102 protein-coding genes and 1 pseudogene (2 of these 103 only partly in view) are annotated in these 115,343 nt (G+C 44.1%); 47 read left to right on the forward strand and 56 right to left on the reverse strand.

Features of this window, described 5'->3' with window-relative positions; translation table 11 throughout:
• Positions 1–217: the final stretch of a YfbU family protein gene (locus VTAP4600_RS07935; RefSeq protein WP_102522305.1), read on the forward strand. The gene continues 284 nt to the left of window position 1, outside the view; only the last 217 of its 501 coding nucleotides appear in the window; its start codon lies beyond the left edge, outside the window; its stop codon occupies positions 215–217.
• A 96-nt stretch (positions 218–313) separates the two neighbouring features.
• Here the strand turns inward: VTAP4600_RS07935 and VTAP4600_RS07940 are convergent, their stop codons facing one another.
• Entirely contained in the window at positions 314–1,297 is a 984-nt protein-coding gene (locus tag VTAP4600_RS07940) for an ABC transporter substrate-binding protein (protein WP_102522306.1), read from the reverse strand.
• A gap of 418 nt (positions 1,298–1,715) precedes the next feature.
• Here VTAP4600_RS07940 and VTAP4600_RS07945 point away from each other — a divergent pair, with 418 nt between their 5' ends.
• From VTAP4600_RS07945 to VTAP4600_RS07965, 5 genes are all read left to right on the forward strand, one after another.
• The gene (locus VTAP4600_RS07945) at positions 1,716–3,650 is read left to right on the forward strand and encodes a PrkA family serine protein kinase (protein ID WP_102522307.1); all 1,935 of its coding nucleotides are present in this window, start codon (positions 1,716–1,718) and stop codon (positions 3,648–3,650) included.
• Positions 3,651–3,787: 137 nt separating this feature from the next.
• On the forward strand, positions 3,788–5,059 hold the full coding sequence (locus VTAP4600_RS07950) for a YeaH/YhbH family protein (protein ID WP_102522308.1): 1,272 nt from the start codon (positions 3,788–3,790) through the stop codon (positions 5,057–5,059).
• Between the two features lie 11 nt (positions 5,060–5,070).
• Positions 5,071–6,600 (forward strand): SpoVR family protein, encoded by a 1,530-nt coding sequence (locus VTAP4600_RS07955; protein ID WP_102522309.1) that lies wholly within the window; start codon positions 5,071–5,073, stop codon positions 6,598–6,600.
• A 308-nt stretch (positions 6,601–6,908) separates the two neighbouring features.
• The gene (locus VTAP4600_RS07960; protein ID WP_102522310.1) at positions 6,909–7,919 is read left to right on the forward strand and encodes a glycosyltransferase family 2 protein; all 1,011 of its coding nucleotides are present in this window, start codon (positions 6,909–6,911) and stop codon (positions 7,917–7,919) included.
• Positions 7,919–8,683, forward strand: a complete 765-nt coding sequence (locus tag VTAP4600_RS07965; protein ID WP_102522311.1) for a ChbG/HpnK family deacetylase — start codon at positions 7,919–7,921, stop codon at positions 8,681–8,683. Before VTAP4600_RS07960 ends, VTAP4600_RS07965 begins: the two co-directional genes overlap by 1 nt.
• A gap of 99 nt (positions 8,684–8,782) precedes the next feature.
• Here the strand turns inward: VTAP4600_RS07965 and VTAP4600_RS07970 are convergent, their stop codons facing one another.
• Entirely contained in the window at positions 8,783–9,796 is a 1,014-nt protein-coding gene (locus VTAP4600_RS07970; RefSeq protein ID WP_102522312.1) for a phosphotransferase enzyme family protein, read from the reverse strand.
• Between the two features lie 227 nt (positions 9,797–10,023).
• Between VTAP4600_RS07970 and VTAP4600_RS07975 the strand changes: the two genes are divergently transcribed.
• From VTAP4600_RS07975 to VTAP4600_RS08010, 8 genes are all read left to right on the forward strand, one after another.
• Positions 10,024–11,310, forward strand: coding sequence for a class-III pyridoxal-phosphate-dependent aminotransferase (locus tag VTAP4600_RS07975; protein ID WP_102522313.1), 1,287 nt, complete (start codon positions 10,024–10,026; stop codon positions 11,308–11,310).
• A 4-nt stretch (positions 11,311–11,314) separates the two neighbouring features.
• Positions 11,315–12,919: an aldehyde dehydrogenase family protein gene (locus tag VTAP4600_RS07980; protein WP_172443095.1), complete on the forward strand. Its 1,605-nt coding sequence runs from the start codon at positions 11,315–11,317 to the stop codon at positions 12,917–12,919.
• A complete protein-coding gene (locus VTAP4600_RS07985) occupies positions 12,919–13,491 on the forward strand; it encodes a hypothetical protein (protein WP_102522315.1) in 573 nt (190 codons plus the stop codon). Before VTAP4600_RS07980 ends, VTAP4600_RS07985 begins: the two co-directional genes overlap by 1 nt.
• A 10-nt stretch (positions 13,492–13,501) precedes the next feature.
• Positions 13,502–13,804, forward strand: a complete 303-nt coding sequence (locus VTAP4600_RS07990) for a hypothetical protein (protein WP_102522316.1) — start codon at positions 13,502–13,504, stop codon at positions 13,802–13,804.
• Positions 13,801–14,046 carry a EutN/CcmL family microcompartment protein gene (locus VTAP4600_RS07995; RefSeq protein ID WP_102522317.1) on the forward strand — a complete coding sequence of 82 codons (246 nt, stop codon included), beginning with the start codon at positions 13,801–13,803 and terminating at the stop codon, positions 14,044–14,046. The genes VTAP4600_RS07990 and VTAP4600_RS07995 overlap by 4 nt, the downstream gene beginning before the upstream one ends.
• Positions 14,047–14,058: 12 nt before the next feature.
• Entirely contained in the window at positions 14,059–14,334 is a 276-nt protein-coding gene (locus VTAP4600_RS08000; protein ID WP_102522318.1) for a BMC domain-containing protein, read from the forward strand.
• Between the two features lie 58 nt (positions 14,335–14,392).
• On the forward strand, positions 14,393–14,980 hold the full coding sequence (locus VTAP4600_RS08005) for a hypothetical protein (RefSeq protein WP_102522319.1): 588 nt from the start codon (positions 14,393–14,395) through the stop codon (positions 14,978–14,980).
• 66 nt (positions 14,981–15,046) lie between these two features.
• Complete coding sequence (locus tag VTAP4600_RS08010; RefSeq protein ID WP_172443096.1) at positions 15,047–15,658, forward strand: TetR/AcrR family transcriptional regulator; 612 nt, start codon at positions 15,047–15,049, stop codon at positions 15,656–15,658.
• A 100-nt stretch (positions 15,659–15,758) separates the two neighbouring features.
• Here the strand turns inward: VTAP4600_RS08010 and ltrA (VTAP4600_RS08020) are convergent, their stop codons facing one another.
• The 6 genes from ltrA (VTAP4600_RS08020) to VTAP4600_RS08045 form a co-directional block, all read right to left on the reverse strand.
• Positions 15,759–17,042: a group II intron reverse transcriptase/maturase gene (gene ltrA, locus VTAP4600_RS08020; RefSeq protein ID WP_102521018.1), complete on the reverse strand. Its 1,284-nt coding sequence runs from the start codon at positions 17,040–17,042 to the stop codon at positions 15,759–15,761.
• A 794-nt stretch (positions 17,043–17,836) separates the two neighbouring features.
• Positions 17,837–18,583 (reverse strand): 3-deoxy-manno-octulosonate cytidylyltransferase, encoded by a 747-nt coding sequence (gene kdsB / locus VTAP4600_RS08025; protein ID WP_102522321.1) that lies wholly within the window; start codon positions 18,581–18,583, stop codon positions 17,837–17,839.
• Positions 18,583–18,762: a Trm112 family protein gene (locus VTAP4600_RS08030; protein WP_102522322.1), complete on the reverse strand. Its 180-nt coding sequence runs from the start codon at positions 18,760–18,762 to the stop codon at positions 18,583–18,585. The genes kdsB and VTAP4600_RS08030 overlap by 1 nt, the downstream gene beginning before the upstream one ends.
• Positions 18,743–19,762, reverse strand: coding sequence for a tetraacyldisaccharide 4'-kinase (lpxK, locus tag VTAP4600_RS08035; protein WP_102522323.1), 1,020 nt, complete (start codon positions 19,760–19,762; stop codon positions 18,743–18,745). Before lpxK ends, VTAP4600_RS08030 begins: the two co-directional genes overlap by 20 nt.
• A 7-nt stretch (positions 19,763–19,769) precedes the next feature.
• Positions 19,770–21,518: a lipid A ABC transporter ATP-binding protein/permease MsbA gene (msbA, locus tag VTAP4600_RS08040; RefSeq protein WP_102522324.1), complete on the reverse strand. Its 1,749-nt coding sequence runs from the start codon at positions 21,516–21,518 to the stop codon at positions 19,770–19,772.
• A gap of 29 nt (positions 21,519–21,547) precedes the next feature.
• Positions 21,548–23,860 (reverse strand): DNA internalization-related competence protein ComEC/Rec2, encoded by a 2,313-nt coding sequence (locus VTAP4600_RS08045; RefSeq protein ID WP_102522325.1) that lies wholly within the window; start codon positions 23,858–23,860, stop codon positions 21,548–21,550.
• Between the two features lie 5 nt (positions 23,861–23,865).
• On the opposite strand from VTAP4600_RS08045, the gene VTAP4600_RS08050 reads away from it, so the two are divergent.
• Entirely contained in the window at positions 23,866–24,387 is a 522-nt protein-coding gene (locus tag VTAP4600_RS08050; RefSeq protein ID WP_102522326.1) for a DUF2062 domain-containing protein, read from the forward strand.
• A 158-nt stretch (positions 24,388–24,545) separates the two neighbouring features.
• Here VTAP4600_RS08050 and lolE read toward each other — a convergent pair whose 3' ends face one another.
• From lolE to lolC, 3 genes are read right to left on the reverse strand one after another with little or no spacing between them, the layout of a single operon-like run.
• Entirely contained in the window at positions 24,546–25,790 is a 1,245-nt protein-coding gene (gene lolE / locus VTAP4600_RS08055; RefSeq protein WP_102522327.1) for a lipoprotein-releasing ABC transporter permease subunit LolE, read from the reverse strand.
• Positions 25,783–26,493, reverse strand: coding sequence for a lipoprotein-releasing ABC transporter ATP-binding protein LolD (lolD, locus tag VTAP4600_RS08060; protein WP_102522328.1), 711 nt, complete (start codon positions 26,491–26,493; stop codon positions 25,783–25,785). The genes lolE and lolD overlap by 8 nt, the downstream gene beginning before the upstream one ends.
• Positions 26,486–27,694: a lipoprotein-releasing ABC transporter permease subunit LolC gene (lolC, locus tag VTAP4600_RS08065; RefSeq protein ID WP_102522329.1), complete on the reverse strand. Its 1,209-nt coding sequence runs from the start codon at positions 27,692–27,694 to the stop codon at positions 26,486–26,488. The genes lolD and lolC overlap by 8 nt, the downstream gene beginning before the upstream one ends.
• 178 nt (positions 27,695–27,872) lie before the next feature.
• Here lolC and VTAP4600_RS08070 point away from each other — a divergent pair, with 178 nt between their 5' ends.
• From VTAP4600_RS08070 to VTAP4600_RS08095, 6 genes are all read left to right on the forward strand, one after another.
• The gene (locus VTAP4600_RS08070) at positions 27,873–28,445 is read left to right on the forward strand and encodes a PilZ domain-containing protein (RefSeq protein WP_102522330.1); all 573 of its coding nucleotides are present in this window, start codon (positions 27,873–27,875) and stop codon (positions 28,443–28,445) included.
• An 8-nt stretch (positions 28,446–28,453) separates the two neighbouring features.
• Positions 28,454–31,912: a transcription-repair coupling factor gene (gene mfd / locus VTAP4600_RS08075; RefSeq protein ID WP_102522331.1), complete on the forward strand. Its 3,459-nt coding sequence runs from the start codon at positions 28,454–28,456 to the stop codon at positions 31,910–31,912.
• Between the two features lie 78 nt (positions 31,913–31,990).
• Complete coding sequence (locus VTAP4600_RS08080) at positions 31,991–32,767, forward strand: peptidoglycan binding protein CsiV (RefSeq protein ID WP_102522332.1); 777 nt, start codon at positions 31,991–31,993, stop codon at positions 32,765–32,767.
• A gap of 60 nt (positions 32,768–32,827) precedes the next feature.
• Positions 32,828–33,382 (forward strand): GNAT family N-acetyltransferase, encoded by a 555-nt coding sequence (locus tag VTAP4600_RS08085; RefSeq protein WP_415239677.1) that lies wholly within the window; start codon positions 32,828–32,830, stop codon positions 33,380–33,382.
• A gap of 228 nt (positions 33,383–33,610) precedes the next feature.
• A complete protein-coding gene (gene hpf / locus VTAP4600_RS08090; protein WP_102522333.1) occupies positions 33,611–33,967 on the forward strand; it encodes a ribosome hibernation-promoting factor, HPF/YfiA family in 357 nt (118 codons plus the stop codon).
• A gap of 276 nt (positions 33,968–34,243) precedes the next feature.
• Positions 34,244–35,134, forward strand: coding sequence for a PA4780 family RIO1-like protein kinase (locus VTAP4600_RS08095; RefSeq protein WP_102522334.1), 891 nt, complete (start codon positions 34,244–34,246; stop codon positions 35,132–35,134).
• A 100-nt stretch (positions 35,135–35,234) separates the two neighbouring features.
• Here the strand turns inward: VTAP4600_RS08095 and VTAP4600_RS08100 are convergent, their stop codons facing one another.
• From VTAP4600_RS08100 to VTAP4600_RS08130, 7 genes are all read right to left on the reverse strand, one after another.
• Entirely contained in the window at positions 35,235–36,524 is a 1,290-nt protein-coding gene (locus tag VTAP4600_RS08100) for an NAD(P)/FAD-dependent oxidoreductase (RefSeq protein WP_102522335.1), read from the reverse strand.
• A 388-nt stretch (positions 36,525–36,912) separates the two neighbouring features.
• Complete coding sequence (gene ycfP / locus VTAP4600_RS08105) at positions 36,913–37,452, reverse strand: alpha/beta hydrolase YcfP (RefSeq protein ID WP_102522336.1); 540 nt, start codon at positions 37,450–37,452, stop codon at positions 36,913–36,915.
• A gap of 133 nt (positions 37,453–37,585) precedes the next feature.
• The gene (locus VTAP4600_RS08110) at positions 37,586–38,443 is read right to left on the reverse strand and encodes a phosphotransferase (protein WP_231897906.1); all 858 of its coding nucleotides are present in this window, start codon (positions 38,441–38,443) and stop codon (positions 37,586–37,588) included.
• 71 nt (positions 38,444–38,514) lie between these two features.
• Complete coding sequence (lpoB, locus tag VTAP4600_RS08115) at positions 38,515–39,105, reverse strand: penicillin-binding protein activator LpoB (RefSeq protein WP_102522338.1); 591 nt, start codon at positions 39,103–39,105, stop codon at positions 38,515–38,517.
• Positions 39,106–39,118: 13 nt separating this feature from the next.
• A complete protein-coding gene (locus VTAP4600_RS08120) occupies positions 39,119–39,505 on the reverse strand; it encodes a YcfL family putative periplasmic lipoprotein (RefSeq protein ID WP_102522339.1) in 387 nt (128 codons plus the stop codon).
• On the reverse strand, positions 39,502–40,911 hold the full coding sequence (locus VTAP4600_RS08125) for a COG3014 family protein (RefSeq protein ID WP_415239678.1): 1,410 nt from the start codon (positions 40,909–40,911) through the stop codon (positions 39,502–39,504). The genes VTAP4600_RS08120 and VTAP4600_RS08125 overlap by 4 nt, the downstream gene beginning before the upstream one ends.
• An 88-nt stretch (positions 40,912–40,999) precedes the next feature.
• Entirely contained in the window at positions 41,000–41,350 is a 351-nt protein-coding gene (locus tag VTAP4600_RS08130) for an HIT domain-containing protein (protein ID WP_102522340.1), read from the reverse strand.
• A gap of 289 nt (positions 41,351–41,639) precedes the next feature.
• On the opposite strand from VTAP4600_RS08130, the gene VTAP4600_RS08135 reads away from it, so the two are divergent.
• Positions 41,640–43,631, forward strand: a complete 1,992-nt coding sequence (locus VTAP4600_RS08135) for a methyl-accepting chemotaxis protein (protein WP_102522341.1) — start codon at positions 41,640–41,642, stop codon at positions 43,629–43,631.
• Positions 43,632–43,776: 145 nt separating this feature from the next.
• Positions 43,777–44,940, forward strand: a complete 1,164-nt coding sequence (locus VTAP4600_RS08140; protein WP_102522342.1) for a DUF1887 family protein — start codon at positions 43,777–43,779, stop codon at positions 44,938–44,940.
• 102 nt (positions 44,941–45,042) lie between these two features.
• Here VTAP4600_RS08140 and ltrA (VTAP4600_RS08150) read toward each other — a convergent pair whose 3' ends face one another.
• From ltrA (VTAP4600_RS08150) to VTAP4600_RS08190, 9 genes are all read right to left on the reverse strand, one after another.
• Positions 45,043–46,326 carry a group II intron reverse transcriptase/maturase gene (gene ltrA / locus VTAP4600_RS08150; protein ID WP_102521018.1) on the reverse strand — a complete coding sequence of 428 codons (1,284 nt, stop codon included), beginning with the start codon at positions 46,324–46,326 and terminating at the stop codon, positions 45,043–45,045.
• Positions 46,327–47,127: 801 nt separating this feature from the next.
• Complete coding sequence (locus VTAP4600_RS08155; protein ID WP_102522343.1) at positions 47,128–48,186, reverse strand: porin; 1,059 nt, start codon at positions 48,184–48,186, stop codon at positions 47,128–47,130.
• Positions 48,187–48,668: 482 nt separating this feature from the next.
• Positions 48,669–49,427 (reverse strand): uridine phosphorylase, encoded by a 759-nt coding sequence (gene udp / locus VTAP4600_RS08160; RefSeq protein ID WP_102522344.1) that lies wholly within the window; start codon positions 49,425–49,427, stop codon positions 48,669–48,671.
• Positions 49,428–49,785: 358 nt separating this feature from the next.
• On the reverse strand, positions 49,786–52,092 hold the full coding sequence (locus VTAP4600_RS08165; RefSeq protein WP_102522345.1) for a zinc/cadmium/mercury/lead-transporting ATPase: 2,307 nt from the start codon (positions 52,090–52,092) through the stop codon (positions 49,786–49,788).
• Between the two features lie 119 nt (positions 52,093–52,211).
• Positions 52,212–52,685 (reverse strand): response regulator, encoded by a 474-nt coding sequence (locus VTAP4600_RS08170; RefSeq protein WP_102522346.1) that lies wholly within the window; start codon positions 52,683–52,685, stop codon positions 52,212–52,214.
• Positions 52,672–54,012 (reverse strand): ATP-binding protein, encoded by a 1,341-nt coding sequence (locus VTAP4600_RS08175; protein ID WP_102522347.1) that lies wholly within the window; start codon positions 54,010–54,012, stop codon positions 52,672–52,674. Before VTAP4600_RS08175 ends, VTAP4600_RS08170 begins: the two co-directional genes overlap by 14 nt.
• Positions 54,013–54,015: 3 nt before the next feature.
• Positions 54,016–55,434, reverse strand: a complete 1,419-nt coding sequence (locus VTAP4600_RS08180; protein WP_102522348.1) for an SLC13 family permease — start codon at positions 55,432–55,434, stop codon at positions 54,016–54,018.
• 139 nt (positions 55,435–55,573) lie between these two features.
• Positions 55,574–57,037: an MATE family efflux transporter gene (locus VTAP4600_RS08185; protein ID WP_102522349.1), complete on the reverse strand. Its 1,464-nt coding sequence runs from the start codon at positions 57,035–57,037 to the stop codon at positions 55,574–55,576.
• Between the two features lie 96 nt (positions 57,038–57,133).
• Positions 57,134–57,553 (reverse strand): CBS domain-containing protein, encoded by a 420-nt coding sequence (locus tag VTAP4600_RS08190; RefSeq protein ID WP_102522350.1) that lies wholly within the window; start codon positions 57,551–57,553, stop codon positions 57,134–57,136.
• Between the two features lie 351 nt (positions 57,554–57,904).
• Between VTAP4600_RS08190 and VTAP4600_RS08195 the strand changes: the two genes are divergently transcribed.
• Complete coding sequence (locus VTAP4600_RS08195) at positions 57,905–59,893, forward strand: putative bifunctional diguanylate cyclase/phosphodiesterase (protein WP_102522351.1); 1,989 nt, start codon at positions 57,905–57,907, stop codon at positions 59,891–59,893.
• 158 nt (positions 59,894–60,051) lie between these two features.
• On the forward strand, positions 60,052–61,032 hold the full coding sequence (locus tag VTAP4600_RS08200) for a chemotaxis protein CheV (RefSeq protein WP_102522352.1): 981 nt from the start codon (positions 60,052–60,054) through the stop codon (positions 61,030–61,032).
• Between the two features lie 96 nt (positions 61,033–61,128).
• Here the strand turns inward: VTAP4600_RS08200 and VTAP4600_RS08205 are convergent, their stop codons facing one another.
• Entirely contained in the window at positions 61,129–62,772 is a 1,644-nt protein-coding gene (locus tag VTAP4600_RS08205) for a methyl-accepting chemotaxis protein (protein WP_102522353.1), read from the reverse strand.
• A 506-nt stretch (positions 62,773–63,278) separates the two neighbouring features.
• Here VTAP4600_RS08205 and imuA point away from each other — a divergent pair.
• The 5 genes from imuA (at position 63,279) to VTAP4600_RS08230 (ending at position 71,178) form a co-directional block, all read left to right on the forward strand.
• On the forward strand, positions 63,279–63,956 hold the full coding sequence (gene imuA / locus VTAP4600_RS08210) for a translesion DNA synthesis-associated protein ImuA (RefSeq protein ID WP_102522354.1): 678 nt from the start codon (positions 63,279–63,281) through the stop codon (positions 63,954–63,956).
• A gap of 5 nt (positions 63,957–63,961) precedes the next feature.
• Positions 63,962–65,392, forward strand: coding sequence for a Y-family DNA polymerase (locus VTAP4600_RS08215; RefSeq protein ID WP_102522355.1), 1,431 nt, complete (start codon positions 63,962–63,964; stop codon positions 65,390–65,392).
• Positions 65,393–65,409: 17 nt separating this feature from the next.
• Positions 65,410–68,481, forward strand: coding sequence for an error-prone DNA polymerase (locus VTAP4600_RS08220; protein WP_102522356.1), 3,072 nt, complete (start codon positions 65,410–65,412; stop codon positions 68,479–68,481).
• 436 nt (positions 68,482–68,917) lie between these two features.
• The gene (locus tag VTAP4600_RS08225) at positions 68,918–69,583 is read left to right on the forward strand and encodes a cysteine hydrolase family protein (RefSeq protein WP_102522357.1); all 666 of its coding nucleotides are present in this window, start codon (positions 68,918–68,920) and stop codon (positions 69,581–69,583) included.
• Positions 69,584–69,612: 29 nt separating this feature from the next.
• Positions 69,613–71,178, forward strand: coding sequence for a regulator (locus VTAP4600_RS08230; protein ID WP_145958561.1), 1,566 nt, complete (start codon positions 69,613–69,615; stop codon positions 71,176–71,178).
• Between the two features lie 130 nt (positions 71,179–71,308).
• Here the strand turns inward: VTAP4600_RS08230 and VTAP4600_RS08235 are convergent, their stop codons facing one another.
• From VTAP4600_RS08235 to VTAP4600_RS08275, 9 genes and pseudogenes are all read right to left on the reverse strand, one after another.
• The gene (locus VTAP4600_RS08235) at positions 71,309–72,217 is read right to left on the reverse strand and encodes a metal ABC transporter solute-binding protein, Zn/Mn family (RefSeq protein WP_102522359.1); all 909 of its coding nucleotides are present in this window, start codon (positions 72,215–72,217) and stop codon (positions 71,309–71,311) included.
• Between the two features lie 4 nt (positions 72,218–72,221).
• Positions 72,222–73,097, reverse strand: a complete 876-nt coding sequence (locus tag VTAP4600_RS08240; RefSeq protein ID WP_102523938.1) for a metal ABC transporter permease — start codon at positions 73,095–73,097, stop codon at positions 72,222–72,224.
• Positions 73,097–73,842, reverse strand: a pseudogene (locus VTAP4600_RS08245) (metal ABC transporter ATP-binding protein). Before VTAP4600_RS08245 ends, VTAP4600_RS08240 begins: the two are co-directional and overlap by 1 nt.
• A complete protein-coding gene (locus tag VTAP4600_RS08250) occupies positions 73,842–74,756 on the reverse strand; it encodes a metal ABC transporter solute-binding protein, Zn/Mn family (RefSeq protein WP_102522360.1) in 915 nt (304 codons plus the stop codon). The pseudogene VTAP4600_RS08245 and the gene VTAP4600_RS08250 overlap by 1 nt, the downstream one beginning before the upstream one ends.
• A 26-nt stretch (positions 74,757–74,782) precedes the next feature.
• Entirely contained in the window at positions 74,783–75,367 is a 585-nt protein-coding gene (locus VTAP4600_RS08255; protein WP_102522361.1) for a DUF6162 family protein, read from the reverse strand.
• Positions 75,364–75,684 (reverse strand): hypothetical protein, encoded by a 321-nt coding sequence (locus tag VTAP4600_RS08260; protein ID WP_102522362.1) that lies wholly within the window; start codon positions 75,682–75,684, stop codon positions 75,364–75,366. Before VTAP4600_RS08260 ends, VTAP4600_RS08255 begins: the two co-directional genes overlap by 4 nt.
• 61 nt (positions 75,685–75,745) lie before the next feature.
• Positions 75,746–76,576 (reverse strand): DUF4198 domain-containing protein, encoded by an 831-nt coding sequence (locus tag VTAP4600_RS08265; protein WP_102523939.1) that lies wholly within the window; start codon positions 76,574–76,576, stop codon positions 75,746–75,748.
• A gap of 19 nt (positions 76,577–76,595) precedes the next feature.
• A complete protein-coding gene (locus tag VTAP4600_RS08270; RefSeq protein WP_102522363.1) occupies positions 76,596–77,129 on the reverse strand; it encodes a DUF2271 domain-containing protein in 534 nt (177 codons plus the stop codon).
• 50 nt (positions 77,130–77,179) lie between these two features.
• Positions 77,180–77,806: a PepSY-associated TM helix domain-containing protein gene (locus VTAP4600_RS08275; protein WP_102522364.1), complete on the reverse strand. Its 627-nt coding sequence runs from the start codon at positions 77,804–77,806 to the stop codon at positions 77,180–77,182.
• Between the two features lie 290 nt (positions 77,807–78,096).
• On the opposite strand from VTAP4600_RS08275, the gene VTAP4600_RS08280 reads away from it, so the two are divergent.
• From VTAP4600_RS08280 to VTAP4600_RS08310, 7 genes are all read left to right on the forward strand, one after another.
• Positions 78,097–78,282, forward strand: coding sequence for a hypothetical protein (locus VTAP4600_RS08280; RefSeq protein WP_102522365.1), 186 nt, complete (start codon positions 78,097–78,099; stop codon positions 78,280–78,282).
• Positions 78,283–78,774: 492 nt separating this feature from the next.
• Positions 78,775–79,962, forward strand: a complete 1,188-nt coding sequence (gene proV, locus VTAP4600_RS08285) for a glycine betaine/L-proline ABC transporter ATP-binding protein ProV (RefSeq protein WP_102522366.1) — start codon at positions 78,775–78,777, stop codon at positions 79,960–79,962.
• 3 nt (positions 79,963–79,965) lie between these two features.
• Positions 79,966–81,048, forward strand: coding sequence for a glycine betaine/L-proline ABC transporter permease ProW (proW, locus tag VTAP4600_RS08290; protein WP_102522367.1), 1,083 nt, complete (start codon positions 79,966–79,968; stop codon positions 81,046–81,048).
• A 1-nt stretch (position 81,049) separates the two neighbouring features.
• Entirely contained in the window at positions 81,050–82,057 is a 1,008-nt protein-coding gene (gene proX / locus VTAP4600_RS08295; protein ID WP_102522368.1) for a glycine betaine/L-proline ABC transporter substrate-binding protein ProX, read from the forward strand.
• A gap of 331 nt (positions 82,058–82,388) precedes the next feature.
• The gene (locus VTAP4600_RS08300; RefSeq protein ID WP_102522369.1) at positions 82,389–82,820 is read left to right on the forward strand and encodes a hemerythrin domain-containing protein; all 432 of its coding nucleotides are present in this window, start codon (positions 82,389–82,391) and stop codon (positions 82,818–82,820) included.
• Positions 82,821–82,858: 38 nt separating this feature from the next.
• On the forward strand, positions 82,859–83,227 hold the full coding sequence (locus VTAP4600_RS08305) for a DUF2249 domain-containing protein (RefSeq protein ID WP_102522370.1): 369 nt from the start codon (positions 82,859–82,861) through the stop codon (positions 83,225–83,227).
• A gap of 5 nt (positions 83,228–83,232) precedes the next feature.
• A complete protein-coding gene (locus tag VTAP4600_RS08310; protein ID WP_145958562.1) occupies positions 83,233–84,552 on the forward strand; it encodes a hypothetical protein in 1,320 nt (439 codons plus the stop codon).
• 64 nt (positions 84,553–84,616) lie between these two features.
• Here the strand turns inward: VTAP4600_RS08310 and VTAP4600_RS08315 are convergent, their stop codons facing one another.
• The 8 genes from VTAP4600_RS08315 to hflX all read right to left on the reverse strand — a co-directional run bounded on the left by VTAP4600_RS08315 (position 84,617) and on the right by hflX (position 94,244).
• Positions 84,617–85,765: an iron-containing alcohol dehydrogenase gene (locus VTAP4600_RS08315; protein WP_102522372.1), complete on the reverse strand. Its 1,149-nt coding sequence runs from the start codon at positions 85,763–85,765 to the stop codon at positions 84,617–84,619.
• Between the two features lie 49 nt (positions 85,766–85,814).
• Positions 85,815–86,468 (reverse strand): L-fuculose-phosphate aldolase, encoded by a 654-nt coding sequence (locus tag VTAP4600_RS08320; RefSeq protein WP_102522373.1) that lies wholly within the window; start codon positions 86,466–86,468, stop codon positions 85,815–85,817.
• An 11-nt stretch (positions 86,469–86,479) separates the two neighbouring features.
• Entirely contained in the window at positions 86,480–86,914 is a 435-nt protein-coding gene (gene fucU, locus VTAP4600_RS08325) for an L-fucose mutarotase (RefSeq protein WP_102522374.1), read from the reverse strand.
• Entirely contained in the window at positions 86,907–88,355 is a 1,449-nt protein-coding gene (fucK, locus tag VTAP4600_RS08330; protein WP_102522375.1) for an L-fuculokinase, read from the reverse strand. The genes fucU and fucK overlap by 8 nt, the downstream gene beginning before the upstream one ends.
• Positions 88,356–88,409: 54 nt before the next feature.
• Positions 88,410–90,158, reverse strand: coding sequence for an L-fucose isomerase (locus VTAP4600_RS08335; protein ID WP_102522376.1), 1,749 nt, complete (start codon positions 90,156–90,158; stop codon positions 88,410–88,412).
• A 62-nt stretch (positions 90,159–90,220) separates the two neighbouring features.
• Positions 90,221–91,522: an L-fucose:H+ symporter permease gene (gene fucP / locus VTAP4600_RS08340; RefSeq protein WP_102522377.1), complete on the reverse strand. Its 1,302-nt coding sequence runs from the start codon at positions 91,520–91,522 to the stop codon at positions 90,221–90,223.
• Positions 91,523–91,576: 54 nt separating this feature from the next.
• On the reverse strand, positions 91,577–92,263 hold the full coding sequence (locus tag VTAP4600_RS08345) for a DeoR/GlpR family DNA-binding transcription regulator (protein WP_102522378.1): 687 nt from the start codon (positions 92,261–92,263) through the stop codon (positions 91,577–91,579).
• 643 nt (positions 92,264–92,906) lie between these two features.
• Positions 92,907–94,244: a GTPase HflX gene (gene hflX / locus VTAP4600_RS08350; protein ID WP_102522379.1), complete on the reverse strand. Its 1,338-nt coding sequence runs from the start codon at positions 94,242–94,244 to the stop codon at positions 92,907–92,909.
• 214 nt (positions 94,245–94,458) lie between these two features.
• Between hflX and VTAP4600_RS08355 the strand changes: the two genes are divergently transcribed.
• Positions 94,459–95,019 carry a DUF2301 domain-containing membrane protein gene (locus tag VTAP4600_RS08355; RefSeq protein ID WP_102522380.1) on the forward strand — a complete coding sequence of 187 codons (561 nt, stop codon included), beginning with the start codon at positions 94,459–94,461 and terminating at the stop codon, positions 95,017–95,019.
• A 55-nt stretch (positions 95,020–95,074) separates the two neighbouring features.
• Complete coding sequence (locus tag VTAP4600_RS08360; protein ID WP_102522381.1) at positions 95,075–95,494, forward strand: PPC domain-containing DNA-binding protein; 420 nt, start codon at positions 95,075–95,077, stop codon at positions 95,492–95,494.
• Positions 95,495–95,600: 106 nt separating this feature from the next.
• Here the strand turns inward: VTAP4600_RS08360 and ltrA (VTAP4600_RS08365) are convergent, their stop codons facing one another.
• The 11 genes from ltrA (VTAP4600_RS08365) to glpT all read right to left on the reverse strand — a co-directional run bounded on the left by ltrA (VTAP4600_RS08365) (position 95,601) and on the right by glpT (position 108,534).
• Positions 95,601–96,815 (reverse strand): group II intron reverse transcriptase/maturase, encoded by a 1,215-nt coding sequence (ltrA, locus tag VTAP4600_RS08365; RefSeq protein WP_102522382.1) that lies wholly within the window; start codon positions 96,813–96,815, stop codon positions 95,601–95,603.
• A gap of 798 nt (positions 96,816–97,613) precedes the next feature.
• A complete protein-coding gene (locus VTAP4600_RS08370; protein WP_102522383.1) occupies positions 97,614–98,813 on the reverse strand; it encodes a tetratricopeptide repeat protein in 1,200 nt (399 codons plus the stop codon).
• A complete protein-coding gene (locus VTAP4600_RS08375) occupies positions 98,810–99,427 on the reverse strand; it encodes an energy transducer TonB (protein WP_102522384.1) in 618 nt (205 codons plus the stop codon). Before VTAP4600_RS08375 ends, VTAP4600_RS08370 begins: the two co-directional genes overlap by 4 nt.
• The gene (locus VTAP4600_RS08380; protein ID WP_102522385.1) at positions 99,427–99,831 is read right to left on the reverse strand and encodes an ExbD/TolR family protein; all 405 of its coding nucleotides are present in this window, start codon (positions 99,829–99,831) and stop codon (positions 99,427–99,429) included. The genes VTAP4600_RS08375 and VTAP4600_RS08380 overlap by 1 nt, the downstream gene beginning before the upstream one ends.
• Positions 99,831–100,385 (reverse strand): MotA/TolQ/ExbB proton channel family protein, encoded by a 555-nt coding sequence (locus VTAP4600_RS08385; RefSeq protein WP_102522386.1) that lies wholly within the window; start codon positions 100,383–100,385, stop codon positions 99,831–99,833. Before VTAP4600_RS08385 ends, VTAP4600_RS08380 begins: the two co-directional genes overlap by 1 nt.
• Positions 100,385–101,737, reverse strand: a complete 1,353-nt coding sequence (locus VTAP4600_RS08390; protein WP_102522387.1) for a MotA/TolQ/ExbB proton channel family protein — start codon at positions 101,735–101,737, stop codon at positions 100,385–100,387. Before VTAP4600_RS08390 ends, VTAP4600_RS08385 begins: the two co-directional genes overlap by 1 nt.
• A 1-nt stretch (position 101,738) precedes the next feature.
• A complete protein-coding gene (locus VTAP4600_RS08395) occupies positions 101,739–102,503 on the reverse strand; it encodes a DUF3450 domain-containing protein (RefSeq protein WP_102522388.1) in 765 nt (254 codons plus the stop codon).
• Positions 102,504–102,667: 164 nt separating this feature from the next.
• Complete coding sequence (locus VTAP4600_RS08400) at positions 102,668–104,752, reverse strand: TonB-dependent siderophore receptor (RefSeq protein WP_102522389.1); 2,085 nt, start codon at positions 104,750–104,752, stop codon at positions 102,668–102,670.
• 191 nt (positions 104,753–104,943) lie between these two features.
• Entirely contained in the window at positions 104,944–106,341 is a 1,398-nt protein-coding gene (locus tag VTAP4600_RS08405; RefSeq protein ID WP_231897891.1) for a histidine kinase sensor domain-containing protein, read from the reverse strand.
• On the reverse strand, positions 106,307–106,984 hold the full coding sequence (locus VTAP4600_RS08410) for a response regulator transcription factor (RefSeq protein WP_102522390.1): 678 nt from the start codon (positions 106,982–106,984) through the stop codon (positions 106,307–106,309). The genes VTAP4600_RS08405 and VTAP4600_RS08410 overlap by 35 nt, the downstream gene beginning before the upstream one ends.
• Before the next feature lie 182 nt (positions 106,985–107,166).
• Entirely contained in the window at positions 107,167–108,534 is a 1,368-nt protein-coding gene (gene glpT, locus VTAP4600_RS08415; protein WP_102522391.1) for a glycerol-3-phosphate transporter, read from the reverse strand.
• A gap of 342 nt (positions 108,535–108,876) precedes the next feature.
• On the opposite strand from glpT, the gene VTAP4600_RS08420 reads away from it, so the two are divergent.
• The 8 genes from VTAP4600_RS08420 to VTAP4600_RS08455 all read left to right on the forward strand — a co-directional run.
• Complete coding sequence (locus VTAP4600_RS08420) at positions 108,877–109,599, forward strand: amino acid ABC transporter ATP-binding protein (RefSeq protein ID WP_102522392.1); 723 nt, start codon at positions 108,877–108,879, stop codon at positions 109,597–109,599.
• The gene (locus VTAP4600_RS08425) at positions 109,599–110,396 is read left to right on the forward strand and encodes an amino acid ABC transporter permease (protein ID WP_102522393.1); all 798 of its coding nucleotides are present in this window, start codon (positions 109,599–109,601) and stop codon (positions 110,394–110,396) included. The genes VTAP4600_RS08420 and VTAP4600_RS08425 overlap by 1 nt, the downstream gene beginning before the upstream one ends.
• Before the next feature lie 14 nt (positions 110,397–110,410).
• A complete protein-coding gene (locus VTAP4600_RS08430; protein WP_231897767.1) occupies positions 110,411–111,235 on the forward strand; it encodes a transporter substrate-binding domain-containing protein in 825 nt (274 codons plus the stop codon).
• A 92-nt stretch (positions 111,236–111,327) separates the two neighbouring features.
• Positions 111,328–112,242, forward strand: a complete 915-nt coding sequence (locus tag VTAP4600_RS08435; protein ID WP_172443097.1) for an amino acid ABC transporter permease — start codon at positions 111,328–111,330, stop codon at positions 112,240–112,242.
• Between the two features lie 91 nt (positions 112,243–112,333).
• Positions 112,334–113,293: a sensor domain-containing diguanylate cyclase gene (locus VTAP4600_RS08440; protein WP_102522396.1), complete on the forward strand. Its 960-nt coding sequence runs from the start codon at positions 112,334–112,336 to the stop codon at positions 113,291–113,293.
• A gap of 134 nt (positions 113,294–113,427) precedes the next feature.
• Entirely contained in the window at positions 113,428–113,994 is a 567-nt protein-coding gene (locus VTAP4600_RS08445) for a TadE/TadG family type IV pilus assembly protein (protein WP_102522397.1), read from the forward strand.
• Positions 113,984–114,520, forward strand: a complete 537-nt coding sequence (gene tadF, locus VTAP4600_RS08450; RefSeq protein WP_102522398.1) for a tight adherence pilus pseudopilin TadF — start codon at positions 113,984–113,986, stop codon at positions 114,518–114,520. Before VTAP4600_RS08445 ends, tadF begins: the two co-directional genes overlap by 11 nt.
• Positions 114,521–115,343 carry the 5' end (the start) of a pilus assembly protein gene (locus VTAP4600_RS08455; RefSeq protein WP_102522399.1) on the forward strand. 917 nt of this gene lie beyond the right edge of the window, so 823 of the gene's 1,740 nt are visible here — the first part of the coding sequence; the start codon lies at positions 114,521–114,523; the stop codon falls past the right edge of the window.

Genomic DNA, 115,343 nt, shown 5'->3' on the forward strand with positions numbered 1-115,343 from the left:
AGGTTTTGATATTGCATCTGAAGCTCAACAAGTGAATTACGTTCGTTTTCTTATCGATTCTGAAGGTCTTTACGCGCAGTTTGAAAAAGGTGACCACCATTTCAATGCACAAATGCCGATGCTAGATAAGTATCGTCGTATGTTAGCAGCTTGGCAGGACTGTCCTCGCCAGTACCACCTGTCTGCAGCTGAGTTTAAACAAATATTCAATGCTTAACTGTCATCAGACACAAAGCTAACGGCAAACATTAAAAAAGCGCTTTGTATTACAAAAGCGCTTTTTTTTATCTCAATTATCTCGCCTAATACGCAATTAAAACTCATCACCTCTCGGAGTGCTTTCTAAAAACAAGCTTGGGAGATCTACCTGTTGTTTAATAAGATCATGCTGCAGTAAAAATTTTTGGTCATTTCTCAAGAGCGTCTTATCGACAGAATTAAAGCCGGTTGCCAAGCCAGAGCTCCTATATAGCAACGTCGCCTGCTCAACACTGATCCCTTGCTCTTTAGCTCCAATGGCTAATGCAACTGGCTCATGCTGTAAAATAAACGTCATGGCTTTTTTGTGAGCCGTGATATATGCGTCTATCAGTTCCGCATGCTCCTGAGCAAACTCACTGCTCGTCACGCTCAGTTGCATCGGGTTAAAACGCCCCTTGGAGCACGATAATACCCTAGCACCCAATGACTTTGCCTTAGCCAAGTTGGCAGCAGAAAGAAGAGCCGCATCGACCTCACTGTTCATCAATGCGATTAGCGCTTGCTCTTCTGGCATAGCAACCAGGTCTACGTCTGAATCATTTAGGCCAACCTTATTCAATTGTGCCACCAGCATATGCTCGAACACAGAAGAAGTCGGCCCAGCCACTCTTTTGGCCTTCAGGCTACATACCTCTCCTTGAAATTCAGCGCGAGTAACCAATGCCATTACATATTGAGGCCGTGCCACATTTAAAATTATCTTGGCCGTTGGGTTATCGTCTAGTGCCATTAACATTGAAACGGCACTGACGGAGCTTGCAATATCCAAAGTTCCTTCGCTAACCGCTCCCATTTGGTCGGTCAGCCTATTATCTTCAACCCACTCCACTTCTGCGTGATGCTTAGAAAACTCTCTTTCTAGCAAGCCTAACTGTTTCATTAAGATCATTTGCAGGTTAAATGGAGTCGAGACATAACTGACTGCTACGATCTTTTCTTTTGCAGATACATTGCCAGCGAATAACAACATCAAAAAACACAATGAAAACTTAGATAACCGCAATACCACGTTGTACCAATCCTTTTGATGAAGCATCCCAAACTGCCAGCGCCAATTTCAAGCGGCAAGCAAAAAATCAAGTTGCCGAATGCTATTTAAATAAAGGGGGCATGTCAAACCATTAAATGCGTCGATTAATACGTATTGCTTTGCATAATAAACGTAAGCAATGGTCGGATATTACGGCAAAGGCCGTCATTACGAGGTAGAGCCCCCCAAAATTCAGTGTAAGAGCTCTATCTTATTGAAAGAAAAGAAATCTGATTTTGACATCCCCCGTTTTATAGTCCTATCGCTTTCGTCACCAACGCTCTACATATTGTTTACAATATTTTCCAATTAAATAACGAAAAAACAGGCAGAATTTAAGATACCTGTCTAACCTTAATTATTGACGGATGTGACATTTTCGCTGTTTCCGTGTCGATAGGACAGGTTTAGAGGGGTATTCGCTATGAGCATTTTTGACCACTACCAGGCTCGCTACGAAGCAGCCAAGGATGAAGAACTTTCACTTCAGGATTTCTTATCACTTTGTCGAGAAGACAAAAGCGCTTATGCGAACGCGGCAGAACGTTTGCTACTCGCAATCGGTGAGCCAGAAATCATAGACACCGCACAAGATCCAACATTAAGCCGAATTTTTTCCAACCGAGTCATTTCCCGCTACGAGACGTTCAAAGATTTTTACGGTATGGAAGATGCGATCGAACAAATCGTTTCCTACCTAAAACACGCCTCGCAAGGGTTAGAAGAACGAAAACAAATCCTTTATCTATTAGGCCCAGTAGGCGGCGGTAAGTCGTCATTAGCTGAAAAGCTCAAAGCCCTAATGGAGAAAATGCCGATCTACGTGTTGTCTGCTGACGGCGTTCGTAGCCCGGTGAATGATCATCCATTCTGCTTGTTTGACGTCAACGAAGATGGCGAATTACTAAAATCTGAATACGGCATTCAAAAACGTTATGTACGTTCAACCATGTCTCCTTGGGCTGCAAAAAGGCTACACGAGTTTGGTGGTGATATTTCGAAGTTCAAAGTCGTTAAAGTACGCCCTTCGATTCTAGACCAAAAAGGGATAGCCAAAACTGAACCTGGTGATGAAAACAACCAAGACATTTCTTCACTCGTAGGTAAAGTTGATATCCGCCAATTGGAACATTTTTCTCAAGACGATCCTGACGCATACAGCTATTCCGGCGCTTTATGTCGAGCAAACCAAGGTTTGATGGAGTTCGTAGAGATGTTCAAAGCGCCAATTAAGGTGTTGCATCCACTGCTTACAGCAACGCAGGAAGGAAACTACAACGGCACCGAAGGGCTTTCCGCGTTGCCATTTGATGGCATGATTTTAGCTCACTCAAACGAATCAGAGTGGCAAACGTTCCGTAACAACAAAAACAATGAAGCTTTCTTAGATCGTGTTTACATTGTTAAGGTGCCCTACTGTCTTCGTGTCTCTGAAGAGATCAAGATTTATCAAAAGCTACTTGAACACAGTGAATTGTCTCTGGCTCCATGCTCACCAAGCACATTAGAGACATTGGCTCAATTCAGTATTCTTTCTCGACTTAAAGATCCTGAAAATTCATCAATTTTCTCCAAGATGAGAGTCTATGATGGAGAAACCCTCAAAGACACCGATCCTAAAGCCAAAAGCTATCAGGAGTATCGTGATTTTGCAGGGGTAGACGAAGGCATGGCAGGGCTTTCTACTCGTTTCGCCTTTAAGATCCTGTCTCGGGTATTCAACTTTGATCAGTCTGAAGTGGCCGCTAACCCCGTGCATCTGTTTTATGTCATAGAACAGCAAGTCGAACGTGAACAGTTTCCACAAGAAGTTGGCGAACGTTATTTAGAGTTTTTGAAAGGCTATTTGGTACCAAAATACGTCGAGTTTATTGGGAAAGAAATCCAAACTGCCTATTTAGAATCTTACTCTGAATACGGTCAGAACATCTTTGATCGCTACGTCACCTATGCCGATTTCTGGATTCAAGATCAAGAATATCGAGATCCAGATACCGGCCAGTTGTTTGACCGTGGCGCATTAAACAACGAATTAGAGAAAATCGAAAAAACCGCTGGTATCAGTAATCCGAAGGATTTCCGAAATGAAATCGTTAACTTTGTATTGCGTGCTAAAGCAAATAATAACGGACACAATCCAGTTTGGACCAGCTACGAAAAACTGAGAACAGTGATAGAGAAAAAAATGTTCTCAAATACTGAAGAGCTGCTCCCGGTCATTTCGTTTAATGGTAAAACGTCGACCGATGATCAGAAAAAACACGACGACTTTGTCGCTCGTATGATGGAAAAAGGCTACACCAAGAAACAAGTGCGCTTGTTGTCTGAATGGTATTTACGAGTGAGAAAATCATCCTAGTCTGCATGATTTGATGATTTCACCACCAGATAAGGATATCAGTAGGCTAGTGTCTTGAAATGAAACGCAGGAAGAGTTTTCCTGCTTTCAGTTCAATCACGGAGTTTGACACTTTGACGTTTCAGAGGGAGTAACTTATGGCGCAATTTATTGACCGTAGGCTCAATGGCAAAAACAAAAGCACTGTTAACCGACAGCGTTTTCTAAGACGCCACAAAGAGAAGATTAAAGAATCGGTATCTGATGCCGTCAATCGCCGTTCCATCACCAATACCGATACCGGCGAAGACATCGCTATCCCGAGTAAAGACATCAACGAACCTGCTTTTCATCAGGGGCAAGGGGGTGTCAAAGACCGAGTCCACCCTGGTAACGACCAGTTCTCTCCTGGTGATAAGGTTGAGCGCCCTAAAGGTGGAGGACAAGGCTCTGGAGCGGGAGAAGGCGATGCTAGCCCAGACGGCGAAGGCGAAGATGAATTCGTATTTCAGATTTCCAAAGATGAATACTTAGATATTTTATTTGAAGATCTAGAGCTACCCAATCTTCAAAAAAACCAAGTCAACAAGATTACAGAATGGAAAACTCACCGTTCCGGTTTTCAAACCGCGGGTATTCCCGCCAACATCTCTGTGGTGCGATCACTTCAACAATCCCTAGCAAGGCGAACCGCCATGACGTCTGGTAAACGTCGAATGCTAAAGGAATTAGAAGCTGAGCTAAGCCGGATTGAAAATGAAGAACCAGCAAAACCACTTATCGAAAATGAAATTAAAGGCGAGATAGAAAAATTACGCCAGAAAATCAAAAGTGTGCCATTTATAGATACATTTGATTTGCGCTTTAAGAATTACGAAAAACGCCCTATCCCATCCAGTCAGGCTGTCATGTTCTGCTTGATGGATGTGTCTGGTTCAATGGATCAAGCCACTAAGGATATCGCAAAACGCTTTTACGTACTGTTGTATTTGTTCTTGACCCGCACCTATGAAAACGTAGAAGTTGTGTTTATTCGACACCACACGCAAGCCAAAGAAGTCGATGAACATGAGTTTTTCTACTCGCAAGAAACCGGCGGAACGATTGTTTCAAGTGCGCTAAAGCTGATGAATGACATCGTTGCCGATAGATACCCAAGAAATGAATGGAATATATACGCAGCTCAAGCTTCCGACGGAGACAATTGGGCAGATGATTCCCCTAAATGTAAAGAGCTTTTGGTCAATCAACTGTTACCAACGTGCCAGTACTATTCGTACATAGAGATAACACGACGTAGCCATCAGACGTTATGGCATGAATACGAGAAGCTACAAGAGACGTTCGACAATTTCGCCATGAAAAACATAAAAACTGTGGATGATATTTTCCCTGTCTTTAGGGAACTGTTTCATAAAGAGACAGCATAGGGAGGTGCGCTATGACGACAACTAAAACTAAAAACAAAATGCTGCCCGACGGACCGGACTGGACGTTCGACTTGCTAGATGATTATCACAAAGAAATTAAACGGGTTGCAGAACATTACCGTTTGGATGCTTACCCGAACCAAATCGAAGTGATCACAGCAGAACAGATGATGGACGCGTACTCTAGCATTGGGATGCCTATAAATTATCATCACTGGTCGTTTGGAAAAAAATTCATCCAAACGGAGCAGAACTACAAACATGGCCAAATGGGGTTAGCCTATGAAATAGTGATCAACTCCGATCCTTGTATTGCTTACCTGATGGAAGAAAACACCATCACAATGCAGGCGTTAGTGATGGCTCATGCCTGCTACGGCCATAACTCTTTCTTTAAAGGCAATTATCTGTTTCAAACTTGGACCGATGCCAGCTCTATTGTCGACTACCTTTTGTTTGCTCGTAATTACATTACTGAGTGCGAAACCAAACATGGTGTCGATGAGGTAGAAAAACTGCTCGATTCTTGTCACGCCCTGATGAACTATGGCGTCGACCGTTATAAGCGCCCTGAAAAGATATCCATCGTTGAAGAAAAAGCACGCCAGGAATCAAGAGAAGCCTACCTGCAATCTCAAGTCAATGACCTATGGAAAACCGTACCACGTTCAGAAGAAAAAGAAGCTCAAGAGCGTCCTCGCTTTCCCAGTGAGCCGCAAGAAAATATTCTCTACTTTATCGAAAAACACGCCCCTCTTCTGGAGCCTTGGCAGCGTGAGGTCGTAAGAATTGTTCGTAAAATCAGTCAATACTTTTACCCGCAAAAACAAACTCAAGTAATGAATGAAGGCTGGGCAACCTTCTGGCACTACACCATATTGAATCACTTGTATGATGAAGGATTGGTGTCAGATAAATTCATGTTGGAATTTCTACACAGTCACACCAGTGTGGTAGCCCAACCCGCCTACAACAGCCCGTATTTTAGTGGTATTAACCCCTATGCACTCGGGTTTGCCATGTTCCAAGACATTCGCCGTATGTGTGAAGAACCCACCGAAGAAGATAAACTTTGGTTTCCTGAAATAGCTGGCAGCAATTGGTTGGATACCCTGCATTTTGCTATGGCAAACTTTAAAGATGAAAGCTTCATTAGCCAATACCTATCCCCTAAGCTAATGAGAGACTTTAAATTGTTTTCTATTAAAGATGACGACCGAAAAAATTACATAGAAATAAGTGAAATACATAATGAGTCTGGTTACAAAATTGTGCGAGAAAAGCTAGCCGCTCAATACAACTTAAGCAACTTGGAGCCCAACATACAAGTATGGAATGTGGATGTCAGAGGCGACCGTTCTTTAATACTGCAGTACGTCCCTCAAAATAGAGTTCCCCTACATAAAAGTTACCCTGAAGTGCTCAAACACCTGCACCGCCTATGGGGGTTTGATGTCATTTTACAGCAAGAAAATGAAACCGGGGGCAACGAAATACTCGGCACTTGCCCAGATAAAGAAAGGTACAGCAGTGGGATATAACCATTTTTAAAAGTCAGTAACCCTATTTATATGTAAGTAACAACCTCCATTTTGCCCATGTCATACCATGGGCTTTTTTTTACCTAAAATAATTAACGACAAGCATTTGATGCAACTCTATTTATAGCCCGTTATATAAATTGTCAATTACGATTGACAAAGAAGGCGTAGGTCGCTTTAATTCAACCATATTTTCTAATATGACAACAGAGCGAAACAATTTTGGTTGTTATGTTGTCATAGCTATACTGATAAAGATAACAACAGCGGCAATCCGACTTTAGACTATAGCCAACTGCGGAACTTTTATGAACGACTCACAAAGCACCTCAAACGTACAATTTGTCCGTGAGAACCCGAATATCATTACTTGCTTATTACCAGCGTATAATGAATCCAAAAACTTACCTCAGGTTGTTCAAGAAGCATACGACTTTCTAAAAGATTACTGCAATGAAGTTGAGATCCTAATTGTGGATGATGGCAGTGCTGACGAAACGGTCGAGACTGCTAAGAAGCTATCTCAAGAGTATCCAATTTCACTGGTGAAATTATCGCGTAACTTCGGCAAAGAAATCGCCATCAGTGCCGGTCTTGATAAAGCTCGCGGTGACGTTGTTATTTTAATGGATTCCGACGGTCAACATCCGTTATCTGTCGTGGAACAATTCATCCATCATTGGCGTGAAGGCTACGATATGGTTTACGGTGTACGTGATAACCGTGAAGATGAATCTCTGCCAAAACGAGCATTTACCAAAGTATATTACAGCCTGCTAAATCGTATTTCTGATGTTCACATTCATCCCGATGCGGGTGATTTTCGCCTTATGGGACGAAATGTTGTTGAGGCATTAAAACAACTGCCTGAACGTACTCGTATGATGAAAGGCTTATACGCCTGGGTTGGCTTTAAAACCAAATCGGTCACTTTTGAAGTCATCGACCGACTCAGTGGCACCAGTAGCTTCCGCTTCCGAGATTTAACCTCATTAGCGATGACAGGGTTAACCTCATTCAGTAGCATTCCTCTAAAAATTTGGATGGTTATTGGCGCCGCAATCTCAGCGTTCTCCTTTGGCTACGGCATTCTGATTATGCTAAGAACCTTGATTTTCGGTTCAGATGTCCCGGGTTGGCCAACACTGACCATTGCCATCTTCTTTCTAGGTGGCATTCAATTGCTGTCTATCGGTATCATGGGTGACTATTTAGCCCGAGTGTTCTCTGAAGTTAAGAAACGTCCCCTTTATATCGTTGAAGAATACCAACAAAGTAAAGACGAACGTGACGAGACGGAATCGACGAAAGAATCTTAATGAAGAATCTGATTATTTGCGCTGATGACTACGCCATGTCGGCTGAAGTCGATATGGCGATTATTAATTTGCTCGAAAAAAAGCGAATTTCGGCCACCAGCTGTATGACCCTTATGCCCGATTGGCTTAAGTCTGCCGAACACCTAAAGCCTTATCAGGCGGATGCTGCCTTGGGTTTGCACTTTGATCTTGGTCACATTGGTTCTCTAGGCACCTTGATGGCCAATGCTGTTACCAGACGTTCAGACAAACAAGCTCTTTTGCGCACGCTTCAGACTCAACTCGATAACTATGAAGATGCATTAGATCAAGCGCCGGACTATTTAGATGGTCACCAGCATGTTCATGCCTTTCCTCAGGTTCGTGATGTGGTGCTCGATGAACTATCGAAACGTTACTCAGGTGGAAAACTCTGGATACGCGATCCTGCCGTTCCCTTGACCGGTCACGACTCCGCCATCAAAGCGGTGGTGATTCAGGCTCTCAATTTGAATTTCAAGCGACAAATTCAAGCAACAAAATTCAAACACAACAACGGGTTCGCGGGCTTGTACTCCATTTCTGAGCAAGCTGATTTTGCAACCATGATGGAGGGTTGGTTACAATCTTTACCTCATCAAGGTTTAATCATGTGCCACCCAGCAACCTCTGGGGCAAGTGTCGAACACGCCTTAGCTCGAAGTCAAGAATACGACTACCTAATGAGCGACAGATACCGAGATTTTCTTCTTAAACAAGATATCCACCTAACTCATTTCAAATAGTAGTTTAGGCTAAAAAAACGCAAGAAAGCCTGCTCAATCGCAGGCTTTTTCTTTGTACTTTCCAAAGTTTAACAATACATCGGTTATCTGTAAGAAATGCTAGTCTTCTAACAGTTGAGTCGCAAGTTGCGTTACTGCACCGATAACTAAAGGAGCCATTTCAATCGCCGTTTCCGTTTCTTTACGAGTATGACCCCAACCTAGGTAAACTAAACCTCGAATGAACAAGAACCATGGTAATAAAGCAATTTGCTCTTCAGAGATCTCTCTCTCTTCTAAGTAACCATGCAGAAATTCGTCGGTAATTTTGTCAAACGAATCTTCTCCCAAAAACCAAAACAACGTCGTTGCAATATCAAACATATGGTAACCAAAACCTGAATCATCAAAGTCAATCAGATGAATGTTACCTTGCTCGTCAACTAATAGGTTTTCAGGCAAAAAATCACAATGGATTAAACCATAACTGCCCGCCCCTTTAGGAATACTCGACAACACTTCGCCAGCTTTATCGCGTGCTTTAACGATCAAATCGCGCTGCTCGTCCGTTAAATCATCATGCTCCCAACCACACCCCCACAACGCTTGTTCGCTCAGCATTCCTTTTGTGTCCCAATGTTGGCGCTCAAAGCCTTGCGGAATATCCCATTCTTGCGTTTCGTTATGCAATTTGGCCATCAATTGACCCGCGACTTTGTAAAGCTCCATCGAGCCTTCATCAACGCCTTCTTCTATCGTCCCTAAAGGTGTGCAATTAACCCATTCAAGTAAATCTACCTGACGTGGTTCTGGAACTTGATCAACGGTAACGGTTTCTACATAAGCACCGCGTGTACTGCTGATGACTTTCGGCGTACAAATTCCTTTTTCACGTAACGCATTCATCCACAATAATTCTGAATTAAGTGCATTGTCACTGTGATATCCAGAGCGATGAACACGCAATGCGAAGGAGCCGTGCTGTTCAGTCGTAACTTTATAAACACTGTTTTCACGATATTTGATCGGCTCTACTTTTGAATCTTCAGGTAAGCCCCATAGCGGAAGTGCGTTGATTGCTACGTGTCTCAAGTTCTCTACTTGCTGATCTGGCGTTAGTCCATAGAAATCCATCTTGTATTCTCCTTCACATAAAATGACTTCATCGCCAACAATTGTTAATCAATTGTTGATTTCCAGATCTAAACTAGACTATATTCGAGTTTAAAACCAGAATACATTCGAGATCCAGTTAACATAAATACAACAAATATAATGAACCACACTGACCCGTTATATTTATATTACCTAAATTCAATTACTTAGATGGTTGTTAGCTTGAATAGCAAGGACGTGCGCTCATGAATAAGCAAGAAGTGATTACAAATTCGCAACAATACTGGAATCCAGCAAAAACCAAAGATTGGCAAAAATGGGGGATCGACCTTGTTATTGGTAAGCGCGAGGGTTATCACATCTTTGACATGGACGGGCACCGTCTAATCGACATGCATCTCAATGGTGGAACCTTCAATCTAGGGCACAGAAACCCAGAGGTAATCAAAGCACTTAATGATGCGACAGAAGCATTTGATGCCGGTAATCATCACTTCCCATCTATCATGAGAGCAAAGTTAGCAAAGCAACTGGTTGAGTGCTCAGAAGGCATGGATTACTGCGTTTTTGCAACAAGCGGAAGCGAAGCCATCGATATCGCCATCAAAACGGTACGTTATGCCACTAAGCGTAAAAAGATACTGTCGGTCAATCAGGCATACCATGGCCATACCGGCTACTCACTTCAAGTAGGCGATGAACTGAACGCGGAGTTTTTTCTGTGTCAGCCAAATAAGGAAGAATACGGCCGTGTTCCTTTTAACGACTTAGCGGCGATGGAACAAGCACTGAGTAGCCGAGAATACGCCGCCGTAATCCTAGAAACCATTCCCGCTACGGCAGGTTTTGTTATGCCAAATGAAGGCTACTTACCTGCTGTAAAAGCACTGTGTGAAAAATATGGCACGCTATACATTGCAGATGAAGTTCAAACTGGCTTAATGCGAAGTGGGGAATTATGGGGCGTCGAAGCATTTGGCGTTAAGCCCGATATCATTGTTTCAGGTAAAGGACTGGGCGGGGGTATCTACCCTGTCGCTGCCGCCTTACTTTCAGCCAATTGTGCACAATGGCTACACGATAACGGCTTTGGACACATTTCTACATACGGTGGTTCAGAACTCGGCTGTGCCGTCGCCAGTAAAGTGATTGAAATAACCACTCGACCTGAAGTAAAGCAGACGGTGCAATACTCTTCCCTTTATATCCGTCAGGGACTAGACGAACTGCGCAAAGCGTATCCAGACTTCTTCGTTGGCATACGTCAAGCAGGGCTAATTTTTGGGTTGCAATTTGGTCATCCTGAAGGGGCGCTGCACATCATGCGTGCATTGTATGAAAAAGGCGTATGGGCCATTTTATCGTCGTTTGATCCTTCCGTTTTGCAGCTGAAACCGGGCCTGCTAATCGATAAAGAAACCTGTGACGATATGCTCTATCGAATGGATCTTGCACTTAACCAAGTGAGCAATGAATTGCGTCATAGCAGCAACACATCGTCTCAATTCAATGTTGTTAAAGGAGGTAAGTAATATCATGTCGACGACAAAACACACTATTCAATCACAAGGCCAAACACCACCAGAAGACAACATTGACTCATTGCTTGGGTTGGCGCACTGGGCTTCGGACAGTTTTCGTGAATACACCTCGAGCCAAGTGGAAAACATTGCAAAGGCGGTATCAAGCGCAGCGCTCGCAAAAGCCGCTGACTACGCACAATGGTCTGTAAAAGAAACAGGTTTTGGTAACGCACCCGATAAAACCATCAAAAACCAAGTCAACGCCACAGCCCAGCTAGAGCAATTTGATTTCCAAGAATATAACGGCGTGAAAGTAGACGCTGAAAAGAAAATTGCCCGCTACGCAAAACCTGCGGGCGTCATCGTTGCACTCATTCCATCAACGAATCCAATCGCAACTATCTATTACAAAGTCATGTCAGCGTTACTGACTCGTAATGTTGTCATTTTATGTCCACACCCGGGAGCAAAAGAGTGTTGCGTAGACGCCGCAGACTACCTTGCCAATGCTGCGGAAAAAGCAGGTGCACCAGCGGGCTGTATTCAGACATTACGCCACCCGAGCGTTGCAAAAGTAAGCCAATTAATGTCGTCACCAAAAACCGATTTGATCTTGGCGACGGGTGGACCTGCGATGGTACGCGCTGCCTATGGGTCGGGTAATCCCGCAATTGGTGTCGGCCCAGGCAATGTAGCCTGCTTCGTTGATAAAAGCGCTGATTTAGCACTGGCATCAGAAAGTATTGTTACCTCAAAAGCCTTTGATAACAGCCTACTTTGCACTTGCGAATCCGTTGTTATTGCGCATCAAGACATCGCAGATCAACTTGTCATGCAAATGGTGGCGAAAGGCGCTTACCACGTTGAAGGCCGTGAGCTTGAACTGCTGCGTGCTTTCTTGTACCCAGCAAACAAACTCAACCCCGCGGCGATTGGAAAAAGTGCGGTCACGATAGCGAAGCTTGCTGGCTTTAGCGTGCCAAGCTCAACCAAAGTCTTAGGCATGGAGATTTTCCAAATAAACCCTGACGAACCATTTAGCAAAGAAAAAATGTTCCCTGTTTTAGCTTTATTAAAAGTCTCTGGCTGTCAGCAAGGGTTAAATGCGGCGAACGCCATGTTACGTATTCAAGGAAAAGGCCACTCATTGGTGATCCATTCCCAAGACAACCCACAAATCGCTCGCTGGAGTAAATCGGTTCCCGTTTGTCGCATTACCATCAACGGCCCAGGTGTTTTTGGCGCCAGTGGATTTGCCACCAACCTACCTCCTAGCCCCGTTATTGGCACGGGTTACTTCGGCCGCAGTTCTGTTTCAGAAAACATTTTCGCTAAGCATCTCGTGCAATGGACACAAGTAGCATGGAATAAAGAGCTTACCGTCAATATGGCTTCTGTTGAGCAGTCAACCACAAACAGCGTAACGGAGATTGTCGCACAATATATTGAAACAAGAGGCGCAACTGGCTTTGGCCCAGCGGGATCGCGGGAAAACTCATCTTCTCGTTCATCAACTCACTATTCAGCCAGTTCAGTCACGGAGCAACCAGATAATCTCAGGGCCATGATCAAAGCTTTGGTTGAACAAGAGTTGAAACAAATATTGGAGCAACGCTAATGGGTAAATTAACCTCCCTAGCATTGATCGAAAAAGTGTCGCCAATGACACTCTTAGCGATTAATCCATCGTTTACATTCAGATTGCCAAATCCGAACCTTGGTTTACTCATCGTCGAAGTTCAGCCCGCAGCGTTGGCGGATAGCCTAATCAGTCAATTGACCAAGAATATGGGCGTTGAACTGGCTCATAAAGTTCAGGACGGCCGAAGCGGGTGGCTCGTCGTTTATAGCGATCAACGTGAACAATTAAGAGCAGCAGCAGACGCTATTTATGCTCAATTGGGTAATGCCCAAACACCTGACGAACTGCTTTGCTCATCTATCGTAAACGCCATTAGCCCTGAACATGCACAAACTCTTAATAAGCAAAATCAACGAGTTCGTTTTTTACCAGGCAATGATTTACTCACCATTGACTGTAAACCAGCGATTGCCGCAATTCGTATTGCCAACCAAATCGAAAAAAATAGCAATTGCCAGATTCAGGCGGTGAAGTACCTCGGGTCATCAGGTCGCCTGATGGTAACGGGTAAAGCCAGTGACATCAGTGCGTGCCCAATCCAAATCTAACAGGGGATTTATGAAGCAGTTTAATATCGATGAATCAACGCTTAGGCAACTGATTAAAGAGGTTATCGCACAGGTACTAAATGAATATAAAGGCGAACTCGTGGACAAACTTGGCTCAAAAAACGCCGTTGTCCCACGCACTCAATCAACACAGGTCTCAAGCCCACTGACTGAGAGCAAGATTAATGCGCTATATAAACAAGGTATTACGGAAATGGAGCTCCCACCTCAGTGTGTGGTTACTCCCCTTGCAAAAGCCAAAGCAAGACAACTGAACATTACGCTTAATTACAATAATAGGAGCACACCATGATTGCAGCGACTGTCATTGGAAAGGTGTGGGTATCAACAAAATTAAAGGAGCTACCCTCCGGAGCGCTCGTTACGGTCGCTCCAGACTCAAACAAAAACGAGCACATTGTTGCACTCGATCCACTGGGATGCGGCGAAGGTGAGCGTGTTTTACTCGTTACAGGAAGCACTGCTTCGAACTATTTTTCAACACCCAACAAAATTATTGATGCGCTTGTTGTAGCATCAATCGACCACTCGTAAAGGAGAACACACATGTCAGAAGCAATTGGAATGATCGAAACAAAAGGTTACGTAACCGCATTAGCAGCAGCAGATACCATGGTAAAAGCTGCCAACGTCACGCTAGTTAGTCGTGAGCAAGTCGGTGATGGCTTAGTGGCGATCACCGTAAAGGGAGATGTTGGCGCAATTAACGCCGCTATCGAGGCCGCAACTGAAGTTGCAAGTAACCTAGGCACAGTTGTTGCCACACATGTGATCCCTCGCCCACATAATGATGTAACAGAATTTTTCAACACAGACAAATAGTGGTATAACAATAGCGTGAAGCAGGATGTTTCACGCTGTTGCACAAGGAGTAGTAGCTATGCAACCAAAGACACTAGAAACCTATCCAACGTTGACCCTTTGTCATATCGACAAGCTCTCAAATCATACTGCTAATTTCATGGCATCTCGAAGCAGAGAGCGGACATTTCTACCAAAAGCAGGCGCTAAATGGTGGCAAGTACGCTTTGCATCTCCGATCATTTTAGAACAATTCATCTCTACGATTTACTTACATGGCTTCTTTGACGACATCGAAATCCAAGGGCTGCAAGTTGAGATCCAAACAAAAACGGATATTTCCGCTCAGCTCATCCAAACTTTAACGGGTAAAGACGACCAACTCAGCATTACCAATATGCAAAGTGAAGTGATCAAGATTAATAATGACTCCCATGCGATGGTATGCAACAGCAAAAACAGCGGTGCAATGGTGTTTTCTGGAGAGTTAACCACTCACTTTCAATTTGATGCGACTCCATCTGCATGGATGGTATTGGAAGAACTGAGTAAAACGGTGAGTATTCACGATATCATTCACTTCGACCCTATTGGACATGTGATTGTGCGTGGCGGTGAAGAGGTGCGAGAAGCCTTAGAAAAGCAACTTAACCTATTTGAAGAATAGACTGTTTTTTTCTCTGCATTAGTGACAGTATAAAGGATGAAAAGAGCATTCAGCGAAAGGATTCCTATGCAACACCGCGGCGTTAAACGCAGAGAGTTATTAAAAGCAGCAGTACGACAACTTCTAACAGAAAATGATATTAGCGATGTCACATTTGCGGACATTGCTAAAGAAGCCAACATTCCCAAAAGCTCGGCTTATCATTTTTACGCCAATATAGATGAAATATACACAGAAGTGGCCATTCAATATGGCGAGCTATTACTTGAAGAATTAAGTAAAATTCCAACCGAAGATGAAGTGAATACTTGGCATGACATCGTTGATATTTTAGTCACTCGGGCGATTCATTTTTATCAAACTCAAACCCCAGCTCGCCAATTATTTATCTCGGGAAAGACCTCCGCTAGCATCAAGCAAAAAGATCGTAAAAACGACGAAGAGATTGCCATTGCTATCTTTACCATACTGGATCATTTCTTTCATTTGCCAAGCTTTGATCGCCAATCGGATATTTTCTTTATTTGGGTTGAAATCGTCGATACGATTTTCACTATCTCACAAATGAAATACGGCATCATAACCAAAGGCATGGAAAGTGAAGCAAAACGTGCTGCAAAAGCCTACCTTGGTACTTATTTACCCATTGATACACCGCTCAGAGTAAAGGTAACCTAGTTGCCAAACCTATAGAGCAAACCTTAATGACATCGAGTAGGGTGAGGCGTCTCCGCCTCATCCCTCTCACAGAACCGTACGTACGGACCTCGTATACGGCTCATGCACATTTCCATTCAGCATAATGGCTGAACACATATCCTGTCCTAACGTGTTCAAGGTTCACTAATCCAAGGTCGTTAAACCATTGATTTGGCATCGAGTAACTGGCTAATGGACTCGCAGCATTTCTCCAACTATCCATACAGATATACCTGAATGACCCTTCGTAACCTAGCTGTCTTAGCCTGCGGTGGAGTCGGGTCGGTTTTTTCCATAATCGTAATTGGACGCTGCGAAGTCTTCGCCTTAACCACGCGGCCAGTTTCTTAAACTCCCTGTTGGCATTCGCTATTCGAAAGTACTGGCTGAACCCTCTCAGAAGTGGATTCAGTTGTTTAATGACTTCTAACAATGGCTTACCGCCATTGCGTCTTGTCACTCGCTTCAACTTTCCTTTGAACGTCGACATTTTCTTTGGCTGAATACGGCTATAATGGCTACCGATTTCTATTCCAAGGAATTTCACACCTTCGCCGCTGTGCGCTATGTGTGATTTGGTTTCGTTCACCGTTAACTTGAGCTGTTTTTCCAGGACCTTCGTTGCCTGTACTTGCGCATTTTCTGCACCTTTACGGCTGCGACAGAAGATCAGTATGTCGTCGGCATAACGGACTATTCGATGTCCTCGCTTTCGCATCTCTTGATCAAACGCATCCAGATAGATGTTCGCTATCAGTGGGCTTATTACTCCACCTTGCGGACTACCTATCTCGGTATGCTGCCACTCTCCATCAACCATTACGCCACTTTTCAGGAACTGTTTGATGAGCTCCAGTACGCTACTGTCTGTGACTCGTTTCTTAATGCTTTTTAGAATAAGCTCATGATCGAGCTTATCGAAGCACTTCGATAAGTCCATATCTACGACGTGTTGCATTCCGTATCGACGGATGAACATCGTCGCTTTGTTTATAGCATCGTGACAACTTCGATTCGGTCTATACCCAAAGCTGGATGGGTGAAACTGCTCTTCGAAGATTGGGGTTAATAGATCATTTAGAGCTTGTTGGACAACTCTATCCCGTACTGTTGGGATCCCAAGTAATCGCACCCCACCATCATCTTTCGGTATTTCTACCCGTCTGACGGGTTGAGGGGTGTATCGCTTGGTTTTGAGTTCCAGAAGAAGTTGATCTAGGTTATCACTCAGATTTTGGGCGTAGTCGCTTAGGCTCTGCCTATCTATTCCGGCCGCGCCTTTCGCTTTCCACACTTTTTTAAATCCTTTATAGAGTCGCTCTTTGTGGAGCAAGTGACCATATAAACTGTAGTAAACTCTCAACTTTTTCCTTTAGATTGTGTGCCGTGTGGGGACAAATGCTCTCTCACAGTGTTGGTGTATTTCACTCCACTCTCTAGCCTTCTAGCTCAATGGCAATTTACTAGAGTGAGTCAGAGTTACTCCCTTGTACGGTTTCTCGCTTCAGTGCTTTGCTTTCACAAAGACCGAGACGGAATACCTCGATAGCTAATCAACTTGTATACCACTGAAAAAAAAAAACATCTGCTCATCACAGACTTAAAATGTACTTCATCCCTTCGCAACACCAGATTGCTTTTGGCAAAATGTTGTCCCATCAGACGTGTTACTGATGGTCAGCTCAGTTTTATCCTCCACACCATTACTGGGCTTCACCGGCCGAGCTTTACTCACTACTACGGATTCATCTGCCACCTCGCACCAACATAGATCTTGGCTCTCGCCTTGAGTTTATGCTTCCGACGTTTGCTCGGATGTGATGTCAGGCTTCCCCAGTTACTGCACTGGCTCCCTGTTAACAATGCCACCCTCAAGCACAATCTAGGTCTGATTGAGTATCGGGCTTCACGCTATTTTGCACGCTTACCCACCTAAATTGCCGAATCAGGTTCACTTTCGTTGTGTACTGTTAACTTCCTATCGCTTCCTTCAAACCCTGCCGTTGGCCAGCAACGCCCTTGCGATTCGGATTATCTTCCCCTCAATCAGGGTGATTTAGGCTTCTTTCAGCCTAACGGGTTTGCCAGCTTCGCTGGGCAAACAAAAAAGCCGCTAAATGACTTCATCTAGCGGCTTTTTGTTGTTGGCTCTGTATCCTATTCTAAGATACGTCTTACAGCTTCCAGATCTTCTGGGGTATCAACACCCGCGGGTGGCGCGATTTTAGCAACCGCTACGTGAATTTTTTCACCATACCAAAGCACTCGCAGCTGCTCTAAGCATTCAATTTTCTCAAGTGCGCTCGGTTGCCAGTTAATATAAGTATTAACAAAGCCAGCACGATAGGCATAAATGCCAATATGACGTTGAAGCGGCTGGGCTAATTTCTTAGAGTTTTGTGCAAACGCGTCTCTATCCCATGGGATAGTCGCACGACTAAAATAAAGCGCATAACCTTTCGCGTCAGTCACCACTTTTACCGCATTTGGATTAAATGCTTCTGCTTCATCGGTGATATCAACTGACAGTGTCGCCATAGGCGCTTCACTGCCTGCCAGGTTGTCCGCAACCTGACGAATGATCTCCGGTGGGATCAAAGGTTCATCACCTTGAACGTTAACGATAATATGCGATTCAGGGATCGACATTTTCTCGATCACTTCAGCTAACCTTTCTGTACCCGACTCGTGGTTAGGCGACGTCATACAAACGTCGGCACCAAACCCATGAGCAACCGCTTCAACACGGCTATCATCAGTCGCAATAATAACCTTGTCAGCGCCCGATAGCATCGCTTGCTGATAAACCCACTCAATCATAGGCTTACCGGCGATGTCCGCTAGCGGTTTGCCAGGTAACCGAGTTGACTGGTAACGTGCGGGAATAATAACCGTGAAAGACATTACTTCCCCTCGTCCATTGACATGGTGCGAGCTTCGGGCGCAATAAGCACTGGGATCCCTTCTTTAATAGGGTAAGCAAGCTTATCAAACTTGCAAATCAGCTCTTGCTTATCTTTGTCATAAGTCAGCTTACCTTTACATAATGGGCAAGCTACGATTTCAAGAAGACGATGATCCATAGTGTTCCTTTACCTCTATAATTTTTCTAATAATTTGTTGTGCATTTTCTGGTAACTGAGCAGATACCGGAAGATACCACCAATTGCTTTCGCTAAACATAGCGCACTTAACGGCGTCTTTTTCCGTCATGATGACGTGATCGCCGTGTTGTAATAGTCCGTTAACTTGCGCTTTAGTGATGGCTTGATGATCGGCGAATCCTTGAGTTTTCACTACTTGGGCATCAAGTTCGCTCAAGGTATTGAAAAAACGTTGCGGATGACCAATCCCAGCAAAAGCGACCAGGTTTTTTAACTCGCTGACTGGCCTTTGTTCACAGGTAGCCAGGTTAATCGCCATGCTCGGTTTGAGTTGCATTGCAAACTCTCCTCCGCGTGCCACACCACCATTGGTAATAAGATAATCGACCTCAGGTAGCCTTGTCACATCCTCACGCAATGGCCCTAAAGGCAGTAGCTTCTGATTTCCAAAACGACGTTGACCATCAATGACCACGATTTCAATGTCTCTTTGCAAAGCATAGTGCTGTAGCCCATCGTCGGTGATCACTACGTCAATCGGGTTCGTTTTATCCGCTTGCGCTAATAGTGACTGTACCGCTTGGCTTCGGTTTGGGTCTACTACCACGTCCGCGCCCGTTCTGCGACGAATCAATAATGGTTCATCGCCGCATTCACTTGTGTGTGAGTCGTGCTGGACAACAAACGGATAGTGTTTGGCTTTACCACCATAACCACGAGACACCACACCAACGCGCAGACCTTTCGCTTGCAATTGTTCGACTAACCAAACCACGACCGGAGTTTTACCATTACCACCAGCGGTAATGTTGCCAACGACCACAATAGGTACAGGCGCTCGATAACTGGGTTTAACACCCGATTGAAAATCTTGTCGACGCTTTCGACTGATCGCACCAAATAAAACGCTCAGTGGCCACAACACTGGCCAAAGTAGCCATCTCGTCCAGTGTTGCTCAAACCAAATCTTATCGACCATTTAGCCTTTACTCGCTAAATTGAATTTTATGTAGCTGCGCGTATGCCCCACCCAACTCTAAAAGCTCTGAATGATGACCACGTTCCACAATTTGACCATTGTCGACCACGAGTATTTCATCTGCGTTTTCGATGGTAGACAGTCGGTGAGCAATAACCAATACCGTCTTGTTCTTTTGCAGTTCATCTAATGCCGATTGAATGGCACGCTCAGACTCTGTATCCAGTGCAGACGTTGCTTCATCCAAAATAAGTACCGGAGAGTCACGCAGTAGTGCACGAGCAATGGCTAAACGCTGACGTTGGCCACCAGAAAGGTTGGCACCATTTTCACCGATCACCGTGTCATAGCCCTGATCCAGCCCCAAAATAAAGTCATGAGCATAAGCCAATTCAGCCGCGTGCTCGATTTGCTCTTGGTTGTATTTGTCTTCAGCCGCATAAGCAATATTGTTCGCTACGCTGTCATTAAACAAATGAACGTGCTGAGATACCAAGCCAAAATGAGTTCGTAGATTTTTCAGCTCATAATCACGAATATCACTACCATCAAGCGTGATTTGACCGTCATCTAAGTCGTAGAAACGAGTAAACAGGTTAGCAATGGTACTTTTTCCTGAACCAGAACGACCCACTAACGCCACCGTTTTCCCCGCAGGCAATGTAAAACTTACATCGCGTAATGCAGGCGTTTCACTTGTTGGGTAAGTGAATGTCGCATTTTTCACTTCAATGTCACCTGACGCTTTTTGCTTCGTCACTTTGCCATTGTCTTCTTCTGTTGGCATATCCATTAAACCAAACAGCGTTTGACAAGCCGCCATACCACGTTGGAAATCAGACGTCACCGCCGTTAATCCACGAAGAGGACGCAACATGCTTAACATGGCAGAGAACACAACCGTGAATGTACCCGCGGTTAAGTCTGCACGAATAGAATCAACGCTCGCTAGAAACAACACCGTCACAAGCGCCATTGAACCGATCATTTGGATCACAGGGCTCGCCAATTGCTGAGCCACTACCATTTTCATCGTTTGCTGACGCATGCGATTACTGACGGATTCAAAACGACCTTTTTCTACGTCTTGACCGCCGTAGCTCAATACCACTTTGTGGCCGTTAAGCATTTGTTCAGAAGACGTGGTTAAGTTACCCATCTCTGTTTGCATGTCTTTTGAAATTCGTCTAAAGCGCTTAGATACCTTGCTAATTGATATCCCTACGATAGGGCCAACAACCAGCAGTACCAGAGACAACTCCCAGCTGCTCCAGACCATAAGCCCAATAAGACCGATAATACTTGCCGTTTCACGAACAATATTGACTAATGCTTGGCTAGTCGCCGATGCCACCTGCTCTGTATCGTAAGTAATTCGGGATAATAGGCTACCCGTTGATTCTTTATCAAAGAACGCCACCGGCATTTTCATGAAATGATTAAATATTTGCTGACGCAAAGACATAACGACGTTATTCGACACCCAGCTCATGCAGTATGCAGAGACAAACCCACTAGTGCCACGAATCAACATCAGCGCCAAGATAATAAAGGGCATTTGACGTAAAAAATTGGAATCTGCGTTGCCAAAGCCATCGTCTAAAAGTGGCTTAAGAAGAGAAAGCATGTAAGTGTCACTTAATGCGTTGATAACCAGAGTAACAACGGCGACAGCAATACCGGCTTTAAAAAGCGAAATATAAGGCCAAAGGCGCTTAAAAGTCTGTTTGGTCGATTGATCTTGTTCGTGCGACATAACTTATTATTTTTCGTTAAAATTTTGCCTTATTCTACTCTGTTACGCACTGTCTGCCTATACCACCTTGGTGAAAGGTGTTTTCTCGCACTAGATACTTGATATACATCGTTTTTAAAGTGAACGGTTATCTGCCCGTGCGTGCCGGTATCCATCCACTTCGACGCCACTAAGCTATATTGATCCAAAACTTGCACTGCGGGCATCCCCCACTGATTATCGAGAGCCAAAGAAGCCAATGCGAGTTTTGGTTTCACCTGATTAACAAAAAGCCCCTTGGAAGAGGTCGCACTTCCGTGATGAGGCACTAACATGATCTCCGCTCGCATTAGCGCCTTATTTCTTGCCAAGATCATCTCGCTGATGGCATCAATATCCCCTGTTAACAACACTTGCGTGTGGCCGTCATCCACGGTAATCACACACGAATGCGGGTTGTAAGCTCTCTTTACCATTTTAGGAGGCCAATGGACGGTAAACTGCAATCCATTCCAGTGCCATTGATCCCCCTTCACGCAACTAGAGTAGCCAGGTAAATGCTGACTGGCTCGCTTCCATTTAGGGTTAAGCGCTTTAACTGCATAGTCTCTTCCTCCCGCATGGTCGTTATCTAAGTGACTTAATATCAACCCATCTAATTCGTGTATTGCTAACGTTTTCAATACTGGCTGTACAACACTTTGGACATAGCTGCCACCAGGCCAGGCAAGCCCCGTATCATAAAGTACGGCTTCACCTTGCCTTTCAATCAACACCGCTAATCCGTGCCCCACATCTAACACGTGGAGGTACCAACCCTCTCGGGATCGATAAGGCCAAAGAGTCAGCATAAAAACGGCGCAAACAACCATCAACTGCATGCGATTGAAAATCAAGTAACAAGAAACCAATAGCAATGGCAGCACACTCAAAGCCGTCCATTGACTACCAATGTTTAACCAAGCATCGCTAGCGTACGTCATCGAGTGAACAATCGGCCATAACGCGATGTCCACCCCCGTCCAAATCATTTGGGCCACCAAGGGAAAGTAAGGCATGCAAAATAACCCCACCGCGATGAGCGGCATGACCAAAACTCCCACCATTGGCACAAACAATAAGTTGTAAAACGGAGCCAACCCGCTAAAGCCTTGAAACAGGTAAATACTGATGGGTAGCATGCCCACCAAGATCCAAAACTGAAAGCAGAACAATTGCTTTATTCGTCCTCTCCAGCCCCCTCGAAATTTATGTATACCAATGAACAAATAAATAACGGCTACGGCACAAAATGACATCCAAAATCCTGATGACATCACAGCGAAAGGATCCAGAATCAGTAAACTGCTTAAACAAATTAAGATGACTTTCCAAGCATTAAAATACAGCCCCACTGAATGAAAAAAGACCAGTATCGAGCACATGAATAATGCGCGTTGAGTCGGTAAACTAAACCCCGCTAACCAAGCATAGCCAAACGCGAACGCGACGCCAATACACCAAGGCAACCAAGGCAAGAAATGTAAACCGAACCGACGGTATTTCAGATTAGGATAAATGGGCAGCATCAGTAGCATATTGACAGCAATCCCGAGCCAATACCCCACCGCAAAGGCAAGGCCGATGTGCAAACCAGAAATAGCCATGAGATGAACCAGCCCACTGTTTTTAAGATGCTCCCAGTCGTCAGAGCTTAAACCCCGTCGGTCACCAAAAGTAAGGGCTAAAAGATAAGCATGAGAATCAAGGTCTTCACTTTGACGAATAAGCTGCGCATGAAGCTTGGCTCTCAATGACGCGCGGTTATCGACTCTTTGCGCACTTTTTACGACAGCGTTAGCATGCCAACCTTGAGTCAGGTAGTGCTTTTCTTTATCGAAACCCGCTATATTAAGGCGCCCCAATACCGGCTTTAGTGTCACATCAAGTCGCCAACGCTCACCAAGTTGCGGTAATTCGCCCTGATTGGACAATATTTCGCCATTTGGCCACAAGATTTGTAACCTCGGCTTATAATAAATAGGCAGAGGACGGTTATTTAATTGATTCACAACAAAAGAAGACTGATAGCCATGAGTTAATGGCTTAAAAAAACTATCAATTTGGCCTGTTATGGTAGTATCCTGACTGCCGTCAAATAAGACATCAATCTGTTGCTGGTATAACGATGCGTGTGAAAGCACCACGAAGACAGCAAAGAGTATCCCTCGAAGAAAGCCAAGAAACGGCGTTAATAGCGTAATGGGTATGAGAATACCTAACGGAATTAACCACGAGGGGTGCGGCATGGTTGTCCAAAGGGCCGATGAACAAACCAATGCGATAAAAGAAACCATTGTCCAGCAAGAAAAGTGAGCCATCATTCCTTATGCCGAAGAAATTAATTCAACGTTTTATGCCTGATCACGAATTGATAAAACGTCAGAAGGCTTTAAAAATATTTGGCAACGTTCTGTATAATCCGAACCTTTGGTGTTTAAACCGCCGTTCGGCTGCAGGTGCATTTGCCGTGGGTCTATTTATGGCCTTCGTTCCATTACCAAGCCAAATGATCATGGCTGCAGGCGCAGCTATTCTTTGTGGAGTAAATCTGCCGCTGTCGGTCGCCTTGGTATGGATCAGCAACCCGATAACCATGCCAATCATGTTTTATTTTGCTTACAAAGTAGGCGCCGTTGCTATGTCTGTGCCACCTCAAGCTTTTCATTTTGAACTGTCTTGGGATTTCATCATGAGTCAGATGTCGACCATTGGACCTCCGTTCATTCTTGGCTGCGCCATTTGCGGCATTGTTTCAGCCATGATCGGTTATTTTGGTATCAAAGGACTTTGGCGCTATTCAGTTGTTAGAAGCTGGCAAAAACGTAGTATTAGGTTCAAGCTGCGCTAAGTTCAAAGACTATTGGTTAGGGCTGCGCGTTTCTTCGAGACGTAAAACACATTCATGTAATTGAATTGTTTATCAAAATCTAAAAAAGGGCCTTTCGGCCCTTTTTTAATGCGTTCCACCCTGCGATGTCTAATAACCGCATATGGATATAGATTCGACTATTTCGAGCTGAGCACCGCTGCTGGGTTCATACTGCTCGCTCGGCTTGCTGGGTATAGCGTTGCAAGTAGGCTCAGGACAATCGCTGTACCCGACACCATCACCACATCCATCATGTTGACTTGCGATGGCAAGAACTCGACAAAATAGATATCACCAGATAAAAACTGATGCCCAATCAGTCCCTCTAAACCTTTAAGCAAAGGAGTGAGATTATAAGCAACAGCAAGACCAACTAGGCTACCAGTAATGCTGCCAGTCACCCCAGAAAATACACCCTGCCAAATAAATATGCGCCTGATCAATCCGTTTGTCGCCCCCATCGTCTTTAAGATGGCAATGTCACCCGCTCTATCTTTTACTGCCATCATTAACGTCGACACGATATTAAAACAGGCCACGCCTATCACGAGCACCATCACTAAATACATAATGGTACGTACAAGCTGAATATCTCGATACAAGAAACCGTATTTTTGCTTCCAGCTTTTCAGGTACACATAAACCGGTAACTGACTGCCAACTTCACGAATGATCGAGTCGGCTTGCAATACGTCAGTAGTTTTAACGGATACCCCCGTTACTGTGTTGCCTAAACCGGTATAAGCTTGCGCATCTTCTATTGGAAGCAACGCTAGGCCGTGATCTATTTGGCCGCCCAAAGATAAGAACCCTGTGACTTTTAGGCGCACTCTTTTCGGTGAGCGTACTTTCAAATCGTCACTGGCAGGCGGCAACAACAACGTGACATAGTCACCGACCTCAGCGCCGATGTTTTGCGCAATGCCTTTACCTAAAATGACTTGTTTACTACCAGGCTCAAAGTTTTCCCACGCATTCTCGGTCATATAACGAGAAAGGTCAGACACACGAGACTCCGCTTTCGGGTCGACTCCACGCACTTCCAACGCTTTAAGCTTCGCGCCTTTTTCTATCAAGCCTGTCATACGAACATAAGGGGCTGCTGCCTCTACACGCTCGTTGCTTTCAGCGATAGAGATAATATCTTGCCATTGCGTTACAGGCTCTTTAACGCCTTCAAACTCACCATGGGCAACGACAGAAAGTACTCGCTGTTGCAATTCACGTTCAAAGCCGTTCATTGCAGACAAGCCAATAATAATCACGGCAACGCCGACAGCAATTCCTACTGTTGAAGACAAGGAAATAAACGACACCATCTTGTTGCGTTTTTTGGCTCGGCTAAATCGGCCACCAATGAAAAGAGATAACCATTTATGCATCGGCTGCTGCCTTTTTATTCGTTGCACTATCGTCGGTTAATAGCCCATCCTTCATAGACAATTGGCGATCCATTTTACCCGCGAGTTCGCTATCATGCGTGACGACCAAAAAAGCAGTGCCTGATTCTTGATTCAACTCTCGCATCAGATCATAAATAGATAAAGCGGTTGCGTGATCTAAGTTTCCGGTCGGTTCATCGGCCAATACTAAAGCGGGTTTATTAACCAATGCTCGTGCAATAGCAACACGCTGACGCTCTCCACCAGAAAGCTCTGAAGGACGGTGTTCAACTCGGTGGCCTAATCCAACCTTTTCAAGTAATTCGTTCGCGCGCTTTTTCGCTTCAACGACGTTGACTCCGCCAATCATCAAGGGCATCGCGACGTTTTCAAGCGCGGTAAAATCCGCAAGAAGATGATGGAATTGATAGACAAAACCAAGATACTGATTACGAATTTTTGCTTGCTTGTTGCTGGTTTGCTTATCAAGCTGCTCACCCCGGAAGGTCACGTGACCAGAACTTGCGTCGTCTAACGCACCAAGAATATGCAGTAACGTACTTTTACCCGAACCAGACGAGCCAATAATCGATGCCAACTCTCCTTGTTTAAGTGAGAAACTCACCCCTTTTAACACCTCTGTATCCATCCCACCTTCTTGGTAAGTTTTGCAAACAGATTGGCAATGTAAAAGATCACTCATAACGTAGGGCCTCGGCAGGTTTTACCGACGATGCGCGGTAAGAAGGGAAAAGCGTTGCAACAATACTGAGCACTATCGCCAGTACAATAACAGTAATAATTTGCATTGGAATAATGAGAACAGGCAACTCAGTACCAACAGAGAACAAACTGACTCCCAGTATTTTTAGGAGATCATTTAAATATAAAGACAAGGTTACCCCAAGCGCTCCTCCAACTAGAGAACCGATGATACCGCTGCTAGCACCTTGAACCATAAACACCATCAAGACCTGATGATTCGTCATACCTTGCGTTTTCAAAATCGCTACTTCTGCTTGTTTTTCCATCACCACCATAATAAGGGCCGAAATGATGTTAAACGCCGCGACACCGACGATCAAACCAAGCATTAAGCCCATCATGTTTTTTTCCATTTTAACGGCTTGAAATAACTCTCCCCTTTGTTCTCGCCAGTCACTCCAGTGCCAGTCGTCTGGTAAAGGCTGTTTGGCTAAAGTCGAGACCACAAACGGATCTTCAAAAAACAAACGCCATCCTGTAATGGTGTCTCTTGAATATTTCATTAAGCGACCAACGTCCTCAATGTTTGCCACCATTAATTGGGCGTCAATATCTGAACCGGTATTAAACAAACCAGCCACAGTAAAGTTTCGTTGCCTTGGTACACGACCAAGCGGAGTAAACTGGCTAGCTCCGGTAACCATTAACCGCACTTTGTCACCCACACGTACATTTAATTGCCTGGACAACGCATGACCTAAGAACACTCGGTAATCCCCCGCCTGCAAAGAGGCCAATTGGCCGCCAATCAAATGATATTGAATCGGATCATTTTCGCTAGGATCAATACCGATAAGTAGACCTGCCGATAATTGTGCCGGGCTTTGGATAACCGCTTCACTTCGAACAATGGGATGCACAGATTGCACGTGTGGCATGCTGGTGAGAAACTCGGGGGGCAGTTCAGAACGCTCTGTTTTCCCATCTTGGGTGGAAACAACGGCCTGAGGAAGCACCCCAAGAATGCGGCCCTTTAACTGCGCTTCAAACCCATTCATTACAGAAAGCACCGTAATCAAAGACATAACGCCAATAGTGATGCCCGCCGTAGACATATAGGAGACAAAGCGGCTAAATCGGTCACCTGATCGGCCACGTAAATAACGCAAACCGATGTAGGCCGAAATTGGATGGAACATAGAGTAAAACCTTAGATAAATGCTAGCGGTTAATGTAACGATAAAGCGCGGCCAGTTATAGCATTTCTTGGCAAAATGGCGGATTAATGACTAAAACCTCACACACTAAGGAGAAGTTTCCTTGATTCATTCGCCAACACTGCGATAATCAAAAGGTTAGCCTAAAAGGAAGTGAAGTATGGACCCACAAGAATTCTTTTCCGTTCAACACGGATTAACCGCCAATGTCGAACCCTTGGTCGACGGCTATACTTTGCCTGAAATGGATGATTTCGTCGCTGAAATCCCAACGCCTTTTATGGTGGCTTCAGAGTTCAGTACACTCGATACCTTAACGGATAGAGCCATCAATGAACTAAAAAACAGCGACCTGACTTACGTGGTACAACTGCTTGATGCACAGAACAGCAAACTAAATCTGTTACTTACTTTTATGCTGTCGCAACAAAATGAATCTAAATTCGCCCACACAACGGTTAGCTTTGGCGCAAGTCAGTTTAGCTACCTGGCTAATCGCCCTTTGAAGCGTGGGCAACTTGTGCGCGTAAAACTGTTTCTAGAGCGCCCAGCCGCTGCTATCTATTGCTACGGTCAAGTCAGTAACAGTGAACCATCGGATCAACACAGTATAATGACTATTTCATTTGTGCGCCTACGTGATGAAGACCAAGATCTCCTCATCAAAGCCGCGCTCTTCCAACAACAAAAACTTTTGCGTCAGCGTTCCCGCGATCGTGACGAGAATAAATAAACACCCTTATGCCTAAATCCTCATTACTCTCTCTCGCTTTACCGACCAAAGCGGGTGATAAAAAACACGTCGGAAACCTAACCGGTGCTTCATTATCCATCGCTGTTGCCGAGCTTGCAGACGCACACAAAGGCCATACGCTTTTGGTTGTCCCTGATCCGCAAATGGCTCTAAAACTCTCTGGCGAAGTAGAACAATTTACAGAACAAGATGTTCAATTGTTCCCTGATTGGGAAACCTTGCCATACGATAATTTCTCGCCACACCAAGACATTATCTCGGATCGAATCGCACATTTATACCGATTGCCTAGCCAGAAAAATGGCATCACGGTTGTACCCATCAGCACCTTGCTGCAAAAGCAGTCTCCGCGAGACTTCTTATTGCAACATACCTTAATGGTAAAAGCAGGCGATCGATACAACATAGAAACACTGCGAATTCAATTAGACAAATCCGGTTATCGCAATGTAGACCAAGTGTTTGGTCCGGGCGAATACGCAAGCCGTGGTTCGATCATCGATCTGTACCCAACCGGCAGCACAGACCCCTACCGGATCGACTTTTTCGATGATGAAATCGATTCAATTCGAACCTTTGATGCGGAATCTCAACGTTCCATTGAAGATATTGGCCACATTCGCCTACTGCCTGCTCACGAGTTCCCAACGACAGAAACAGCCATTGAAGCTTTCCGTAGCCGTTGGCGTCAACGTTTTGAAGCCAGACGCGAGCCCGAATCTGTTTACATGCAAGTCAGCAAAGGCACCTGGCCGTCAGGAATAGAATATTGGCAACCGCTGTTTTTTGACGAAACAGAAACCCTATTTGACTATATCGCCGACAACACACTGCTGATTTCAATTGGTGACCTAGAGCCAAGCATCGATCACTTCTTAGCCGATGTCGATCACCGTTTTGAACAACGTAAAGTCGACCCACTGCGCCCTCTTTTACCACCAGAAGAATTGTGGCTAAAAAAGGATGAGTTGTTTAGTCAACTCAAAGTCATGCCGCAAGCTCGACTTAACGTTAAAAAAATAGAAGAAAAAGCCGGTCGTTCTAACCCTGCTATCGCGCCTTTACCCGCATTACACGCACAACATCAAAATAAAGAACCGCTTGCCGCATTGCGTCAATTCATTGAACAATTTGAAGGTAAGATCGTCTTTTCAGTTGAGTCTGAAGGCCGACGTGAAGCCCTTCTTGAGCTACTACAAGGCATCAAATTAAAACCAACCGCTACCGATAGCCTAACGAAAGCGAGTAAAGGCAAAGCCCGGGTTTCATTAATTCTTGGTGTCGCTGAACACGGGTTTATCCACAGAGATCCTAACATTGCGCTTATCTGCGAAAGCGATCTATTAGGCGATCGCGTTATTCAACGCCGTAAAAAAGACCGTAAAGCCGTTAATAGTGACACGGTTATCCGCCATTTAGCCGAATTGAAGCCAGGCCAACCCGTTGTACATCTCGATCATGGTATTGGCCGATACATCGGCCTTCAAACACTAGAAGCCGGCGGTCTTGTTACAGAATACGTTACTCTTGAGTACCAAAACGAAGCCAAACTATACGTACCCGTTGCCTCATTAAATCTAATTAGCCGCTATTCAGGTGGCGCGGAAGACAAAGCACCGATTCACAAACTTGGCGGCGAAACTTGGGTTAAAGCTCGTAGAAAAGCGGCAGAAAAAGTGCGTGATGTGGCAGCAGAATTACTCGATGTGTACGCTAAACGTGAGCTAAAACCCGGTCATAAATTCAAACTCGACCGTGGGCAATATGCCACGTTCAAATCTAGCTTTCCGTTTGAAGAAACGGACGATCAAGCCATGGCCATCAATGCAGTAATGTCTGACATGTGCCAAGCCAAAGCCATGGACCGCCTTGTATGTGGTGATGTAGGTTTCGGTAAAACAGAAGTCGCCATGCGAGCGGCTTTCATCGCCACCGACAACAATAAACAAGTCGCGGTATTGGTACCCACAACCTTGCTGGCACAACAACACTTTGAGAACTTTCGAGACCGTTTCGCCAACCTTCCTATACGGGTAGAGGTTTTATCTCGATTTAAGTCAGCTAAGGAACAAAAGCAAATTCTAGCCGACCTCTCAGAGGGCAAGGTCGACATCATTATTGGCACGCACAAATTACTTCAAGACGATATCAAGTTCCGAGACCTTGGCTTGCTCGTCGTGGATGAAGAACACCGGTTCGGTGTGCGCCAAAAAGAAAAAGTCAAAGCCATGCGAGCAGACGTAGACATTCTAACGCTGACCGCAACGCCCATTCCGCGTACGCTAAACATGGCCATGAGCGGCATGCGTGATTTGTCCATTATCGCAACACCACCAGCTCGCCGTTTAGCGATAAAAACCTTTGTGCGTGAAAGTGAAGACAGCGTAGTGCGTGAGGCAATTTTGCGAGAAATTATGCGTGGTGGCCAAGTTTACTTCCTTCATAACCAAGTTGAAACGATTGAAAAAGTCGCTGCCGATTTGGAAAAGCTGATCCCAGAAGCTCGTGTTACCGTCGCACACGGACAAATGAGAGAGCGTGAGCTTGAACGAGTGATGAACGACTTTTACCACCAAAGATTCAACCTCTTGGTGTGTACTACCATCATAGAAACTGGTATCGATGTCCCAACCGCCAACACCATTATCATGGACAGAGCCGATAACCTTGGTTTGGCTCAGTTGCACCAACTACGAGGCCGTGTTGGTCGCTCTCATCACCAAGCTTATGCATACTTACTGACTCCTCATCCAAAAGCCATGAGCAAAGATGCAATCAAACGCCTTGATGCCATTGCGTCATTGGAAGATCTTGGTGCTGGTTTTACACTCGCAACCCACGATTTAGAAATTCGTGGCGCAGGTGAATTACTTGGTGATGATCAAAGTGGCCAAATCCACTCCGTTGGCTTTACACTTTATATGGAAATGCTCGAACAGGCCGTCGAAGCACTTAAAGAAGGTAAAGAGCCTTCCTTAGATGAGCTACTAAGGGACCAAACAGAAGTAGAGCTTCGATTACCAGCCTTACTGCCAGATGATTACATTCCAGATGTAAACATGCGGCTGTCTATGTATAAACGTATCGCCTCTGTTAGTAACTTAAATGAACTGGCTGAGATGAAGGTTGAACTGATTGACCGCTTTGGGCCGCTCCCAGATGCAACCAAGAACCTGCTTTCTGTTAGCGAAATTAAACTCCAAGCCGGACAACTTCATGTTAAAAAGCTAGAAGCCCATCCAAAAGGCGGTTTTGTTGAATTTTATCCAACGGCTGACATAAACCCTGCGTATCTTGTTAAATTGCTGCAATCAACGCCGCAAAAGTTTGGCATGGAAGGTCCAACTAAGCTGAAGTTTACGGTACCATTAACCGATAGACGAGAACGCATTCGCTTTATCAACGATTTATTAGAGCAATTTGCTCAAAACCGATTACCTGCATAGGTTATTACTTGTAAAATTGTTAGATCAATCAAATAACCTTTAAGCCGATGTGAACGGCTTAAAGGTGACGGAGTCAAAATGAACAAACTGATCCCTATTCTGCTATTTTTTGTTTCATTTCAATCTTTTGCTCAAAGGCAATTCGATATTGAAGTCATTATCTTTAAAAGATCAGTGAACCCAGAACAAGTACATGAATCTTGGCCAAATCATGCTGAGGGCATCAATGCGGGCAATGCTATCTCCTTTCAAAACAGCTTAGCTATGGAAAAAAGGGGAGCCAAGCTGTTGCCTGCATCTCAATACAAATTAAACAAACAGTATCAAGCATTGAATAAACATGCCGCTTTTAAGCCGATGATTCATGTTGCTTGGAGGCAAGGTGATCAAGGCAGAAGAGCCGCTCCGGTTTTTCACATTCAAGCAGGTAAAGATTTCTCTCGTGACTTCGATGAGGCGGGCAACGCTCGAGTTGACACCAGCACGGTTGACGGCATGAGTGAAGATATCAAAGAGCAAACGATTCATAGCCCAATCTACGAGCTCGACGGCAAGCTTCAAGTTTATGTACAGCATTACTTATTTGCAGAATTGGACGTTGATATTAAGGCGCCAAGCATTCGTGAAGTTTCGTTTGAATCTCAAGAGCTTGATCTAGAAAATGACGAACAAAACGCCAACGCCAATATCCAAGTAGGCAACTTAGAATCAGTGTCTCCTACCCTACAGGTAGAAGAGTATCTTAAAAGCTACCGTATGGACCAAAAACGTCGTATGCGCAGTACAGAAACTCACTATTTAGATCATCCTCTGATGGGCATGATCATCCAAGTACGTCGAGTACCTCAAGCTTAATATCTCTATTAACTAATAGCCCTTACACCTCTGGTATGAGGGCTAAGTAACATTTTCTCTATGCATATATCAGTAGATGACAGCATCCATACCGCTAGGCTTGAATTACGCCTCATCAATAATGACCATCTCAACGAATTTTGTGAGCTAGTTTGCCACTCGAAATCACTACATCAGTGGGTTGATTGGTGTCATCCTGCGTTTACTCAACAAGATGGCTACGACTTTCTTATCGCAAATAGAATCAATTGGCTGAAGAGCCTATCTTATGGGTTTGGGGTCTTTTTTAAAGACAGCGATGAACTCGTAGGCATGGTCGCGTTAACAGAGCGCTACTACTCCTTTAATATGGGAACAATCGGTTATTGGTTGGGTGATGCTCACCAAGGCAAAGGATACGCCGGCGAAGCTTTAATAGGCCTATGTTCGTTCTGTTTTGAAGAGATAGGCTTGACTCGATTAGAGATCGTTTGCGATACCGATAACATCGCCAGCCACACGGTTGCAAGGAAAATTGGCGCGATAGAAGAAGGACTCGCACGAAATCGTTTTATTCATGCTGACCAAGTAAAAGATGGTTTAGTGTTTTCTTTGATTCCAAGTGACTTAACTTGACTGTCGCTGTTTACTATTCAAACTATCAATGTACTGACTAGGCGGTTAGGTAAGATATTTTCTTTTGTTGCCCATACATATTCTTGCAACATTGCCCGTATTCAAGGGGTAAAGCCAATATTATTTCATAACACTGAACTCAATCACACATGTGCAAATCTACACTTGGTCAAAGTGCGCAGAGTTTGCTAAGTTTAAAGAACACAGTGATTGGAAAGGTATAATTATATGAAAGTAAATGTTCAAACACACCACGTATCAATCAATGAAGACTCACGCAAAGATATTGAAAGTAAATTTGAAAAAGTCTCCGCTCACTTTCCACAACTGATCAGCTGCGACATCATCGTTACGAAAGAACATGGCCAACATGAAGTAGAAATTTTCACAAACTACGAAGGCGTTCGCGTATCAGCGAAATCAACAAACGATGTTATGTATCCAGCTATTTCAGCCGCATTCAAGAAACTAGAGACGGGCCTTAGCAATCGAAAAGGGCAACTGAAGGCAGACCTTCACGCCAAGCCGACCAGCACAAAACCGGAAATCGCTTCGGATATCATTCAAGAGATGAAGTTGGTGTAAGCCATACCCATTGACCAGATTCATAAAGCCAGCCTACTCGTGCTGGCTTTTTTACATTTACTGCCAAGCTAATTCATAACCACGAGCAAATAACGAAAAGGAACCCAAACATTGCTAGCATCGAACTCTGCACTGACTAACCTTCCTATGTCAAAAAGTTCTGACGATCCTTGTATTGACCCTTTTCGGCGCAAAAATAGTGGATCTAGTAAAAATCGGCCTTGGTTTATTCGCATTGATATTACATCCATCGACTAACTAAGGTATAAAGACGCTATGAAAATACCAAAAAGAATACAGCCCTTAGTTGACGATGGTTTAGTCGACGAAGTGACCAGCCAATTAATGAGTGGCAAAGAGGCTTCAGTGTACATAGTACGCTGTGGCGATACGATCCGTTGTGCCAAAGTGTACAAAGAAGCGAGCCAGCGAAGCTTTAAACAAGCGGTGGCTTATCGAGAAGGCCGTAAGGTTCGAAATAGTCGTCGAGCCAGAGCGATGGAAAAAGGCTCTGGTTTTGGACGAGATCAACAAGAGAAAGTATGGCAAAACGCAGAAGTCGATGCGCTATACAAGCTTGCTGAAGCCGGCGTTAGAGTACCTGTACCCTATGGCTGCTTTGACGGCGTATTACTCATGGAGTTGGTCACAGACGACGAAGGCTACGTTGCACCAAGGCTAAACGATGTAACAATGTCTGCAGAGCAAGCCCGTGAAGATCACCTAACCATGATGACCTATGTCGTCAAGATGCTATGTGCGGGTCTCATTCATGGTGATTTGTCTGAGTTTAATGTCCTCGTTGATGAGCACGGCCCTGTGATCATTGACTTACCACAAGCCGTTGATGCTTCAGCCAACAATAATGCCGAGTGGATGCTTGCTCGTGATATTAATAATATCCGTGATTATTACGCCCAGTATGCGCCAGAGCTAGCCAAAACTGAGTACGCGAAGGAAATGTGGGCACTCTTTGAAAAAGGCCTACTGACACCGGAGAGCGAGCTTACGGGTCAATTTGAAGAAAGTGACATTGATGCAGACGTCGAGACCATTATGCAAGAAATTGACGCAGCCCGTGCCGAAGAGCTAGGCCGACGTGAACGCCTTAAAGAAGCAAAAGAAGGGGTCGACGAAAGCAAATTTAACTGGGCCGACACTGAGTAAACGCCCTGCTTTATCCATCATCTTCTCACTCCTATCCATAAAAAATGCCAGCATCAATGATGCTGGCATTTTTGTCTTATTAGTGGTGCTGTGTCGTTGATTAATGCAGTTTCAAATTAGGGCGTAATACGCGGTTAATTCTTCCAACTAACATCATCAACGCCGTTTTCAACATACCATGAAGCGCCATCTGGTGCATACGATAGAGTGAAATATACACTACGCGAGCAATGCGCCCTTCAACCATCATAGAGCCTTTCGTTAAGTTACCCATCAAGCTACCTACGGTAGAGAAACGACTAAGAGAAACCAACGAACCATGATCTTTGTATTCATACGGTTTTAATTCACGACCATTCATTTTAGCCACGATATTTTTATAAGCTTGGCTAGACATTTGGTGCGCTGCTTGAGCTCGAGGTGGAACAAAAGAACCATCCGCTTGGGTACACTGAGCCAAATCACCAATAACAAAAATGTTGTCATCACGAGTGGTTTGCAATGTATTTTTCACAACCAACTGATTGATACGGTTCGTTTCAAGGCCAGCAATGTCTTTAATAAAATCTGGCGCTTTAATGCCCGCCGCCCACACCATAATTTGTGCTGGGATTTTATCACCGTCTTTCGTCGTCAAGCCTTCACTGTCAGCTTGAGTAACCATAGTCGCAGTGCGAACGTTCACGCCGAGCTTGGTCAGTTCTTGATGCGCAGCTGACGAAATTCGTGGTGGCAACGCAGGCAAAATACGCTCACCCGCTTCAACTAAACTAACGTTTAGCTTACTTGAGTCCAAGTCACCAAAACCGTAGGTACGCAGCTCTTTAATCGCATTATGGAGTTCTGCTGAAAGCTCAACGCCCGTAGCACCAGCGCCAACAATCGCAATATCGACACTCCCTTGACCATTCTTAGCGTGCAGTTTCAGGAACTGGTTGTTCATTTCAGTTCGGAAACGGTGTGCTTGCTCTGGGCTGTCGAGGAAAATACAATTATCACGTACACCGGGAGTATTGAAGTCATTCGAAGTTGAGCCAATCGCCATCACTAGAATATCGTATTCAAGTTCGCGTTGTGGGATCAAAAGCTCTTGATGCTCATCACGTAACTCACTTAAGACAATCACTTTACGATCACGGTCAATGCCCTCTAGGCTGCCCATTTGAAAGTCAAAACTGTGATTCTTAGCGTGCGCGCGATAGCTTAGAGCATCCACACCTTCATCCAATGAACCCGTTGCTACTTCATGCAACAAAGGTTTCCATAAGTGGCTGCCCTTACGATCGACTAAGGTGATCTTAGCTCGATTCTTGCGCCCTAACGTACCGCCTAATTTGGTCGCTAGTTCCAAACCGCCGGCACCGCCACCTACAACAATAATGCGCGTCATGATGACACTCCTTTTCAAATTAAAACTTTATATAGCCCTCGTCACTGAAAATTCAGAAACCAAGGCCTGGGATTCTTTAAAAGAGACACAAGGAGCACGCACTCTAACGGGGGCTCAACTTAGTGATCAGGAGCAAAATTTCGGCTATCTAGCACGTTAACATCAACTTTCTTTGATATTTATCAAAAAAACTTGGCGTGAACGCATTATAAGCGCCAAATCCTTTAAGGCAATGGGTGTTTTTAAGAAAGTCATCTTTATAACAGCCAACTGGTGAAGGCTTGTACAAGATTTAAGATTTGAATGGATGAAAAAAAAACACCTTACGGTGCTTTTTTATTGATAACAAGAAAGGTATCAACATCATGAATCATGACTGCGATTACGATTAGCTTTGTTTGAACGCTTTCATGGCTTGTAAATGCTGGGAAATTTTCACGAACTTATGCTCTTGCGTCGCATCCCAAATGATATCGTAATAATCTTCTAACTCACTCGCATGAGCTTTGTTGTCGTGAATGGCATCGTTTTCAGACAAAATAACCAAACACTGTTTGCTATTCTTACTTCTGAATTTTTCGACACATTTCGTCGCGATATCTTCATATTCTTCAGGCCTATCAATTCGGCCTTGCATGTTAATTTCTGGACGTAAATTAGGGTTAAACATCACTTGCTTAATCCCACATAGAAAACCTATTCGTTCAGCCCAAAAGCCTCCCAAACCAACACCACAAATTAGTGGATTTGGATCGTCACTTTGCTCAATAACTTTATGGACTTCCTTAAGCAGGTGCTGCATATCGTGTTTAGGATGACGAGTACTGTAGTTAACAAAGCGAATATCATCATCGATAAATTGCAGTTGCAGTACTTTTTCGTGGTTACCTGGGCTTGTTGAATCAAAGCCGTGTAAATATATAATCATAGTATCCCCCCGGTTCCATGGGTGCTGTTATGAATTCAATCTACCACGAATAACGGGCTTTGAAAGCGGTCGAATGTGAAATCTTATCTGTAAAAAGTGATCTTATTTGCATTATTTCGAATTGCAGGCACGGCTAGGTTAAAGTTTGTTCTATTAAAGTTTGTTTCATTTCTCGGGCACTTTCTAGATAACTTTCATCTCCCCACAACTGATACCCCAGGTAATACCACAACATTCCCATCATCTGCGTACATGGCAGCCATTCTAACGTGCTCGTAACCCACGCTTCTTCATCAGCTATGCCACGGATCTTGCAGTACTGCTTAACGCTCTCTTCAATCGGTAACCCCGCCACTGAACATGTCATCGCAATATCCATGCACGGATCACCAACCGCTGCGTATTCCCAATCGATCACTCCTACGCCTTTTTCCGTCCGAATAAGGTTGTAATCACCCAGATCAAAATGGCAAAGCGAACGGCGTATGTTTGGGACATAGGGAGGCTGACGAAAACGTCTATATAGCTTTTCTAAATAAGGTTCTTCAGTTGTATTTTCAAGCTGCATCCAATATAGGTCAACTTTTTCAGCCAAGTTGAATTTCTGGATGGGCTTGTCATTGATTTGCGTACGATGAACATCAGCAAGCGTTGTTAACAGCTCAAGCGGGGCAATTTTCCCGACCATCACCTGCCCCTCTAGCCATTCGACTAATAAGCCAGATTTATTTAATAGAATAGGTCTTGGTGCAAAAGGGTGATGCTCTAATGCATGAAGTAATACGTATTCATTAGCACGAGACACACCAAATGAGGTAGAAATAGTGGTAATAGGTCGCCACACATAGTGACGACCTTGAGTATCAGTGAGTTTCCAGCATCGATTACTAAGCCCGCCCGCCAGTAACTCAATAGCGACTGGAGGCATAACAAAAAACTCACTCAGTGACGCCAATGAATCATCAAGCCTTAATGCTTCATCCCAATCCATTTTTGCCACTGGTTACTCCTGTTGTACGCCCTAAGCACTAAACTCTAAGTGCTTAGGGCTAAGTGCTAGTATTATAGACCTAGGAAGCTTTTAGACTTTTGCTTACGGATTTCCGTTTCGTCAGCCCATTCAATCAAGCCAGACTCAAGATCCATTAGACGCATCGTCATTTTGTAGTATACATCCTGGTCGCTGCCTTCGTTTTTCACGATGCTAGATAGGTTGCCGTAAAGCATGTACTGAGCACCAACCATCTTACCAAATTGGATCGCGCTGCTTTGATTTACTAGCTCATCATCGTTTTGGAAGTTAAGTTGCTCACGTACTGATTCAACACGATCCATGTCAACAAAGCGGAACTTACCAGAGTTCAGCATTTTGGTGCTGATTGAATCTGTAATTGATTCAGTATCGATGTGTTCGCTGGTTTTGTTCTTGATACGCTCAACAAATACGATAGGACGGCTTTCACGAGTGATTGCCGCGACTGAACCAGACATCATCATGCTGTCGACCATTTGGCCAGCAATGGTTTGTAAATCAGTAGAACCAAAGTCAATCGTTGTGGTTTCTACTGCTTGAGCATCACCATACGATACTTGGTTAGAACAACCACCTAAAACAACTGCAAGCCCAAGTAATGCAATGATACTTTTATTCATAATGTTTCCTTAATTAATCTGCTTTACGGATCTGAACGCGGTAATTCGTTGCGTTCGGATTCACCGATACTTCTGAAATAGAGATGGTTTCATGGCCACGAACAATTTTCTGTTTCCATGGGCTAAGTTTAGTGTTTACTTCTAAACCCTTATCGTCATACCAATAAAAGCGATATTGAATATTTTGATTGCCAGACGATTTACTGGTTAGCATCACAATAGCGCGAGCATGACCATTGACTTCATCGGTATCGATTTGTTCAATATCTATTTGTCCGCCCAGCACACTGTCGTTAAAGATGACTCGTTGAGATTGACCATCCACACTGAGCCCTGCTGTGTTTTCTGCACAGCCCATTACAGCCAATACAGATAGCGCTACAATCCAGATTTTCTTCATTTAATTGCCCCTAGTTGCTTATGCCAAATAATTGAACCTTGGCCTTGTCTTGATACCCATACCAGCGTTGTACGACCTGCTGATACTTCAAATTCATAGTTGTTCCCGTTGGCATTCACGCTGTGAGTACCTGATTTAACTCGCTTACTACTACTATATACCACTGCAGGTAATGTCTGCCAACTTCTCGTGTCCGCTTGTTCTGTTAAAATATTCCACAAATTCAACAAGACATTGCCAACATCGTCTTCATTTTTTGCCGCTTCACGGCGAATTTGCTCTTTCGCTATAACACGTAATGCCTGGCGAATAATGATACTCGGCATACGTTCAGACAAATTATTGCCCGCCATTAAATTAACGTCGACCAACTGAGATTGCTTGAGTGTTGCATCATCGAGCATTAACTCGTTTAAGCTATAGCCCTCAGTGTTCGGGTAGTATGGTAGCGACAAGTTATAGTATAAATATTGTTTAGCATTCCCATCATAATAAGGGAAAGAATATTGCCAGCTGTCCATCGCTTGCACGACCCGTTGCTCATCAATAATAATCACCCGGCCTTCATTTTGACTTGGTTTTTTATATTTTCCGTAACGTTTTTCAAGCTTAGCCAAATCTTGCTTCATGCCTAAACGATGGCCAACCCGCAAGGTTCCATCAATAATTTCGCGGTTTTCCGGCATCACGGCCAGCGCTCGCTTATAATCGACATACGCGCTGTTTAAGTCGTTCGCAGCTTCATACAGTAAAGCAGAGAAATACAATAGATAACCATTTTGTACCGCTTGCAGCTTTTTTCCGGCTGCAGGGTAATTGGCCATGATCGCACCCAAGTTTTCGTTGATACCTTTGGCATCACCGGATTTTTCGGCCGATTCTAATTCTGCTTCTCGACGTTTCTTTGCCTGTTCCTGAACCATATTTGCGCGTCTGATTTCAACCAGTGCACCTTCTAAGTCGTTCCCTTTAAGGTAATTTAGACCTAAATATAAATGCAGAAAACCCAATTCATAATCAGCAGGCTCATAACTGGTTAAGTTGTCATTCGCCGCTAATGCACCAACTGAAGCCGCCGTCTCGCTAAGCGATACGATAGGCTGATCAGCTTGAATTTTAGCCGCTTGGTCACTTCGTTTTAAGCTAGCCAAACTCAGTGCATAATTTTGGTTAAGTAACTCAACTCGCCCACGCTCCATATTATCAAGAATGGGACCTGCCAACTCTGAATCCATCTCGGGTAAAGAGTCTTGCGCTGTTTGATACTGCCCCTGACTTACGGACTGGTACACGTCAGAATGCTGTGCACTATAATGACTAAACAAATTACCTGCGCTCATCGAGGCACAAGCGGTCAGCGCAGCTGAAATTGAAGCAACGACTATGTTACGGACTAAAGAAGTCAAGCTTCCCCCAGTTTGAAATAAATACTTTAAGAGTGACCCCTAAAACAAATAAGAGTTTCATTCACTGAACAAATAATACCACTGTAGATCAGCCAACTAACATAGGGCCAAGCGGCTTGCCACCAACAATATGCATGTGAATATGATAGACCTCTTGTCCACCATGAGCATTACAGTTAACAATCAAACGATAGCCATCTTTAGCAATGCCCTCGTCTTCGGCAATCTTACGAGCCGCAGTGAACATGCGCCCCATCATCAATTCATCTTCAACTTCGACATCGTTTGTTGTAGGAATTAACTTATTAGGAATAATAAGAACATGCTTAGGCGCTCTTGGGTTGATATCGCGAAACGCAGTCACTAGCTCGTCTTGGAACACGATATCTGCTGGAATTTCACCATTGATGATTTTGGTAAATATGGTTTCTTCAGCCATGAGGTGCTCCATTTAAATATTCATAGTAAGGATACGAATCAACGCGGCCATAAAGCCACTAAATCCTAGTTAATTTCGGAGCTTAGTATGCGCTATGGCTCGCAATAACTCAATAAAAAACACCGTTCATAAGTAGAGTGTCACTCAGGATCGAACGAGCAAATTACAGAACTGCAACCTTCGTCAAAGTAAAAGCAAAACAGAGTTCGTAAAATGAGCTCTTAATAAAAATATTTTAGAGGCCTTTTTGCCTCTTGCTTTACACTTTGAAACTAATGGAGAGAAAACCATGCAGGGATCTGTAATCAGGCGCATGTACGCAGGGTTCACACTCATTGTGGTGCTATTTGTAGCAACAATAGCCATAATGATGGGGGGAATGAACAAGATTCATTCCAATTTCGAAAACGTTTCGGATACCTCTTTGCCACTTGTGGCACTATCAAACCAAACCAGCGTTGAGCTTCTATCCGCTGACAAGTCCTTTAAAGATTTCCTAACGACTCAGAATCAAGAGAAGGTGAGCGCTTCGCGAAATAGTTTTATTACCGCGCAAGACGAATTTAAAGCAACCCTTGCAAAGCTTGAGTCCATCAGTAAAAGTACGCCTGAAATTGCTCCGAGAATTAAAGAGCTCAAAGTTTTAGAAGAAAGTTACTTTGCCGAAGCATTAGAGGCAATGGATAATTACCGAGCTATGTTTGCCGCACAAGAAGCGGTTCAAAAATCTTCACGTAGCTTCCAGAAACTACAAACTGAACTTAGCGTTGGCATGAAAGAATATGTCGATGACCAAGACAAAATTGCCGTAAAAGTGATGGCAAAGAGTTACTTTATTAAGTTAAAAGACGCTGAAGTTGTAACATCTGATGCTTTGGCGAGCAGTGACACTGCGTTTGTAAAAAAAGCGGTAACGCGTAACAAAAAAGCCGTAACTCACTTAAATTACGCTTATCGTGGCCTTGCGACTCAACTTCCTGCAATCAAAAGTGTTTTCGATAAGTCTGTTGCTCAGTTTACTCAAGACGTAGGTAAATCTGGTGGTGTCTTAGACCAGCACTTTGCTTACTTAACCGCCAAAGAACGTCTGTATGATAACATCGCCAATCTTGTGATTAAGATCGACGATGCGATGAATATCCTCGCTACCTTTAACGCGACAGCGGCTAAACAGCTTGATGCCTCTCTTGCTGAAGCTGGCGGCATTTACGAAGAAGGTTACATCCAAGCGATTGGTATTGGGTTTGTTGTCTGCTTAATCACGTTAGGTATTGGTTGGAATGTCGCGCACAGTGTTCGTGAACCACTAACTCGCATGCTCTCGACATTAGAGGGGCTAACTAAAGGCGACCTAACACAACGAATCGACATACGTAATAACAACGAATTCAGCCAATTGAGTCGTCATATCAATACGCTTGCCGACAGCCTGCACGGTATTCTCAAAGAGCTTAATGATGCCGCAGATGACCTAACTAACGTAGCAAACAGCAATAGTCAAACATCGGTCAAAGCCCAAGGTCAGCTGAATGCTCAAAGAGAGCAAACAGCAACGGTTGCAACGGCAATGACTGAAATGGAACAATCGGTAAATGAAGTAGCGCAAAGTGCGCAAAACTCAACTGACATGGTTCTTAAAGTTGAAAGTGCTTCAGCATCAGGCCGTGAAATCATGAGCACCAATATCACGACCATTAATCAGCTTGAAGCTCGATTAACTCAGTCTGTTGATGCGGTCTCTGATCTCCAGCGTATGAGTAGCCAAATTGGATCGATTCTTGATGTTATTCGGAATATCGCCGAACAAACGAACTTACTTGCTCTTAATGCGGCAATAGAAGCTGCCCGAGCTGGCGAACAAGGTCGTGGTTTTGCGGTAGTTGCCGATGAAGTTCGTGTGCTTGCCCAGAAGACCACTCAATCGACAAGCGAAATTGAAAGCATGATAAGCAACTTACAGTCTTCCTCTAAATCAGCAGGCAACGTCATTGAAAGCTGCATGTCTGATATGGAGCAATCCGTCGCACAAGCTTCAAATGCCAACAGCGCCATGGTAGAAATTCAAGCACTTATCGTCGAAATCAGCCAGTTGAGTACTCACATCACTCAAGCAGCTGACGAGCAAAGAGTTACAACCTCAGATATCGCTCGTAGCTTAGAAGACATTAACCACATTGCTAACGAGAGTTACCAAGCAATGAACGAAATTGCAACGGTCAGCCAAGACTTAACCAAGCTCTCAGGAGAGCAAAGCGAAATCGTTCATCGATTCAAGCTATAAGCTCATTTCAGGCAATATTAAGAAAGAGCAACCTAAGCAATAGGTTGCTCTTGTTTTTTTATTAAAAAGCCCCCATCTTATATGTGGCTTGCTGATCTTCTCACTCATTCTAACTTTCCAGCAGGCCTTATGTTGAGGACATGATATGGCCGTACATGTAGGTATTATAGACCAAGATCCAGTTCGTCTTATCACACCATTATTTGATAAACGCACGATCAGCCGTCACATTGTTTTCATTGGCGACAAAAGCCAAGAAAACATGTACTTAAGACTAAACTCAGTACTAGCGACTCGCGAGATTACTTCCGAGTTTTTTGAGATCCCAAGTGTCGTAAACACCTCTCTCATTAAAGAATCAATTCAAGTCCTTGCCGCTGATCTTAAAGCGCGTGGAGAAGAAGTAAAACTCAATGCCAGTTGCGGTTTACGTCACCGTTTACTGTCCGTTTACGAAGTATTCCGTACCTACCATTGGCCTATTTTTGTGGTTGAGCCATTCAGCGACAAATTGTGTTGGCTTTATCCTGATGGCAAAGAAGAAGCGCAAGTTCAAGATCATATTAAAATCAAAGATTACCTCACGATTTTCGGTGCTAGAAGTGAGTTCAATGAACAAGAAATACCAGAGCAACTGGATGCAAAACTGCATGATCTAGGGGTTCGTTGGGCGAGTAACGCTTTGGAGCTTGGTCCCGGCTTGGCAACGCTTAATTACCTTGCGACTACGTGCCGAAAAGAACAGAAGCTTGATGTCGGCCTCACGGAAAAACAACAGAGTTACCGTGAATTAGATATGCTCATTCAAGATCTGGTCGAAACCGAATTAGCGACCTATGATAAAGGCATTCTAACGTTTGAAAGTGAAGATGCTCGTCGCTTCTCTAACGGCGAATGGCTTGAAAACTTGGTTCACAGCACGGTTAAACAAATTCAACAAGAAATCCCTACCATTCAAGATCGCTCTCTGAATGTTCAAGTTTACCGTCAATTAGGTGAACGTGAAGTGCGTAACGAGCTTGACGTAGCAACCGTTGTGAACAATAAGTTACATATCATCGAATGTAAAACCAAAGGCATGCGAGATGACGGCGACGATACTCTCTACAAACTAGAATCACTTCGTGACTTATTAGGTGGTCTACAAGCCCGTGCCATGCTAGTAAGCTTCAGACCTTTGCGCCACAACGACATCACTCGTGCTGAAGATCTTGGGCTTGCATTGATTGGTCCTGATGAGCTCAAAAACCTTAAACACTATTTAACCACTTGGTTTAAAGAAGCTGGCGGTTACGAAGATCTGGCCTAATAAACAAACCGCTGTTAACTTATTACTCAGCACATCGAGTAGGGTGAGGCGTCTCCGCCTCATCCCTCTCACAGAACCGTACGTACGGACCTCGTATACGGCTCATGCACATTTCCATTCAGCATAATGGCTGAACACATATCCTGTCCTAACGTGTTCAAGATTCACTAATCCAAGGTCGTTAAACCATTGATTTGGCATCGAGTAACTGGCTAATGGACTCGCAGCATTTCTCCAACTATCCATACAGATATACCTGAATGACCCTTCGTAACCTAGCTGTCTTAGCCTGCGGTGGAGTCGGGTCGGTTTTTTCCATAATCGTAATTGGACGCTGCGAAGTCTTCGCCTTAACCACGCGGCCAGTTTCTTAAACTCCCTGTTGGCATTCGCTATTCGAAAGTACTGGCTGAACCCTCTCAGAAGTGGATTCAGTTGTTTAATGACTTCTAACAATGGCTTACCGCCATTGCGTCTTGTCACTCGCTTCAACTTTCCTTTGAACGTCGACATTTTCTTTGGCTGAATACGGCTATAATGGCTACCGATTTCTATTCCAAGGAATTTCACACCTTCGCCGCTGTGCGCTATGTGTGATTTGGTTTCGTTCACCGTTAACTTGAGCTGTTTTTCCAGGACCTTCGTTGCCTGTACTTGCGCATTTTCTGCACCTTTACGGCTGCGACAGAAGATCAGTATGTCGTCGGCATAACGGACTATTCGATGTCCTCGCTTTCGCATCTCTTGATCAAACGCATCCAGATAGATGTTCGCTATCAGTGGGCTTATTACTCCACCTTGCGGACTACCTATCTCGGTATGCTGCCACTCTCCATCAACCATTACGCCACTTTTCAGGAACTGTTTGATGAGCTCCAGTACGCTACTGTCTGTGACTCGTTTCTTAATGCTTTTTAGAATAAGCTCATGATCGAGCTTATCGAAGCACTTCGATAAGTCCATATCTACGACGTGTTGCATTCCGTATCGACGGATGAACATCGTCGCTTTGTTTATAGCATCGTGACAACTTCGATTCGGTCTATACCCAAAGCTGGATGGGTGAAACTGCTCTTCGAAGATTGGGGTTAATAGATCATTTAGAGCTTGTTGGACAACTCTATCCCGTACTGTTGGGATCCCAAGTAATCGCACCCCACCATCATCTTTCGGTATTTCTACCCGTCTGACGGGTTGAGGGGTGTATCGCTTGGTTTTGAGTTCCAGAAGAAGTTGATCTAGGTTATCACTCAGATTTTGGGCGTAGTCGCTTAGGCTCTGCCTATCTATTCCGGCCGCGCCTTTCGCTTTCCACACTTTTTTAAATCCTTTATAGAGTCGCTCTTTGTGGAGCAAGTGACCATATAAACTGTAGTAAACTCTCAACTTTTTCCTTTAGATTGTGTGCCGTGTGGGGACAAATGCTCTCTCACAGTGTTGGTGTATTTCACTCCACTCTCTAGCCTTCTAGCTCAATGGCAATTTACTAGAGTGAGTCAGAGTTACTCCCTTGTACGGTTTCTCGCTTCAGTGCTTTGCTTTCACAAAGACCGAGACGGAATACCTCGATAGCTAATCAACTTGTATACCACTGAAAAAAAAACATCTGCTCATCACAGACTTAAAATGTACTTCATCCCTTCGCAACACCAGATTGCTTTTGGCAAAATGTTGTCCCATCAGACGTGTTACTGATGGTCAGCTCAGTTTTATCCTCCACACCATTACTGGGCTTCACCGGCCGAGCTTTACTCACTACTACGGATTCATCTGCCACCTCGCACCAACATAGATCTTGGCTCTCGCCTTGAGTTTATGCTTCCGACGTTTGCTCGGATGTGATGTCAGGCTTCCCCAGTTACTGCACTGGCTCCCTGTTAACAATGCCACCCTCAAGCACAATCTAGGTCTGATTGAGTATCGGGCTTCACGCTATTTTTCACGCTTACCCACCTAAATTGCCGAATCAGGTTCACTTTCGTTGTGTACTGTTAACTTCCTATCGCTTCCTTCAAACCCTGCCGTTGGCCAGCAACGCCCTTACGATTCGGATTATCTTCCCCTCAATCAGGGTGATTTAGGCTTCTTTCAGCCTAATGGGTTTGCCAGCTTCGCTGGGCAAACAAAAAGCCCAGCCACTCATAAGTGGTCTGGGCGAAATACATAACCTAGATTCTACTTTATTACCTACCAGTAAAGACGAGCACCAATTGCGAAATTAGTCTCACCATCTTTGACCGATGTTGGCCCTACAAAAGAGTCGGATCCTCTGTTAGTAAAACCTGTCGTTGTCCCTTTACCGTGCCCTACTTCACCATAAATTCGAGCCCAGCTATTGAATTTGTAAACCGTTCCTAAGTAAAGGTTTTTACCATCACCATCTTCAGTATCAAGTCCACTTGTTTTCTGCGAGACATATTCAACTCCCGAATAAACAGTTGCCTTCTCGGTGATCGAATACATACCAGCTAAACTGAACGCATTTTCGTCAATTTGAGCCGGAGAGCTAAGATCTTCAACCAAAGCGTTGTAGTAAGTCGCTCCAATTTGCGCATCACCAAATTTGTACTCTATGGTGCCTTCAAAAAAGGTGTTTCGAAGATCTGCGGTTACGTCCTTTACGTTAGCTGGGTCGCTCTCATCAGAACCTACTTTATGACCTTTGGACGTATTTTTACCACCACCCACATGCACACTTAAATCACCAAACGATGTTCCAGCATAAAGCTCTGCTAGCTCTTGATGCGCATCATCTTGATCAAGACCATAGTTAGCCGCTACCCAGAAGCTATCGTGCGTGTAGTTATACTTTATTAGTGAGTCGTGACGGGCGCCAGAAAGAGTCGCGTGACGCATCCCTGAACCACCAAAGAAGTACGAATAATCCGCTCCGTACGTATCATCTGAAACTATCCATTGTCGACCGATGGTAATTTTACCAAAATCACCGCTAACACCAGCATAATGCAGTCGATTTTTCATTACATAGTCGCCTGAGCCTTGAAGGCCAAATTCAACTTTACCAAATACCTTAATATCTTCGGCCAGCTGATATTCCGCTTTCACACCCGCTCGAGATGATCCAGCTCCAAGCGTTACTTCTTTATTGGGCTTCTTTTTTAGTTCAGTACGTAACTGACCATAGAATTCAGCGTTACCCTCTTCTGATTTATAAATGCTAGCGGCTGTTGCTGATCCCGCAAAAATCAAAGAAGGCAATACAACTGCTAATAGTGTTTTTTTCATCAATCTATCCTGTGACTTGATTATTTTTAATATGGCACACCATCCTGGGTGCGAACAAAACGCTACCAGATATTAAAAAGAGCATCAATCAGCTGAATTTTATGATAAAAATCAAATAACCATGATTTATTTGTTGTCTATCGCAAATATTACAAATAGATCACGATAATAATTTCGGAATTAAGTATTGCTATATTAGTCAATAAAACTAAACATTTATACAATAATAGATATAAACGTTGGTACACCCTCAAAAAACACGCATATGAATAAGAACAATATTCTTAAAATATCGAAATTTGAAGAGTTTAGATGAACTTAATATAGAGATCACATATACCCACATGTAAAAATTTATTTCGGTTATCAACTTTCGAGCCACATCTAATTTATAAATCAGTCATATCGACGATTATTCGTCAATAAAAAAAGAGCAAAGGTATTCACCTTTGCTCTTTTTTTTATTTAACTAAATTAACGTGTTACAGCATTTTACGCGCAGCTTCTACTACCACTTTAATTGAGCGCGCTTCTGTTACTTTCAATGTCTCGTGATCTGGGATTTCTTTCTGAGTACGGTTGATAATTACGCCTGCAACACAACCCGCTTTTAAGCCAGAACTTGCACACATAGTTAACAGTGTTGCTGATTCCATTTCAAAGTTCAGAACGCCCATGTCTTGCCATTCTTGCATAGAACCTTGGAAACGCTTCACTACACGGCCCGAGAACGTATCGTAACGCTCTTGACCTGGGTAGAACGTATCACTTGATGCCGTTACACCCATGTGAACCGTTGCACCAGACTCATCAACTGCTGCTTTCATTGCTGTCGCAACTTCAAAGTCTGCAACCGCTGGGAACTCCATAGGAGCAAAGTGTAAGCTTGCGCCATCAAGACGAACAGAACCTGTTGATACGATCATATCGCCAACGTTAACGTGAGGCTGAATTGCGCCAGTGGTTCCCACACGTAAGAAAGTACGAACACCCAACTGTGCCAACTCTTCTACAGCAATAGATGTTGACGGGCCACCGATACCAGTAGAACAAACAACAACAGGCTTACCATCCAATTCAGCGCGATAAACAGTGTATTCGCGGTGGCTTGCTAAGAATACTGGGTTTTCCATTTCTTCTGCAATTTTTTGTACACGAGCAGGATCACCAGGAATGATCGCCAATGTAGCACCAGCAAGATCAGATTCAGTAATACCTAGGTGGAATACAGCTTGAGACATAGGGGACTCCTTTTAGTCGCGATATATTATTGGATAGCGCGTTGTCGTTATTATTTGAATACAGGAATTACTTTAACTGACTAAACTGGTTTAAATGGTGATCGAATTCACACTTGATGATGAACGACTCTTTGAATTTGCACGAAAAAACGATTGGCATCACACTTATATGCAGTTTATTACGCCCTGTTACAGTGAATGCGTATGCGAGATCATATAAATATATTGTATCAATGTAACTTTTTACCTAATAAAAGAGCACCATCTTAGAATAAGAAAGTGCTCTGTTTTTATAATACGCCACTCTGGGCTGCTATTCTAAGGAACACCCGCACCTTAGAAGTCTATCACCCATTGTTTACTTCGCGTCCTTTCTATCCATTCTCAACAAACGTAACGCATTTAGCGTGACCAACGCAGTCGCACCGCTATCTGCAAGTACTGCAACCCACAAACCGGTAATCCCCATCAAGCTTGTCACTAAGAAAATACCTTTAAGACCCAGCGCCAATGTGACATTTTGTTTAATGTTCCTTAACGTGGCTTGTGAAAGCTGGATCATAAACGGCAATTCGGCAAGGCGGTTATGTGTTAACGCCGCATCTGCGGTTTCAAGCGCTACGTCAGTACCACCGCCCATGGCAATACCAATTGAAGCGGCTTTCATTGCAGGTGCATCGTTGATGCCATCGCCTACCATTGCAACCGATGTTTCGCTGGCCAGTTGCTCTACATATTTCACTTTGTCTTGTGGTAACAAGCTCGCTTGATACTCCATACCGACTTTACTTGCAATGGCATGAGCTGATACTGGATTGTCACCCGTTAACATAATGGAGCGAATGCCCATTTTATCCAATTCAGTTATCGCTCTTTCCGCATCCTCACGAATGGTATCTTGCCAAGCAATAAGTCCTTTGACTTTTTCTGCCACTAATACGGCAACGACGGTTTTACCTTGCCCTTCCAGCTTATTAACCTGCTCAAGAATTGAATCAGATAAAGCCATCGTCAATTTACTTGGGGCAATAAGCCGTACCTCGGTACCGTCAATAAATCCGGAGACACCATGACCTAAAATTGCTTTTTTGTCGGAAGCTTCAGGCACCAGAATTGCTTTTGATTCAACAAATTTAAGCAAGGATTTAGCTAACGGATGATTTGAGCCAACTTCCACCGAGGCCGCGAGCGATAATAACTGTTCTTCTGGCATTTCAGCCGTGATATTGACATCGGTTACTTGAGGCTTACCCCTAGTTAAGGTGCCTGTTTTATCAAAGGCAATCGCATTAACTCGGCCTAACTGTTCTAACGCTGCTCCACCTTTTATCAAAGCGCCATGTCGTGCCGCCGTTGCTAACCCGGAAGTAATTGCTGCTGGCGTTGAAATAACGAGCGCACACGGACATGCAATCAGGAGCAAGGCAAGTCCTCGGTACAACCACGTTTCCCATGGTTGAGCGAACAGTAAAGGAGGCGTAATAATCACCAATAATGACACCACCATCATCAATGGGGTGTACCAACGACTAAACTTATCTAAAAATCTTTCTAACGGTGCTTTGCGAGATTCTGCTTCTTCAATCAAATGTAGAATTCGATCAATTGCATTTTCGCCTTGAGCGGAAGAGATAGTGATACGCACCACCTGATCAACCACAACACTACCAGCCATGATTGATTCACCTTTGATATGCTCAACTGGAATCGATTCTCCGGTCAACGCACTTTCATCAAAACTAGCACTACTATCAACTAACGTACCATCGGAAGGCAGCCTATCACCGGGGGCGACTTCGATCACATCACCAATATTCAAATCACTTGCCGCGACTTCGACTCTTTTACCATCGCGGATAACGGTGGCATTTTCAGGAACAAGCGCCATCAGTGCTTGTACACCACTTCTCGCTCGGTTTGAAGCATAGGCTTCTAAATGTTCACCCAATAGAAATAGCAGCAATACCATTGCAGCTTCAACCGTTTCGCCTAAGTAAAGAGCACCGATTGCCGCAACCGTCATGAGGGTTTCAATCGAAAACGGGGTGCCAGACTTCGCCATTGAGAATGCTTTCTTGCCGATAGGATACAGGCCAACGAGACATACAGCGGCGAACAGATATTTGCCGATTTCTGGGGATAATTGATTAACAGCAGCACTGATTAGCATTGCTACAGAAAGGCTTATGAGCAGTAGATTATTACTGAGAATGCCACGCCAACCAGATGGTGAAGCCTTAGATGACTTGGATTTATCACCCGCACCTTGCACGGTAAAACCAATGGCCTCAACCACATCAACGATGATCTTTTGATCCATTGGCTTCTCAAGTTGTACCACCAATTTTTGAGTCGTAAATCGAACTTGAGCAGACGCTATTCCATCAATTTTATTGACGGCTTTTTCCACTTTTTGGGCACAAGCAGGACAATCCATTCCCCCTATTAGCCAACTTTTGGACGCTAAGGGGGCTGCACCTTCTTCGTCATCCGAGGCTTGAACCGATGCTGCGCCGGATGAGCTGCAATCACTCCCTGAAGAACAACAACCGACACCTTCAGCGGCTATTTCAAGCTTAGAAGGTGTGGCAGGTGAGCAGCTGCTCACTTTGAAGGGTGTTTTTTGTGCGTTGTCAGAGCCGCAAGCCGTATGTTTACTGCACATGGCTTATTCCTTTTATGGTTAATGTGCTCTAACTATACACCTTGGAGTTAACTCCAAGGTCAAGGGCTTATTTCGTCAATCGAGCTTAAACATGTCAAACGACTGCTTAAAGTAGGCTCTTAACGTAGGCGAGTAAGTACGACATGTTGATCCAGTTCCGCTTGGTAAGCAGAGTAATCCAGCCCATTATCAAAAATAAACTCAGTTAATAGTGTTCTTGCCCTTTCTAATAACTCTTTACCTTGCCATGGTTTTTCAAAATAACTCTCTATGCGTGCTTTATTGATCGCTGTAATCGTATCGTGATGAGTAGCCTGACCCGTTAGCAGGACTTTCTTGGTTTTAACAAAGCGGCTATCTATCGAAACTTCAGTTAACAGCTCCACTCCAGTTTTGCCCGGCATCACATGATCGGAAATAATAAGTGCAACGAATTCACCATCGGCATCAAGTTCGTCCATCAGATCAAGCGCTTCATCAGCCGATTCACAATCTTCAATATTGACCCAGCTAGAAAGCGGTGCCAAATCCTGCAAAACCGCGCCTAATACTTCTCGCTGATCATCGACACAAATTAAATTAAGCTTTTCCATAACCTTCCTCATTGGGTAATTTTATCCGAAACACCGTCTTGTCAGGGCTGCTTTTGACCACAACGGAACCTTCATAGCTACTGACGATCCGTTTAACAATGGATAGGCCGAGTCCCAGCCCAAAAGAGAGCCCACCTTTTTTGGTCGTGAAATTAGGTTGAAATACTTGCCGACGGATCACTTCGGGTATTTCCGGGCCATTATTACTAATAGCGACCATAAATTTATTACTCGAAAAGCGACTAACAATATCGATTTGGGGGCTCTCGGTATCGGACATGGCATCACAGGCATTCTTAATAATGTTGGCCCAAATCTGCACTAATTCGGTTTCAGAGCCAACAAACTTAGGCAATTCTGCGGGGCTAAAGTGAACCGACACTCTGCGTAAATCGCTTTGCAACAATGCTAATGATTTCCGCAAGCTATCATTGATGTCGACCCACTCTTTCGTTTCGACATCCGTTCGACCTAGCTGCTTAACCGACTTAACAATGCTCACTGAGTGCTTGGCCGCTATTCGCATGTCATGCAGATCACGCCCTATGTTCCAAAATCGGATCGCTTGCTCTGTATTATCTAGCCATCCTCGGCTCACATCACCTTGTGGTATGGCTCGTGCTATCGCTTTTGCTTGATCTCTATCTAGCCCGTATTCTTTCACTAACTCCTTTGCGCGCACTCTGACATCAGCAGAGCTTGTTTTTTGCCCCCAAAGCAAACCCTGATCAACAAACTCACTGGCTTGATTATTATTTTCTTCCAGCAGTTCCAATATGACATTTAAAAGCCGCTCGGTTTTACTGCTGAGCACCCCTACCGCATTATTTAATTCATGGGCAATACCAGCAGCCAATTGGCCAAGGGTCGTCATTTGTTCAGCGGTATGTAATTGTTTCAATGCACGTTCTTTGGCGATGGTTTCTTGGGTTGCTCGACGCTGGCGCTGCGACAACTCATTAACGATAATCGGCGTAAACTGAGCCGATAGTGGTCCATGCTTTTCTGGCTCAATGGCTTGGGTACTGTTGTCTATCCATGCCAATACACAATCGGATTTTGCAATGACCGTTGACGAAGCAAGATAAGTTTCAGAAAAGAAACTGTGGACACCAATAAATGCCCCCTTCGAGGCAGTAAACACTTGGATCTGTTGCTGACTTTCTTCGTCTTGATAAAATCCATGCAGTTCACCTTCAACGACAAAATAGAGCCGATCATTATGGCCGTTCTGAGTCAGCACTGATTGGCCTGAGGCGATATCAACTTGCCGACTCGGTTCAGTGAAATATGCTTCAATAATCTGCTGATATCGAGTCAGTGCCATACGCTACCCAATGTGCCCAACAGAGTGAAGTACCCACACCATAACAAAACTTAACAACACACCAATAACACCTAGTACGATTCCTACTCTAGCCATTTGACTACTTTCAACATTTCCCGTCGCATGTGCCAAGGCATTAGGTGGCGTACTGATAGGCAAAGACATACCCAGAGAAGCAGCAAAAGTTACCACTAGGATGAGTGTCATTTCACCGCCCAAAGGAGCAAGGCTAACCATCGAGGCACCAAGTGCTGCCATTATTGGCATGAGCAAGTTCGCGGTGGCCGTATGAGACATAAAGTTCGCCATCAGCAAACATAAGAAAGCGGCACCAAACAACACAACGTAAGGCGAATAAGCATCAAACGGAATACTGTGTACCATTAGACGCGCTAACCCTGTTTTATCAAGTGCTAACCCTAGCGCTATCCCCCCCGAAACCAACCAGAGTACATCCCATGATATTTTCTTTAAGTCTTCTTTATTAATGATGCCCGTAAGCGAGAATATCGCGACAGGTATAAGCGCCACGGTGTAAGAATTCATCCCATGACTAGAACCCATTAACCAAAGTAAAATTGTGCCCGCAAACACAATGTAAACCGTAATGGCTTTTGGCGTTTTTAAAAACTTACCTTTGATATTGAGATCAATATTTTGTTGCTGCGCTGGGTATAGATATTTAATAAGGAACCAAGCTAAAGCCATCATCACAATCACAAATGGCACACCAAACACCATCCATTCCCCAAACGTTATCAGGTTATCACCGACCAAATATTTAAGTGCAATGGCGTTAGGAGGCGTGCCAATTGGGGTGCCGATTCCACCAATATTCGCGGCAACAGGAACGCATAATGCAAACGCAATTCGGCCAGGATCTTTTGGCCCGAATACAGCAATAACTGGAGTCAGAATTGACAGCATCATGGCCGTAGTCGCGGTATTCGACATGAACATCGAAAAAATACCGGTGATAAGCATCAGTCCAAGCATGACATACTTAGGCTGGGAGCCAAATGGACGTAGCAGCACCCGAGCTAAGTTCACATCCAACCGATATTTAGTTGCCGCCATAGCTAAAAAGAATCCTCCCCAAAATAGCATGATGATTGGGCTGGCAAAGGTTGCCATAATCTCATTGTATTTAAGTAGCTCACCAAAATGGGCTTGATCTTGTGCATAACGGAAAAAGATAAGCCCTTTATCCGAAAGTAGCAGCAACTCTAAGACGATGATAACCACAGAGGTGGCATAGATCGGGATAGGCTCAAACACCCAACATAACGCAGCAAGCAAAAAGATAGCAATCACGCGCTGTTGAATAATGGTTATGCCTTCAAATGGAAACGCCGATAATGGCATCAGCAATATGATAGCGGGAACGAGAAGAGGGATAATAAACTTAAGGTACTGGCGCATAATACAACAAAACTTCCTGTTACTGTAAATACCCGATAGGAATTGTGCAATTCAAACCTTGAATGGCACAATTATTAACCTGCAGTTACAGAGAGACCTAGAGATAGATCAAGGAAAGAGCAATCGATTGAATACGCTACTAAACTTCTGACTTAGTTGCTATTTGGCTCACAGATTTGTGGCTCGTAACCTCTTCGATTAACACTGGGTCACAGTTACAAAATGGCGTCATATTGACCGATGTTGTCGCCGGGTCTAATTCTGGTTCATAGCTAAACTCTTGCATCATCGACTGAATATGTCGCTGTAAGACCATGATCCCCAAAATACCAAACACAATGCTGCCTACCGCTTGACCATATAACACCCCAAGAGCGCCAAACCACTGTGCGCCAAAGTACACAAATGGCAAGGTACCTAACGTCGCTTTACCCAAATTAAGAGCCGTGGAATAAATAGGCTTACCTAGATTATTAAATGACGTATTAGCCACAAACAGTGCGCCATTAAAAACAAAACTGAAGGCAATATAAGAACAAAATGCCGCCACAATGATTGCAGCGTCGCCAGTAAGCGCAAAGCCTGCAATTAATGCGTCTTGCACCGAATAGAGAATAATAGAAACCGCCACACAATAGACGGTGACAAACAACAAAGAATTCATCAAGGTCTCTTTCACCCTATCGATTCTTTGCGCCCCATAATTTTGCCCGATAATTGGGCCAACGGCTCCAGATAACGCAAATATAACCGCGAAAGCTACGGGAGAAACACGCCCAATCACAGCAAAGCCTGCCACATAGTTTTCACCAAAATGAGCAATGTTCGCGGTGACTATCGCATTACCGATAGGCGTTGCGGTGTTGGTAATAATAGCGGGAATGGCAATCGTGACTATGGAACGTAAATCCTGCTTCAACTCTCCTAAATCAGGCCAACGGATCAATTTATAGGTACGATAAAGAGGAATAATTGAAAAAGCCAATACGGTAATTCGAGCTACAACCGATGCTGCTGCACCTTCTACGTTCCAGTTAAACCCAAAAATAAAAATCGGATCCAAGATTGCGTTCACAATCCCGCCTGATAATGTCGCCCACATACTGCGCTTAGCATCACCCGCAGCTCGTAAAGCGGCACCACTTGCCATGCCTAACGCCAATAATGGACTGCTGGGTAAGATAATTTCTAAATAAGCGGTTGCACGTTCTAATGCAACACCCTGCGCACCAATCGCGCTGAGTAACGTCTCAATATTGACATACATAACAACAGTGACTAACAAACTAATAAAAAATGCTGTCATTAAAATATTACTGGCTTTTCGCTTAGCATCTTGCTGCTGTTTTGCACCTAAGGCTTTTGAAACCATTGCCCCCATCGCAATGGAGGACCCAATCGAAACTGAGGTTGAAAAAAATAGCAACGTCCCAGCAAACCCAACCGCAGCGGCAAGCTCAACTTGGCCTAACATACTGATAAATAGCATATCGAGCAGGTCAACCGCAAACAACGCTAACAAGCCTATCGAGCCTGCACCCGACATCGTCAGAATGTGTTTCATTGTTGAACCTTCAACAAATTTTGCTTGCTGTGCCGCCATAAAGTGGTATCCGTATCATTTAAAATAAGAGCAATATAAAAAGTGATAAAAACAAATAAGGCGCCATAAGCGCCTTATTTAATTATTGAGTATCTATTAAACCGGATGTTTATAGCAATCATTAATGCTCGCACCGACCGCTCTAAGTACTTCTGTTCGAGTAATTATCCCCAAAAACTTATTTTGGTCATTCACTACTGGGTACATTTTAGGCTTACCGACTTTCATCATCCCGGCCAACTCAATAATCGGCATTTCGGGTTTAACCGACAACACTTCTCGATGCATACAATCACTCACAATGTGAGAATCTTGACAGTAATAGCTCACCGCAACCAGTTTATCGAGCAAATCTTGTTCGGACAAAAATCCAATCACTTCTTTGTTTTCATTAATAACCGGACCGCCCATGTGCTCGGAACTCATCACTTTATCTAATGCCGCACTCAATGGCATTTCTTCCGTAAACGTCACCGCTTTGTGCACCATATAATCTTTAATTCTTATCGATTCCATATTCGCTCCTTAACCCGTTCCTTCGCATGTTGTTCTTAGGTATAAGTTAAGTGTCGTCTAATTTCTTGATTTTACTAAATCGATTTGCACTTTTTTATCGATAGGCAAAACCAATCAAACACTCTAACTGACCGATCTCCCTCAATAATTTGCGGTCTAATGACCCAACGAATGGCTCAGAAAACAAGTTACCGTCGGTTTTATCCGTACCGATCATACAAATTTGTAAACTTCCTCTTAAAATCAGCTTCTATTGTTAGTATCTATTTATTTTTAATGGCTATACTAGATAAATAACTAATTCCTCAATAAGAAGATGAACTTGGTAATGCTATACAGGGTCCGGATGAAATGAGCACCACAGCTTTTGTTTCGATCGTCAATAAAATGGCAAGTCGAATAAGAATACCAATACTGTTGTTAACCTTTACGGCAGTAGTTTTGCTTTCTATTGGTGGCTACTTTCTGGCCATGAATGAAATGCGAAGTAATGCTGTCTCACGCATTGACTCGATTAGACTTTCGACCGCTTCGGCTATCTATAACTTCGACTTTGAACAGTTAGATGCCATTAGTTCTACCTTTCGTAATGATTCGGTTTTCTCCCATTTATCTATTTGGTCTGAAGGTGATTTACTTTCTCAAACCCATGACTTATTACAGCCGAAAACATCACTTACCTGGAGTGAATGGGACCATACGTTCCCGTTAGATTATGTGACCGCAGAAGGAGAAAATATCAATGTCGGTCATATTGAAGCTTACGTTAACCCTGGCTATGCATTTCAAATTTTTGCGTTATCCGTCGGCGCTTTTTTGATCACCATTTTCATTATTTCACTCTCCTTGCTGTATATTCTCCGTAGAACATTCCATGAAACCATTGCCTATCGCCTCAAATCTCTCTCTTCCCAATTTTCTTTGGTTCAAGATGAGCATGAACGGCTGCCGGAAATCCATGATCAAATAATAAAAGAAAGGGATGAAATCTCTGAGCTCGTCGATGCTTACAACTTATCGTCAAAACATGCAGCGCGATATATCGATGCCATTAATGAGAATAATGACTTACTTAGCACCCTAGCAAAAAAAGACCCGCTAACTGGCAACTTAAATCGCCAAGCGTTTATCGAATGTATAAGTAACGCTTTAGATGAGGGGCATCAACATGGCACCATCGTACGTGTTAATATTCTCAATTTTTCCAGTATTAACTTAAAATTCGGTCAAAAGCATGGCGATAATATTTTAAAGCAAGTCAGCCAAGCGCTACACCAGTGTCATTGCAGCGAGTCCATCATTTGTAGGTTAGGTGGTGATGATTTCTTTGTCTTCACCCCTTCAAACGAAAAGATTTCTAGCCGGGAAACATTCCATAATATCACCAGAGCTTTCTCTGAACTCAATCTAGCCATCAATATTGGCGTTGCCCGTCACCCAACAGATGCCTCTGATCCCGAAGTATTAATACATTACGCTGAGATCGCACTATTAGAGGCTAAAGAATCTAAGCTTGATTATTCTGATTACCACTTGGCATTTGAGGAACGACTTAAGCACAAGATCTATATTGATAGCCGGATTGAAGAGTTACTAGAAAGTAGGGATTTTCATGTCTATTATCAACCTCAAGTGCATATTGAAAATAACTCAATTTTTGGGGTTGAATCCTTACTTCGCTTGAAAAAGGATGACCTATCGTCGCCATGGGAAATCATTACTAGAGCAGAGGATACAGGAGCCATTTTGCCGCTCACCTTTGCCATTATTGAAAAGATATTTGAACAATGGCAAGAGCATATTCACCAAATGCCAGAAGACTTTTCTATTGCTGTAAATATCTCGCCTCAGTCCTTGGCACAAATAAACTTTGTCGAGCTGTTAATGCAGTTTTCCAAACAATACCAATTTCCGCTATCTCGCCTTGTTCTCGAACTGACTGAGCTGACCAAAGTACAACAAGGACAACAGGTTTCTCATACCTTGCAGCGTTTACGAAAGCTGGATGTACGCCTATCACTTGATGATTTTGGTACCGGATTTTCGTCCATGGAGTATCTATTGAGCTACGGATTTGATGAGCTTAAAATAGATCGTAAGTTTGTAATGGATTTAGATAAACGCCCTGAATCTGTCCAAATAATTAAGGTTATTAGCTTCTTATGTCAGACCCTAGATATGCATGCCATCGCAGAGGGTATCGAAACAACAAATGAAGAGAAAAAACTAAAATCGCTTGGTATTACAATCGGTCAAGGTTTTTTATATAGCCATGCAGTTCCGATTACACGCATTCTAGAGCAAATAAAAGACGCGGACTCCATTTGTGTTAAGTCATGAATTCAATGCATTGATTCGAGCAGCTAACCGGCGATTAAGTCATACTTGATTGCATTTATAGAGCAAATATTATCAATTAAGATATTTATCCCGCTCTACTTATACTAAAATAGATAAAACACCACTGCATCGCAGTAACAATGAATAATGTGGTAACTATGAGCGAAAATTTAAACAACAGCATCCTCACAGAAAGTGGCACCAATGAGCTCGAAATTATAGAGTTTCATTTGCAAAAAGTGATGCCTGACGGTTCAACTAAAACATGTTATTACGGAATTAACGTCGCAAAAGTTCGCGAAGTTATTCAAGTTCCTGAAACGACGGATTACCCGAATGCACAAGCTCATATGGTTGGTGTATTCTCTTCACGAGACAAGCTCACCCCTTTAGTGGACTTGGCTGGCTGGTTAGGGGTTCCTACAAAACCCGATATTGAACGAAAGTTTGTTATTGTTACTGATTTCAACCGAATGACGAATGGCTTTCTCATCGATAGCATCAGTCGTATTCATCGTATTTCATGGGAAGACGTTGAGTCACCGAGCCAATTTTTAGAAGCCGGTGAAAACGACTGTGTGGTTGCCGTTGTCCGTAAAGATTCACACTTAATCATGATCCTCGATTTTGAGAAAATCATTGCCGACATCAATCCAGAGTTAAGTATGGAGAAATACGATGTCACTACGGACCGTTCTGTCGACTTAAACCAACGTATGGTAACTAAACGTCAGGCTCGTACTATCCTGATTGCCGACGACTCAGCCTTTATTCGTAGCTTAATCGAAAACACGCTTAGCTCAGCAGGTTATAACATCATTGCTTGTAAAGACGGTGGTGAAGCATTAGAAAAACTGGTCGAGTTTGAAAAACTTTCTAAAGAAGAAGGCGTGCCTGTTACTGAATTTGTTGATGGCTTAGTCAGTGATGTTGAAATGCCTAAGATGGATGGTATGCATTTATTGAAACGCTTACGTGAGAATGCAACCTACGCCGAAATGCCTATTGTGATGTTCTCATCTCTAATGAGTGACGATAACCGTCAAAAGGCCATACAGTTAGGCGCAAACGACACCATTACGAAACCTGAAATTGGCCGCATGGTCACAATGGTCGATGAGTTCGTCTTCAAGCGTTAATAACTCGCTAAATAATAAGACAAATACATGAGTCTTTGAATGCAAAATGCCAGAGGGGTAAACCGTCTGGCATTTTTAGCTTTCTGGAAATAGAAATTAGACTTTAAATTGACCTAAGGTGTTATCTAATCGCTCACACTGGTGAGACAGGTTATTCGATGCCTCTTCTGCTTCCTCTATGGTATTTACCATCTGTTGACCACTTTCCGCAATGTGTTGGATATTATTGTTTAACTCTTCGCTCACACTGGTTTGCTCACAAGCCGCGGTAGCAATATGGCTGTTCATGTCATTGATCACACCGATTGACAGGCGTATCTCTTGCAGTGAGTCGCTAGCAGAACTCGCATACTGAATCGTCTTTTGACTGCTCTCTTCACTGGCAATCATGACGGCTACCGCCTGTTTTGCTCCGGATTGCAGTTTTTCAATCATTTGCTGGATTTCACCCGTGCTGTGTTGAGTCTTACTTGCCAAAGCTCTCACTTCATCGGCAACCACAGCAAAGCCACGCCCTTGCTCTCCAGCTCTCGCAGCTTCAATCGCGGCATTCAGTGCCAGTAAGTTCGTTTGTTCTGCAATGCCTCGAATCACGTCCAGAATAGAGGCAATATTAACCGCGTCGTCATCCAGTGTATGAATAACCTTATTCGCTTGTGCGATTTCATCTGCAAGCAAAGTGATGGCTTCAACGGTATTCTCGAGAACTAAACTTGTTTGCGCAACTTCAGTATTACCGCGCTCACTTGCAATGGCAGCCTCTTGTGCATTTTGGCTCATCGTCTCGCTGGTTGCTCGCATCTCGTTAATCGCCGTTGCGACCATTTCGCTTTCTTGTTGTTGACTGCCAATTCCTTCAACGACGCCATGAGAGATTTGATCAAAGTGCGCCATCTCTTTTCTTACCTGCTGCGATGAATCCACCAGCTCAGAGACCGTTTTATGTACAGTTTCAATGAACTGATTAACATTGACGGCTAATTGACCGACTTCGTCACTGGAATTAACTTCAACACGGTGGGTTAAGTCTCCGTCACCTCGAGCAATCTCGTTCATTGTGATATTCAATTTGCGCATTGGGGAAATAATCCAGCCAGACAACAGCCAAGTCAGCATTATGCCAATAACGATGGCGGTAACACTGCCTATTTCTAATGCCATCTCAGCTCGATAAGATGCTTGTTCGATGACGTCTCTCAACTCATCTCGTTCTAGCTCAATTTCTGTTCGTAACGATTTTAAAGTGGCGCGAATAGTAGAAAACTGATTATCTAACTGCTTTTGATTGATGTCGTAAAAGCGCTTTGCTTCTAGTGGGGTGCTAAACAGCAAAGCATAGCTTTGAATCCACACTTCGGCTTCGGCTTGCAATTTATCAATCGTACGTTGTGCCTGTCTTGGCAGTAATTGCTCATCAACTAAGTGGCCAATCGCTTTTAAACGAGGCACAGCTTTAGATGATTCATCATTAAATTCAGCCGTATGGTAGGCCACTTCAATGACATCACCATTGGCTAAAACCAAACCTTGACCAGATGCCATTATTTGATAGAGATCCCGATAGGCTTCTTCAATGGAATCTAAAGTCGGTTGAATCGATTGAGTAAGTTGCTGAGTCGCTTTTGTCTGTTTTTCAAACAGGTATGCGTGATATATGCTCACGCTAGAGACCAATGCGATCATAACAGCAACCGGAATCGCCATCTTCATTCTTAATGATAGATTAGTTAACCAAGACATATTGAACCTATAGGGCTAGTTTTGAGTATTCATTCTGTTACTCAGTCCTTTGAGATAGACACATACCATACCAGGAATTATTACATCAAACCATTTAGGTTTGTGAGTTCGCTGTAAAAGTTGTTATTACCGAATGTAAATTCACTATGAAATTCAAGAATTAACAAAACCATCAATAACTATAAACCTTTAATGCTCAAGCGAAGTTAAGCAAATAAACCGCCTTGGCCTGCTTTAACAACTTCTCGACATCTCTATACAATGCAGGTGTAACGAAATGTAACCATTCTTTAATACCATTAATATCACCAATACAAGTTCACCCGTTTAAGCTTAAGTCGAGCGAGAATAGACCAATACCACTGCATATCCCCTATTTTTTTACCAACTTCTTAGTTATCAATATTTTTGTCCACTAAAAGCTAGCCCTACTGCCATTGAAAAATGAAAACGCTGTTAGTTTCATTTTGATGTGACTATACTGTATAAATAAACAGGTATTTATTATGCATGACATCATCGAATTATTAGAACATAAGCGCTTGATTTGGCGAGGCAATGAGCCTAGAAAACAACTTAACGTCATACCGACTAGCTACCCAGAGCTTGATAATAAGCTGGATGGTGGCTTGCCAAAAAACGGCGTTATCGAAATCCAAACGGACCTAGGTATTGGAGAGTTACGCTTACTGAAACCCTTCATGCAACAGCATTGTAACGATCGTTTAATTGCGTTCATTCAGGCTCCTGGTTCTTTATGTGCTGAATTCTTGGTGAGCCAAGGCCTTGATTTAAATAAAGTCATTATCCTCAGCCCCAAGACTCATAAAGACGCCCTATGGGCTGCTGAACAATGCCTAAAAAGTGGGGCTTGCGGTTGCGTTTTATTATGGCAACAAAACTTGGAAGTACATCAAGCGAAGCGCTTACAAATGGCTTGTGAAACCGGCAATTCAGTACAGTTTATCTTCAAATCTAAGCAACCGAATGTGCTTTCTTTGCCCGTATCGTTGAGCATTGTACTCACGGCACATCAGTATGGTTTGGAGGCAAAGATAATCAAACGTAAAGGCGGTTGGCCACAAGGTGCATTTCATATCAATATGTCTACCGCTTGGCCTAGGCTGACTTTAAAACAGCCAAATTCAACCATCTTACCTTTCCCAAAAGTCAAACGAGGATAGGCATAATGCTGTGGATTTACCTAAACTTTCCGAGCTTACAATTAGACAGCTGTTTTGGCCTACAAAGCCAAGACAAACCAGAAAGCACCCCAGCCATTATCATCGTAAATGGCCAAGATCACCGTGTCGTTCAATATAATGCTCAAGCCCAGCAAGCTGGCATTACACTTAATATGGGCTTGGGTACGGCTGCGTCACTTTGTCACCCGCTGGAGGTTCATCCATATCAAGCCAGCGTTGAACACCGAAAATTAAAAGAAATTGCCCACTGGCTCTATATGGTCACCTGTGACATTACTCTATTTGAACCCAATGGGATCTTGCTACGTGTTACTAATATGCTCAACCTTTATGAAGGATTAGATAAATATTGGCATACCGTTCAGCAACACTTAAATGTCCTTGATGTTCACTATGATTTTGCCAGCGGATGTTCGCCTTTAATGGCTCAATTATTGGCAGAGAATAGCGCAAACAGCATCAATGCTGCTCGCCATAAGCTACTCGCCAGCATCCGTAAATATCCATTAAGTGCGAGCCGTTTACCCCATAAAACCGTTAATCAGTTAGAGCGTGTGGGTATCCAACAACTTGGCGATCTATTATCCGTCCCTATGGCAGATCTTGCTAAGCGTTTTGACATTGATTTAGTCAACTACATTGGCCGCTTAATCGGTCAATTTAAGCACCCTATTGAGTTTTATCACCCCCCATCATCGTTCCAATGCCACCTAGACCTGTTATTTGAAATAGACAATGTGCAATGGCTACAGAAACCATTGGAAAAACTGCTAACACAACTCGAATATTACCTAAAATTACGCGATCAACTCGCCAATGAGCTAAAAATTCAGCTCCTATCACGAGATGGCAGCGCGCTTTCTTTAGGGATATTTTCGGCCCAAGGGGACTATTTAGCGGCTAAATGGCAAGAACTCGCGCAATTAACACTAGAGTCCGTTGCTTTGACTGCCCCCGTTTTGGCTATTGAACTTTCTGTTGTTCAAATTGCCGAACAAAGCGGCTCTAATGACGACCTCTTTTCAGGAAAGCAAGGCAACACCACACCACTTGAGCTGCTTTCTCGTTTGCAGGCCAAATTAGGAAAAGAGGCCGTTAAAGGCATTCAATTAGGTGATGACGCACGCCCTGAAGTTGCGAATCAATACATTGATCCACTAATAACAGGTCAACCAAAGTCAGGTAACCCAGTCACATCAAACCCAGCCTTACGCCCCAGCTTTATGTTGCCAACCCCACAACGGCTCAGTGAACAAGTAACATTAATTCAAGGCCCAGAGCGAATCGCGACTGGATGGTGGGATGACAATTCAATGGTACGAGACTACTTTATTGCACGCAGCCAACTCGGGCGCTGGTTATGGGTGTTTCGTAACCGAGAACATCACTGGTTTGTCCATGGTTATTTTAGTTAATCGTAGTAGGTCGTCTCATGCAATATGCTGAACTTTTTTGTCAGTCTAACTTCTCCTTTTTAGAAGGGGCTTCTCATGCTGAGGAACTCGCTATTCAAGCAGATTTCCTACGTTATTCAGGCATTGCGATCACAGATGAATGTTCAGTAGCAGGCGTAGTACGCGCTCACACAGCAATTCGAGATCACCAACTAAAAGTTAAGCTTATCGTTGGTAGCTTATTCCGTCTCGGTAGCGAATTAGAAGTGATTTTGCTCTGCCCCACTCGCGAAGCCTACGCTGAATTATGTCGAGTCATTACGAATGCGAGAAGACGCAGCCCAAAAGGCGAGTATGCGTTGTCTGACTGGGATCTCATGTCGGTGAAACACTGCCTTATTTTATGGTTACCTAGCCACAAACCAAGCGACCATGAATGGGGGAAATGGCTAGGACAACACCACGCGCATCGGCTATGGATTGGCTTGCAACGGCACCTGCAAAGTGATGATGCCGACTACCTAGCTCATTGCCAACAGCTAAGCCGAGAGTACTCCCTTCCCATTACAGCATGCGGAGGCGTACTCATGCACAATGCCAACCGACTGCCACTGCAGCATGTATTAACAGCACTGAAGCACGGAACAAGTATTGAGCGTTCAGGTAAGCGTCTACTCTCTAACACCGAAAGGACGCTGCGATCAAAAGAAAAGCTGAACAAACTCTTCCGCACTGAGTGGTTAGAAGAAAGTGTCCATATTTTAGAGCGCTGCAAGTTCAACTTAGATCAGCTGCGTTACGAATATCCGAGTGAATTAGTACCCGATGGTTTTAATGCCATGAGTTACTTACGCCACCTCGTTGGTAAAGGGTGTCTATTTCGCTTTCCTAATGGTGTCCCGGCACACGTTCAGAGCATCATAGACAAAGAGCTCACACTGATTGAAGAACTTAATTACGCTTTTTTCTTCTTAACCATCCATGACATTGTCATGTTTGCCAAAGCGCAAGGGATCTTATATCAAGGACGAGGTTCCGCTGCTAATTCCGTCGTCTGCTATTGCCTAGAAATCACCTCCGTTGATCCTCGCCAAATTTCCGTTTTATTCGAGCGCTTCATCAGCAAAGAACGAAACGAGCCGCCCGATATTGATGTTGACTTTGAGCATGAACGACGCGAAGAAGTTATCCAATATATTTACGCCAAATATGGCCGCGAACGTGCCGCTCTTGCCGCAACTGTGATCTCTTATCGCTTCAAAAGTGCCATAAGAGACGTCGGAAAAGCACTGGGTATTGCCGAAACTCAGCTCAATTTTTTCATTAAAAACATCAATCGCCGTGAAGGTCGAAATAGTTGGCAGGCACAAATTGTTGAACTCGGCCTCGACCCTAACACCAGTAAAGGCCAACAATTTATTGCTTTAGTTGAAGAAATCATGGGCTTTCCTCGCCATTTATCTCAACACGTAGGCGGTTTCGTTATTTCATCTGGGCCCTTGTATGAACTGGTTCCCGTTGAAAATGCCACCATGAGCGACCGTACTGTGATCCAATGGGATAAAGACGATTTAGAAAGCTTAGGCTTATTGAAAGTGGATGTTTTGGCTCTTGGTATGCTTACGGCAATTCGGAAGTGTTTTCACTCCATCCAGCACCATCATGGCCGATCTCTTTCAATCGCCGATATCACACGTATGCAAGATGATAAAAACGTCTATAACATGCTGCAAAAAGCCGACACTGTGGGTGTTTTTCAAATTGAATCTAGGGCTCAAATGAGCATGTTGCCACGCCTTAAACCTGCGACCTATTATGATTTGGTTATCCAAATTGCCATTGTACGTCCAGGCCCCATTCAAGGAGACATGGTGCACCCTTTTTTGAAACGACGAAATGGTGAAGAACCAATAAGCTATCCATCAGAAGAAGTCAAAGATGTGCTTTCTCGCACCATGGGTGTGCCTATTTTCCAAGAACAGGTCATCAAACTGGCGATGGTCGCAGCCGGATTTTCAGGAGGTGAAGCCGATCAACTTCGGCGAGCTATGGCTTCTTGGAAAAAGAACGGCCAGCTCATGCAGTTTAAATCCAAGTTGATCAATGGAATGCAAGATCGCGGATACGAAACTGCCTATGCCGAGCGTATATTTGACCAAATTTGTGGCTTTGGGGAATACGGTTTTCCAGAAAGCCATTCAGCCTCTTTCGCTGTATTGGCTTACACATCAGCTTGGCTTAAATATTACTACCCTGAAGCGTTTTATACTGCACTGTTAAATAGCCACCCAATGGGGTTTTATAGCTGCTCACAGTTAGTTCAAGATGCTAAGCGACATGGCATTCGTATTTTGCCTATTTGCGTTAACCATTCACGGTATGAACATCAGGTTATCAATGAACAGGGCGACTTTTTAATTCGACTCGGATTTCGCCTAATAAAAGGCTTTAGTCATGATGGCGCAAAAATGCTTGTTCAGCGGCGGCCTGAAACAGGCTATCGCCACAGTGGCGAGCTTAAAAGAGTAGGGTTAAATCGACGAGATATCGAATTACTGGCCTCTGCAGATGCCTTAAAGATCTTGGCTGGAGACCGTTTTTCTGCTCGTTGGGCGGTCATGGATAACCTCAATGATTTACCGCTGTTTCGAGATATTGAACCCAGTAATGACCAACATCAATATACCCCCGATGAATTCAGCACACTAAATGAAGACTACGCCTCGACTGGGTTATCACTAAATAAGCACCCTATCACCCTGCTTGATGCTGCAGGAAAACTTGGCCGTTTTACTCGCATGACAGAATTAATGACCATGCCACATAAATCTTTAGTGACCGTCACTGGTGTGGTGACTGGAAAACAATCTCCAGGTACTGCGGCAGGGGTTACCTTTGTCACCCTAGAGGACGACACAGGAAATATTAATGTAGTGGTGTGGGCTGGCACGGCCAAAGCACAAAAACAAGCCTACTTGACCGCCAAAATTCTCCAAGTAAAAGGGATCTTAGAGCGAGAGGGAGAAGTCACCCATGTGATTGCAGGTAAACTGATTGACTTAACCGACAATGCAGCAACATTAATGACAAAATCTCGTGATTTCCATTAAACGTAAACCAGCAACATTTAAGCTCAATTTGCACCAATTGATGTAACAGCCGAGTCTAAAAAGTGATGCTGATCCAAATTACCCAGTTATCTATAAATTTTGACTCTCGCTCATAAATTGAGCATTTACACATCGACTAAATCTGGGTATGTTGAATACAGAATTTAGCACCTTCGCTTGCAAATTCTTTTAGTAACACGACTAAAATAAAAATAAAGACTTATTGTCTATAAATGAAAAGCCGATTTTTCGGCTTTTTTTGTATCCATTACTTTTGTGTACCTAACGTTTTAGCTGCCCCATTTCCTTTCGCTTCGCCTTTTTTGCCGCTATTTTCAAATTTACAAAACCAACGTCACAACTACGAAACTAAATGCAATGTGAACATACGCTTATAGCTAAAGTTACCTAATACATAAAAAGAGGTAACGATACTATGCAAAACTCATTTAACGCCAAACCCTTTCCCCTCCCGTTCGAAGCAAAATCTACTGCGTTGATTTTAATCGATATGCAGCGCGATTTTGTCGAACCCGGTGGGTTTGGTGAAGCGCTAGGTAACGATGTCAGCCTAGTTAGAAGTGCTATTGAACCCTGCATGGCGGTGCTAGAAATGGCACGCAGCATTGGATTAACCGTCATCCATACCAGAGAAGGGCATCGTCCCGATCTTTTAGACTGCCCACCGGCAAAACTGACGCGTGGTGGTCATACCTTCATAGGTAATGACAGCCCCAAGGGGCGAATTCTCATTAGAGGAGAATATGGGCACGATATCATCCCAGAATTATACCCAATTGAAGGTGAACCTATTATCGATAAACCAGGTAAAGGGGCATTCTATCAAACGGATCTCCACCTGATCTTACAAAGCCAACAAATCAAAACCCTGATCATCTGTGGCGTAACCACCGAGGTTTGTGTTAACACCACGGCAAGAGAAGCCAATGACCGAGGTTATGAATGCATCATTCCTGAAGATTGTGTCGCTTCATACTTCCCTGAGTTTCAAAAATATGCGCTCGAAATGATCAAAGCCCAAGGTGCGATTGTCGGCTGGGTCTCTCATTCTGATGACATCCTTCACGCACTTAACAACTAACCATGCCCCCTAAACATCTAAAGGAAAATATGATGAATAATACTCACATTCCCCTGTGGCAAAAAAGTGATTGGAATGGCTTTTTTGGGCTTTTCACTAATGTCTTGCTCAACGTCATGGTACTCACCCAACTCTCCCTGTTGGTACTCAATTTCCCAGACGACTTAGTCTTTGGAAGAATACTTCCAGCATTAGGTCTCGCGCTACCGTTGGGCAATCTCTATTACGCTTACATGGCCTATCGTCTTGCAAAAAAAGAAAACCGCACCGATGTTACCGCTCTACCTTATGGCCCATCAGTGCCTCACATGTTCGTTGTCGTCTTCTTGGTGATGCTACCTACTTACTTAAAAACGAATGACCCAATCATTGCGTGGCAAGCTGGCCTCGCTTGGTGTTTCATTATTGGTATTATTGTCATCATCGGCGCTTTTGTTGGGCCTGCTGTACGCCGCTTTACTCCCAAGGCTGCCATGCTAGGTACCCTCGCCGGGATTTCTATTGCCTTCATATCCATGGGTCCTGCGTTCAGCATGTTCGAAACGCCTTGGATTTCACTCATCGCGTTGGCGCTGATCTTAGTGACTTGGGCTGGTAATTATAAGTTGCCCTTTGGTATTCCGAGTGGATTGGCCATTATGGTTGTTGGTGTTGCATTAGGATGGGGCGGATTATTATTCGGCCAAGACGTTGTCGCCATTGAAAACTTACAAGCAGCAAATGAGAACATTTCATTCTATTTCCCTCTTTTCTCACTTGATGTCATGACAGGTTTATTGGTAGTGACTCCGTTTTTAGCAACGGCTATTCCACTGGGTATTTTCAACTTTGTTGAGGCCATGAATAACGTAGAAAGCGCAGAATCAGCCGGAGACAGCTACAACCTCCGCCAAGTGTTGCTAGCCGATGGCATCGGCGCTTTGGTTGGTGCAAGCTTTGGTAGCCCGTTCCCACCGGCTGTTTATATTGGTCACCCAGGCTGGAAGAGTATCGGTGCTCGTATTGGCTATTCCATGGCAACGGGCATCAGCGTTGGTGCAATCTGTATGTTTGGTGTTATCAGCCTGCTATTGGCACTGATTCCACTGCCAGCCATTCGCCCTATATTGCTGTACATCGGTTTGTTGATCGGTTCACAAGCTTTTCAAGTTTGTTCTCCAAAACACGCACCCGCAATCATATTGGCATTCATTCCTAGTATCGCGGAATGGGCAAAGACCATGGTGGATTCTGCGTTAAATGCCGCAGGAACGAATGCGGCTCAACTCGGCATGGATACCCTTGCCAACAGTAACGTTCTGTACGTTGGGTTAGAGCGACTAGGTTCAGGCTCTATATTATCGGGTATGTTACTTTGTAGCATGGCGGTATTTGCTATTGAAAGGCAGTCCAAGAATGCAGCGGTTGCAGCACTGCTCGCCGCATTTGCTAGTGGTATTGGCCTAATCCATGCTCATACACTGGCTATAATGCCAAACCCAGATGTGACCTTTGGTTACGTAGCGATGGCCGCCACTTTTATGTTCTTTTCTCGTCAGGAAAAATCAGTGCATGTCAGCCAGCCCAACGTTGAGCAAAGTGAACAAGCCAGTTAATAACAGACTTTAAGATGCATAACGAAGAGACTTAAATAGAAACCTAAAAAAACAGCCAGTTCATTAATCAATATGAACTGGCTGCGTTTCTACTTTCTGTTCTTTCTAACTTCTCATCTGTTTATTCACACTATGGCAGAGTAGTAATATCCCAGCGGTTTAGGGCTTCTTCTTCACTTATGCCTTTACTGCCCCAGCGATCAATATTGTCCACGACCAAAACGTTAGAATGCTCACCAAGTAGTTGAGCTAAGTTTGCGTTCACCTTACGCGACGTCAGAACCCAAACACTCGGATCTTCTGCCAATAATTGGCGTATCTGTTGTTTGTCTTCTTCGGTCCAATCTAACTCTTGCTTGGTCAGCCTTTCGACCACAAACAACTGGTGACCCGCGGCAAAATCTTCTAAATCAGAAGACAGCAGTAAAACGGTGTCTATTTCCGCTTCTTGCAATGCCGTCTGTTGGCGATTTATCAAAGATCTCACGTCACGGATCAACGCTTGTCGGTTATCTCCAATTAACTGCGCATGTTGCGGCCATACTTTCTGTAGGTCATCACTCACAATCATGGCCATTCGGCTTAAGTTAGCTGGATTAAGCCACATGTAAGGCGATATAGAGCCATCATCTAACTGGATTGCCGCTACGCCAGTCGCTCTAGGTGAAATAGCTTGGCTCGCGTCAATTTCCACTAAGCGGATATTGGCTTGTCTTGCATGAATAAATAACGGGTCTTGCGGCCAAACGGCACTTAGAGTAATCGCGACCTGTGCTTTTTCAGCCGCCGCGGCCACCGCCTTTTCGCCTCGAGTTTCAAACCAATTAGGTAATCTTGCGACACTGTAACGCTTAGGCGGCAAATAAGTGGTGTTAATGCCCGTCCCCTTTACCAACTCCTGCGCCAACATATACGTCACTGGCGTCGCAGTTAAAATATCATTGGCCAATACGGTTTTACTCGTTAAGCCCAATGCCAAAACAAATAAAATACAGCTCATTGTGCGCATTCGATAGCGACGTAAAAAATGTTTAAACATGAAATTACCCTTTACGAATCATGCGATAACAGGTCGCAGTTAAAAAGAAAATGGCCGCAACTATGATGATGGCAGCACCTGAAGGAACCGGCAGTTTCAGCTCCATTGGCAACAATGTGCCAATCAAACAACTCACCGTAGCTAACACGCCAGATAGCACAACAAACCGCCCCATACTTTGGGTCAGTAGCCGCGCTGTTGCGCCAGGGATCAACAGTAAAGCACCCACTAATACTGCCCCTATAATTTTTACTGATGCTATCGTTACCAAGGTCACCATCATGACAAATAGATAGTCATAAAATGTGGTGGCGTAGCCTCTTACCTTTGCTATGTCGGGACTGATACAGGTTAACAATATGCGATTAAAGGTTGGGATCAGGACAAGAATGATCGCTAAACAACTTAACGCTAACAAAGCCAAATCATTGTCCGTTACCGTAAGGATTGAGCCAAATAGCACGTTTTCTAGCAGGTGAATGTTTATCTTACGAGCCACGTACATTAACAAGGCGGCACCGACGGCAAGCGCTAGGGCCAAAAACACGCCAACGAGCGTATCGTAAGGCACGTTAGTTCGGTTTCTCACAAAATGCAGTAATATGGCGAAAACCATACAAAAGCTGAACAACCCGATGATTGGATTATCCGGCGTTTCGCCTAACAACACACCCAGTGCAATCCCGGTTAATGCCGCATGGCCAACCGCTTCAGAGAAAAACGCCAAACGCTTCGCAATCACCAATGTGCCAAGGCCACCTAATAAAGGCCCTACCATCAAAGCGGCAACAAGCGCGTTGACCAAAAAAGCATACGAAAAGCTTTCACTCAACCAGCCAGCTTCCACTCCTGCCATCGCCCACTGGCGAATCATATCCATCATGATGCCACCTTCTGTTTTGTCTCTTGAGTTGCGCTCATCGGAGAAGTTGAATAATGATTAAACAAGCGTTCAATCTTATCCGGTGTTAGAACGTCTTGAACGCTGCCACTGTCAACCATATGGCGATTTACTACGTGCACCGTGCCATTCAAGCGACGCACTGCACTCACATCATGGTGTACGGCCAAAATGGTTCGGTTTTCCGCAACTAATTCGGTGATTAAAGACTCAAGGTAGCGTACGCCTTGCTCATCCATACCGGTTGTCGGTTCATCTAATACCAAGAGTTCAGGGTTATCCAATAACGCTTGAGCAAACAGCACTCTTTGCTGCTCACCTCCCGACAACTGCCCCATACGACGGCTACAGCGGCTACTCATTCCCACACGGGATAATTGCGCAAGCGCTCGTTGTTTTGCTTTCTCACTCTGACGCCAAAACAATGGCGATGTGTTTTGGTTTAACAGAATAAAATCCATCACAGTCAACGGCAGGCTGGCTTCAAACATGGCTTTTTGAGGAACATAACCCAATCGCCCTTTTTTTCAGGCCATTGAATATTGATGTCACCCGTAAATGGCGTTAAACCTAAAATCGATCTTAACAACGACGTTTTTCCACCACCATTTGGCCCCATCACGATGTGGCATTTTCCCGCCTCAAATTGGTGATCGATGCTTTCCAATATGGTGTTGTCTCCATATTTCAACGCAACCTGCTTTAACTCGATACTCGGGCCCATTACTCGCCTGCCTTTTTGGCTGCAGCAAACTTCATCGACTCAACTAAAGTCGCCAGATTAGCGGCGGTTTCTACTTCGACTTTTCCATCTTGGTATGATCCGTGGGTCATATGGGAGAATCGATAAAGCTGAACGCCCGTTGCTTGCTCTATGGTGTCGACATAACGGTTCGGCATATTCAATTCGTAAAACAAAATATCAATTCCAGATTTACGAATTTTTTCAATGGTTTCTTGTAGCTGACTCGCACTTGGTTCAACACCGTGAGCAGGCTCTATAACCGTTGCTACGTCTACGCCAAATTCTTGCAGTAAATAGCCATAGGCATTATGTGTCGTCGCTACTTTCATTCCTGAAGTATCTAAGTCACCCAGTGCCATCATCGCTTCGTGTTTCATTTTTCGGAAAATTGTGGCGTATTTTCGAGCATTGGCACGATAGAACTTCGCGTTATCAGGGTCAACTTTGCCAAGCTCGCTCGCAATCGTGTACACCTTCTGAATAGTGGTCGATAAACCAACAAAAGTATGAGGGTTCACCGCACCATTACCAACAGATTGACCAATAGCCGGCAGTAGAGGCACATCTTTATTTGCTTTAATCACGGTCAGCTCATTCTTACCAGCTGCCGCTATCACTTTCATGGCAAAATCATCATGGCCAATGCCATTAACGACGATAATATCCATCTCTCGTAAGCGACGTAGATCATTTGGCTGAGGTTGATAATTATGTGCATTAAAGCCTGCATCAACCAACGGAAGAACCGTCATTTTGTCGCCAACAATCGCCTTCACATAGCTGTAATAAGGTTGAAGAGTGATGCCCACAACGGGCTTTTCTTTTGCAAAAGCAGAAAAGGGAGAGAATGTGATCAAGCAAAATGAGAGAAGCGTTAAAATTATTTTTTTCATATTATTATCACTGATGAGTGGCAGAATTAATGCGTATCGTTGGCACTATGACGAGTATTAAAGGCAATGTTGACCCAACCGGATTCGATCAACTGAGCTTGAGTTAATTCGATTTCCTTTTTAGCAAAAGGCTTGGCGTGATTATGTAAATCTAACCATAACTCAGGCTGCTGATGTTGAGAGATCAGCACCATAGACTTCGCACCGTCCGTAGACTGATGTATTCCTTGGTATGCACCAGGAGCAATACGCTTCCACTGGTGTTTCCCTTGAAATTGCCAACTCTTATCCTCAATGAATGGCGCAACCCACAGTTCTTTTAACTCTGTAATGGATGCCCAGAGGTCACTTTCACGTTCAGGGTTTTCAGATCGTTCGTCATGTAATTGTCTGATTTCTTCATGGGCAAGACGCAGATCAGCGATCAACCCTAGAGAGTTTTGTTCGATGTCTTCTAACGCAATTTGATGTTTCGCGACAGCAGGAGTGGAGGATTCTGTATGATTCAAGGACAACAGCAATGCAGCACAAAGTAAAATACAGCTGACAGACAAAGCTACCCATTTCCCTTCACGGCCACCGTTATCTGGGGTCACACGCTCAATGATCATTTTTGTTTGATCTCAACAACATCGACTTCAACAGGGCTTTCATGACCCGCGTCAAATACAATGTAAAAATCGCCTTGAGGTTGGCTAAAAGTCACTTGAGACGCTTTATTCGTTTGCGCTTTATCAACTAGGTTATCGTCATAATCATAGAGATTAATCGTGTAGTCAACCGCTTTGCTGGCATCGCTATACCCAGCTTCACACACCACATTTTTAGAGGCATCAAACCAGCAATTCATCAATGGAAAGTGCGCGTGAGCTTGCATGGAAAAAAACAGAGTTACAGCTAAAAAAGGGCGTATTATTTTATTTGTCATAACAACCTCGACAACCAAAGAAACCCACGACTGACAACCAGCCGTGGGAAAAACACAAAAATTATTGCAGAACCGCTTCAAACGTTAAGTGAACATTAACACTACTAACGTCCGCCAGTGGGTTACCTACAAGCTCACCTTTATGGTTTGCTCGTAATAAATAACGGCCAGCGATTTCAGGGGTAAACTTAATGACACCGTCTTTGTCACTCACAAGATCAAGCTGATCTTGCTGGTTACGATACAAAGTCCCTTCGCGAGTCACATCTACCGTGACTCCTTGTTGAGGCTTGCCATTGTAGTAAAATTGGAATTCAACTGGCTCACCTTCAACAATATCGGCAGGGTGCGTAAGTGGCTTAAGTTCAAGTAGCTTACCTTCGATTTCAAGGGCACTTTGAGTCGGTTTACCGACGGTAATGTAAGACTCTGCGCGGGTGAAGCTTAGCTGAGTGATCACATCACGCGACTTCTCAGGTAAATCAACTGCGCGTTCTGCTTTGTTTGCGCGTAGCCATTTAACCGTATCACGGCGGCCCGCTTTGTATTTAGTCCAGTAACTTGGTGTGCCATTTACTGCCACTTTGTGAGTGCCTTGCTCGGTAAATTCAAAATCAAAATTTGAACGACGTTTACCTCGAATCACGAAATTAGGGCGCTCTTTGCGGCCATCTGGCATCAAAATTTGTGCTGATTCGCTACCGGCTGGTTTATCAAACACAAATGCACCATGGGATGCAGTCACGTCAAAAGTTAACCAATCGCCACCCTCTTTAGATACAGTAAAGTGAGAAGGTAGAATCCAACGCGGGTGTGCACTAGCCGATACAGACACCGCTAAGCCAGCAACTGCTGCGCATGTCAAAGCGACAGCTTTCAATTTACTATTCATGATTGTCATTGTTAATTCCCTATTTAATTTTGGCGCTACTGACTTTGTAGCTAAGCGTCACCACACCAGTTTCGGCAGTTGGCTCAATTGTTTTGCTAAATCCTTTTTGACCTAGCTGAATTTTTTGTCGTAATAAATTTCGGCCGCCATGTTCTCGCACAACTTCGGCATAGAAGGTGTAATTGCCCTCTTCTACACGGTTGCCTTTTTCATCGGTGCCATCCCAGACGAAACGGTAATCACCGGCAGGTCTGGTTGCGGAAGTTACGCCATCCACTAGCGCTTTGTCGTACCGGCCAACCTTTCTCCACCAGCTACGCAAGTCTTTTAGCCATTCATCTTTACCTACCCACAACTCTAAAGTGCGCACCGGTTGTCTTTTGCTGTCTTCAATCCAAACAGCAACATAAGGACGGGCGTACATTGAGGTTTCAATCGTTGGTAGTGAAAACTCAACGTCTAACTGTGCATTTGAAGGTAACGCTTCCGCGTTTATTGAAGCCGCGCTTAATGCAGAAAGAGCGAACACTGCCGATTTTGTCCATAATTTCATGTTTGTTTCCTAATTCTTCCGTTTTCAATAGAGCACTCGTCACGCCAGATCTAAGGCACCGCGAATATAATCAAAGCTAGGGAAATACTGCTTCCCAAGGCGAACCACTTTAATGACGTCGCTAACGTGCGTTTTTTGGGAATAAGTAAACACACACCCGTCAATACAAACACAACCATTAGCGCCGCGGTTATATCAATAAACCATCGCCATATTTCACCACTGTTGCGCCCTTTATGCAGATCGTTCAACATGGCAATCAAACCATAATTCGTGGTTTCTACTTCTGCGGTCATCGACTCCATATCGATAAACACGGCGGCGTTATAACCGGGGCCTTTATAATCCACCGCGATTTCTCCCGCGACCAATTCACCGTCTTCAATCTCAGTAAACACACTCAATGCGGAAGCTTGTCCTGAGAGATCGGCTTCTTTTCTGAGGTATTCAACCAAAGGGGCTTCGTTAGGCACGTATTGACCCGCTTGAGAATGAAAAAGCTCGCTAGGAATAGATAACGTTATGGTTTGTAGGTCAGGTGTGTTTTTTACATACAGGTGAGGTCTATTGAGGGTAATTCCAGTGACCGCAAAAAACAGCACCACCAACAATAACGCCATGGAAATATAGACATGCAGTCGGCGAGACCACAGCTGGACAGATTTGTTTTTGAGCATGGATACGACAATGAACAATGTATTTTAATGGCACAAATTGTAAGTGATAATGGTTTTCATTGGCATTCAATTTACAATATTTACAAACGCTCAGGTTGGATCTCGACTCCATTAAAATAGCTCAAAGACATGATGCTACATTCAGAAAATACTTTTTTAACACGGCGATACCCTGTGAATTACAAGGCACTTACAAACGATAAAAAAGTATAAAATACAGTAACTAAAGGGCTGGTCTCTCACAATGAAAGTGGTAGCATGTTGAAATGTGTTTTATAAGGATGAGAGAAATGGTCACTACCACTTCAACGCGTTTTAAAGTCAAAGTAAATACCAGCAAAGGAAGCTCTTACTGGACACTAAGTGGCTCGACCACTATTTTTGAAAACGCCGCTATTTTCACAATGGACACAATGCCTGACTTCTTCCGACAATCGCTTGAGCAAGACTTCATCGAGCTACTCCCTATCGAGTAATGTCTGGGCCGAACAATGTCCTCTCGCCAATAAACGGTATGAACTTCTAAAGCAGGTTTGTATCGCAATCAGAATAAAAGTCATTTTCTTCAAACAAGTGGCTTTTTTATCCCCTCCCCGCTGAAACATAGGCTCTCCTTTTTAGCCCCTTTCACTAGCAGCACCTTTTACGACGTTAGCCTCATCACGAGTTAAATCAGGAAGGTAAAAACATTCGGACACAAAGCATTATTTATAAAACAACCATAAAAATGCATCGTCATGTAAATATAAACCACACTCCGACGCATTAACAAGACAACCTCCCGATGCTCGAAATCAATCAAAAAATGTCGAAAACATACCAATAAACCCATTTATTGCCTAACTGGTAAGAATAAATTCATATTCATTCTTACCAGTACAAATTATATGAACCTTGATAATTAGTGCTCAATTATTTAGAGTACTAATCATTATTGAATTAGACAAAGCCCTATAAGGACTAAAAACATGGCCCCCATACTGGAAGTTAAGGGACTGTACAAGGTGTTTGGAGAAGACACTGATCGCGCATTTACCATGATTGAACAAGGCGCAGACAAAGACAAAGTGTTTGACCAGACAGGCCTAACAATCGGTGTTAATGATGTTTCTCTCAGCATCAAAGAAGGCGAAATCTTCGTCATAATGGGGTTATCAGGCTCAGGCAAGTCAACTTTAGTTCGCCTACTCAATCGTCTTATAGAGCCAACCAAAGGCAACGTGCTTCTCCGTGGCAAAGATATCGCTCACATCTCAGAACAAGAGTTACGTCAGGTTCGCCGCAACAACATCTCTATGGTATTTCAAAACTTTGCTCTCATGCCGCACATGACGGTCATCGAGAATGCAACCTTTGGCCTAGAGCTGGCTGGTGTAGAAGTAGAGGAGCGCAAATCAAGTGCTCTTAGTGCATTAGAGAGAGTCGGGTTAAGCACCTATTCCGAGTCTTATCCTGATGAGTTATCTGGTGGTATGAAACAACGTGTTGGCCTTGCCCGTGCATTAGCTTGCGATCCAGATATCCTATTAATGGACGAAGCCTTTTCAGCCCTTGATCCTCTGATCAGAACTGAAATGCAAGATGAGCTCATACGCCTACAAAATGACGACAAACGCACCATCGTCTTTATTTCCCACGATCTCGACGAAGCCATGAGAATAGGCGATCGCATCGCCATCATGCAAAACGGTGAAGTGGTTCAAGTTGGCACCCCTGACGATATTTTAAGTAACCCTGCAAATGATTACGTTGAAGCCTTCTTTCGAGGAGTCAATGTCGCCAATGTTCTCACCGCAAAAGACATTGCCCGTAAAAAACCAGCCGCCGTATTTAAGAAATCAGAACATGACGGCCCGGCATCCGCCTTACAAATCTTGATGGACAACGATCGGGAATACGGCATCGTGGTAGAAAAAACCAGTCGTTATTCGGGCATCGTTTCTATGGATTCATTACGCCAAGCCCACAAAGACGGATTGTCTCTTGCTAGTGCCGAGCTTAGTAAAGGTTTAACAATCAAGCCAAACCAACCCATCAACGACATATTAGGTGATGTCGCTAGCGTGCCCTACTCCGTTCCCGTTGTGGACGAAGATGGCAATTATTTTGGTGTTGTGACCAAATCACGACTGCTTCAAACGCTAGACAAGGGATAGACAATGTCATCAGAACAAACCAATAATGATCCATGGTCACAACCAGCGGCTGAACAAAGTGACCCATGGGGTCAATCAACAGAGACGCCCGCTTCAGCAGACTGGCTCAATAGCGAAGTCGTTGAAACCAAACCGTTCGATATCATGAATCCGTTTGAAGAAGCCATATTACCCGTCGATACTTGGGTCGAATCCGGATTAAATTGGCTGGTTGAACATGGCCGTCCTGTATTCCAAGCCATTCGAGTGCCGATAGACTTCATCCTCACCACCTTCGAAACCGCTCTGGTCTCTACGCCGTCACCCTTCATGCTGCTAATTTTATTTATGCTAGCGTGGCAATTTTCTAATCTCCGCCTCGGTTTTGCGACCGCCGCGTCACTGATATTTATTGGCTTAATTGGCGCTTGGTCTCAAGCGATGGTCACCCTCTCTTTAGTCATGACATCGGTGTTCTTTTGCTTACTGATAGGGCTCCCACTCGGTATTTGGCTTGCACGAAGTAACACCGCAGCCAAATTTATCCGCCCCATCCTTGATGCTATGCAAACCACCCCGGCATTTGTCTATTTAGTCCCTATCGTCATGCTATTCGGTATTGGTAACGTACCTGGTGTCGTGGTAACCATCATTTTTGCCCTACCTCCCGTTGTTCGCCTAACCATACTTGGTATCCAACAAGTTCCTGAAGAGCTTATCGAAGCCGGCCATTCGTTTGGTGCCAGCCGAAAACAGATGCTCTATCGCATTCAATTGCCCCTCGCGCTACCGACTATTATGGCGGGTGTGAACCAAACATTAATGCTGTCACTTTCTATGGTTGTCATCGCGTCAATGATTGCGGTAGGCGGCTTAGGTCAAATGGTCTTACGCGGTATTGGCCGACTGGATATGGGCCTTGCTGCTGTCGGCGGGTTAGGCATTGTGATTCTTGCCATCCTGTTAGATCGAATTACTCAAGTATTAGGCATTAACGCAGGTAACACGAAACTACGCTGGTACCACACGGGGCCAGTATCGATTTTACTCACCATTTTTGCAAAGAACAAAAGACAACCCAACATCACCAAAATTACGGAGAAATAAAATGAATCATTCATGGAAGAGAATCTTAACCACCAGCGCCGTTTCCTGCTTGGCAATGTCGTCTAACGTTTGGGCAGAGAAGTTACCCGGTGAAGGCGTCAAAGTTCAACCTGTTCAATCGACAGTGGCAGAAGAAACGTTCCAAACGCTGATCGTCAATCGCGCATTGGAAGCTCTGGGTTATGACGTTCAACCAACCAAAGAGGTTGATTACAACGTGGGGTATACGTCGATAGCAAAAGGTGATGCTACTTTCCTTGCCGTTGGTTGGTTCCCTCTACATGCAGACAAATACACCATGTCTGGCGGTGACGACAAGTTTTACCGTCAAGGCCAATACGTTAGCGGCGCCGCTCAAGGCTACCTCATCGATAAAAAAACTGCCGACAAATACGGCATCACCAATATCGGCCAACTAAACGATCCTAAAATTGCAAAACTTTTTGATGCCGATGGTGATGGAAAAGCAGACCTGACTGGCTGTAACCCAGGCTGGGGCTGTGAATTAGTCATTGAAGAACAATTATCCGCCTATAAATTGCGCGACACTGTTGCTCACAACCAAGGTAACTACGCCGCTATCATTGCTGATACCATTTCCCGCTATAAGAATGGCGAGTCGATCCTTTATTATACTTGGACCCCATACTGGGTAAGTGGTGTTCTGGTTCCTAACGAAGATGTGGTTTGGCTTGAAGTGCCGTTTTCTGCTCTACCCGGTGAGCGTAAAAACGTAGATACCACGTTATCTAACGGTAAAAACTACGGTTTTGAAATGAACTCGATGCGAATCATCGCAAACAAGGCCTTTGCTGAGCAAAATCCTTCAGCAGCAAAACTGTTCGAAATCATCAAGCTAAACATCAATGATGTCAGCGCACAGAATATGATGATGAGCAAAGGTAAAAACAGCTCTTCGGATATTGAATCTCACGTAAACGGATGGATAAAAGCAAACCAAAACTTATTCAACTCTTGGGTTTCTGAGGCGAAAAAAGCAGCGCTTTAGTTCTTTTTAGAGGCGTTCCTTTTTAGAGGCGTTCCTTTTTAGAGGCGTTCCTTTTTAGACAATTCTTCATAGGCTAGTAGCCCCTCTACTGGCCTTTATTTTTATACAAGACCAAATCAATTCCTGTTCATTTTTACTCGTAGAAAGCAAATATCTAAACAACATTGAAATACAATTAAATAGATATTTAATATTGGTGTAACCCTAATAATTTTACTGATAAATAATGATGTAAATCAAACCAAGGTGGAACTACCCCTTTATTGGCATAGTCTTGTCTTATTCCGACCGATATTATGATGGTAACGACATCTGTAATGAGGAATCCATCATGGCAACAATTCAAGGCTTCATGACTCAGCACCATAAAACATGCGACGACCTTCTGGTAGAAGCTGAAGCCATGTTAGCGAACAAAGACTGGCCCGCCTTTGCGACACAATGGGCTCAGTTTGAAAAAGAGACCCTTCATCACTTTGATCTTGAAGAACAAATCTTGTTTCCAGCCTTTGAAGAACAAACAGGAATGACGGCAGGCCCTACGATGGTGATGCGACAAGAGCATGCTCAAGTTAAAGCAATGATGCAACAAATGGCGGCCGCCATTGAGCAACAAGACATTGAGCGTGCAATGGGCAGCAGTGAAAGCATCATGATTTTCATTCAGCAACACAACATGAAAGAAGAACAAATTCTCTACCCAATGACAGATAGCCACCTTAATAACAGTGCAGAGATCGTTGATAAGATGAAAGCTCAATAAGTCATTTCGTTATCGATAAAACACACGATGAGGCCGGAATGGATTTACAGCAGGTAACATCATTAGATGTCAGTGAATTGGAGCCACCACAGCCAATGCAACTGATCACGGCCGCTCTACAGAAGCTGGCGATTGGCGAAGTAGTGTCGGTTAAGCACCGACGCATCCCCTTTCCGTTATTCGACATGCTTGCCGGACGTTTTGACTATTTTTGTGATGAGATCACCTCATCTCATTATCAGATTTACTTTTGGCAACTTAAAGACAGCAAAGCCAAAGCCTTGGCTGAACACTTGTCTCTTAACTCGCGATCGAAAGACCAACGAGATCTTGAGAAACTAGATCTTGAAAAACTGGCACTTAAAAAACTAGGCAATCACAAATCCAGCAGCGAGCATGACAAGTAATGAGAATGACCGGCCTTAACTTTGACGCCATTCCTGCGATTTCATCCCCTATTCGGTTTTACCTAACCGCACCTGTCTTTGCATTATTGGCAGCCATGTTAATTGCGCTGCACGGCGAAACCCTTTGGCTCAGCCGTTGGATGCCAGCCACTCTTGCCATCACTCACCTCATTGCTCTGGGCGTGATGGCAATGGTCATGATTGGATCACTCTTTCAAGTAATGCCCGTCTTATGTGGCGCCGCCATTCCGATTACTGGCTGGACGCTTCATCTGTTCCACGCGACCTTCGCCAGCGGCGTTCTGGCTTTAGCGGCCGCCTTTCTCGGTTGGCTGAGTTTTCTGCTCCCTTTTGTGTTGCTCGGGCTCAGCCTTGGCTACTTCACCCTGACACTGGCTTGGTTATTGATCACACAAGCAAAAGGTGAGCAAACCCGTATGCCAATTATGCTGGCCATTGTGGCATTAATCCTTATCGGCCTAACTTTACTCAGTGGCTATCTTTGGGACTTCATGCCAGTTACAGGGAAAGTACTGACGAATTTGCATGCAGGCTTTGGTAGCTTTGGCTGGGTGATGCTGCTGGTAATGGCGGTAAGTTTCCAAGTTATTCCAATGTTTCACGTTACCCCTAGTTTTAGTAAAAGATGGCGAAATGCTTTAATAGCCATGCTTACGATGGGGTTAATTTGCGCAAGCATCGGAACATTAAGTGAAGCATTCGAGGTTACTCTCTCTGGCGGATGGTTACTGTGTATTGCTGCCACTTTTCTGTATTGCATCATCACCCTAGAGCGTTTGACTAAACGTAAACTACCCGATGTAGTCATTAATTATTGGCAAATAGGCTTATCAAATTTAATGTTGGCTTGCGTGTTGCTACTGTGGCTAGTACTGCCAATTAGTAGACCTGAATGGGCAATATTATGGCAAACCAAACTAGAAGTACTATTAGGCTTCCTATTCGGTTTTGGCTTTGTGTTGGCTATCATTCAAGGCATGCTACTTAAAATCGTTCCTTTCCTGATTTCACTGCACTTACAAAGACTCATGATGAAAAACCCAATGGCGATGATCCCATTACCCGATCACTATCAACTGATCAGCAGGGTTCGCATGAAGCGGCAATTCTATTGTTATCTCGCGCTACTAGGAGCGCTGTGGTTGGCTTTTTTACTGCCTGTTGCCACTCCTCTCATAGCCGTTTTCCTAGCGACTAATTGGCTTGCAATCGCGTATAACCTCTGTGGCGCTATCGCGCAGTTTCGGGTGCATAGAGATAAGTTGCTAAGTGTACTTGTTATCCCAAAATCGAACTCTTGTTAGTATAAACTACTGTGAATAGTAGCGACCAAAGCAGCTACTATTCACAAACTAATGATTGTCCGATCTACAATGCTAATTTATATAGATTAAATACTTCTTCTGCGGCCAACTCTCTAGGGTTTCCCCCCATACACACATCATCCATTGCTTTTTGAACCCAAGTATCTATATCCGAATGCTGAATACCAAGACTAGCGAGTCCAGAGGGGATCCCTACCTTTTGAGACAACTGACGAATCAGTTTAATAGCCAGTGACGCTGCATCACTATCGTTAAGCTGACTAATATCTCCTCCCATTGCTTCTGCAACTGTTCTAAATGCTTCCGGTCCGGTTTGAGCATTAAACTCACTAACAATCGGCAGCAAAATAGCATTGCACACACCATGGGCTAAATTATGCGTCGCTGATGGTTGATGTGATAATGCGTGAACCGCTCCTAAGCCAGCCGAGTTGAACGACATTCCAGCCAGAAACTGTGCGTCCGCTAGTGCAGCACGCGCTTCTAAATTACTTCCATCTTTAACGGCAACCGGTAACCATTTAGCGATCAATTTGACAGCTTCCAACGCAGTAGGAAGCGTTAAACGGTGTGCTCCAGGGGTTACAATAGATTCAATAGCATGAGTTAGAGCATCCATCCCCGTTGCAGCAGTAACGGAAGCGGGCAGCCCGATCATTAACGATGGATCATTAACGCTAACGCTGGGTATTTGCTTCGCATCAACCAACACCATCTTGACCTGATTCACTTCGTCCGTGATGACAGAATTTGACGTCATTTCAGCTGCGGTACCCGCAGTGGTATTGATTGCAATGAAGAACGCCCCCTCATTTTTGACAAGACCGACGCCATTATATTCCGTGATATCCCCCTCATTTGAGGCAACAATACGAATCGCTTTCGCACAATCAATGGGGCTCCCGCCACCCACCGCAATAAAACAGTCACAGTTATTCTGTTTGTAGAATTCCAAACCGTCATTCACAAGTGTGACCGTCGGATTAGGAGTGACGGCATCGAAAGTCACATAATCGAAGCCTTTCTCATCTAGCGAGACATACAAGCTGTCTAAGATCCCAAGCTCAATCAAATTCTTGTCGGTGACAATCATTGCTTTTTTTACTGGCTGAGCGTCTAAAACTGCAACAGACTCTGCGACAGCACCCACGCCAGATAAAGACAGCTTCGGTAAATTTAATGCAAACACCATAATCATTCCTTTTAAAGAGAGCCCAACCGTATTGGGCTCGAAGTATTAATTACTTTTCTACTCGCAAACCATAAGTCTTGAACTTATCCAATACATGGTGCATTTCTTGTGTCGGTAGAACGGGCACATTCGGTTCAATCGCGGCGCATTTTAAATATAGTTCTGCTAATACTTCTGTTTCATGCGCTAACCAAAGAGCTTTCTTGAGATTTTCCCCAACGGTAATCATTCCATGGTGTTGAAGAAGAATTGCCCTACTTTGGCGGATCCCATTATCTACATAACCAGCCAACTCAGGAGAGCCAAAGGTAGCATAAGGTACACAAGGTATTTCTGTCGTGCCCGATGCTGCAACCATATAGTGGATTGCCTGGATTGGGCGATTGAGGATAGAAACTGCCGTGCTGTTAACGGCGTGATTGTGCACAACTGCATGGCAATCTTCCCTAGCGTTATAACAAACCATGTGGAAGGCCCATTCGCTAGATGGAATTTTTCCTTCTTCAAATTCTCCTTCACCACTCACAAACACAATATGGTTTGGCGTCAATTTGGCGTATTCGATGCCCGTTGGAGTAATAAGCATACCACCTTCATAACGAGCCGAAATATTGCCTGCTGTGCCTTGGTTCAGGCCAAGTCTATTCATTTCTAAACAGGTTTCGATAATTTCTTGTGCTAGTTCGTATCTTGTTTTTGTCATTGTTTTATTCCTTAAGCTGGCGTAACGCCCTTCTTTAAAATTATGTTTCCGTATTTAGCCGTTTCACCTGTAACGACAACAGCAAAGCACTTTTCAGCTCGAGTATAAAAGTCAAAACGTTCTAATCGCTCTAATGCTGGCTTATCCTCTGCTGTCTTAACGATGGCGGCCATATATTTTTCTTCAACTGCTGGGTCTAATTCATCACCCTCTACCGCTCTCATCATTGCCAGTGGGTATTGGCTGTATGAATCCAATTCAAATAGTGGCAGCGTGCCTTCCAATAACGTGTCGATATCGATACCGTCAGCTCTTATTACAACGTTTGAGCCAAAGGTCTCCGCGGGAAAGTGAGCATCAGCAAATAAGATTTCATCACCATGGCCCATTCTGCTGAGCACTGAGAGAAGCTCTGGACTTATTGCTGGGTGGATACCTTTAAGCATGATGTGTCTCCTGAAGTAACTGTGAGTATCGAGTGCTATCCTCTTTCGGCTCAACGATTTGATAAGATGGTTTCATAGCTTCTTGCGCTTGATTAACATCACCAAATACCCCGGCACCTGCGAGTGCAAACATAGCCGCACCTGTGACGGTAGCTTCGGGTTGATCAACAACCTGAATCGGAATTCCTACCACATCGGCCCTAATTTGATTCCAAAGCTTGTTTTTCGAGCCGCCACCGACCACCATCAAACGTTCGGTCCTTAATTGGCAAGTGTTGGAAAGCGAGTCCAAACTATTTTTCAGTTTAATTGCTAGCCCTTCTAACGCCGCTCGATAGATTTCCCCTCGCGTCGTGTTAATTGACAGGCCGCAAATACAGCCATTGCCTTTATTACTGGCATCAAGCAAAAAGCTAGGGTCAAACTTAACGCCATTTGATCCCACTGGTGCCATTTCGCCTTCGGCAACCATTACTGCGTATTTGTTATTGCTTTCTGCTACATCAGAGAAATAGGTATTCGCCACCCACTCCATCACTGCGCTTGAAAGCCACTGAATCGCTGGATTAAATAGGCCATTTTTGGCGTCAAGCTCTGTCGTCATACCTTGTGCTAGGTACGATGGATGTAGATCTGGTCGTTGAGAGCGAGCCATCAGGATTTCCCAAGTACCCGAACTCAAAAAGGATTGATTTTCTTTCGCACCAGAACCAAACAGCGCGAACTGAGTGTCATGACCCGCTGAAATCACAGGGACTTCTTTAGGGATACCCAGTAGGAAAGCGATGTCATCTTTTAGACAGCCGATGGACTCACCCGCTTCGACCATTGAAGGAAAGTGTGATTTCGTTAGTTCTAGGTAATTCAATATCCCTGCATTCCAATCACCGCTATCTAAATCCGTCATCATTGACGTGCCAGCCATGGTTCGGTCTGTAGTGAACTTTCCAGTCAATTTTTGATTGAGCATCGAAGAGATGAATACCCATTTGTCCGTATTCTTATAGACTTCGGGTTCATTATCTTTCAGCCATTTCAACTTAAACAATGTGTTGAAAGAATAATCACCAACGCCATTGGCTAAGTACAATTCGTCACGATCAATATCTTGCGACACCTGCTCCATAACGGCCGAGGTGCGAGAACACTTCCACGAGATAATTGGGTAGATTTGTCTCCCATCCTTGTCGAATGGTGCGCCATCTACGCCAAACGTTGTCACTGACACAGCGACAATATCAGCCGGATTAATTTGAGCGGTTACCTGTTTGGAGCATTCAACCAGCTTTTTCCAAATTTGCTGAAAGTCCCAAACATGCTGCGTGCCATTTTGTAATGTTTCATTGGCTATATAATGTGAAGCAACAATCTCACCGTTTTGGTTAATCGCGATTGAGCGGACGTTGGTTGCTCCACAATCAAGAATAATAGCTATTGACATAACTCACCCCTTAAAAGAGCCTGCCAAAGCGACAGGCCAAAATGTTAATCTGCTTTACTTATAGATGGGACCGAAATTCTGACAGGCTCGGTAGTCTTGTCCTTCCACATCTTGTCCAAAGGCTGACCATGTATGAGGGCGGAATACATCTTTGCTATCAACGTTGTGCATTGAAACAGGGATCCGTAGCATGGAAGCCAGAGCAATCAAATCTGCACCAACGTGGCCAGAAGTAATAACGCAGTGGTTAGCGCCCCAATTGGCCATCACATCGTAAACAGACTTAAATGTCCCTTCTCCCGTCAAACGAGGAACAAACCAGGTAGTAGGCCATGTCGCGTTCGTGCGCTCATTTAAGATAGTGTGAACATCTTCTGGTAATTCAATTGAATGCCCTTCTGCAATTTGAAGAACTGGACCGATACCAGCAATGATATTGACTCGGTGCATAGTGAAAGGCATACCGCCTTCAGTTAGGAACTGCGATGAGAAACCGCCCCCACGGAAATATTCTTCGATAGCAGGGCACCATTTAGTAGCATTCAATGACGCTTCAACATCTTCCTGAGTAAGCTCCCAGTGCGGTTTCATTACCGGTTTGCCCTCAGCAGACTTCGCTTTACCGGCACCATCTAGTGCCGCTGAACCAGAATTAACCAAATGCAAAAATCCTGACTCAGGGCGTGTACCCGTAACGCGCTCAACCGCATCTTCAGACCAATAAGTACGGACATCGTGGAATACTTGCGCTTCACCAGTCAGAAGCTTACCAAACATCATGTTCACGCCATTTAACGCATCGTTTTCCGTTGCAACACAAATTGGCTCACGAATACCATTCCAGTCGAAAGAAGAGTTTAAGATAGCCTCAGAGAAGTCACCATTTGGCAGGTGATCTGTCCAGTGACGCTGCCCTTGGAAACCCGATAGAATCGCATTGTGCCCTAACGACTCTTCGCCAAATCCTTGCTCAGCTAATTTCGGATTACCTTGCATAAGATCACGCATGATCATCGTCATCTTGATGACCGTATCCCAATCTTCTACTTTACGTTCTTCGCTATACGGAGTGCCGTTGTAATCTTTACCTTCCTTACACCATTCTTTCACCCAAGAACGCGCAAGTTCAAACTCTTCTTTATCATACACACCGCGATCTAAACGACGCTTAATCTCTGTCATATCAACGTATTCGTTGCGCATGCCCAAATATTTTTGGAAAAATTCTGGATTAACCACAGAACCTGCAATACCCATTGAAACCGAGCCCATAGAGAGGTAAGACTTGCCTCTCATCGTTGCAACGGCTAAGCCTGCACGGCAGAAACGAAGAATCTTATCTTGAACATCCGTTGGAATGGATTCATCACCTGCATCCTGAACTTCTTTACCATAGATAGAGAAAGCCGGCAGACCAACTTGAGAGTGCCCTGCCATGGCCGCAGCTAGGTAAACCGCGCCAGGACGTTCTGTACCGTTAAAGCCCCAAATAGCTTTTGGTGTATGCGGGTCCATATCGATAGTTTCTGTTCCGTAACACCAGCAAGGAGTAACCGTCAGTACAAGGCCCACGTTTTCGCGTTTAAATTTGTCTGCCGTTGCAGCGGATTCCGCGACGCCACCAATACATGAATCGGCGATGACACATTCGACCTTCTCACCACTTGAATGACGAATATTCTCTTCAATAAAACGAGCTGCCCGTTGCGCCATGCCCATAGTTTGGTCTTCTAGAGACTCTCGCACGCCCATTTGACGCCCATCAATGGTGGGACGGATACCGATTTTGACTAGATTTGACATGATTTTATTCCTTTTTACTGTATTTTGTTCAGGGGTAATACTCATGCCCCTGACAGAAGTTCTTATTTCACTTGGTAGCCTTTCGCACCGTAGTAAACGAGATAAACGAAGCCAATGAATGGGATGACAAATGCAGCACCAATACCTGCGGCATCGGAAATTTGCCCCATGATTGCCGTTAGTAACGCGCCACCCAAGATAGCCATAATGAGGAAACTGCCACCAAATTTTGAGTCAGCGCCTAAATCACGAAGTGATAATCCAAAAATAGTCGGGAACATCAATGACATACATGCAGATATACCAACTAGAGCATAAGCACCCGTCACTCCACCGACTAACATGACGACGCCGACTAAGATGGCTGCAGCGGCAGCCAGCATTGCTAAGAGTTTTTGTGGTTCAATGTGCTTCATTAGTGCAACACACACCCAACGCATAGCCGAGAACACCACAATTGAAGTCAATAAATATGTAGAAGCTTCAGCTTCAGTTCCACCGACCTCTTGCATGACATAACGGATAGTCCAAGACCAACAACCAATTTGTGCCCCCACATAGAAAAACTGAGCTAACACACCTTTGGTAAAGTGGCTGCGTTTAACAATGCGATGGAATGCTTGACCAAATGTTGCTTCATCACCTGTAGCCACGTCTTTTGCTACTGGCATTTTAGTTTTAAGGATCAAAACCCAAATCAATGCGATAACGGCGGCTACACCAAGGTAAGGCATCATTACGGCGTACAGTTCCTCCGATTGAATTTTCCCTAGTTCATCGGCTGCCATTGCCGCACGCTCAGTATCGGTTGCAGGGTTCAATTGAGTTAGGATGTAAAACTTGCCAATTAATACACCGGTAATAGAACCAATCGGATTACAAGCTTGAGCAATATTCAGACGACGCGTTGCTGTTTCTTCCGGTCCCATGGCTAAAATGTACGGGTTAGCACTGGTCTCTAAAATTGACAGGCCTCCCGCTAACACGAACAGTGCCATCAGGAACGGCATATATTCCATTGCTTGCGCTGCCGGGTAAAAAAGGAGAGCACCTGTAGCAAACAACCCTAGGCCTAATAGCACCCCAGCTTTGTAGCTGTAACGCTGAATAAAAAGAGCGGCGGGCAGAGCCAAACAAAAATAAGCTCCATAAAAAGCTGTTTGAACTAAGCCAGATTGCATATCTGTTAACGTAAATACTTTTCGAAACTGTGCGATAAGCACATCCGTCATATTATTAGCTAAACCCCACATGGCAAAACATGAACAAAGTAGCCAAAATGCAAATTTAATTTCCTTGGGTATTACTTCAGCCTCTTTTCCATTACTGGATTTAGGCATAGGTATATCTAAAGCATCAGACATAATATTTCCTTATCTATAATTATTTACACGTAATTTATTTGGTTATTTATATTTTTAGGCATCAGTGATAGTGATATCAATTGAATCACTACCACATATCTTAAGAAAACTTCTCTTTTTATATTTAGATTTATCCGCAATTAAAATCACTTTATCGGATATATCTATTAGAGTTTGTTTTATTTGGTAATTGTATTCATTTGAATCCCATACCCCTGAATCATAATCGAAGCCTACACATGAAATGAAACTGATATCAATTGACATATTCGATAGCATATTTACAGCCAATGGCCCATAAAAACTGCTGTATTTTTCAGAGTAACTACCACCAGTACATATTATATGTACATTGTCTTTCCCCTCGAGCCCGATAACAATCTGTAAGGAGTTAGTAATTACAGTACAGTTTATGTTAGGCATCTTTCGAGCTAAACACCAACTAGATGAACTAGCATCAAGCCCTATAACCATACCCTCTTCAATATGTTCTAATGCTCTCGTGACCAGCGACTCTTTCTCATCTAAATAGTTTTTAGAACGAGCTATAAAGGATTGCCCCTCATCTATATGCTGTACACTAACAGCACCTCCATGCACTTTTTTAAGAGAACCTTCTTTATCTAATTTTTTTAGATCACGGCGTATTGTTTCAACTGACACATCAAAAGCGATCGCTATTTCTTCAACAGTTGCACTTCGTTGACTATTTACTAATTCAACAATCTGTAGGCTTCTCATATTTATAACTCATTTTTGGCCTGTTTATAAAATACCAATACCCATGAGCTAAAACCGTGATCTAAAGCACACAGCGCCCGTATTTGACCATATTTAGATTGACAGTGTGATTAATCGACCACAAATGCCCGATATTTATTAAAACGGTCACAGCCGGACCATCAATTAATATATAAGTGGTTGCATATCGGCTTTGTAATAAATAGTAACAGTTGGGAGTTTGAATCTCATAATCTGGTTTATACCATCGTAATTGAGTATCAAATGAATAATTATATGCACTAAATTTAGTTATAAGTATGATAAAGGGGGATCGGAAGTTTGGATACTACCTTTAATTCAATCAGTGGTATTATCTAGAGCTTGGCTTAATATAAGGTTAAATATAGGAAGTGAAAAATAGGGTCAAACGCTCTGACATTGATATATAAAAAAAGTATATGATGTAGTTACTGTATTTCGTTACATATTTAAAATGCAGTTCTGTTATGACTATAGATTGGAGTGGCCACGTATGCCGATGGCTTAGTTGTATAAAGCATGACAGCGCCGACTTCCCTTTTAGGCTTAAACTCTGCATAAGCAAATTTAGGCTCAAAATACCAACCAACGCGTTCATACTTCTCTAAACCAAGCCAGCAGCCTAAAGGTTCTGCATGCGCTTTTTGAGTCTTGCTAAATCAATAGCGCTAGAGCGTACCGTGAGTTTAATGTGCTCATAGTCGTACTCTTCCTTAGTTACACTCATGCTCGAACGAATTTCGCCTATGATGCCATTTGCGGTATAAGGCACAATGATTTCTTCTTCGATCATGCCTTGCTGCGCTACGTTCACTATGTATTGGTGCAGCTTTTTGATATCAAGAGGATCACGAGTAGAGGTCAGCATTGCATCAGGAAATTCGTCCAGCAATGCTTGTCGTTGTTCTTCACTCAAGCGATCTGACTTGTTCAGTACCAAGAGTTTTTCGCTGCCTTCTACGCCAACTTGCCCTAGCACCTCATGGACAACATCAAGTTGTGCACGGAATGACGGATCAGAGGCATCAACAACATACAGTAACAATGACGCATCGTGCGCTTCTGCTAACGTAGAATGAAACGAAGCAACTAAGTCGTGAGGAAGCTTTTTAATAAAGCCAACGGTATCTGAAACTAAGATTCGCGGCTGAGTAATAGGCTGCAGTGCACGAACCGTGGTATCAAGAGTGGCAAACAGTTTGTCTTCACCGACCACTTCCGTTGCCGTCATGGCACGCATCATTGAGGATTTACCCGCATTGGTATACCCAACCAAAGCAACACAAAACAGCTCTGATCTTTGTGTACGGCGATTCTTCAATTCACTCTGTACACTAACCAATTCACGCTTTAGAGCGGCTAATTGGTCACGTACATTACGGCGATCGAGCTCTAGCGCGGTTTCACCTGCACCCTGCCCCATTTGGCGTTCTTTATCACCACTTGCAGACTCACGCAATCGTGGAACTAAGTAATTGAGGCGAGCAATTTCAACTTGCAGGCGCGCCGTGCGAGTACGTGCATGGCGGCTAAATATTTCAATAATGATGCCGGTACGGTCAAAGACTTCTACGCCTAAATGACTTTCGACATTACGCAACTGAGATGGGCTTAAATCACAATCAAACACCACAACATCAGCAAGTGAAGAAGGTAAATCGTCTTCTGAAAGATCGGAAAAATCCGTTTCATCAAAAAACTCGTCGTATTCTTCCTCTTCTATAGAACCTTGATAACCCGTTAGGTGGGCGATTTCCGCCATCTTACCGACACCTAGGACATTAAGGTTTTGTGTTGAACTCTGCTTTTGAGACTGAGTTCCAACCACTTTAAACCCTAGGGTTGTCACTAAACGAGCAAGTTCAGCGAGAGACTCTTTCGCCTCATCACCTTTAAATTCCGGTGTGGTAACAGAAATAAGTAACGCGTTATTTAGGGATGCTTTTGCTGTTAGTTTCATTATTTAATATGTTTATGCACCGAAGTGCTGACCTAGTATTGAGTCTAAAGTAGTGTGATCCTACGCTGTTATCGAACAGCTTTATAGAGCAACCTAAGACTAAATACAGATAATGTCATTATTGGCACTATAAATTAGCAATCCGAGAGCAAAATATCCGAATACGAACGCCATCACTGTTAGAATAACCACACCTAACTAAATGGGATTGCTCATGGCAAACACCGAGCATCAAGAAAAGCTAGATAAACTAGACCGAATCAGCGTCTGCCTTTATCGTTCTGGGATTACTCTGTTTTCATTGGCTTTGTTATGCTACTCGCTCGTGGCATCAAATAAACTTGGCCTCAGTTCACTACCTGAATCTCTGCAATCGGCCAGTATCTTTGTCGTCTGTATTTCAAGTGCGCTGGCAGCCGCCAACTTACATGTGTATAACAAACACGTCAGAGCCGTTATTGTTTGGTCAGCGTGGCTTGGTTTACTGATCATGCTGTGTGGCATCCAAAGCAGCGTTTACTGGCTTGCTTTAGGTTTTATATTCGTTACTTTTTCAGGCATTGCCCTCAAAGAATCATTTTGCTTTAACGTCTATGGCCTCAAACTTGTGCCCATTTTACTGGCATTGAACACCTTATTTGTCATGCTTGAATATTGGCAAGGAGTGATGATTTGCTCTGCTATTGCAGGAACAATTATGCTGTACCTTTCTGTTCAAAAGTGGCGAATGCCCTTGCACTTTGATATTGGCAATAAAGCCAACTATGAAGTCTGACCAACTCGAACTTAACCAATAACCAATAACCAATGACTGACAACGGAAACAACCTATGCTAACGCCAATCGCGATAAGACTAACAAACGGCGCAGACCTTAAAGCATCGATTGCTAAGATAGTGACCGATGAAAATATCCAAGCTGGCAGTATCGCGTCTTGTGTGGGTTGTTTGTATTCAGTTAACTTGCGATTAGCTGGTGCAGAGAAAACCTTACAGCTTAATGAACCGCTAGAAATCATCTCGTTAATGGGCACGTTAACGCCTAATCATCAGCACATTCACATTTCAGTCGCTGACACGAAAGGTAGAGTTTTCGGAGGCCATTTACTGGAGGGCAGTTTGATCGATACCACAGGTGAGCTGGTCATCCATCACTACCCTACGCTAGCGTTCTCGCGCGAATTCGATGATGCAACTGGCTATACAGAATTGGTGATTGCCGATAAAAGCGCTTCTAAGCTCAATACCTAATTCTGGGATAGAGCCAAAGAACAAGAGGTTCAAAATCATCGAGTAGGGTGAGGCGTCTCCGCCTCATCCCTCTCACAGAACCGTACGTACGGACCTCGTATACGGTTCATGCACATTTCCATTCAGCATAATGGCTGAACACATATCCTGTCCTAACGTGTTCAAGATTCACTAATCCAAGGTCCCTAAACCATTGATTTGGCATCGAGTAACTGGCTAATGGACTCGCAGCATTTCTCCAACTATCCATACAGATATACCTGAATGACCCTTCGTAACCTAGCTGTCTTAGCCTGCGGTGGAGTCGGGTCGGTTTTTTCCATAATCGTAATTGGACGCTGCGAAGTCTTCGCCTTAACCACGCGGCCAGTTGTTTAATGACTTCTAACAATGGCTTACCGCCATTGCGTCTTGTCACTCGCTTCAACTTTCCTTTGAACGTCGACATTTTCTTTGGCTGAATACGGCTATAATGGCTACCGATTTCTATTCCAAGGAATTTCACACCTTCGCCGCTGTGCGCTATGTGTGATTTGGTTTCGTTCACCGTTAACTTGAGCTGTTTTTCCAGGACCTTCGTTGCCTGTACTTGCGCATTTTCTGCACCTTTACGGCTGCGACAGAAGATCAGTATGTCGTCGGCATAACGGACTATTCGATGTCCTCGCTTTCGCATCTCTTGATCAAACGCATCCAGATAGATGTTCGCTATCAGTGGGCTTATTACTCCACCTTGCGGACTACCTATCTCGGTATGCTGCCACTCTCCATCAACCATTACGCCACTTTTCAGGAACTGTTTGATGAGCTCCAGTACGCTACTGTCTGTGACTCGTTTCTTAATGCTTTTTAGAATAAGCTCATGATCGAGCTTATCGAAGCACTTCGATAAGTCCATATCTACGACGTGTTGCATTCCGTATCGACGGATGAACATCGTCGCTTTGTTTATAGCATCGTGACAACTTCGATTCGGTCTATACCCAAAGCTGGATGGGTGAAACTGCTCTTCGAAGATTGGGGTTAATAGATCATTTAGAGCTTGTTGGACAACTCTATCCCGTACTGTTGGGATCCCAAGTAATCGCACCCCACCATCATCTTTCGGTATTTCTACCCGTCTGACGGGTTGAGGGGTGTATCGCTTGGTTTTGAGTTCCAGAAGAAGTTGATCTAGGTTATCACTCAGATTTTGGGCGTAGTCGCTTAGGCTCTGCCTATCTATTCCGGCCGCGCCTTTCGCTTTCCACACTTTTTTAAATCCTTTATAGAGTCGCTCTTTGTGGAGCAAGTGACCATATAAACTGTAGTAAACTCTCAACTTTTTCCTTTAGATTGTGTGCCGTGTGGGGACAAATGCTCTCTCACAGTGTTGGTGTATTTCACTCCACTCTCTAGCCTTCTAGCTCAATGGCAATTTACTAGAGTGAGTCAGAGTTACTCCCTTGTACGGTTTCTCGCTTCAGTGCTTTGCTTTCACAAAGACCGAGACGGAATACCTCGATAGCTAATCAACTTGTATACCACTGAAAAAAAAACATCTGCTCATCACAGACTTAAAATGTACTTCATCCCTTCGCAACACCAGATTGCTTTTGGCAAAATGTTGTCCCATCAGACGTGTTACTGATGGTCAGCTCAGTTTTATCCTCCACACCATTACTGGGCTTCACCGGCCGAGCTTTACTCACTACTACGGATTCATCTGCCACCTCGCACCAACATAGATCTTGGCTCTCGCCTTGAGTTTATGCTTCCGACGTTTGCTCGGATGTGATGTCAGGCTTCCCCAGTTACTGCACTGGCTCCCTGTTAACAATGCCACCCTCAAGCACAATCTAGGTCTGATTGAGTATCGGGCTTCACGCTATTTTGCACGCTTACCCACCTAAATTGCCGAATCAGGTTCACTTTCGTTGTGTACTGTTAACTTCCTATCGCTTCCTTCAAACCCTGCCGTTGGCCAGCAACGCCCTTGCGATTCGGATTATCTTCCCCTCAATCAGGGTGATTTAGGCTTCTTTCAGCCTAATGGGTTTGCCAGCTTCGCTGGGCAAACAAAAAACGCCCGTAATTCACATTACGAGCGTTTTTCGTTAATGTCATTTAAGCGGAAACTCTATCTCGCGGTTAGGTGGCCGATACCCTGATCGGTATCTTCCATTGTGCGTAGTTGAGACAAGTACTGAATCCAGCCTTTGCTTTCATTACTGGCTTTAAGTGCATGAGCGCGCTTTGCATGAATGAGAGCTTGTTCCACTTCTTCTAGCTTGTAGTAGGCTCTTACTCTTGCCAATTCAACCGGGTGTTTTTTCCCTGAGACTTTTTCCAGCTCAACCAGCGCTTGTCGGTACTGGCCTTCTTGCAATAACAATTGTGCCAAAGACCAACGGTATTTGTTGTTCGATTTCGCCGCCAACGCCCAATATTGTGTCGCTGTTTGCCACTCTTTCGCTATTTGCCAATAATTGGCTTGGTCTGCGAGTAACTTAGCGTCTGTTTTAGCAGAATCTACTTGCGCTAAAACTAATGCCGCTTGCTCCGGAACACCTTGTTGAGCAAAAAGCTGCGCCATGGTTCGTAAGTCTTGATCAGGTAGCTTTATCCCTTGTCTTTTCGCTAATGAAAGGGTTGCTAGCGACTGCTTATATTGTTTTAACTGAAGCTGAATGCCTGCTGTTTGTTGCCACCACGCCAGTTTATTTGGCTGTAAAGTAATGAGCCTTTGCAACGTCGGCAACGCCGATTTCCACTGCTTAAGTTGCATCTGAGCGCCAAGCTTAATCGTCAGGGGTTGTACGTCATCTTGCTTTTGCACACGTTCATAAGACTTCATCGCCGTAAGCACTTTGCTCCATTGTTCTAGACTATAATGAGCCTGCACAATTCGAAGCCATAGCTGTAATTCTGGTTCTGATTCTGGTCGTGTTTTTACAAGCTGATAATAGTGCGGTAAGGCTTGTTTGAACGACTCGGTAGATAACAAAATATCGGCCAACATTTTTTGCGTGACCCAAGCTTGCGAGTCTTGCAGTTTTCCGCTTTCAACCGCAGCCTTGAGTTGCTTAACCGCTTGGTTGGTCTCACCATTTTGCCAGTAAAATACACCAAGCATGCGTTGTACAAATGCTTTATCGTACTCTTTAGTAGGCTCAAGCTGTGCCAAAATATCAATGGCTTGCTGAATTTTGTCCTCTTGCTGAAGCTCGTGAGCTTGCTGGACTTTATTCGCATTATAGCGAGTTAGTTGCTGTGCCATACTCACGCTAGAAAACGACACACAGCCCGCAATTAGTACGGCAAATATACTCTTCATCATTGGCTTATTTTGAACTCCAATTTCACGGTTTGTCCAATTTGAGCGATCGCTCGACCATCCACGACTTTCGGTTGATATTTCCATTTTTTCAGAGCGCGCTTCGCCTCTCTTTCAAACAGACGTCTTGGCTTTGCTTCTACTACCGTAATATCGGTTGGCCTGCCTGTTTTATCAATGGTAAATGACATCAACACATACCCTTCGGCACCCTTCTTCAACGCTCTTGCTGGGTAGCGAGGCTCAACACGATACAAAGGCATCGCTTGTTGATTTGAGCCAAAATCTGAGAACTGAGGCAAATTAATAGCAAGCCCTTGGTTCACTCCTTGCAAAGACAAATCCGGCATCGCAGGCATCGGTGGCGTCGCCGTTTGTGCGACGTTGGTTTTTAGCGTGGTTGCCGCTGGAGGCTGCGGAGTCTTCGGTTTTTCAGGAACACTTCGTTGCCTTCTTTGCGCTTCACGCTCTTCTTCTACCATCACGACATCAAATGCAAGGGGAGACTCGTTATCTGCCGCTCGCTGATGACCGTTATCAACCATCCATGCCATGAAGGTAAACAAACTCAATGCAATTGCCGCAGCGAAAGGCAGCGCGATGAATAGTCGCAGCATTAGCCTTTCTCCGCCGCCAACGCGATGCGTTTCACACCAGCGCCTTTAGCCCCATCCATCACTTTAACGACCGTGCCGTTATAAGCATGCTCATCGGCTTGAATAACCAAAGAAGCATCGGGTTGCTCTAATAGTAAGTGCTCTAGCGTTGCCTGTACTCGCTCAACATCAACGACTCGTTTATCAATGTAAATTTCATTGCTAGAAGTGATGGCAATAAAAATACCGGCGTCTTTTTGGCTAACAACATTACTCGCTTGAGGTCGGTTAACTTCAACACCTGACTCGCGTACAAACGAACTGGTTACAATGAAAAAGATCAACATGATAAAAACGATATCCAGCATCGAAGTCATGTCAATTTGTGCTTCTTCTTTAGCAGAAGATGGGCGATTTAGTCTCATCATCGGCTCCTTAACTGTTTTTCTAATTTAATTTCACGCCATTTACAGGCTTTTGATAACCGAGCGTGAGCAAACATTCCCGCAAGTGCTGCCACCATGCCGGCCATGGTCGGCAAGGTCGCAAGGGATATACCAGCAGCCATTAAGCGAGGCTGGCTGCTACCCAAGGTCGCCATTACATCAAATACTGAAATCATGCCTGTCACTGTGCCAAGTAACCCCAACATTGGGCAAATGGCTACCAGCACTTTGATCAAATTTAAGTTTTGGTTTAGGGCGATATGAGCTTCACTTAACCAACCCTTACGAATAGACATCGCGTACCAAGAGCTTTTATCGTCACGTACGTTCCAAGACGTAATCCATGTCGATTTTTGTTTTGGAAAGCTCACCGTCAAAAACAACACTCGCTCGACGATTAACAACCAGCACACGCCAACCACACCTGATAGCCACCACAAGATTGGCCCACCTTGATCCATAAAATGGCTTAGGGAGTCCAACCATGTGGCTACCAGCTCTGATGAGGTCAAGTTTGACAACATCCAATCCATTACGCGGCCTTTTCAACTTGGTCAGCTTTTCCAAGAACGTCTGCTTTTTCGGCTTGCTCGGCCACTAAGCTAATGCTCTGCTTCTCGAGGATGTTACGAATATTCTCGGCTTGAGTGCTCAAGATATTATGAGCTAATAGCATTGGCATGGCTGAAACCAAACCTAATACGGTGGTTACCAACGCCATCGAAATACCGCCGGCCATGACTTTCGGGTCACCATTACCAAACTGAGTGATCACTTGGAAGGTTTCAATCATACCCGTCACGGTTCCTAACAGACCCAGCATAGGGGCTAATGCGGCCAATAGTTTCAGCATCGACAGGCCTTTTTCTAAGCCTTGCTGCTCATCGACAATGGTTTCAAGTAAACGAAGCTCTAGCGCTTCTACGCTGCGCTTCTGCTCTTGATCGTATACCGCTAACACGCGGCCCAATGGGTTATTTTTTGGCGTAGACGGTGATTTAAGCTGTGAGCGAATTTGCTGACGAACATACAATAGAACCGCACCACGATAGAGAGCAATCACAATACCTAATGCCAATAAGCCAAGGATGATTTTACCTACCACGCCGCCGTGTTCTAAACGGTCTTTTAATTCTGGAGCATTGGCAACTTGTTCCAACATGATGCCACGAGAAGGGTCAAGTACTATGGCTCCCGTATTGTCACCGACTAAAGTAGCCGCTGTAGGGCCGTTGTTCGGTTGCTTAAGATAAGGTTTTGCTACGCCTCGCGCACCGTCCCAATTAATGTAGCCCGTTGAATCAACAAGACCCAAACTGCCTAAACGGTAAGCTTGTTCGCTAGAGGTATACCCTTCACCGTTAACGTATGTCACATCGACTTGAGTTAACTCTTTGCTCGCGCTGACTTGCTCTTCAATCGCACGCCATAAACCGGTTAGCTGATCTAACGACGGAAGCGCTTTAGCAGCCACGATGTCATCAATTAGCGGGGTATATTGTTGGCGGTCAATGGCCGTTACTGAATGACCAAGTTCTACCGAAAGCTCTTTGGCACTTTGGCGAACAACGCCAAACAACTCACCTAAGCTGCCTGTTTCCAATCTCAGCTTTTGCTCAAGTTCAGCAAGAGTCTGTTCATTCTGAGAAAATTGTTCACTCAGCTGATTGGTTTCCGTTTGCAGGTTTTCACGTAATGTCAGTAACTTTTGACGCTGCTCGTTAAACTGCGCTTCAGTCAGAGAGAAACCCGCTTCACGTTGCTTGTTATGGGTTTTCTGCTCTTTATGCGCTTGTTGCGTTTTTTGCAATAAGTCATTACTTGCGAAACCATTAAATGAGAAAGCCAGTAAACACAATGAGATGGTAAATTTAGAAAGAGTCATATTATTTGCCCTCCGTCATAACAGACAGCGGTAAGGTCAACAGGCTTGGTGCAATTTGTTTATTGGCAATGGCGTAGGCTTTATCTATGTCTGAACCGAAGCTTTTATCTAACTCCAGCCATTGCTTGGTGTTGTCTTTCCACACCCAGTATCGTTTACCATCGAGGCTGCGAGCCACCAAAGAGAGACGACCTAGGTACAGCATGTCTGCTTCAAGCTCTGTTGAATCCGATGAGGTCAACACAGCGGAATAAGTCCCTAGCTTAATGCCATAGTCTAATTCGATTTGGTAAGACTCTAAAATACGGCGATACTTTTCTGCATCACTGATATCGGCTTGTGACATCATATTTTCTAGCTTTTCTACACGCTCTAATCGCTGTGCCAATCGAATAGGTTTATCTTGAGAGACGGATTGTTTTAAGCCATCGATCATGCCGTACATTAACGGCACTAGGCCTTGTCTTGTTTGCTTGATGCCGTCTATTTGCATAGACAAGCTGTCACTTTCTTGTTCTTGATTGGCAACCAATCGGGCTAAGTGATCACGATAAACCGTTAGATTTTTTACCTCTTCTTGCAGCTGCTCAATCTCGGCCTTCATAGACAGAGTATTGTCTGCACTGGCATTGATGTTCTTTTGGCTTGTTGCCGCTTCACGGTTGATTTTATTTTCAACCGCCCGCGCATCATCCAGTTTATCGGCGTGAGCTGAGGTGATAAACAGCATTGCAAGCAACGCAGACCAAGGCTTAAATCCTTTCATGGTTAGACTCTTAAACAAAAAATTAGAATAATAAGAAACAAAAATATGGGGAACGGATGAGTGTTCGCCATTAAACACACATACTTTAAATGAAAATCAATATCATTAAAACCACAATAAGGAGAAAGCTCTCGCTTTCTCCTTATTTTTAACTCAACTGCCGATTAATAGCGCAATTGAACTGATGCCATGAAGTTACGGCCTTCACCGACTACGACATTTTTATAACCCGCGCCATCGGCAGAACCGCCACCACCGAAGTATTCGGTATCAAACAGGTTTTCAACATTGAAGCGAGCAATGATATCTAGATTTTCATCATAGTTGTGAGTGTGTGCAACACCTAAATCGAATCGTGTGTAACCGTCTTTCTTAAAGGTATTTGCAGCATCGCCATAACGTTCGCCAACATAAACTGCACCTAAGTTAGCATCTGTATTGTTGTCAAAGTTGTAGCGAGTCCAAACACTTGCAGAGTACTCTGGTACATCTGCTGGACGGTTGCCGGATAAGTCATTACCACGATAATCTTGATACTTCACATATTCCGCATTGATGTACATAGCAGAAGCGCTGACAGAGAATTTTTCAGTAACAAAACCTTGCGCTGAAACTTCAACACCGCGGTGATTTTGCTCACCAGCCTGTGTCATGTTTTTCATGTTGTTGCCAAGATCTTCTTCGAATGTACGACCTTCTTCTGTGATGTCAAATAACGCACCCGTTAGGTATAGCTTCTCATCCAGCAAGTTCCACTTGGTACCAAACTCGTAAAGTTTGCCACGGCGAGGATCAAGCTGTTGACCATCGTTCACATACTCACTGCCTGAGACTTCACCCTGATGCTCAAAACTTTCAGCATAGGTTAAGTACAAAGAACCATTCTCTACTGGGTGGTAAATCGCAGCAAGCTTAGGTGACACCGCGTTATCTTTACGGCCATCACTGCGTGTTTCATCAAAACGAGCACCCGCTAACACTTGCCATTGGTCGTTAAACGTCACCATGTCTTGAACGTAAACACCATAAGAATCTGAGTGGCTATGTGAAATTCTTGGTGCACCAGCTTTTGGCGTAGGCGTTGGAACTGGATCATTCGCACCAACAGTAGTTTTATTGAAGCTAGTTTGGTTTCTGTCATAGGTGTAACCCAACCAGTTTGCACCAACAAGCATCTGGTGAGATACGCCTAGCGCATCAAAATTACCCACTAAGTCAACATAACCTGTTTGATGTACCCAATGGTCTTTACGATCTGAACCACCGTGAGTCACCGTACCGGTGCCATCTGGGTTAACGTTCGATAAGCTAGGGAAACTCTCGATATCTTGACGATTGAAGTCTTGGTAGTTAAAGCCCGTCGTTAGCGCCCACGTATCGTTAAGCTGTGCATTCACATCAAAGCCAATGTTCTCAGAACGGTTTTCAATGGTAGACCATTGCGCATCCCAAATGTGCTCACGACCGTTAACCACTTTGCCATCAACAACGAAAGCGCCTGAATCTACGTTCCCTTTGTCGTATGTGTTGTCGTAGTGTAGCGACAAAGTAACATCATCATTGATGTCGTAGTCTACAAATAGGCCACCAACAACACGCTCTGTTGAGTGTGTGCTGCCGTCACCGTATGTGCGCCACGAATCTTCTGTCATTTTTGATAATACAGCACGAGCACGTAACGTTTGCTCGTCATTTAACGCACCGCTTACATCAGCAACGGAACGTGAGTGGTTATTAGAACCTAGGTCTTGGCTAACATTCACTTGAGTTTCGTAAGTTGGCTTTTTAGACACCATGTTTACCATGCCGCCTGGAGCTGAAGTTCCGTATAACAGACCTGATGGGCCTTTTAATACTTCAACACGTTCTAAAAGTTCAATGGGTTGCTTGTAGTAAGACCAGTGCTTACGACCGTCTCGCAATACTTGCAAATCAAAACCACGTAAATTGAAACGCTCACGGTTACGGCTATTACCACCAGCACCGATACTTGCATCGTTTGCAAGAACTTGGCCTAGTGTGCTCGCACGCTGCTCATCAATGATTTGCTCATCGATAACGGTAACCTGTCCTGGGGTTTCTAACTGAGAGGCCTCAATTTTCATTGCGGTGGTGTTGGTATCCGCTTTGTAGCCGTGATCACGACCTGTAACGACCATGTGCTCGTCTGCAGTGTTCGTTTCTGCGTAGGCAACAGGCGCTGACAAAATGGCACCGATAAGTACCGCTAATTGACTTTTAGAAGTCATAATCCTTTATCTCCAATAAACCTCTTCCAAATTGCCAGCCTCTTTGGGCTAGCTCAGAAGAGAAAGCAACAATAAGGGTAACTTTGCTAAGTCACCTCGATTTATGTTGCGAATAATATTGATAATAGTTATCACTTGCAGTTAAATTTACATTCTTTGCATTTGTACAATAATGTAAAGACATCTATTTATTAAAAAATCGAACTTTTTATCGTTGAAAAAGAAAGGGTTACACGAAGGCCAGAAGGTTCCCTATTCTCAGCTTGAACGGTTGCTTTCATCACTCTCATTGACTCTTTTACAATCGACAATCCTAAGCCATAACCACCAGACTGTTTGTCTCGGGCTTGCTCTAAACGAGTAAAAGGGTCGAAGATACTCGCCAAGTGCGCATTCGGTATCCCTGCCCCATCATCTTCAACTTGTAAAATAACCTGTCCATCGGCTAGATAGCCACAAACAGAGACGCTGGCACTGTCTCCTGCGTATTTAAGAGCATTGCTCAGCAGGTTATCAAGCACTCGCAGTAGCAACCTTGGGTCGGCGAAAATGAGTGGCAAATCTTTCGGCACCTCGCTGATGATAGTTTGTGAGCCTTGTTTTAGTAATAAGGCATCAAGTAACGACTGCGAAACCAAAGCGTCAAGTTGTAGTGGCACCAATTTGGGTACGTAGGTCGCCATTTCAAGCTTGCTATACTCCATAATCTCATCAATAAGTTCATTCATTACGTCGGATTCACGACTAAGCTTATCTGCTAACGGGTGTAGTTCCTCTGGGATCTTTTTACGAACTAAATGCAGAGCAAGATTTTGACGAGCTAACGGCGTACGGAGTTCGTGAGAAACATCTCTGATGAGTCGACGTTGTTTTTCAGCCATTTCTTCAATACGAAAAGCCATATTGTCGAAGTCTTTAGCCAGTTCAGCAAACTCGTTCACGTCTTTACCCACCACATCGGCGACTCGAACATGAAAATCGCCTTCCGCAAGTTGACGACTCGCGACTTGCAATTGAGAAAGCGGCTTCTGTAGGAATCTGGCCAACAACAGTGAAAACACACTGAGGATCAAAATGGCGATCACCACTTGGCTCACCCCAAAATAATATCGATAGAAATGCGCTGGATGCTTTGCGTGCGGAAACTGTATAACCAGTTGCCGTTTGTCACTCAACGGCATCGAAATAATGGGCTGATTGACTCGATCTTGTAACGTGGTGTCCAATTGGCGGATAAACCTTAATTTGAATTTAAAATGCGGATGCATCTCTCGACCACTGAGCGCATTTTGTTGTTCATCCAATACAAACAGATAATAGCTTTGCGCTTTTTCCCACTCCGCCAACGCCTGATTACTGCCTTTTTGTAGCAGACTTTCTGCCTCAACGGCCAACGACCGCATGTCGGTTTGGACGTTATCAGGTACTTGCAGCAAGGCTTTCATCAAGGCTCTTTCTGCCAAGTTCTGTGCGCCTAAAATCAAAAGTAAAATAATCGCAAAATAAGAAAAAAGCCGAGCCGCCAATGATTCTGTTTTCAGCCAAAGTGGACACTTAAACCGATTCGACAAAACTGTATCCTTTTCCACGTATGGTCTTTATGTATTGCTTTGGTAACCCAGCTTGCACCAATTTGCGGCGTATATTACTGATGTGCATGTCTAAATTGCGGTCAAACGGGCTGAGATCTTTTTTCAGCACTTTCAGTTGTAACTCCGCTTTAGAAACGACAATGTCTTTGCGATTAAGAAGGTATTCCAACAGATCAACTTCTGTTCCAGTTAAAGGGAGGCCTGTAAGTTGATCTGCAATCACTCGATTCGAGGTTTGTTTCGCGGAATCACTCACAACCATTTGTCGTTGTCGCTCTAACCCTACCCGACGCAGCATTGCCGTCATTCTTGTCAGCAACTCTGGAACTTGAAAAGGCTTAGGCATGTAATGATCGGCTCCAGCTTGCAAGCTATCCATCATGGTGTTTTCATCATTAAGTGCGGTAAGCATTAAAATTGGCGTAGCAAATCGTTGGCAAATTCTACGCGCCATTTGCATACCATCAATATTTGGCAGCATGACATCAAGCAGCACCAAATCAACCGGGTATGATTGCATATGTGCCAAACCAGATTCACCACAATGACAGCAATGCACTTCATATCCCTCTTCAAGGAGTACATCACTAAGTAACTCACATAAGGGGATATCATCATCTATAACAAGAATACGAGACATGTTGATCTTCTAAATACAATGGTTAATGCAAATTATTCGTATTCTATTCCAGTTTTAAGTCATGCTTCAATGACTACGAACAAAAAAACCAGAGGTATTCGATCTTATTGATCGAACCTCTGGCTGTTAACCTGCTTCCGTTAACTGGCTAAGCAGGCAATTTATCGTTGTTAAGGTTAAAACTAAGCGAGTGCTTCTTCCGCTTTTTTAGCCTTGTCTTCATGATGTTTTTTCTCACCAAAATGAGCGTAAATTAGACATATAACCGACAGAACACATGAAGCGGTTAAGACCATGAAGCCACCATCCCAACCAAAGTGATCAACCGTGTAACCCAAAATTGCATTAGCAGCAACCGCGCCACCCAAATAGCCAAATAACCCAGTCAGACCTGCCGCAGTACCTGCCGCTTTTTTCGGTGCAAGCTCAAGTGCATAAAGGCCTATCAACATAACTGGCCCGTAGATCAAGAAGCCAATCGCAACTAACGCTGCCATATCAACCATAGGGTTACCTGCGGGGTTAAACCAGTACACAAGTACCGCGACAGTCACCAGTACCATAAACAAGATACCCGCAGGAGCTCGGCGTCCTTTGAATAATCGGTCAGATATCCAACCACACAATAGCGTTCCTGGAATACCGGCCCACTCATACAAGAAGTAAGCCCAAGAAGATTTGTCTACCGTGAATTGTTTTGCTTCATTTAGATAAACCGGAGCCCAATCCAGCACACCGTAACGGATCAAGTAAACAAAGGCGTTTGCAATCGCTATCGACCAAAGAAGTTTATTGGAGAATACGTACTTAAAGAAAATTTCCTTCGCGGTCATCTCTTGTTCGTGTTCTTCTTTATAGTCATCAGGGTAATCGTCTTTGTGCTCTTCAATTGAAGGAAGACCGCATGATTGCGGAGTATCACGCACCGTAAACCAAACGAAAATGGCGACTAACGTGGCGAAAAATGCAGGCACATAAAAAGCAGCACGCCAGTCATCGTTGAACGCCCAAAGACCAAGTAGGAACATTGGCCCAATTAAGCCACCGCCCACGTTGTGAGCAACGTTCCATACCGAGACCACCTCTCCCCGCTCTTTACGAGACCACCAGTGAACCATAGTTCGTCCACACGCAGGCCACCCCATTCCCTGAAACCAACCGTTTAGGAATAGTAGAACGAACATCGCTGCTACACTGCCCGTTGCCCATGGCATAAAGCCAAAACAGAACATAACCGCAGCCGACATTAATAGGCCAGCACTGAGGAAATACCGAGGGTTGGAGCGATCAGAGACACTGCCCATTAAAAACTTGGACAACCCATACGCGATAGAAACGGCCGCCAAGGCCACGCCTAACTCACCTCGGCTAAATCCTTGTTCAATGAGATATGGCATCGCTAAACTGAAGTTTTTTCGAACTAGATAGTATCCAGCATAACCAACAAAAATGCCGAGAAACAATTGCCAACGGAGTCGAGTGTAGGTAGCGCCGATTTGATCAGCTGGCAGCCGATCAAGGTGTGGTTTGGGTTTAAAAATACCAAACATAGCAGACCTCTTATTATTATCTTAGTTATTGTAGGGCTAGTTCGAATGAATAGTTAAATCTTTCGAACGAATACATTTCGGAAGCATTTTTGCTCGTTTTGTTAAATATTTCCGTGACGCAATCGTTAAATTATTAAATTTTTATTACAAAAATGAGTCCGTTAGTTACCAATGATGTTGAAAATTAAATGTTCGAATTCAATCATGAAACTTATCATTCGAAATAAACCACCCAAATCCCTTTCATCGAAGGCGCTATATTTCAGATAATTAGATGCAATAAACTCACTATGTTGCTATGGTATTGGTAATAATAATTACATTTATGGCTTACCTATCTCTATGAATGCAATAGAGTTTCGCAACGTCGCCAAGTGGTATGGGAAATTTCAGGCACTTAAAAACATCAACCTGACCGTTTCCAAAGGGGAAATTGTGGTTGTTTGTGGCCCCTCTGGTTCGGGAAAGTCCACCCTGATACGCTGCGTTAACGATCTGGAAACCTTTGGAGCCGGTGAATTAGACGTATTTGGTCATGCGCCAAACTCAAAACAATTGAAACCCGGCACCATCGGAATGGTGTTTCAACATTTCCACCTTTTCCCGCATCTCTCTGTTTTAGACAATCTGACTCTTTCGCCAAGACGCACTCATGGCCTTTCAAAAGCAGAGGCTGAAAAGCAAGCTTTGCATTATCTCGAACGTGTGCAGATTATCGAGCAAGCGAACAAATACCCGGTACAGTTATCTGGCGGGCAACAACAGCGAGTCGCGATCGCTCGCGCTTTATGCATGAAGCCTGAAATATTGTTATTCGATGAACCGACCTCGGCACTTGACCCAGAAATGATAAATGAAGTGCTAGACGTCATGACAGAGCTCGCCTCAGATGGCATGACCATGATGTGCGTCACCCACGAAATGGGGTTTGCTAAAAAAGTCGCCGATAAGGTCATCTTTATGGACGAAGGACAGATTATCGAAAGTGCACCCCCCACACAGCTATTCGAACAGCCGAAGCACCAGCGTACTCAACTCTTTTTAGAACAAATACTGAGTTATTAATGACGGTTAGAATTCTAAAACCATTATTGTCTGCTCTGTTGCAGATCCTATTGCTCACCATTGGCCTAGGTTGGTTGTTGCAATCTGGCGCTGAAGCTATGGATTATCAATGGCAGTGGCACCGCGTTCCAGATTACTTGGCATTTTACGAAGAAGGCGAGTGGTGGTCGGCAGAACTCATTCAAGGGCTTGGTGTCACCGTGCATATCTCGGCGTTAAGCCTAGTAGCAACCATTGTCATTGGGCTCGTTACGGCGCTCTTACGCTTATCGAATTCCCTTATAGGTCGTGGGCTGGCAAGAGGTTACATCGAGTTAATTCGAAACACGCCTTTATTGGTTCAGATCTATCTACTGTATTTTGTTTTTGGGCCTATGATAGGTTTAGATCGGTTTTCAACCGCTATTTTGGCATTGGCCTTATTCCAAGGAGCGTATACCGCAGAAGTCTTTAGAGCGGGTCTAAATAGCATTCCTAAGGGGCAGTTTGAAGCCGCGAAGGCGTTGGGGTTGTCCCCTTTTTATACCTACAAAGACGTTATTCTGCCTCAGATGCTACAACGCACATTACCGCCATTAACTAACGAAGTGGTCTCGCTCATTAAGAACTCATCGATCGTCAGTGTCATGGCAATCTTCGACTTAACAACAGAAGGCAGAAACATCGTATCGGAAACGGCAATGCCGTTCGAAATTTGGTTTACCGTTGCAGCAATTTATCTGCTGTTAACACTCACTCTATCAGGAATATCAGCCTTGATGGAGCATAAGCTAGGCGCTCAGTGGCGCACACAATAATGGAGAAAATCAGCATGAAGCTCATAGTAAGAACTGCGTTTAAAAAAGTGGCGGCCATCATACTGGGTGCAGCAGTGGCCCTGCCAACTCTAGCGAGTGAAACCCCTAACCTAGACAAAATCAACGATCGAGGCACTTTACGTGTGGGTATGTCCACATTTGTTCCGTGGGCCATGCGCGACAAGCAAGGTGAATTAATCGGATTTGAAATCGACGTAGCGAAACGCTTAGCGCAAGATTCAGGCTGGAAAGTCGAATTTGTTCCTACGGCTTGGGATGGCATTATTCCCGCTCTGCTCGCTAAAAAGTTCGATGTCATTATTGGGGGGATGTCCATCACACCTGAACGTTCCAAGAGTGTTCTTTTTAGTGAACCTTATTCTCACTCTGGTGTTCAAGTGGCTGCAAATCGCACCTTAGCGGATGGGTTCAATACCGCAGAGGACTTCAACTCTCGCCGGGTGAAAATTGCAGCTCGTCGTGGTGCCTTTACAGTACAAGTGGCACGAGAAACCTTCCCTAAGGCTAAAATCTTGCAGTTTGATGACGATGCGCAAGCATTCCAAGAAGTATTGAATGGCAACGCTCATGCGGTGATCGCATCAAGCCCTAAACCCGAACACGAAGCGGTCAAGAACGCCAAAACGTTATTCATTCCATTTGAAGAACGTCTATCTAAAGGTAACGAGGCTTTTGCTGTTCGCTTATCTGAAGCAGATAAAAAAGCGTTCTTTGATGACTGGATACAAGCAAGAACGGAAGACGGTTGGCTAACTGAACGTTATGAGTATTGGTTCTCGACTTTAGATTGGCAAAACCAGATCGCTTCCGGTCAATAATGCCACCAATGAAGAGCAAAGCAGCTATCGCTTCGCTCTTCCTATTATTTACGCTCGCGCCGTTTCTTTTATTGTCATGAATTAGGGTTAATTTGAACAGCCAAACCTCAGTGGATAACAAATCATCACGACCACAGCACTTGCCACAATGGCGTCCAAACTGGCTCGACCTAGTGTTATTAGTATTAGTGGCTTTGGGCGCAGTATGGCTATATCAACGCTGGTCAATCGGCGTGCAATATCATTGGCGTTGGGCTGATGCCATTGATCTGATTTTTACGCCAAGAGCAGACGGCAGCCTACCCTATTTCTTTCAAGGCCTATTATCTACCATACGCCTCAGTCTCTGGGGGCTAGTTTTAGCACTCATATTAGGCACAGCACTTGGCGTTGCACGATTTTCTGATGTTTCCTTGCTACGCATTCCTGCCAATGCCTTTATTCAATTAATTCGAAACATTCCCCCTTTGGTGTTTGTCTTCATTTTCTACTTTTTTGTTTCCAATCAGTTGATCCCTTTACTGGGTTTAGACGGATTATTGCGTGAACACAATGGCGATATTAATGCAATTCAATTGGTCATTTTTGGACCCGCCAATTTATGGGAAAATCTACTCTCTGGTGTGCTCTGCATTGGTTTGTTGTCATCGGCTTACATTGCCGAGATTGTCAGAGCAGGTTTAGCTGGAATTCACCAGGGGCAATGGGAAGCAGCTGACGCCCTGGGCTTGTCAACATGGTCTAAGTATCGCTATGTGATTGCGCCTCAAGTTCTTTCTGCGATCACCCCAACCTTAGCTGGTCAAACTATCTCTCTGGTCAAAGACTCATCCATTGTTGCGCTGATTTCCATTCAAGAGCTGACCTTTGTGGGGACTGAAATGGCCAATTCCTCTGGCTTAATATTCGAAATCTGGTTATTGGTAGGCGTTTGTTATCTGTTGCTCTGCTTGGGGCTCTCTTTAGCCTTTAGCCGACTGGAGAAAAATGCCGCTTGGAGGCCTTGATTTAAGGCCAATTAAACCTTACAAAAAGTAAATGTATCATGGGTTTTTACGCTATATTTTAAGTTACATCGCTTTGAATTAAGGTGCGTGAATGTCCCACTCGACTCTGGCTAGTGCTCTAATGAAAAACCCAGACATCATACATCTGGTTTTCGAAAGCATGCCCGAGCCAACTTTTCTCATCAATAAACATGGAGTCTACTTAGAAGCATGGGGAGGAACGGACACCAGCCGCCATCATTCCCCTTCTACACTGATAGGCTTAAATCAATACGATGTCTTGCCAGAACACCTCGCCCATTGGTTTAGCTCCATCATCATAGAAGTCATTGAGTCTGGCGTGCCCAAAGAGCTAGAATACGACCTTCATCCCAAAGACTTACCTTGCTTTAAAGGGCAAGAAGGGCCCACAGAACTACAACAATTTAACGCCTTTGTCGTGCCACTGAGTGACCTAAATATGGTCCTTTGGACAGTTCGAAATATCACTGAATACAAATCCAACATACGCCGTTTAGCTCAGCATCAAAGCGAATTAGAGAAGCTGACATTCACAGACCATTTAACACAAGTGCATAATCGGTTTGCACTCGAATCTCTGTTGCCAACGGAGTTAAAACACGCCGAGATAGAACAACACGACACAGCAATATTCATGATAGACATCGACCATTTCAAACAACTGAACGATCATTACGGTCACATCAAGGGCGACGAAGCTCTAAAACAAATTGGCAAGCAATTGAATGATTGGATTGATGATAACGGTGTGTGTTTTCGTTACGGGGGAGACGAATTTCTTGTATTTATTCGAAACATCAGCCGATCAGAATGCCAACAAAAAGCTCAAGTTTTACTATCACACGTGTCTCAATTACGAATACCCAACATTAACTCGCCTATATCGCCTCACTTATCCATAACGATTGGCATCAAACACTGCTCTTATTCAAACGACGCGATGGATTTAGAGCAAATAGTCATGATGGCTGATCAAGCACTTTTATACGCTAAACAAAGGCAAAGAGGCACCATTCATATTCTTACCTAATCCGAAAAGGCAAACGGTTGCTTTTTTATTGTCTTTCATTAGCAAAAAATGATTTAATGCCGCACTATTAACATTTTTGGGCTGAAGCAACGTTTAACGCCCGTTTTTTGTACATCACAATAGAAACCATCGCCATGAAAATCGCGCCAATTAGTAAACAACAAGGTGTTTTTGCCATTGAGTTTGCTTTGGGCTTTATCGTCCTATTTATGTTCACTGTTCTCATTTTTGAAGTCTGCCGGCTTACCTATATTTGCTCGGTTCTCGATTACGCTTCAGCTGAAGCTGCACGGGATGCGCGGGTGCAAATGCACAAAAACAGCGACTTTGAAAAATACCGAGAGAAAAATTGCACCGACCTTTCAGATCCAATCGAGATCCAGCGCTGTAAACACATTCAGTCTTTTTCTGGTGATCAGTTCGCCTTTTATTTTGAGCAATTTGTTCACGATAACGGAGGAAAACTGTGGGAAGTGTTTACTTCAAAGAAAAAAATGGAGATCAAAGCTTCCCACTACAAATCACTGGATGATCTTGATCAACAACGCATCAACACCAGTTGGAAGCAAAACGCTATTTCTGAATATCAATTGACTTACCACTACACCCCCATTTTCTTCAAATGGTCATTCACTAACACAGATATAACCAGACATGTTTTAGTGATAAGTGAATTCGAGAGGCTTGATCGTGTTAAATAAAAACCGACAACAGGGTGTCTTTTCAATTGAAATGGCATTTGTTCTGCTGGGTATGGGTGCATGCTTATACTTCTGTTTTGACTTGGGTTACCAGCAAATCCGCAAAAGCCAACTAGAGCGGGTGTCCTATTCGCTTGTCAGCTTGCTTAAAGAGCGGTCTCTATTTTATTCAGATGATCAAACTCAACCCAATTACCGCCCAAATTTCCAAGAAACTGAGCAGCTGCAAAGATTGGCTGCCCGCTTTTTGAATGTAAAAACGGGTGACGTGTCCGTCATTGTGGAGTCACGAGTCTCTGGTAGAAGGGTTGTCATTAAGAAATTGGCGAGCAATGTTCCCTGTGAACTGAATTACCCCTTGAATCAGTCACTCGCGGTTAGCTCTGGAGGAAAAAAATCAGAAGCACCTATTTACCAAGTTACCGTGTGTCAGATTGTTCCTGCTTGGTTTGAACGCATTGTTGGGAATCAAGCCGAAAAAAATGACCGCGTTCTATCCGCCCACTCCACCTTCGTAGGTCGCTAGATGAAAAAAAATTCACAAACTGGTGCCGCCGCCATTTACTTTGTTTTTATCCTTATCGCCATTACCGGCATGGCGGCTTTGAGTATTGAAGGTGGGCGATATATTAGCAGCAAAGCTCGCTTAGGCGACGGACTTGAAGCGGCGTCAATTGCTGTTTCCACACAAGATAATGTGCGCGATAAACACTTTAAAAGTCAGCCAGCAGAAGACCTTGCCCGTAATTGGCTATCTCATTACATTACCGATGCTAAAAACATCACTGTTGGCGTAAAGCGTAGTGTTAAAGAAGATTTCTACAACATCAGCCACACGAAAAAGACCGAACTGGGTTACTTTCGCTATGAACTGAACGCAAACACAACACACGAATCTTGGTTCAAATTTTCTGAATTACCAAGCTTTGATAAAAAAGTAAACGTAGCCAACACAGGAGTAGCAGGCCGAATGCTTGCACAAGGTGGTGGTGACTTCGTATTTGTAGCGGATTTCTCTGAGTCAATGGATGATGATGACGAACCAAACGGCAAAGATAACGATTTCGAAAAGTTCGATAACATGAGAGCGGTAATCAAGGCGCTTACAACCAAAATCTATGATTCCGACACACAGTCAACATTTGGCTTCATCCCTTTTGCTAAACGTATTGTGATCAAGCGAAACAACCGATTTTATTGCGTGTCCACTCTTAAATCACCCGCCAATTCGGACTTTGAATACATTCGAGGAGGCGGACGTTTTTATTCAAAGAACTACGATTATTTTGATTTTTCCAATCTGATGCGAACTGTCTATAAAGATAAAAACGGTGAAGGTAAAGGGAAAA

The sequence above is a fragment of the Vibrio tapetis subsp. tapetis genome (assembly GCF_900233005.1).
Classification (GTDB): domain Bacteria; phylum Pseudomonadota; class Gammaproteobacteria; order Enterobacterales; family Vibrionaceae; genus Vibrio; species Vibrio tapetis.

What these genes read in the sequence shown, in the direction of transcription:
- VTAP4600_RS07940 (WP_102522306.1), bottom strand. Translation starts at nt 1,297, where the DNA reads ATGCTTCATCAAAAGGATTGGTACAACGTGGTATTGCGGTTATCTAAG.
- VTAP4600_RS07945 (WP_102522307.1), top strand. Translation starts at nt 1,716, where the DNA reads ATGAGCATTTTTGACCACTACCAGGCTCGCTACGAAGCAGCCAAGGAT.
- VTAP4600_RS07950 (WP_102522308.1), top strand. Translation starts at nt 3,788, where the DNA reads ATGGCGCAATTTATTGACCGTAGGCTCAATGGCAAAAACAAAAGCACT.
- VTAP4600_RS07955 (WP_102522309.1), top strand. Translation starts at nt 5,071, where the DNA reads ATGACGACAACTAAAACTAAAAACAAAATGCTGCCCGACGGACCGGAC.
- VTAP4600_RS07960 (WP_102522310.1), top strand. Translation starts at nt 6,909, where the DNA reads ATGAACGACTCACAAAGCACCTCAAACGTACAATTTGTCCGTGAGAAC.
- VTAP4600_RS07965 (WP_102522311.1), top strand. Translation starts at nt 7,919, where the DNA reads ATGAAGAATCTGATTATTTGCGCTGATGACTACGCCATGTCGGCTGAA.
- VTAP4600_RS07970 (WP_102522312.1), bottom strand. Translation starts at nt 9,796, where the DNA reads ATGGATTTCTATGGACTAACGCCAGATCAGCAAGTAGAGAACTTGAGA.
- VTAP4600_RS07975 (WP_102522313.1), top strand. Translation starts at nt 10,024, where the DNA reads ATGAATAAGCAAGAAGTGATTACAAATTCGCAACAATACTGGAATCCA.
- VTAP4600_RS07980 (WP_172443095.1), top strand. Translation starts at nt 11,315, where the DNA reads ATGTCGACGACAAAACACACTATTCAATCACAAGGCCAAACACCACCA.
- VTAP4600_RS07985 (WP_102522315.1), top strand. Translation starts at nt 12,919, where the DNA reads ATGGGTAAATTAACCTCCCTAGCATTGATCGAAAAAGTGTCGCCAATG.
- VTAP4600_RS07990 (WP_102522316.1), top strand. Translation starts at nt 13,502, where the DNA reads ATGAAGCAGTTTAATATCGATGAATCAACGCTTAGGCAACTGATTAAA.
- VTAP4600_RS07995 (WP_102522317.1), top strand. Translation starts at nt 13,801, where the DNA reads ATGATTGCAGCGACTGTCATTGGAAAGGTGTGGGTATCAACAAAATTA.
- VTAP4600_RS08000 (WP_102522318.1), top strand. Translation starts at nt 14,059, where the DNA reads ATGTCAGAAGCAATTGGAATGATCGAAACAAAAGGTTACGTAACCGCA.
- VTAP4600_RS08005 (WP_102522319.1), top strand. Translation starts at nt 14,393, where the DNA reads ATGCAACCAAAGACACTAGAAACCTATCCAACGTTGACCCTTTGTCAT.
- VTAP4600_RS08010 (WP_172443096.1), top strand. Translation starts at nt 15,047, where the DNA reads ATGCAACACCGCGGCGTTAAACGCAGAGAGTTATTAAAAGCAGCAGTA.
- kdsB (WP_102522321.1), bottom strand. Translation starts at nt 18,583, where the DNA reads ATGTCTTTCACGGTTATTATTCCCGCACGTTACCAGTCAACTCGGTTA.
- VTAP4600_RS08030 (WP_102522322.1), bottom strand. Translation starts at nt 18,762, where the DNA reads ATGGATCATCGTCTTCTTGAAATCGTAGCTTGCCCATTATGTAAAGGT.
- lpxK (WP_102522323.1), bottom strand. Translation starts at nt 19,762, where the DNA reads ATGGTCGATAAGATTTGGTTTGAGCAACACTGGACGAGATGGCTACTT.
- msbA (WP_102522324.1), bottom strand. Translation starts at nt 21,518, where the DNA reads ATGTCGCACGAACAAGATCAATCGACCAAACAGACTTTTAAGCGCCTT.
- VTAP4600_RS08045 (WP_102522325.1), bottom strand. Translation starts at nt 23,860, where the DNA reads ATGATGGCTCACTTTTCTTGCTGGACAATGGTTTCTTTTATCGCATTG.
- VTAP4600_RS08050 (WP_102522326.1), top strand. Translation starts at nt 23,866, where the DNA reads ATGCCGAAGAAATTAATTCAACGTTTTATGCCTGATCACGAATTGATA.
- lolE (WP_102522327.1), bottom strand. Translation starts at nt 25,790, where the DNA reads ATGCATAAATGGTTATCTCTTTTCATTGGTGGCCGATTTAGCCGAGCC.
- lolD (WP_102522328.1), bottom strand. Translation starts at nt 26,493, where the DNA reads ATGAGTGATCTTTTACATTGCCAATCTGTTTGCAAAACTTACCAAGAA.
- lolC (WP_102522329.1), bottom strand. Translation starts at nt 27,694, where the DNA reads ATGTTCCATCCAATTTCGGCCTACATCGGTTTGCGTTATTTACGTGGC.
- VTAP4600_RS08070 (WP_102522330.1), top strand. Translation starts at nt 27,873, where the DNA reads ATGGACCCACAAGAATTCTTTTCCGTTCAACACGGATTAACCGCCAAT.
- mfd (WP_102522331.1), top strand. Translation starts at nt 28,454, where the DNA reads ATGCCTAAATCCTCATTACTCTCTCTCGCTTTACCGACCAAAGCGGGT.
- VTAP4600_RS08080 (WP_102522332.1), top strand. Translation starts at nt 31,991, where the DNA reads ATGAACAAACTGATCCCTATTCTGCTATTTTTTGTTTCATTTCAATCT.
- VTAP4600_RS08085 (WP_415239677.1), top strand. Translation starts at nt 32,828, where the DNA reads ATGCATATATCAGTAGATGACAGCATCCATACCGCTAGGCTTGAATTA.
- hpf (WP_102522333.1), top strand. Translation starts at nt 33,611, where the DNA reads ATGAAAGTAAATGTTCAAACACACCACGTATCAATCAATGAAGACTCA.
- VTAP4600_RS08095 (WP_102522334.1), top strand. Translation starts at nt 34,244, where the DNA reads ATGAAAATACCAAAAAGAATACAGCCCTTAGTTGACGATGGTTTAGTC.
- VTAP4600_RS08100 (WP_102522335.1), bottom strand. Translation starts at nt 36,524, where the DNA reads ATGACGCGCATTATTGTTGTAGGTGGCGGTGCCGGCGGTTTGGAACTA.
- ycfP (WP_102522336.1), bottom strand. Translation starts at nt 37,452, where the DNA reads ATGATTATATATTTACACGGCTTTGATTCAACAAGCCCAGGTAACCAC.
- VTAP4600_RS08110 (WP_231897906.1), bottom strand. Translation starts at nt 38,443, where the DNA reads ATGGATTGGGATGAAGCATTAAGGCTTGATGATTCATTGGCGTCACTG.
- lpoB (WP_102522338.1), bottom strand. Translation starts at nt 39,105, where the DNA reads ATGAATAAAAGTATCATTGCATTACTTGGGCTTGCAGTTGTTTTAGGT.
- VTAP4600_RS08120 (WP_102522339.1), bottom strand. Translation starts at nt 39,505, where the DNA reads ATGAAGAAAATCTGGATTGTAGCGCTATCTGTATTGGCTGTAATGGGC.
- VTAP4600_RS08130 (WP_102522340.1), bottom strand. Translation starts at nt 41,350, where the DNA reads ATGGCTGAAGAAACCATATTTACCAAAATCATCAATGGTGAAATTCCA.
- VTAP4600_RS08135 (WP_102522341.1), top strand. Translation starts at nt 41,640, where the DNA reads ATGCAGGGATCTGTAATCAGGCGCATGTACGCAGGGTTCACACTCATT.
- VTAP4600_RS08140 (WP_102522342.1), top strand. Translation starts at nt 43,777, where the DNA reads ATGGCCGTACATGTAGGTATTATAGACCAAGATCCAGTTCGTCTTATC.
- VTAP4600_RS08155 (WP_102522343.1), bottom strand. Translation starts at nt 48,186, where the DNA reads ATGAAAAAAACACTATTAGCAGTTGTATTGCCTTCTTTGATTTTTGCG.
- udp (WP_102522344.1), bottom strand. Translation starts at nt 49,427, where the DNA reads ATGTCTCAAGCTGTATTCCACCTAGGTATTACTGAATCTGATCTTGCT.
- VTAP4600_RS08165 (WP_102522345.1), bottom strand. Translation starts at nt 52,092, where the DNA reads ATGTGCAGTAAACATACGGCTTGCGGCTCTGACAACGCACAAAAAACA.
- VTAP4600_RS08170 (WP_102522346.1), bottom strand. Translation starts at nt 52,685, where the DNA reads ATGGAAAAGCTTAATTTAATTTGTGTCGATGATCAGCGAGAAGTATTA.
- VTAP4600_RS08175 (WP_102522347.1), bottom strand. Translation starts at nt 54,012, where the DNA reads ATGGCACTGACTCGATATCAGCAGATTATTGAAGCATATTTCACTGAA.
- VTAP4600_RS08180 (WP_102522348.1), bottom strand. Translation starts at nt 55,434, where the DNA reads ATGCGCCAGTACCTTAAGTTTATTATCCCTCTTCTCGTTCCCGCTATC.
- VTAP4600_RS08185 (WP_102522349.1), bottom strand. Translation starts at nt 57,037, where the DNA reads ATGGCGGCACAGCAAGCAAAATTTGTTGAAGGTTCAACAATGAAACAC.
- VTAP4600_RS08190 (WP_102522350.1), bottom strand. Translation starts at nt 57,553, where the DNA reads ATGGAATCGATAAGAATTAAAGATTATATGGTGCACAAAGCGGTGACG.
- VTAP4600_RS08195 (WP_102522351.1), top strand. Translation starts at nt 57,905, where the DNA reads ATGAGCACCACAGCTTTTGTTTCGATCGTCAATAAAATGGCAAGTCGA.
- VTAP4600_RS08200 (WP_102522352.1), top strand. Translation starts at nt 60,052, where the DNA reads ATGAGCGAAAATTTAAACAACAGCATCCTCACAGAAAGTGGCACCAAT.
- VTAP4600_RS08205 (WP_102522353.1), bottom strand. Translation starts at nt 62,772, where the DNA reads ATGTCTTGGTTAACTAATCTATCATTAAGAATGAAGATGGCGATTCCG.
- imuA (WP_102522354.1), top strand. Translation starts at nt 63,279, where the DNA reads ATGCATGACATCATCGAATTATTAGAACATAAGCGCTTGATTTGGCGA.
- VTAP4600_RS08215 (WP_102522355.1), top strand. Translation starts at nt 63,962, where the DNA reads ATGCTGTGGATTTACCTAAACTTTCCGAGCTTACAATTAGACAGCTGT.
- VTAP4600_RS08220 (WP_102522356.1), top strand. Translation starts at nt 65,410, where the DNA reads ATGCAATATGCTGAACTTTTTTGTCAGTCTAACTTCTCCTTTTTAGAA.
- VTAP4600_RS08225 (WP_102522357.1), top strand. Translation starts at nt 68,918, where the DNA reads ATGCAAAACTCATTTAACGCCAAACCCTTTCCCCTCCCGTTCGAAGCA.
- VTAP4600_RS08230 (WP_145958561.1), top strand. Translation starts at nt 69,613, where the DNA reads ATGATGAATAATACTCACATTCCCCTGTGGCAAAAAAGTGATTGGAAT.
- VTAP4600_RS08235 (WP_102522359.1), bottom strand. Translation starts at nt 72,217, where the DNA reads ATGTTTAAACATTTTTTACGTCGCTATCGAATGCGCACAATGAGCTGT.
- VTAP4600_RS08240 (WP_102523938.1), bottom strand. Translation starts at nt 73,097, where the DNA reads ATGGATATGATTCGCCAGTGGGCGATGGCAGGAGTGGAAGCTGGCTGG.
- VTAP4600_RS08250 (WP_102522360.1), bottom strand. Translation starts at nt 74,756, where the DNA reads ATGAAAAAAATAATTTTAACGCTTCTCTCATTTTGCTTGATCACATTC.
- VTAP4600_RS08255 (WP_102522361.1), bottom strand. Translation starts at nt 75,367, where the DNA reads ATGATCATTGAGCGTGTGACCCCAGATAACGGTGGCCGTGAAGGGAAA.
- VTAP4600_RS08260 (WP_102522362.1), bottom strand. Translation starts at nt 75,684, where the DNA reads ATGACAAATAAAATAATACGCCCTTTTTTAGCTGTAACTCTGTTTTTT.
- VTAP4600_RS08265 (WP_102523939.1), bottom strand. Translation starts at nt 76,576, where the DNA reads ATGAATAGTAAATTGAAAGCTGTCGCTTTGACATGCGCAGCAGTTGCT.
- VTAP4600_RS08270 (WP_102522363.1), bottom strand. Translation starts at nt 77,129, where the DNA reads ATGAAATTATGGACAAAATCGGCAGTGTTCGCTCTTTCTGCATTAAGC.
- VTAP4600_RS08275 (WP_102522364.1), bottom strand. Translation starts at nt 77,806, where the DNA reads ATGCTCAAAAACAAATCTGTCCAGCTGTGGTCTCGCCGACTGCATGTC.
- VTAP4600_RS08280 (WP_102522365.1), top strand. Translation starts at nt 78,097, where the DNA reads ATGGTCACTACCACTTCAACGCGTTTTAAAGTCAAAGTAAATACCAGC.
- proV (WP_102522366.1), top strand. Translation starts at nt 78,775, where the DNA reads ATGGCCCCCATACTGGAAGTTAAGGGACTGTACAAGGTGTTTGGAGAA.
- proW (WP_102522367.1), top strand. Translation starts at nt 79,966, where the DNA reads ATGTCATCAGAACAAACCAATAATGATCCATGGTCACAACCAGCGGCT.
- proX (WP_102522368.1), top strand. Translation starts at nt 81,050, where the DNA reads ATGAATCATTCATGGAAGAGAATCTTAACCACCAGCGCCGTTTCCTGC.
- VTAP4600_RS08300 (WP_102522369.1), top strand. Translation starts at nt 82,389, where the DNA reads ATGGCAACAATTCAAGGCTTCATGACTCAGCACCATAAAACATGCGAC.
- VTAP4600_RS08305 (WP_102522370.1), top strand. Translation starts at nt 82,859, where the DNA reads ATGGATTTACAGCAGGTAACATCATTAGATGTCAGTGAATTGGAGCCA.
- VTAP4600_RS08310 (WP_145958562.1), top strand. Translation starts at nt 83,233, where the DNA reads ATGACCGGCCTTAACTTTGACGCCATTCCTGCGATTTCATCCCCTATT.
- VTAP4600_RS08315 (WP_102522372.1), bottom strand. Translation starts at nt 85,765, where the DNA reads ATGGTGTTTGCATTAAATTTACCGAAGCTGTCTTTATCTGGCGTGGGT.
- VTAP4600_RS08320 (WP_102522373.1), bottom strand. Translation starts at nt 86,468, where the DNA reads ATGACAAAAACAAGATACGAACTAGCACAAGAAATTATCGAAACCTGT.
- fucU (WP_102522374.1), bottom strand. Translation starts at nt 86,914, where the DNA reads ATGCTTAAAGGTATCCACCCAGCAATAAGTCCAGAGCTTCTCTCAGTG.
- fucK (WP_102522375.1), bottom strand. Translation starts at nt 88,355, where the DNA reads ATGTCAATAGCTATTATTCTTGATTGTGGAGCAACCAACGTCCGCTCA.
- VTAP4600_RS08335 (WP_102522376.1), bottom strand. Translation starts at nt 90,158, where the DNA reads ATGTCAAATCTAGTCAAAATCGGTATCCGTCCCACCATTGATGGGCGT.
- fucP (WP_102522377.1), bottom strand. Translation starts at nt 91,522, where the DNA reads ATGTCTGATGCTTTAGATATACCTATGCCTAAATCCAGTAATGGAAAA.
- VTAP4600_RS08345 (WP_102522378.1), bottom strand. Translation starts at nt 92,263, where the DNA reads ATGAGAAGCCTACAGATTGTTGAATTAGTAAATAGTCAACGAAGTGCA.
- hflX (WP_102522379.1), bottom strand. Translation starts at nt 94,244, where the DNA reads ATGAAACTAACAGCAAAAGCATCCCTAAATAACGCGTTACTTATTTCT.
- VTAP4600_RS08355 (WP_102522380.1), top strand. Translation starts at nt 94,459, where the DNA reads ATGGCAAACACCGAGCATCAAGAAAAGCTAGATAAACTAGACCGAATC.
- VTAP4600_RS08360 (WP_102522381.1), top strand. Translation starts at nt 95,075, where the DNA reads ATGCTAACGCCAATCGCGATAAGACTAACAAACGGCGCAGACCTTAAA.
- VTAP4600_RS08370 (WP_102522383.1), bottom strand. Translation starts at nt 98,813, where the DNA reads ATGATGAAGAGTATATTTGCCGTACTAATTGCGGGCTGTGTGTCGTTT.
- VTAP4600_RS08375 (WP_102522384.1), bottom strand. Translation starts at nt 99,427, where the DNA reads ATGCTGCGACTATTCATCGCGCTGCCTTTCGCTGCGGCAATTGCATTG.
- VTAP4600_RS08380 (WP_102522385.1), bottom strand. Translation starts at nt 99,831, where the DNA reads ATGAGACTAAATCGCCCATCTTCTGCTAAAGAAGAAGCACAAATTGAC.
- VTAP4600_RS08385 (WP_102522386.1), bottom strand. Translation starts at nt 100,385, where the DNA reads ATGGATTGGATGTTGTCAAACTTGACCTCATCAGAGCTGGTAGCCACA.
- VTAP4600_RS08390 (WP_102522387.1), bottom strand. Translation starts at nt 101,737, where the DNA reads ATGACTCTTTCTAAATTTACCATCTCATTGTGTTTACTGGCTTTCTCA.
- VTAP4600_RS08395 (WP_102522388.1), bottom strand. Translation starts at nt 102,503, where the DNA reads ATGAAAGGATTTAAGCCTTGGTCTGCGTTGCTTGCAATGCTGTTTATC.
- VTAP4600_RS08400 (WP_102522389.1), bottom strand. Translation starts at nt 104,752, where the DNA reads ATGACTTCTAAAAGTCAATTAGCGGTACTTATCGGTGCCATTTTGTCA.
- VTAP4600_RS08410 (WP_102522390.1), bottom strand. Translation starts at nt 106,984, where the DNA reads ATGTCTCGTATTCTTGTTATAGATGATGATATCCCCTTATGTGAGTTA.
- glpT (WP_102522391.1), bottom strand. Translation starts at nt 108,534, where the DNA reads ATGTTTGGTATTTTTAAACCCAAACCACACCTTGATCGGCTGCCAGCT.
- VTAP4600_RS08420 (WP_102522392.1), top strand. Translation starts at nt 108,877, where the DNA reads ATGAATGCAATAGAGTTTCGCAACGTCGCCAAGTGGTATGGGAAATTT.
- VTAP4600_RS08425 (WP_102522393.1), top strand. Translation starts at nt 109,599, where the DNA reads ATGACGGTTAGAATTCTAAAACCATTATTGTCTGCTCTGTTGCAGATC.
- VTAP4600_RS08430 (WP_231897767.1), top strand. Translation starts at nt 110,411, where the DNA reads ATGAAGCTCATAGTAAGAACTGCGTTTAAAAAAGTGGCGGCCATCATA.
- VTAP4600_RS08440 (WP_102522396.1), top strand. Translation starts at nt 112,334, where the DNA reads ATGTCCCACTCGACTCTGGCTAGTGCTCTAATGAAAAACCCAGACATC.
- VTAP4600_RS08445 (WP_102522397.1), top strand. Translation starts at nt 113,428, where the DNA reads ATGAAAATCGCGCCAATTAGTAAACAACAAGGTGTTTTTGCCATTGAG.